Here is an 89,787-nt window from a genome sequence, read left to right as displayed (position 1 = left end):
ACAGCTCCCCAAAGCATATCGGTGTTAGTCCCGTCCTTCATCGGCTCCTAGTGCCAAGGCATCCACCGTGCGCCCTTATTCACTTAACCTTTGACCTTACGGTCGGTTTTGAGTACTTCTTCTAGCGATAGAAGGTTGCTCAAGAAAATAAGCGTTGAACTTATTAAAAAACTCTTTTAACATTTCAACTCGGTGTGTGTTACTTGTTTTGATTTTTTCTTCGATATCCAGTTTTCAATGAACAAATTTTGTTTGAGAGTAAACCTCTCAAAACTGAACAAAGGCAAACGATGTGTAGTCTTCCGAAATATTCCTTAGAAAGGAGGTGATCCAGCCGCACCTTCCGATACGGCTACCTTGTTACGACTTCACCCCAATCATCTATCCCACCTTAGGCGGCTGGCTCCAAAAAGGTTACCTCACCGACTTCGGGTGTTACAAACTCTCGTGGTGTGACGGGCGGTGTGTACAAGGCCCGGGAACGTATTCACCGCGGCGTGCTGATCCGCGATTACTAGCGATTCCGGCTTCATGTAGGCGAGTTGCAGCCTACAATCCGAACTGAGAGAAGCTTTAAGAGATTAGCTTAGCCTCGCGACTTCGCAACTCGTTGTACTTCCCATTGTAGCACGTGTGTAGCCCAGGTCATAAGGGGCATGATGATTTGACGTCATCCCCACCTTCCTCCGGTTTGTCACCGGCAGTCTCGCTAGAGTGCCCAACTAAATGATGGCAACTAACAATAAGGGTTGCGCTCGTTGCGGGACTTAACCCAACATCTCACGACACGAGCTGACGACAACCATGCACCACCTGTCACTTTGCCCCCGAAGGGGAAGCTCTATCTCTAGAGTGGTCAAAGGATGTCAAGACCTGGTAAGGTTCTTCGCGTTGCTTCGAATTAAACCACATGCTCCACCGCTTGTGCGGGCCCCCGTCAATTCCTTTGAGTTTCAACCTTGCGGTCGTACTCCCCAGGCGGAGTGCTTAATGCGTTTGCTGCAGCACTGAAGGGCGGAAACCCTCCAACACTTAGCACTCATCGTTTACGGCGTGGACTACCAGGGTATCTAATCCTGTTCGCTCCCCACGCTTTCGAGCCTCAGCGTCAGTTACAGACCAGAGAGCCGCCTTCGCCACTGGTGTTCCTCCATATATCTACGCATTTCACCGCTACACATGGAATTCCACTCTCCTCTTCTGCACTCAAGTCTCCCAGTTTCCAATGACCCTCCCCGGTTGAGCCGGGGGCTTTCACATCAGACTTAAGAAACCGCCTGCGCTCGCTTTACGCCCAATAAATCCGGACAACGCTTGCCACCTACGTATTACCGCGGCTGCTGGCACGTAGTTAGCCGTGGCTTTCTGGTTAGATACCGTCAAGGGATGAACATTTTACTCTCATCCTTGTTCTTCTCTAACAACAGAGTTTTACGATCCGAAAACCTTCTTCACTCACGCGGCGTTGCTCGGTCAGACTTTCGTCCATTGCCGAAGATTCCCTACTGCTGCCTCCCGTAGGAGTCTGGGCCGTGTCTCAGTCCCAGTGTGGCCGATCACCCTCTCAGGTCGGCTATGCATCGTTGCCTTGGTGAGCCGTTACCTCACCAACTAGCTAATGCACCGCGGGTCCATCCATCAGTGACGCAAAAGCGCCTTTCAACTTTCTTCCATGCGGAAAATAGTGTTATACGGTATTAGCACCTGTTTCCAAGTGTTATCCCCTTCTGATGGGCAGGTTACCCACGTGTTACTCACCCGTTCGCCACTCTTTTTCTTTCGGTGGAGCAAGCTCCGGTGAAAGAAAAAGCGTTCGACTTGCATGTATTAGGCACGCCGCCAGCGTTCGTCCTGAGCCAGGATCAAACTCTCATAATGATTTGTTTGAATGACCATACGGTCATTAAGCTCATAAAAATTAACTTTGCTAGCTATTGCTTGCATGTATTTGTTTCAATAAATTGAAACGTCCTACACATTGGTTCGTTTGCTTGCTTTGTTCAGTTTTCAAAGGTCTACCGTGCTGTGTTAGCAACTTTTATATCATATCAGAGTGACATTTAATTGTCAACTCTTTTTTAAAAGTTTTTTTCGCTCGTTGTTTTTCAACTTCGTAGCGGCTGCCTCAGCGACTTAATTAGAATAACAAATTACTTGTTATTTGTCAACAACTTTTTTCAATTAATTTTGTTGATGTATCAACATTGATTAACTGTTTTATTATTGCGACTTCGTTATAATATCATCTGTTGCATTTTTGGTCAAGTCTTTTTTTGAAGTTTTTTCAACTGTTGTTTTGACCCGCTGGCTCAATTGCCAACGTTGACTAATTTACCATTCTTCTTGACTCAGGTCAAGGAAATATTTCATTTTATTTACAAAAAGTTTTCAATAAAAAAAGACCGTCGTAACGGTCTTCAGTTTTTTCGCTAATATTCAGGTGCTAAAAGAACGGAACGCCTTCAATCTCGTAGTCTTCAATGATCTTACGAAAGATATTGGGCTCTTCCCACGCATACCCTTCTGGCAGCTGTTGCGTTTGTCCTGCTTCTTGTGTTTCAAAAACAAATAAAGGAATGTTTTGCGTATCAATATTGCCATTTGTGAGTTCAACGAGTTCGATCGCTGTCACATCAAGGTGGATACGGTCTTTAAACAATTGTAAGATCGTAGCCAAGCCGGTTTTATCTTCAGAAAAATCCGTTGACGCTAATTCCGCAGTGCCTTCGTGTATTTGCATCAAAAATCGTTTCGAACCATTTGCTAAGTGCATCATAACTGTACCCGCTACTTTTTTGGATCCCAAAATACCCACCTCAGTTATTCATCTGTTTGTAAACTAATTTTAGCACATTTTCAGAAAATATGCACGATTATCTGCTGCTGTTTTCTTTTTCTAACATTTCTTTGGCCTCTTTCACCCACACTGGTAAAGCTTCTCCAATCGTACGAAAACCGATCCGCTTATTCTTATTTGTAAAGTAGCGTTTACGCTTAAAGGGTGGCTGAACAAAACTCGTTTCCAATGTACGGCGGGATAAACTGATCTTTTGGCTGTATTCGTCAATATCAATGATTTGTACACGGATCTTTTGCCCGATCTGTAAGACTTCATGGATATTTTTGGTAAACCCAGATTGGATCTCTGAAACATGGATCAATCCTTGTGTTTCCTTATCTAACGAAACAAATGCACCATAGGGTTGAATCCCAGTGACTGTTCCTTCTATAATGTTCCCGATTTGATAATTCATAGTCTTTCCTCTCTTTTCCACTTTCATTATACTTGAACTAGTGGTAGATTTGAAGCATCAGAAACAACGTTGCACAATATAGGAGGGAAACGCATGATCAATTTTGACAAAGTTCATCCACGCTTAAATACCAATAGCGTCAAATGGGATACCATTGCAAAAACCTATAAGGAAGAAAACTTGTTGCCGCTTTGGGTAGCCGACATGGATTTTCTGGCACCAGAACCTGTGAAAAAAGCGTTAGAAAAAGCAGTTGCCCAAGGGATCTATGGGTACTCCACTATCCCTGATTCGCTGCTTGAATCCATCATCGATTGGCAGCAAAGACGTCATGGTTATACCATCAATAAGGAAGCGATCCTTTTTAACAGCGGTGTGGTCCCTAGTATTGCACTGGCGATCCAAAGTTATACGCAAGAAGGAGATGCCGTATTGATCCACGATCCGGTCTACCATCCCTTTGCCCATGTTGTCAAAAACAATCAGCGGACCTTAATTCAAGAACCGTTACTAGAAAAAGAGGGCCACTTCGTCATCGATTTTGAGGCGATGGAACAAACCATCATCGAAAAGAAGGTAAAATTGTTTCTTCTATGTAATCCTCATAATCCTGGCGGTCGCGTGTGGTCAAAAGAAGAACTGCTGACGATCGGCCGTATTTGTCAAAAGCACCAGGTGATCGTTGTCAGTGATGAGATCCATCAAGACATCGTTTTTGCACCAAATCAATTTGTCTCTTTCCAAACAGTCGAGCCAAGCTTTGCCGATTTTTCGATCATCTTGACCTCAGCAACCAAGACCTTTAATTTAGCTGGGATCAAAAATTCGATGGTATTCATCAAAGACAAAACCTTGCGCAGCCAATTTGCAAAAACACAAGAACGCAACGTTCAAGGGGAAATTAATACGTTTGGGGTGGTCGCTACTGAAGCAGCGTATCGTGAATCTGAAGCATGGTTAGAAGAACTTTTGTCCTATTTAGAAGCAAATCGCACCTTTGTCTGCGACTTTTTGACTGAACAACTCCCAGCAGTGACCTCTCAAAAACCCGAAGGTACTTACTTGATCTGGCTGGATTTTTCTGCCTATGGCCTAACGGACAATCAGCTGCAGCGCAAACTGATCAAAGAAGCCAATGTCGTATTGAATCAAGGAAGTATCTTTGGTCCTCGCGGCAGTCACCATATGCGGCTGAACTTTGCCTGTCCTAAAGAGCTATTAGAAAAAGCACTCAATCAAATCGCCGCCGCGTTTAAAGACCAACCGATCGGTTAACTCTTTCTTATGAAAAAAAGAACCCTAAAGCTGCCATTTCAACGACCTCCTTGAGGATGACCGTTGAAACTGCTTTTGGGTTCTTTTGTTTTATTCGCTGATTTCGATCGTTTCGATCACTACATCATGCACTGGACGATCTTGTGGTCCTCGTTGCACGCCAGCGATTTCATCAACGACTGACATTCCTTCGATCACATGACCGAAGACTGTGTGACGGAAATCTAACCAAGGAGTACCACCTGCTTGATACGCTTCGATGATTTCAGCTGGATAACCAGCACCTTCTAATTGACCTAACATGTTGCTAGGAACATTTTGATTGTTTACGATGAAAAACTGGCTGCCGTTAGTATTCGGACCAGCGTTTGCCATGGATAAAGCGCCACGAAGATTGAACAATTCTTTTGAAAATTCATCTTCAAAGCTGCCACCATAGATGCTTTCGCCGCCCATCCCTGTACCAGTTGGATCGCCGCCTTGAATCATAAAATCAGGAATGACACGGTGGAAGATGATCCCATCGTAATACCCTTTTTTCGCTAATTCAACGAAGTTTTTCACTGTTTTTGGTGCCAATTCTGGGAACAATTGTACAACTACATCCCCACGATTGGTTTTGATGACTGCTTTATGGCCAGTTTGTTTTTCTAATGCTAACTGTGGAAATTCAGACACATTAACTCCTCCTTCTCTCTCATAAATCCATGATAGCAGAAAATTGAAAAAATGCTAGTTTGGATAATTTTTGCTATAATGAAGCTATTCGTACAATACGAACACGCTTCACCCCAACGTGGTTAGAAAAGAGGAATAACATGGATATTTTTGATATAACGATTATCGGCGCGGGACCTAGCGGGATGTTTTCTGCTTTCTATGCCGGTATGCGTAACGCCAAAACCAAGATCATCGACAGCTTGCCGCAATTAGGCGGTCAGCTTGCTACTTTATACCCAGAAAAATACATCTACGATATCCCAGGTTATCCGAAAATCAAAGCGGGCGATCTTGTCCAAAACCTGGAAAAACAGTTGACGACCTTCAATCACCAATATTGTTTAGAAGAAACCGTCTTGTCGGTCGAAAAACAAGAAGACTATATCGAAGTCACCACCGACAAAGGAATCCATTACTCGAAAGCCGTGATTTTGGCTTTAGGAAACGGCTCCTTTCAGCCGCGCAAACTGACTTTGCCAGAAAGCGAGCGGTTTGAAGGATACGGCTTAGACTATTTTGTCACCGATTTGATGAAGTATGCTGGACGCAAAGTAGCGATTGCCGGTGGCGGCGATTCTGCCATCGATTGGGCATTGATGCTAGAGCCGATCGCTAGTGAAGTCTACTTGATCCATCGCCGTCCTGAATTTCGTGCCCATGAACATAGCGTCAGCAAATTACAGGCTTCTGCCGTCAACATTTTGACTCCTTATGTGATCCAAGAGATCCAAGGAGAGCAACGTTTGACTGGTGTCTCGTTGCAGCAAGTCAAAGGTGATGAAACAGTCAGCCTTTCATTGGATGCTTTGATCGTCAATTACGGTTTTTCTTCCACATTGAACATCAAGGATTGGGGCATGAAAAGCAGCCGCCAAGGAGTCTTCGTCTCTTCAGATATGAGTACGTCTGTTCCTGGGATCTATGGCTGTGGGGATGTCGTTTTATACGATGGAAAAGTCGACCTGATCGCTACTGGTTTCGGGGAAGCCCCAACTGCGGTGAACAATGCGCTCCACTACATTGATCCCAAAACGCGGACACAACCTGCCCATAGTACAAGTCTTTTTAAGGAGTAGCTGAGATGAAACAAGCTGGTCAACGTCAACTTGCCACCTATACTCTCCCTTTACAGGGAGAGACCCTCACTGAGCAAATGGTTCAGTATCTGGAAGCCTTCGATCATGCCGAAACGGCGGTCCACAATCTAGCCGTTGCCCAAGAAGCCAAACGATTGGCAGAACGGTTTCAAGTCAATGCGGAGAAAGCTTACTTGGCAGCACTGCTGCACGATGTCAGCGTCGTCATCCCTAATGACCAGCGAATCGCCTTGCAGATAGCAGTAGGCGAACCGATCTTAGATGCGGAGCGGCAAGCACCTTTTTTGCTGCATCAGCAGCAATCCGCTTCGTTGGCAAAAACGGTTTTTCAGGTGTCTGATCCAGACATTCTGTCCGCCATCAGCTGTCATACCACCTTAAAGGCCCATTATCGTCGTCTCGATCTAGTTGTTTTTTTAGCCGACAAAATCAAATGGGATCGCAAAGATCAAGCGCCTTTCTTAACCGGCTTATTAGACCGCCTCGATGATTCCTTGGAAGCCGCCGCTGGGTATTATATGGACTGGCTTTTTGCTGGTGACTTGGTGGTCCCCCATCCTTGGGCAGTGGCAGCCAAAGCAGAACTAGCCAACACCTGTGCTTCAGTGGATGTCAGAAGGGATTAACACCCAAATGGCATGGCCTGCAACTGGAATAGGCCACTACTTATGATCGCAATCCATCAGTCGCATGTTGACTTTTGAATAAACTATTTTTACATGGAGGGGAACTATATGGTATTAGAAAGCAAAACACTTGAAGACAAAGCAAGAGAATTGTTAGCCGACCGCGGTGTCTCGCTGCAAGACATTGGCGAATTGGTGATGTTCTTGCAAAAAGACTACATTGAAGGCATCACCTTGGAGATGTGTATCGAAAGCGTCAACGCTGTCTTAAGCAAGCGGGAAGTCCACAATACGATTTTAACGGGTGTCCAATTGGATATTTTGGCAGAAGAAAATCAACTGCTGCATCCACTGCAAGAAATCGTTAAAGAAGACGAAGGGCTTTATGGGATCGATGAGATCCTCGCTCTATCCATCGTCAACGTGTACGGCTCGATCGGCTTTACTAACTACGGATACATTGATAAAGTCAAACCGGGTATTTTGAAAGAACTGAACAAGCATGACGGTCCCCGCGTTCACACCTTTTTAGATGATATCGTAGGTGCCATCGCAGCTTCTGCCGCAAGTCGCTTAGCCCATCAACACCCAAGTAAATCTCATTACATTACACAATAAAAAAAAGACCGACGATTCGCCTCCCTCAAAGTGTAGTGACCCCAAAAAGTTAGACTTTTATGGAGTGGAGAAATCCACTCCTTTTTTGTACGATAAAATTAACTGTTAGACAGCTGTTTTTACAGCTTCTCGAAACTGAACCGGACTTCGCCAATTTAATTTCTTTTTGATGCGTTTATGGTTGTAATAATAGATATATTGGTCAATTTTTGTTCTCAATTCATCTAAACTCCGATAGACTTCTCCATGAAAAATCTCTTGCTTTAATAAACCAAAGAAGTTTTCCATAGGTGAGTTATCTAAACAATTCCCTTTACGAGACATACTCTGGAAGATTTTATGCTGCTTCAATTTATTCTTATAAGCATTCATTTGATAGGCCCATCCTTGATCTGAATGGAAGGTTCTACGAAATGGACAATCATTTGTCATCTGGATTGCTTCTTCTAATCCTTCCATTATGGCTAGTGCGTTTGGTTTTTCAGAAATCCGATAAGATAGAATTTCACTATTGTAGAAATCCATGAAAGGATCTAAATACAGCTTTTTCTGACGAACGACACCTGTGGTGTCTACTTCATAATACTTAAACTCTGTGGTATCAGTTGTAATTTTTTGGTGACAGATATTTGTATAAAACCGACGATGAATACGATTTTTGGCGACAGTGCCAACCTTCCCACGATAAGAATTGTACCGTCGAGATTTTCGAGTGTAAGACTTTACTTCGATACCTAGTTTTTTTATCAGACGTTGAATCTTCTTTTTATTGACATGAATCCCTTGATTCTCTAATTCTTTTTTAGTCGCAGACAGCCATAGTCTTTATGCTCCTTGCGAATTTCAATCATTTTTTCTTCAATTTCTTGGTCTGGGTTTGGTCTGTCAAACCGTTTCTGCCAATACATATAGGTTGCTTTAGGAAATTTCAATGTTTCAAGAAGCTCAACTAGTTTGAATGATCCTCGGAGGCTGGCGATGATTCGTGCGATTGATTCTTGCGTCTTTGCTGGGCTTCCTGTTTTCGCAGCTTCCTCAACTCTTTTAAAAAGGCATTCTCAATTTGAAGGGATCGGACTTGCTTTTCTAATGCCTTGATACGATCGCGTTCTTCAGTTGTTGTATTTTCTTTTTTGTTCTCTTTTTTTCTAGCCAAAGTAAGTGATCGCCCTTTCTCTTTTGAGATCCCCTCAATACCTGCTTCTCTGAAATTACGCATCCAATTGGCAATAAGCGCAGGGTTGTTCATTTCTAAAGTGCTGGCAACTTCTCGATAGGACATCTCACTTGTTTGATATAACTCTATCGCATTTAACTTAAATTGAACAGAATATTTCTGATTTTGATGCTTTCTCAATAGACCTTCCTCTCCGTATTCACGATAGGCATTCACCCAATCACTTACTTGAGACTTGCTTGAAATACCGTATTTATTGGCAAGATGCCGATATCCACCCACACCACTAAGATATTCTTTAACGATTTTTAGTTTTAATTCAAAAGGATATTTTGCCATACAAATAGCGACCCCCAAAAGTTAGATTTTTGGTCTAACTTTTGGGGGTCGCTTCAAAGGAAGGGGATCGTTGGCCTTTTTTTCATTATGCTGTTTTTTTCAAGCCTCGTTTGCCCCACCAATAGAAGGCAAAAAAGAAGACTTCAATCAAGACGAAAAAGAGAATAAAGCAATGCATGAAAAACGTTTCTGGCAGCACGTTGATGATCGGATCGGTGGCTGGATTAAAGAGCCAATCGTCGTTACTGAAGAAAATCTCATGGAACGTAACGAAAAAGCGGTCAAAGCCGACAGCCATCAAAAACCCGAAAATCAGCGGTAAAATCATTCCCCATTGAAAGGGACGAATCAAGCGCCATTGCTGTTGTTTTTGCCGTAACCGATTGACGAACCAGATACTGGGCAGCAAAGTGACGATCATCACGGCATAATTTAATAGAAACAACTGTTTCACATCGTAAAAATGCCCAGCGCCAGCTTCAGACATTGGAAAATCTGGCAAGGCGAGCGTACTTGCAAAGGGATTGTTTAGAAAATCTAACAATAAGCCATAGTTCTTCAACAACTCTTCTCTTGATAGCGAGGTATAATCCAGCAGATTCAAGTGATCGACATCAAACCAATATAACGGTCGAAAATTGATCGTTAGGGTGATCGCCAGACTGACCAAAAACAAAAACAAGCAGACAAATCCTAAGCGTTCAAGCCACACTTGTTTTTTCATTGTTCAAAATCCCACTCATCTAAAGAATCAACCACATAGGTTGGTGCTACTGGTAATGTCGGAACTGCCGCTTTCGGGGTAAAGCCAGATAATACGAGCAAAGAATCGATCCCGTTTTGGATCCCCGAGCGAATATCGGTTTCGTAATTGTCCCCCACCATCAAGACCTCTTCTTTTGATAAGCCGATGTGTGCCACCGCTTTTTCCATAATGATGGCTTCTGGTTTGCCAATAAAGATCGGTTGCGTTTGGGTGGCAGTCTCCACCATTGCGATCAGTGAACCTGCACCAGGTAATAAACCTCTTTCCGTCGGGATATTTTTGTCTGGATTGGTCCCGATAAAGGTTGCTCCTTTTTGGATCGCTAACGTTGCTAAAACAAATTTTTCATACGTCACGTGGTTGTCTAAGCCAACCACGACATAATCCGGGTTGGTTTCCTCCCACTCAAACCCAGCAGCTAAGATCAAATCGATCAACCCCGCTTCGCCAATCACAAATACTTTGCGGCCTTTGCCATGATCTTTCATAAAATCGATTGTCGCCAAGCTTGCGGTATAGATCGTTTCTGGTGCCACATGGATCGAAAATTCATCCGCTAATCGCTGCGCCACGACTTCGGGACTGCGGGTCGTATTATTGGTCACAAATAAATAGGGCAGTCCTTTTTCTTGTAAGGACTCTACGAAGCGTTTCCCAGCAGGGATCGGCGCTTTTCCTAAATAAATCGTGCCGTCTAAATCAATCAAATAGCCTTTATATTTCATCTTATTCTTCCCTTTGTCGAATCGTAAACTCTTTTTTGCCTTTTTTCACCGTGGTTGTTTCGGTTTTTTTGACGTTCTTTTCTTTTGGTTTACGATTTTTGATCGTTGGTTTGCTTTTTTTCTGCGGTACTGTGTCACGCTTTTCTTCTATATGGGCGTTTTGTTGTGTGTTTTGATTTTGATTGTTTTGGGTTGGCTTTTTCTTGCGTCGGCGAGAGGTACTTTTTTCTTTTTTGCCGCCAACTCGTTGGATCACGAAATAGGCACAACCGAAGTTACAATACTCATACAAATAGTCTTCCAGCATGTCGATACGCTGATCGGGTAATGCTTTGCGGTTATCTTTTTCAAAAAAGCCTTTCAAACGCAGCTGCTCATAACCCCAATCGCCTACAATATAATCATAACGTGCCAACACTTCACTGTAACGCTCGCCAAGTTTTTCTGGATTGAAGCCTTCACGATAATCCATGACCAATTTGTATTGTCGATTGCCAATCATTAATTCTTCATCATTTAACAAAGTCACCAACTCGCCTTTTTGCGGTTGTTTCGCTGGTTCTTCAATAATTTCTTCTAGTACAGATGTCATCTCATCTGTGATCGTTTGTTTTTCGGTCATTTTTTCACCACCTGCTGTTTATTATACCTTGTTTTATTCCCCAATGATAGTCGCGGTTTTCTCGCAAAATCCAGCTGGAGGAGTGACGAACTACTGGATGGAGTATTTCTGGCTCAGGTAATCACCGACCACTGTGCGAATAAAGTCTGGAAAAAGAAACTCAACGGTTCCAGCAATCTCGATCGTCGGGAAAAACGGAATAAACAAGTAGTGATCCACAAGGGTCAACGTGTAGCTTTGAGCAGGATCGACGGGCTCTTGTTTCCACAATACTTGGTGGTTTTTTTCATCAAAGCGGATGCCTTCATAAACCAGTTCGCCAAAAATCTTCCCTCGAAAACCCATTCCCATAATTGGGAAATTGCGCAAAAAGTTGCGATTTTTTTCCATCTCTAAGATCAATCGAATGACATCCGCGCCTTGCAGCGTCACCCGAATCAAATGCATCGGATGGGGTAAAATCGTGTGCAGTTGATCTTGATCGACCCGTCCTTGCGGCAAATCATCTAAAAATAGCCCCGTATTTAAGATGGCGGCATCCGTCTGTCCTTTGGCACATAATGCCAAAAGCGCCTCCCGAACCAAGGAATGTTCACTTTGCCAATCCCTCGTAAACGCTGCTGGAATTTCTGCCACCTGATTTGCCCGCAACAAGCGATGGCCGATCGACAGATATTCGGCGATCTCTTCCTCATCTTGCGGAAAAGCCACCAACGAATCCGTCGGAATCACACGGGCGCGATGCTTGATCGGGCGGTGGTGATCATCTAAGACCACTTCGACTTCGCCAATGTTAAAACCAAACTTGCCAGCTGCCCCAATTTGAACCCCGTTGATGACTTCGCCCTTTTCAAACAAATGGTGCGTGTGGGAACCTAATATAACATTTAGTTCTGGAAAGTCCCTCGCAATCTGGCGGTCAGCATTGATGCCTAGATGGCTCATCAAGACCAGCAGATCGACCTCGGGGCGCAAATGCTGCACCAATGAAGGTAAAATCTCCAAGGGTTCGCGAATGTCCCAGCCGTTTGGGGCATATGTCAGCGGAAACGGTGCTGTAAAAGCGATCAGACCGATTTTGGCGCCTTGATTGCTTTCCATGATTTTGTATTCTTGTGCCCATTTGGGTGGACGTAAATCCTGTTTATCAAATAAATTGCCTAAAATGACAGGAAATGCTGCTTGGTCATATAAATGCTGCAAGACCTCTTTGGGATTGCCGACCCCTTCATTGTTCCCAATCGTCACCGCATCGTAATGTCCTTGATTCATCAAATCGACATTCGCCTTGCCGTCAGTTGCTTCTGTCAAAGGATGCCAACGATCGACAAAGTCGCCTAAGTCGACTGCGATCACTGTCTCTTCGGTCGTATCCGCTTCTCGTTTTCTTTGATCCAAATAACGCCGCATCTTCGGCCAATGTTCTAGGTGGGAATGCAGATCGTTCGTATGGATAATCGTAATTTTTTCCATTGTGCGCCTCTTTTCAAATACGTCGCCTGAAATCACTATCCATTTCTCTTGGCATCAAGGGTTGCCAGTAGAAAGACGACGGAAGTCTCTACAAAATAAGCATAGCATAAAATCTCTGGGAAACCATTGGAATGCTTGGAAAAGAATGGAATAAATAGGCAGTCATTTGTCAAAAAGTACCGCCATGTTTTGCTCAATTGTTGGAATGATTTTTTTCCAAGCAAATACGATCCAAAATATATAGCACCAACATACGATCATACAATTATTGAGTAATTCTCGTTTATCGTATATACTGTATATACGATATAAGGAGGAGATGTAAAGTGAGTATTCAAGAACGAAAAATTAGAAAGAGCGGAAATTCAGTTGTTTTAACATTATCGAAAGAATTATTAGAAAAAATAGGAATTCAAGAAAATGATTACGTATTTGTTGATGAAGACAAATTAGCTGCTGCAATCACGAAAAAGTCATTACCTTCTGAGCAGGAACTTGAAATCAATCGTTTAATCGATCAATCTTTTTCTCAATATGAAGAGATGTATAAGGAGCTCGCAAATCATTGACAATCTACTTATCAGAAAAACAAATCATAAAAATGAATGTCGTGCTTATCAAAAGTCAAACACCAAATGAAGAGATCGGCTTGCGTGATCCATCTGGATTAGCCATGGCTGTAAAACAACCGCAACAAATCGTTTTTTCAAAAGAATTATATCCCTCAATGGAGGAAAAAGCTGCAATCCTTCTAATCAACTTAATCAAAAAACATCCCTTTCATAATGCCAATAAACGAATGGCTTTCATGGCAACGGATGTTTTTTTCAAGCTTAACCACTATGAAACTTTTTTCGAACAAAATCAAACGATTGCATTTCTGGTGCACATTGCGAAATATGACGAAAATAAATTTGATACTTTAAAACGATCAACCTCTGACTACCTTCGAAAATACACAAGAAAGTCGTAAAAAAGTAACTAGCTAATCAGCAATTCTTCACCTACAATCAAACAATCGTGATTCACTTTTTACTAGATTGGCTAAAAATTGATCATGAAAATTTATCAAAGAGAAGACTCAACTAAAGACTTTCAGACAATAAAAAAACCTAAGACAGTCTGTCTCAGGTTTGAATGATGATCGATTCAATTAGTACTACTGCTTTCTTCAATAGCAGGCAGTTTTTCAATCAGACACATGGAGAATCCTGCTTAGTGCTGCTTCCTTCCGGATCTGACACGCTTCACAAGACCTCCATTGTCCTAGCCTTTCGGCAAAACTTAGTATAACGTATTTCGTTAAAGATTGCCAGCCTTTTTTTGTTTTTTCTTTTCTCGTAATGCTCTGAAAAAATCTGTTAGCAGCTGGCCGCATGCTTCTTCTAAAATGCCGCCTTCCACATAGGACCAATGGTTGAAGCGCTCATCTTCCAATAAATTCATCAATGTACCAGCAGTGCCGCCTTTGGGATCGTAGGCACCAAAATACACTTCTTCCACCCGTGCCAATAACATCGCCCCACTACACATCGGGCATGGTTCCAAGGTCACAAACAGCTGCGCTTGTTCTAAGCGCCAACTTCCGACAGTGCGACAGGCTTCTTCGATCGCAAACATCTCCGCATGCGCTGCGGCTTGCTGCTGCGTTTCTCGTAGATTGTGCCCACGACCAATGATTTTACCATCCAAGACGACGACAGCACCGATCGGTACTTCTGCCAACCCTTCTGCTTTTCGAGCTTCTTTGATTGCTTCTTCCATAAAGAACGCTTTTTCCTCGGCAGTCAAGGTACTTGTTTTTTCCACGACTTCACTTTCACTCCTCTACCTCGCACCATTTCGTGCATTTCCTTGTTAGTATAACGAAAAACGCTTAGAAAGACGAGAAAAACTCGCAAAGACCGATGTCCCTGCGAGTTTCAAATGGAATGATTGGCTTAAAAGACGGAATCAACAAAGCTCGTCAACTTGTCTTTGACATGTTCTGTCGAATCTTTGATATTGTCTCCGTAAACAGAGATTTTGTTGCGGCCCTCATTGACTTTTTTCATCACACCTAACAACGAATCCAATTCATTGTCAGATAAGCCGTCTACGACATCCAGCAATTTTTCATTGCCGTTGAATTTGTCATCGACAAATTTCTTTACTTTGTGTCGGTTGCAAGCGAAGCGTACTTTATTGAATACTTTGTCTGATACAACGACGGCAGTAGTGATCCCAGCGATCGCTGCAATGCTTAATCCAATCGTTACTTTTGATGATGTTTTCATATCGATCAGCTCCCTTATTTTGCTACTTCCATCATAGCACGAGGACTGAAATAAAAACACTATTTCGTTTAAATCGCTTTGAATCTTAATCCTTTAGGAAAGAAGTTTTTCACGGTTCCTTGGACTTGTTTTCCAAAACCGACTGGGATCTCATCGACTGTCAAAATCACCCACCCAGCATTTCCTGGCACGCTCAAGGTTTCACCCGCCACATAATACTGCCATTGCGGCAAAGTGATCGGCACTGTCGGTGCCCCTTCTTCTGCATGGATCGCCAATGCCAACGCATAACTTGGCTCGATCCGATTCTTCTTAACGACGCCGACGTGCAAACCTGGGCGCATAAACTTGATCCCTTTTAAAGAAGGCATTTCTTCAGGAACGAGCCAGAGGTTTTCTCCTAGCAGCTGTGGCGTCGCATTCAGTGCCTGTAAAAAAGGAAATTCCTTGCGAAAGGCTTGCCACAACTTTTGAGTCGCTGCATCTAATGGGCTCTTGGCTGTCGCTCCTTTGCCTTTTTTCTTCTTTTTCACTGGCGCTGCTTCTGCTTGGGAGGTCAATTTCGCAGCGAAATGACCTTCTCCTTGGTTTAAATGCGGCCATAAGCGGATGGTTTTCTCAATCCCAGGTGCAGCTCCCCACTCCCTGCGCCCATGAGATACATTGTCCAAGTCGATCGCTTCGATCGTGAAGGGATACTCCTCCATTAACCAAGCCATCATCGCTTCGTTTTCTTCTGGGGCAAAGGTACAGGTGGAATAGATCAGCTGGCCCCCCGGTTTTAGCATCGTAACGGCTTGTGCCAAAATGTCTTTTTGCCGGATCGCACACTGATCAGGTGTTTCTGCTTGCCATTCTTCTAAGGCGACGGGATCTTTACGAAACATCCCTTCACCAGAACATGGGGCGTCCACTACGATCTTGTCAAAAAACTGAGGAAAATGGCGGCTCAATTCTTGTGGAGCCTGATTGGTGACGACTACATTCGGAAAGCCCCAACGCTCCACATTTTCTGATAGGATTTTGGCACGCTTCGGGAAAATCTCATTTGCTACAAGCAGCCCTTTTCCTTGTAATTGGCTTGCCAGCTGCGTTGTTTTGCCCCCTGGTGCCGCACATAAATCTAAGACCCGCTCCCCTGGTTGAGCGGCTGCGATCGTTGCTACGATCATCGCACTAGGTTCTTGGCTGTAGACATAGCCAGCTTGATGGAGCAGCGAACGGCCTTTGACTTCGCCAATATAAGCAGCTTCTGCATAGGGGGCAGGTACAGCGGCTGGTCCATATTTTGCCAGCATCGCTTGTGCGTGCGGCTTAGCAACATTCAAGCGAAAGCCTTTGACTGGCTGATTATCGGTCAAAGCGGTAAAAAAAGCTGGTGCTTCTTCTCCTAGCAACCGTTGGTATTTTTCAATAAATGGTGTTGGTAATTGCATACTTACCCCTCCTCGGCTTTTTTATTCTAGCGACTGAGAAGCAATTATGCAAGAATTCCTTGATCAAATGGCAAAAAAACTGCAGCAAAGTGAAGTGGGCGACTAATCGCTTCGACTTCTCTTTGCTGCAGACCTTTTTTATTTAAAAATCGCTTTTTTGACACTGCTTTCGATGAATGGCTGAGAGACACGGTTGTCCCAGAATTTGATCAGTGGGCCCACTAAAAAGGCACTGATGAAGGTTCCGATTCCAATAGGCCCGCCTGTGAAGAGCCCAATCAAGGCAAAGGCAACGTCTTGAATCACCCGCACCACTCGATAGTTGGCTTTCGTCTGATCGACGATGGTTGGGGCGATCGCGTCATAGGGGGCGCTGCCCAAATTCGCTGACATATAAAACGACGCACCGAAGGTAAAGAAGATGATCCCGATCAACAAGAACAAGCCTTGCTGCCACCAGTTATTTGGACCGACGGATAACCAATCAAAAACGTTGGTATAAAAGTCGATGAAGAATCCTGTCAGCACCATATTGATGACCGTCCCGATACCGATATGGCGACGGCCAAAGATAAAAATCAATACTAGGACAGCGATATTGATCATCAATTGATAGACCCCAAGGGATAACCCTAGCAGCTCGCCGACACCGATATTGGCTGCCGTGTATGGATCTAGTCCCACTCCGCCGACCCGCAGCAATGCCGCCCCGAATCCTAAAATGGCGACACCAATCAACGCATAAAGCGAGCGTAATCCTGTTTCTTTTTTCATTAAAATTTCCCCTTTTTTCTCATCTGTTCTTTCAAGTATAACGAGAAAAAAGGAAAATGGGAATTTCAACGCTTCACAGGGCTCTTTGTAGGGATACGATCTGGCTTCGTCCATCTCCTTTGCTTCTATTTTGCTTCCATTGAAAAGCCCGCAACAACCATTGCGATTGCGTATCTTGATTTTCGGTTCCTACAGATATGCGTGCCTCGTCCATTACTCGGGCTTCACTGGAACCATCACTTCAAATATCTGCAATTCTTTTTGGGCGGTAAAGACTTCATCTTGCCATAACAATTCCCAAACATCGCCATCGATCTTTAACTGATTCTCTTTTAGAAAGGCTTGGATGCGATGGGTAAAAGCAGCAATTTGCTCCTCTCCCTCACTGACAAACCCAGACACATACGTGCCAGTAGGACGCGTGATGATCAGCTTTTCAGGATAGAGATGCAGCCGATCTTGGGGAATCAAGATCAGTGCCCGATAAGGCGATGCGTGAAAGGTCTGATCCTCTAATGTCGTTCCAGCACTTAAAAAGCCGATGGGGTAGCCACTGAAGGCATCTTTATAATCCACTAGCGGATAAAAACGGGCGTACACTTGATAAGCAGATTCTGGATCATCGCCAGCGATCTCTTCGGAAACGATAAACGCCTCTGCTTCGTGGTGCGCTATCGTAAAGGTCTCAAAATCGGCTTTCTGTACTTTTTCATAGCGCTGGATGTAGCGATCGAAGGTTCGTTCCAATTCTTGCAGCGCAGCGATTTTGGCACGAACTTCTCCTCGCCGTTCCACAAGTTCCTTTTGCGTGTATTCAGGGTTGCGGTTTTTCAAAAATTGTCGAATGTCTTGCAAGGGCATGTCTAAAGAACGCAAGAGCAAAATCACGTCTAACTCAAGGCATTGTTCAAAGCCGTAGTAGCGATAGCCGTTTTCTCCAATCGAATGCGGTTTGAATAAATCGATCTGATCGTAATAAATCAATGTGCGCCGACTCACGCCAGCATAAGCGGACATCTCACTGATGGTCAATTGTTTTTTCAAAAAAATTTCACTCCTTGCTTGACTGTAACGTAACGTTACAGTTTATTCTACCATAGAACGACATTTTTGGAGGGAAATCATGAAACAATTACAGTTATTTTATAAAGAAGAACGACGCTTCTTTTTCAGTTTATTTCTTTTGATGCTGGTCCAATCCTTCGGCACACTCTTGTTGCCGTATTTTTTGGCAAAAATCATTGATGAAGGGATCTTGAAAGTCGACACGACAGCCATTTGGCACAATGGCTGGTGGATGTTTGCCATTGCCATCGGCACCGTGATCGTCTCTGTAGGCGGTAGTTATTTATCTGCCCACCTTTCAGGAAAATTCGGGCATTTTTTGCGGATGCGCCTTTTCAAAAAAACACAAGAACTCTCTGTATCCGCTGTTGATGGCTATGGTACGCCCACTTTGCTGGCACGTACCACCAGCGACATCAACAACATCCAACAAATTTTGATGATGGCGCTGCAAATGATTTTGCCAGCCCCAATGATCGTCGCTGCTTCAATTTTTCTAACCGGCACCGTCTCTTTACGGATGATTTGGGTCCCAATCGTCGCGATCCTATGTTTTTCAATGATCGCTTATGGAGTGATTCGCAAAGCGATCCCATTATCACAAATCACGCAAAAACTAGTCGATAAAATGATGCGGATCTTACGAGAAACCTTTACTGGCGCTCGGGTGATTCGAGCATTCGACAAAGCTGCTTACGAAAAAGAACGGACAGATCAAACACTGACGGAATATGCGAAAACCATGATCCAAGTCAATCGCCTCTTTGCTGTCTTGAATCCGACCGTCAATTTAGTAATGGGACTCTCGATTTCGACTATCCTTGTCTACGGCGGCTATCAAAGTCTGCAGGGCCACCTTGCTATTGGTAGTATTACTGCCATCATCGAATACACGATCCTGAGTCTCTGGTTTTTGACTATGGCAGCGATGGTGATCGTGATGGTGCCTAAAGGCTTGACTTCCTTGCAACGGATCACAGAAGTTTTGGAAGAACCAATTGATTTGATCGACGGTGACCAAACCTTAAACAAGACTGCCGTGTCAGAAACGATCGCAGCTTTCAATCACGTGCAGTTTACGTATGAAGGCGCCGAAGAACCTGTCTTAGAAGATATCAGCTTTGAGATCCACCGAGGCAAAACGACAGCGATCGTTGGCGGAACTGGCTCTGGCAAAAGCACCATCGCCAAAGCGCTGTTGCGTTTCAAAGATGTGACTGCTGGTTCGATCACGCTTTTTGGCCGCAACATCAAAGAGATCTCTCAAGCCGAATTACGGGACCAAATTAGTTATGTCCCGCAAAAAGCGCTCTTGCTTAGCGGCACGATTCAAGAAACCTTGCGTTTCGGCAATCGTCCAGCAACCCGTGAGGCGATGGCAAAAGCCGCTGAAGTTGCTCAAGCCAAGTCATTTATTGAAGGCTTGCCTGAAGGTTATGAAAGTCCGGTTGCTCAAAAAGGCAGCAATTTCTCTGGCGGTCAAAAGCAACGACTGAGTATTGCCCGAGCGCTGACAAAGCCAGCAGAAATCTACTTCTTTGACGACAGTTTTTCTGCTTTGGATTATCAAACAGACGCCAATTTGCGGCGTGCATTGAAAGAATACACGAAAGATGCCGCCGTCATTATCGTGGCTCAGCGGGTATCGACCGTCAAAAATGCCGATCAAATCATTGTCTTGGATAACGGCAAAATGGTCGGTAAAGGAACCCACGAAGAATTATTACGCAATTGCCAAACTTATCAAGAGTTTGCCTCATCTCAAGGAATGGGAGGAATGAAGGATGAGTAAACAACCAATGGATACCCCAAAAAACATGAAACATACAAGCCGACGTTTGCTGCGTTTGCTGATGGAACAAAAAGCCCGCTTTCTACTGATTATCGCTTCCGCCTTGTTCTTTTCCTTACTAATGTCCATCGCCCCTTTGATCTTGGGGCGTGGACTGGATAATCTGATTGCCTTGTTTCAACAAGAAGGCTGGCAGATCAATGATTTTTGGCAAAGTATTTTAGGTCCAGTCGTCCTTTTAGCGGGAACGTGGCTTTTGATCAGTCTCTTTTCCTTGCTGCAAGAGTATACGATGGCCAGTGTCAGTGAAACCCTGACCTTGACTTTACGCAAACAAATCAGTGACAAATTCAATCGCCTGCCTATCAGTTTTTACGACAAACATCATACTGGCGATATTTTAAGCCGAGTGATTCTCGATTTAGATAAAGTATCCGAGGTCTTACAAGTCGGTTTGATGCAGCTGATCACCGCAACCATCAGCATTACCTTCGGCTTGATCGCCATGCTTTATCTCAGCCCATTACTGACGATCGGCGTGGTCCTGATTTTGCTTTTGAGTGCTTTTGTGACTACCGTTCTCGCACGAAAAAACTTGAGCTACTTTACCAAAAACCAAGAAACATTAGGTGCAGTCAGCAGTCGTGCGGAAGAGTTTTATACCGCAAATCCGCTGATCAAATCCTACAACCAACAAGTTGCCGTTGAAGCGGAAATGGCGGAATTGAGTGAAGCCCAATTTAAAGCCTTTCGAAAAGCACAGTTCGTCAGTGCAGCTATCGATCCTTTCGTGCGCTTTATCAATCAAATCGGCTTTATCTTAAGCGCCATCGTTGGTGGTCTGATGGTGTTGCAAGGGCAATTATCCATTGGTCTCGTACAAGCCTATCTGCAATACATCAACCAAGTGTCTGAACCGATCACGCAAGCCTCTTATATTATGAACACCTTGCAAAGTGCCTTAGCATCTCTCGAACGAATTTTTGAGATCCTTGATTATCCTGAAGAAGAAACTGCGACCCAACAACTGCCAGTTCCACAAACTATCAAAGGAAAAATCGATTTTCAACACGTCTCCTTTGGCTACAGAAAGGAAAAACTCTTGATGGAAAACGTCGAATTTTCCGTCAAACCAAAACAAACGGTCGCGATCGTTGGACCAACAGGTGCTGGAAAAACCACCATGATCAATCTTTTGATGCGCTTTTATCCATTGAATGGTGGGAAGATCTTGCTGGACGATCAAGACATGATGTCCTTTTCGGCACCAGCAGTACGAAAAAAATTCGGTATGGTGCTGCAAGATACGTGGCTATTCCAAGGAACCATCGCTGAAAATATCGCTTATGGCAATCCCGATGCCACTCGAGAAGACATCTTGGCTGCCGCCAAAGCCGCCCAATGCGACCACTTCGTGCGGACCCTGCCCAACGGTTACGATACCGTCATTGGTTCCGAAAGCGAACTGTCACAAGGACAACAACAATTGTTGACGATCGCTCGGGCGATTTTAGCAGACCCAACGATTCTGATCCTCGATGAAGCCACCTCCAGTGTCGACACGCGGACGGAACAAATGATCCAAACGGCGATGGATCGTTTGACCCAAGGACGGACCAGCTTTATCATCGCCCATCGTCTTTCTACCATCAAAAACGCTGACTTGATTCTAGTGATGAAAGACGGCTCCGTCGTCGAAAAAGGCTCCCATATAGAATTATTGGCACAAGATTCCCTTTACGCCCAACTATATAACAGCCAGTTTGCAACAGCTTGATGAAAAAAATGACCAAACGACTCATAAAAAACGTTTGGTCATTTTATTTTTAGTATATCCCCACCTTTCCCTACTATTCTTCTTTAAAACAGTATTTAACTCTTTCCTAACTTCCATTAACTTACAAAAAATATTTATTTTCTGAAAGTCGATTATTGTTGTTACTAATTAATCGGTAAACTAAAAACCAGCTAGACGCATGTCTAGCTGGACTTAAAAAAGATAGTCAAGAGAATATGCTATTTCTTTTTAAAAACTGTCGCCAGTACGCCACTTACAATGATCGTTCCTAAAACCACTAACCAGGCAGCACGTTTTTCATTCGTTTGCGGAAGCACACCCCCATTATTTTGACTAGAAGTGGTGGTAGTCACTGAACCACCGACCTGATCACTGGATTGACTCGTTTGGCTCGTTGATGAATGATCATTATTTGATTCGGTAGTACTTGGTTCTGTTGTGCTTGGTTCCGTTGTGCTTGGTTCTGTTGTGCTTGGTTCCGTTGTACTTGGCTCCGTTGTGCTTGGTTCTGTTGTGCTTGGTTCCGTTGTGCTTGGTTCCGTTGTGCTTGGTTCCGTCGTACTTGGTTCTGTTGTGCTTGGTTCCGTTGTGCTTGGTTCTGTTGTACTTGGTTCCGTTGTACTTGGTTCCGTTGTGCTTGGCTCCGTTGTACTTGGCTCCGTCGTGCTCGGCTCCGTCGTGCTCGGTTCCGTTGTACTTGGTTCGGTCGTACTTGGTTCCGTTGTACTTGGTTCTGTTGTGCTTGGTTCTGTTGTGCTTGGCTCTGTTGTGCTTGGTTCCGTTGTGCTTGGTTCTGTTGTGCTTGGTTCTGTTGTGCTTGGTTCTGTTGTGCTTGGTTCCGTTGTGCTTGGTTCGGTCTCTTTCTTGGTATTAGTTAGAATAATCGTTTCACCATCGTTAGTAACCGTACTTTCAAAGTCTTCAGGAACATTGATTTCCGTCACTGTATAACTGAAGTCTTCTCCCTGATTATTGTATTTGGGTAACACGAGTTGTTGACCATTAACAGGAACCTCACTGAGGGTGACTTGGAAATCGTCTTCCTTGCTCAAGGTCAGTGGATCGGAAATTTGCCAACCTTGTTCCGAGGTGGTGGTCATTCGTTGCACTTGGTATTCGATCTGCTCTGGAATCTCGGCGGCAGAAACATTGACCCACTTCTTAAGGACATTTATCGAAACCACTGGCGCTTTAATCGATGGAATTGGAAAATCTACTGCTTCTCCGTCTACTTCCGGCACTAATGTGGTACGACCGTTACATAGAACCCAGGTTTCTCCTTGGAATGAAGAGTCTTCAGTATCAAGGCGGATTTGATAGGTCAATGTAACTCGCTCGTTCTCACCCAAAGCAAGATTGCTGACAGTGATGGTTTGATCGGCTTCTGCTACTTGCACATTTGCCACTAGGTCAGGTGCTTCGACCCAAGTTCCTTGTTCATCTTTTCGCCACCCAACCAGTTGATAGTTATCGGAATCGAAACTACCTGCACCTTGTAGCAAGATTCCTGCACCCATTGGGTCAGTGATCGTACCACTGGAGATTGTCTTATCGATTTTATTTGCGATTTCCGTCAACGCTGAACCTAAGCCAACCAGATTTTCATCTATCGTTAAATAATTCCCTGATGATGTAGCTAAGTTTCGACCAATGTATTCCCCGCGAGAAGACGGAGCAGTAGCTACCGAATACATTGGAAAGCCCGCTTCCTTGATCGCGACGATCGTGCCTAAAGTCGCGTCTGTCACTACCGAAGTACTGACAGGGATTGCAAGAGGATCCGAAGAAGATGAACTTGTCGTATGATACGCAGAATTATCAGTTTGAAAATCTTTGACATAGCTTTGGGTGTGATAACCGTTATAGTCTGTGATCTCCCCCGTGTTAGGATAGGTAGTCGCTCCCTCTACAGGAAGATAGCTACGATTGGCACTATTATCACCAATATGGATAAAAAGTTTTTCAGCTTCTGGACGACTTTCCTCCAGCAAGAGCCGCTCACCTTCTAATAACCCTTTTTGCATAAATGTTCCGGAATGGGACTCTGCGGTTTGACGTAGAAACTGTTCTAAGTAATTGATATCTGTTGAAAAACCATTCGTGGAGTAAACATAGCGATTATAGGCCACGATCCCGATTCGAATAGAGCCATTTGCTAATGAGTCTGCCAATTCCGTGCCAAATTGTTGCAAGCCTAACAACGCATTATTCAATTTTTCTCCAGTCATAGAAGAAGAAAAATCGACTACTAAAACTAAATCAACCGCATTGTTCGTTTGGTTTCCTTTAACATCAAGGGTGACGTCAAACAATCCTTGATTTCCTGCAACTTCTTGCACACTTTTCTTTAAATACGCCTGATCATCATAATTGACATAATTCTCACTATCAAACTCGACTCCAGGTGCATTTCCATAATCATAATTGTAGGTATCTCCAGCAGCCGTACCGTGGGTAAGGTAGTGCCCCGCTTGGTTCTCCTGATAGTCAAAATCATAGGTCGCCGCTTTCGCGCTGACACTGATCATACTCAATATAAAAGTACATAGGATCAGTAATAAGCGACTGTTTTGTTGGAACCAACCTTTTTTTTCTTCCATTTCTATCACTCCTCTTATTTCCAATCATTTCTTCCTGTTTGCTAGCGCAAAAGCTTATTCTTTTACCAGACCACAGTATAGAGCATCCCAGCCCTGAAAAGAGACAAAAAAATGTCAATTTCCTATGCAAAAAAATATCCTTTTTTATGCTATGATGAAGATGAATCATCAATAGTGTAAGGAGATAGGAGGTCCTTTGATGGAACGATTCTACACTTTTTTTGGGAGTAGTCTGAAAAAAGACCTCGATTTATTGCGTTTCTTGTATTTACAAAAACGTTTTGTCCCAATTGAAGAAATCAGTGCCACCCTTGCTCTTGATCGACGCTCAATCCAAAAAAGTTTCATAGCGTTAACAAAACAGCTTGAGCAAAATGCCGAGGAAAAACACCCCATCTTACTGGCCAAACACGGAGCTGGATATAAATTTAACGGAAACAAAACAGACTATAAACATCTGCTACGACAACTACTAGCAAAGAATCCTTTTTTTCAATTATTAGAAACATTGCTCCTGCATAATGAGATTAATGTGGTTCAATTTGCTAACGATTATTTTTTCTCGGAGTCTACTGTGCGCAAAAGAGTCTATGAACTGGAGAACCTCTTGGCACCTTTAGGCTTTACATTAAAAAAATCCAAAGGAAATGTACAGCTGGATGGTGATGAAGCGCGCATTCGCTATTTTATGGTCGCCTTCTTTTGGCGTACTTTTTCAGGTGTTGATTGGCCTTTCAATCATCTCTCTCAAAGCAAATGTGAGGAAATCGCTCGAGCTTTCTATCGCAACAATCACATACCTTTTAACACGATTGAATTGAAACAGACGACCTATATACTAGCCGTAATCTGTTTGCGTTTCCGCCAAGGTCAAACGATTGCCGAAGAAAAGTTACAGCTCCAACCACCATTAAAGGGCTTAGACTTAACCTTATTTCAACAATCAACGAATCCAGAAACACCGATTTTTACCCAACTGTCACAGGAGTTAATGACTCACTTTTTTCTGAATGAAAAAGAATGTCAGTTTTGCTTTTTGTGGCTGATGTCCAATCTAGAGCGAACGTTTCCAGAGGAGCAACTGAATTGTTATTTTCCTTCGAAAAAAACGAGTGACCAGCAATTTACTACGATTCAAAAAGCACTGGCTTCAATGACTTCGCCAGCTGAAAAGATGGTCATTTCCCAACCACGTAAACAAGTCATTTTGAATACGATCCTGAATGGGATATTATCCGTCGAACTGTTTGGCGAAACTGTTCATACGCTAGCGGGCTATAACACAGCTCAGTTCCTTACCGAACATTTTCCGAATTTGCAACTGCATTCCGAACAATTGCTAGCTTATCTAAAAGTCTATCACGAGGATTTGGAAAAACGCAAAGGACTGGCTTTGTATGTAGCAACAGCCTGGACGCTGATTTTACCTCCAGCTCGCTTTCAGCAAGTCATTCGAATCAAGTTAGAAACGGACCTGCCTTTCGCACTTTCTTTAGCAATTAAGGAGTTGATCCAAACGCCTTTTCAAGGTTTCTATAACCTCGATCTGCGGGATCACTTTGAAGACGATGATTATGATCTTTGTATCAGTACATCACCATTGACCGCAACATCGGCAGAAATACCGGTAATATTGATCAATGCACAGATCACCTTGCCAGACCTATTAGCGATCCACCAAGCCATCGAGGGCGTATTGCGAAAATAGCCCAGGATTGGATACTTCCTAAAATCAGCCCAAAAACGGCTAAGTAGCTTCCTCAAAAGCTACTTAGCCGTTAGTTGTTTCTCGCAATTTATTTCGTGAATACAAAAATGAAGTTCTTGACGAACAGAAAGATGATTATTCTTCACTCATATAAATCAAACCGACTTTGGGTTTTTGAGTGACTTTCAGTCCTGTGATTTCACGATAGAAAAAGCGATGCTCTTTCCGAATCTTGGCAATGATCTCTTCTTCAGTTAGGCCTAGATCAGTGACTAAGTCATCTTTCCCATGATTGCAAAGCTCTAATAAAATTTGAAGTTGCGCATCGATCGCTAATAGTTTGGCCCACTGAACAAAAAGATTCTCGTACTTTTTATTAAATACAGCTAGAAACGTTTCCGAAAGTTCTTGGAAATATACATATATTTTAGGAAAGTGTTGAAACACCTCTCTTTGATTGAGTTCTTTTTGGAAATATGCCAAATAGTCTGTTGCATTGTATATTTTTCTCGCCTGCATACCTTCTTCTCCTTTGTTCTTGCTTTCATAGAAAACATTTTTACTAAGTTTCCTCTATTTTCAACCATTGCATTCCATTTTACGTATTTACCTTTAGAGCGAACATTTTATGACTAACTTCTAAAGCAAAAAACTTGGTTAACATGCACTGGCTCTTAGTTTCGATAAAAATCCTGCCTTTTTTACTAGCGATTGGCTCAAGAAACGATTTATATGATTACTATAGCGTCAAATGTCCGTGAAAAAAAATAATAAATTTCACCAGCCGGTGAAATTTTTCACTAGAATGATGTTCCTTCATCTTTTATTCAGTCAGAGAAAGAGACGAAATTTCATATGTAAAGCAACAAAAAAAAGCCCTTTTTCACCTACCACCTATTTTTAGAGGAGAGGTTTTCATGAAAAAATTTCAATTAAAGTTTTTCAGAAATCGATCATTGATTCGAAAAATACAGTTACTGAGTGAATTTGAAAAAAACGATACTTATAGCTTAAAAAGCTTAGCAACGATCACCCAAAGCAGCAAGCGAACCCTAATCACTGATATTCAAACGCTCCGCGAGTTCTTCAAAGATTCTCTTGCGATTCACTCAACAAAATTTGGTTATTCCATTGAAGAAATTGATCCCGACGGTTATTTAAAGCAAAAACAGCTTCTTGTCAAAGACGAACCCATTTTTCAACTGCTAGAAAGCTTTTTTTTCAACGAAAAGTATTCTTTACTTGATTGGAGTCTCGCATTAAACTTATCCGAGCAAGCACTGTTGAATTACTTTAAAAAAATCAATACTTACTTAGCACCTTTTCACTTGCAAATCGCCACAAATCCCGTCGTATTGATTGGTTCGGAAATCAACGTTCGCCAGTTCTTTTTTGTTTTTTATTATGAATCAGCGATTAACGTAAACACACTGTTCCCCTCGATTGACGTGCAAAATACTGTGATAGAAATAACTCGATGCTGGCAGGATAAAACCCAACTGGCTTCCGCCTTTTCCTATTTCTCTTATATTCTCTATATCGCTATTGAACGCAACAAAAATGGCTTACAGGTCCATCTTTCTACAGAGCTGAAAAACTTTTACGACCAAAGCAAGCCATTTTTTCAATTAGAATCTTTACATGCCATTATTGAACGTTTCTTTGATTGTACGTTTCCTGAAGAAGAAGTCATCTTTTTATTTATCTGTCTGATTTGTCGGCAAAAAATCAACCAACCTGCCCTACTAACAAGTGAGCTTGTTTGCGAACAATGGCCGGAAATCAAACAACTAGCCCATGACTTTTATAAAGAAAATCGTGGCTCATCATTTGATGAAAGTAAGGACTTAGTATGGTTAGAGAGCTTTTTCATCCGACTGAAATTAAGAGAGCTACTCTCTCCAACAATGAATGTCGCCATCGATGATTTAACGCAATTCGTCAAGGAAAAATTCACTGATGAATACCAAAAAAACCAATTTTTTTTAAGCCATCACGAACTTGTCAAACGATTCTACGATCCGACTTACCTAGATGATATTTGCGTCAGTCTGACGCTGCATATGGAAGCGATCAAAGAAGAAAATTGGGGGCGGCAACGAACGATCGCGATCATTTTCGAAGGAAATGAGTATGCTTGTGAATATGCGGAAAGTATCATCCGAAAATACTTGGAACCTTTTCATACGCTTTATTATCCTGACGCCGGCGAATTATCGCCAGAATATCTCCAAGAAAAGAGCATCGATCTACTGGTCACCAACTATTCCGAATACACCACAGAGTTTTTGCTTGAAGTGGAATGCGTGTTGTTGAAGTCATTTCCTGACGCTACCGATTGGAATCGACTACTTAAGCAAATCAATCCACGAATCTTGCGTTTGGTTGTATTAGACAATGTGTAAGTTTATGAATGATCATAGGCTCTTCCTGTAAATATTCAGGTTTCTATAATTTTGCAAAGAGACTTCTCGTGTCATATGACTAAGCTTTGTGTTGTTTAGTGAAGTTGCTTGGCACTCTTCGGAAAGAAAAGGACAAACCAATCAAAGACTCTCTGTAGCTTCAAAATCACTGCCCTTTCAGATTAATTGCTCCCTTCATATGAGAATGTGCTTACTACAAAAAAAATAATCAGAATCTGGCACATCTTCTAAAAAAATTCATTTTTCCTTGGTATAATAATTAGAGATCTGCGTATCATTAGATTTACGTTGCCCGTTAGTGAAGTTTCAGGCAACGTTTCTTTTTGGGGGAAAGCTATATGGAAGATAAGCAAATTTTTGAGAAGCGGTGGCTATTAGCTACCAGTGAACAACGGGAGAAATACCATGCCTTAATTGCCTCTTACCCTTCAATAGAGTGGACTTTTAAAGAAAAAAGCTACCTTTTGTGGCTTTGCCAACTAGATAATGACACATTCAAATCCTTTGAAGCGATTTTTGCTAAACTGGCAAATGAACAGTAAGAGTTTTCGTAGATCAAGCTACTTCATCGCAGTAGCGTCCATCTTTTTTTATTAAGAGGAGTGAAGGAAATTCCTTCCTTGCTTATTAAGAGAAAAAGCCACAACCATTTTTCTCAACGGTTGTGGCTTTTTAGCTTAATAGGTATTCTGCTTTCATGAGCATTTCTGCTAACAATAGCTTCACTGATTGCATTCAAAGTATACACTTGACTTAGCTTGGGGTTGCACTTAATGCTTGCCCCAACTGAGGATCGATTTTTTCAATCACTCTTAGCCAATCTTGATGATCCGGGATTGTTTTAAGTAAGAGATAGTCCGTGGATAAGATGAACTCTGATAGGTATTCACTATAATTCGTTACTACGAGATCGATAGCATTTTCCTTCAAATAGGCAGTCGTCAATTCATTGATTTTTGGGAAAAACACGTAATGATCATTGCCAACATAGCGCAAAAAGCGTGCGCGGATAGCGTGACAGGTGTAAAGGTCGCCTTCTAATGTCAATGCGATTCGGTTGACCTTTTGATAATAGAGTTCCTTGAGCGCCTCACTATACAAGGTAAGCGCTGCACAGATATCAGACAGGTACTCCTTACTGACCCCAAGAATTGCTTGATTCTGCTTCAAAAATACAAGATTTTTTTGATAGGCGACGGAGCTATGCTTTAGGGGCTCATTTTTTACTTCCGTCAGCAAGCGATTCAAAATGGGCGCTAGTTGATCATTGATTTTCTTAGATAACAAAAAGGCGTGAATCATCGTCTCGATTAGTTGGAGATCATTAAATGGGATGCCCCATTCTTGAACAAAGTGTTGACTTAGCGCCTGTAGTTCAGGATAAAGTGCAAACGATGCAATGAACTGCTGTTCTTTTACGGGCTCAGTCAATGTACGCTTCATCACCGTGACTAGATAAAGCCACACCAATTCTTCTTGTGGTAGTCTTACCTGGTAAAGGGCTTCGATTTTAGGTGCTAAGTCTTTCATTACGGTAAATGCCGTGTGGTCTTTGACTATCTCAGCCAAATGAGTAGGAAGTTGGATGGTCTTTCCAGACTGATAACGCTTGATTGTAATATACAAACTATAATAAAAATCACTAGGAGCAACACCCGTGTTCACCACATCAGTTGGCACATCTGAAAACGTCTCACTGACTACCGCAATCAGCTCTTTAGGTGGAAGCAGAGTATGAGGAGTAACATCTGATTCATAATAAAAATCTTTGAAAAATTTACGAATATTCGCTTCTGCTCCACTCAAATTAACTGGTTGTAGCACCAACTCTAAACCATACTTTCTCAACGTGAGTGAAGCACTATTCAAATAACGCCGCATCGTGCTTTCTGATACATACAAGCGCTGTGCCCACTCTTCAACAGAACAAAGTTCACCATGAAAGATTGCTTCTAAAATTTGATACATACCTTCTTTTGCAACTAGCGCTCTTTTTTTGGTCAAGTATACTTTCGGGTTCGTTTCCATAAAATGATAACCATTAGCCACATGCACAAACTTGGCTGCATCCTGCAAATAGGCTTTCAATTCCTTGATATCAGAGCTGATCGTCCGTTGAGTTACATCAAGTTTGTTCGCAAAGCTTGCGATTGAACAAGTACGTTCACGCTCAAACGCATTTAAAATTTGAAGCCAGCGAACGGTCGTTTTGTTCAGTATAAAACTTAACTGCAATTCTCTCATGTTCCCCTCCTTGTAAGCGATAGTTTGTCTAACGATTTTCTTTCAAAATGTCTTAACTCTAAAAATGATTGGCTAACACATGCCTCGAAAAAGGTGTTGCCCCAGTGTGTAACTTTCAGAATCTGTTGCATCGAAAGGAGTCAAACGGAGCTCTTATAGGTTTATCTACCTTATTCAGACAATTTCCTGAATCACTGTGTTTCCTAACATCTCAAGCGTTGTTTCCATAGCGACCGAGAACTACCTCGTTCAACGCCGCAGGTTTCCTCTCTATAGTACATTATTTGCTTACAGAAAAAAACTACCCTATTTCTTTTATTCATAATACGTTGGTTTTAGGTTGTATACTTAAGTGAACAAACGAGGTATTCTCTAGGTAGACTTATTTTTAAATGGAGGAAATTGTATGTCAAATATGGTTTATGGATACGCTCGCGTATCTACAAGACAGCAGGATCTTTCTCGTCAACTAGACTTGCTTGAACGATATGAATGCCACAAAATTTATACTGAAAAAATTAGCGGCATTCGCACAAATCGACCGGAATTAAACAAACTAAAAAAGCGAGTGAAAGAAAATGACAAAATTATTATTGAAAGCTTTTCACGGCTTGGTCGGAGCACCAAAGACTTGATTGATCTCGTCTATTTTTTCGAAAGAAAAGGAGTAAAAGTGATTAGTATCAAAGAAAATTTTGATACACAGACCCCTCAAGGAAAACTGATGATGACGGTTTTCCAAGCCTTCAGCCAATTTGAACGAGACATTATTGTGGAGCGAACCAAAGAAGGGCTAGATTCTGCTAGAGCCAGAGGAAATATTGGTGGGCGTCCACGAATCGACCCTAAACTGATTCAGTACGCCCTGAATCTTTATCAGAAGGAAGGTCGAACTGTCGTTGATATTTGTGCCCAAACTGGAATAAAACGATCAACTTTCTATCGCTATCTTCGTTTAGAAAACGACAACCTCCTTTCATGAATAGGTACTCTGGTTTTGCTAATGACCCTAGATTCCCCGTAACAAAAAGCACAAGACGGATCTTGCTGATTAGTTTGATCCTTCAAAGATAACATCTTAAGTTAGCTTTGAGGGACACTTACAGTTCTTCGTCCGGTGCTTTTTTTCGTCTAGCAGATTGTTTCCTTTATTCTTCTTCATTGCTTTTTCTTTTGCTCTCTTTTCTAGAGGAACTTCCGATGATTTGTCCTCTCCCGAACCTAAGCTAAGATGCACCGAAACAGGCCCCGTTCTTTTCGAAAGGCATTTATTCGTTAATTGAAGGGTGTTTTACGTATAAGTAGCGCTTGTTAAATCTGGTTCTATTAAGTTTCAAAGGATAAAGCTTCTTGATTGACGTAGAGTATTATATAATCTACTTAAAACCAACGTAATTTACATTCAGCACTGATTGCTTCCATAAGATTTTAAAAGAGGTGGTGATATCAATGTTAGAAAATTTATCAATCAATTTGCATCGAGACAAGTCATTTTCCCGTCAAGTAAAAATTTTACAGATGCTAAATGCAGCACCAACCGGTTATCATCCACAAGAATTGGCAACCTTGCTGGGTCTATCTATGCCGACAATCACGAAAGAACTCAATGTTTTAAGCGATAGCTTGCCAGAAGAACTGATTAAAATCAACTTTTCTGAAAGTAACATCGTTTCAATCAAGTATGCACCAAATGCCTCAATCAATTTAGCGATTCAGCTTTTAAGTATGGAAACACTCGAGTTTAAAATCATGTCGAGTATCATTGATAACAAAAAATACTCCATTCATCGAGCAACGATCGAATTTGGCTATTCTCGTAGTCACTTGTTGCGAACCATCAGCTACATGAACAAGTCTTTACAAACCTATTCTGTGACGATCGCTACGAATCAACTTGACTTTATTGGTACTGAAGCCGATATTCGTTTTTGTCTGTTTGTCTTTTTCTCCGCTTATGGTGACAGCACGATTTTAGATAAAGATAGCCCGGCGGATGCACGTCTTCTGGTCCAAAAAGCCAAGGAAGCCAACAAGAAAGAGTTACATTACAGTCATTATCGACTGGCCCTGTGGTTAAGTATCGCCAAACGCAGATGGCGCTATTCTTACTTTTTGAACTTGCCGCCTTCTTTAGAGCGGAACCTATTGGAAAAAGAACGCTTTAGCATTTTCTCGCACGTATTGATCGAGTATTATTTAAAAAAATACCGGATCATTCACTTACCAAAACAAGAACTACTTTGGCTCTTCCTCACTACACTCCACTGTCTGTCTTATAGTACATTGGATGTTACTGAAGAAGATGCAGCCAAATATATTTTTCACCATACAGAGAAACCGGAAATCATTGCGGAAATTGGTCTGTTTTTAAAAAAAGGCCAACAACCTATTTCCTCTGCAGTCTCTCAGAAAATCATCTCTTATTTAGTGAACCTCCGCTTGTTATCGATGATTTCTACCAATTATGAATTTGCTGATCCACAAATCAAAACCTTTGTTGAATCGACCTTTAAGACAGAGTACCTCGCTTGGAATAAGTGGTTGAAACAATTCAATGACCAAAGCTCCTTCTTCTCCTTTACTCACTTGGGGCATATCGCAGTTACATTGACCTTATTAAGCGAACTGGCACCTAGTACTCCGCAAAAAAAGCAACGTAAAGTGGCCTTTGCTTTTCAAGGTGGCGCTGGATTAGATGCTTTCTTAGCCGCATCAGCGGAGCTATTCAAAAATGATCAGACTGAAGTCAGTTACTTTTTCGAAGTGACTCCTGATACCCATGAATTGATCCATCAGGAAATTGATTTGATTGTCAGCAATTTTGACTTACACTTGAAAAGTAATCCCCACTTTCAGCAATTGCGAATTTCGAATGTACCAAGTCTATCTGACTGGATGATCGTTCATAAAACGATTGAACAATTGGTTCAGCCAAAGATCATCCCCGATTATTTTCCGTAAGGAAACTGACGGCTCTTTACTAAAGCCAGCCGCCAGTTTCCTTCTTTCATTTGGAAGTTCAAGAAGCAAGTGCTGCTGCCCCCTCTTCGCTTGCGTTTTGCCTACAGGAAAAGCAAAAACCCGGTTCCTCACATTCCTTTTTATCAGTAACTTAACGATGTGTTGCTCCTGGTATCTCATCACTAGAAGCCATCTAAGTAGTCGCTGGTTCCATCGCCTGCCTTTTTTAATGGAAACAACCTCTCACTTATTTCTAGGATTCGTTATAGTAACGGTCACCAAAAATAAAAAGACTTACCCCTGAATACTACACATATTTGAAAGAACTTTTATATCTATTTTTTTGATTTACGATAAAAAAAAGAAATTATTTCACTTTCCTTTTTTTGTATAATTTGAGAAAAGAAAGGGGAACAAATGTGGATTTTATCAAAGAGCTGCAATCCTTTAAAACGATCGTCGAAGAAGGGACTTTTACGAAGGCTGCTGCCAAACTAAACTATGCCCAATCAACGGTTACCAATCATATCAAAAAGTTAGAAACAGAGTTAGAAGTGGCGTTATTTTTAGAAGGGAAAAGCAATGTACTAACATTGGAAGGCGAATTGTTGAAGCAGGAAGTCCCTGGACTGATCGCCCAATGGGAGCAGGTAAAAGAACAGTTGCACAACGCTTCAAGTACGATCGACTCATCTATACGGATGGGGATCGTTCAGCCCTATGACATTTCCATTTTGCCAGAACTGCTCCATATGTTTGCTCAGCAATACCCAAAAGTGAAATTCGAGATTCTTGTGGGAACCACAATGGAATTAGCCAAGGCAGTAAAAGAAAATCTTATTGATGTCGCACTATGCTCACTTCCTCACGAGGGAAATTTTGTTTACGAAGAATTGTTCCAAGAAGAGCTTTGCTGCATCACATCGATCCACAACCCGTTAACGATCAATAAACTAACTGATTTCGAAGGCTGCCACTTCTATCGTTTTAACGATGACAGCCTAGCACATAAAAAAGTTGAAAGCTATCTTGCCAGTTGCGTGCCATCGATCCATTGGGAATATGTCAACAATATTAGTACGATTCCTTACTTGATCGAACAAACTGGTTATTGCAGTTTAGTGCCTCGCTCTATCGTTGATCAGACCCGCGCTGAAATAAAAATCTTAGCGAATCCTTTAGCAAATACTAGTATGTCGATCGGATTGCTTTCAAAAAAATCCCTAATGCATTCTCCCAGTATTACAAAAGAATTTGTCTTTGAATTAAAAAAACGTCTGCTCTAGTTATCCAAAGGAGATTATGTATCATTGACTTTTTATGCACGTTTGCTTTTTCTAGAAACAAGTGTAGTTATTTTGAAAGGATCATCACTGTAGAAAAGAAACAAGCTGTACAATGTCTAATGGAATCAAAGACGTTTTACAGCAAGGTTTTGGATATTTCTGACTCTCATAAAATGATGAAATCATAGCTTTTCCTCAATTTTAATCTTTGTTATCATTTTACTTTTTTTATACAAATTGATACGATTATTCATACCATTGATAAGAATCTGAAAAGAAAGGCTACTCTTAAATTTCAGAATTTTTCACCGATTGTAAAATACAGAAACTCTCTTTTGTCCTTTCCAAAGTATACTCTACTTCGGAAAGACACAATGAACAAAAACGCTGGACGTGTAAACCGCTCGACTGTATTTTTCAGTAGCAGGTAGCTATTGAAAAACGAGCCTATTTTTGCAATTGTCTGAAAAGATAGACGCTGAGAAAAGGAGGAGAAAACCATGTTTATCGTTGAAGCGATCTTCAGCTTTCTAAGAGACACATTAGGTGTGATCCTAGCCATTCTCTTAGGGACACTTTGTTTGTCGATGGTGGTCAATCTGATCGTGATCGTTGTAAAAAACACCTATACAAAATTCAAAAAAAATTATTGATCAATTGCTATCTTCCTTAGATAGCTTTTTTGCTCTTCTAGGTTTCTTTTTTTCCTTTGTAATATCTTTTTTCAAACTCAATCCAAGACTTGCTGAATTCATGGTTGGAAAAGGCGCTTTTTAATCCTGAGCGTTGTTTAAAGCGGAAAACTTCTTCGCGATCCATCCCTAATTCCTTGGCAATTCGTTCATCCGTCCAGTCATTAGCGACCAATTGCTGCACGATATTCCCCATCTTCTCGATGCCATGGGTACCGCGGGCCCGATTGTGACGAATCGTTGAAGCGATGCGATTCTCAAAAGGCTTATCGATCACCGTGACCGGAACGCTTGGCAACGCCAAGCGCTCTTTTGCTACGATATACCGATGAAACCCATCAATCAAAATATACTGGTCTTGCTCTTTATCGTGGTAACAAACCAATGGTTGCGTAAAGCCATCTTCTCGAATCGACAGTTCCAACAAATCCATTTCTGGAGCAGCCACGGTGTTGGGATTATACGTATTCGCGTGAATCTTGCTGACTGGGATCAGTTTCGCCGCTAACACTGGAAAATCGATATCGCTCATGAGGGACTACACTCCTTTTTAGAAATGAATAATTTTTTGTTTGTCGATAGACCGCAAACCCTTTTGACTCCAAAAGGGTAATTTCACTAGGCTGGTTAGTAGAAGCGAGAATCTCTGCTTCTGGGTAGTTGCGGGTGATATCCACCAACATTTTCCGTAAAAGAAACTTTTTAAATTGAGCAGATGGATCTTTTTCATAAAATTCCCCTAGCTCCACTTTGTTGGTGCCTTTTTCATAATAAGAAAAAGCGGTCACTCGTTTTTCATCATCAAGAATCACGTACCAGTAACAGTTCTCATCATTGACTAAGTACGGAAATTGTTGCTGATACACTCGCTCTGCAAAGAAAGCTCCCATCAATTGATAGAATTGGCTTTTCTTATACGGTGGGAAAAATAAAACCAATCGTTCGTTCACAAAACCCTTCCTCTCTACGGACCCATTCGTCCATCGTTAGGTGATTTTTTTCGTTAGATACTCGTATTTGGCATTCAATTTTTTCAACTGATACTTGGGTAAATGCTCGATCCCCAGCGCCGCCCCAAAATCCACCGCCAACTCATACAATTCAGACTCATCTTTTTTCGTCAAACTGTATTGTCGCGTGCTCAAGGAAAAATCATTTTTTTCTAACGCACGAGCGATCCCTTTCCAGTCATGCCAGAGTACTTCGTTTTTTAGCCACTCCTTACGTTTGGTCACATCGGGAATGTCTTCCACTTCGATTCCGTGCTTTTCTCGATAATGATCAATCAAAATCGTGATTTTGCGGTAATAATGATCCTGTAATTTCTTTGAATAAAGTCCAATTGATTCCAGTAAAAAGACCGCATACTCTTGCCAAGTCATATGACTGGGTTTTCTCGTATTGTAATGCGCCAGCAATCCTGTCTGGGCATACAAGCGACCAAAATTGGCTCCTGACACACGATTTACGACGCGCTCCCACGTTTCCGGTTCCATCAAAGCATATTGGTACAAGCCTTTTCGTTGCTGCATGCCGTAAGGCTGACAGATCCGCATTTGATGGATCGGAACGCCATGATCATACAACTTTTCATAAAAGCCATTGATCGGCCAGTCAAAACGAGTATAAGCTCCCCAGACATCTTCGGTTTTCCAATCATAGATGGGGTAAAAATTGACAACCATTGAATCTGCTACTTGCCGTTTGATCCAGCATTGCTTCCGAAAGTTATACTTTGGCGATGTGATTGATCGATACCGATACAGACTTTCTTGTGTCCGAATACCTACACCGCAAGCAACGGGCTCAAAGCCATGGTGACTTGCGTACCAATGAGCAAAGTTTCGCAAGAACTTATCAGGATTCATATTTGCACTCTGATAAATCTCCATCAATGATTCATCTAAATCACCAAGTGAAATCGCATCTTTTGGCATTGGCTGTACCCACTTCTCCCGTTCTTGTTCATCCCACATCAGCCATTGTGGCTGAAATACGCTGGTATTGTTGTCCTCGTAAAAGGGTAAGCAAAAATGGTAAGTTTGATTGATACTTGGTAACGCTTTGATTTTTTCCATGAATACTCGTGTAGCATCATAATTTGCCTCTATATCTAAAATCAGCAGATCGAAGGTTTTCTTTTTTTGTCGGGCGACTTGATCGGCCAACTGGATCATAGCACCACTGTCTTTTCCGCCACTGAACGAAAAGTACACATGGGGAAACGTATCAAAAATATATTCCAGACGATTCATCGCCGCTTCCAGCACATTTTCCTTACAATATTTCTTCATAAAAGCTCATGTCCTCATTTTATTTGTCCTATTTTTGAATAAGTATTACATTCTAGTATAAAGTTTCACTTGGCTTCTTACAAGGACTTAAGGGAGATTTTGCATGCGATACATGCAACTAATTGGTAACTATCATTGCAGCATGCTCCTCATTCCTCCCGACTATTCCCAGTAATCAAGAAAAAAAAGTGGGGGAAAACAGCAAGCCCCCCTTCTGAAACAAGTTCAATTGCTTTTCTTGATTCATTCGGTCAAAAGAGTTTGGAGGACTTTATCAATACGCTTCATTTGTTTTTCATTGAAGTTTGAAAGCCATACTTGATCCGTAAGCAAGCGTTTCTTTTCATGCTGAAGGTCTTTGTGTCGACTGGCTTCCTTGATATTTTCAATCATCTTCAAGAAATTGCTAATTTTTTCTTCTTTAGGCAGTAGTACATATTCTTGCTTGATTGCTTCAAACTTGTCTTCATGATCGATCACCAGAAGTTGCGTGATCAAATCGTGGGCGATCCACCGATGATAGGAGTTTTTATGGGTATGCAACGCCCAGATCCGTTCCCACTCATCATAAATCAACTCAGGGTTTTTAACGGCTACTTCTTTAATGATCAAATAACTATTAAAATACTCATTGATATGATTTTGACCATCAACGATATTCTCCACTAGCCTCTCTCTTATCTTTCGATCATCGATCGCCATTTGCACAAACGGTTGGGGATCAAAGGATGTTGTCTGGAAATGACCTGCGATTTCTAGGTAGTCCATGCTTTCACCTTCTTTAAAAATTATCAGATTATTTTTCATGTTTGAACCTATATATGTATTTTAACAGAATTCAAGTATGAAAAAAGTGGCTTTTGGATTCCCTCTTCTTACATCAATCATCAATTCTGCTCATACAGATAGACTAACGTCTTTTCGAATATCATTCTTTTTGGAAAAACAGTTAGGAAGAACCATCTTGATTCTTTATCCACTAACACATCTATTGATTTCTTTCATTCGTCTATTGGGCTCTCGCAAGCTTCCTTTTGTATCCTCTTCCGAAAGTGGTCCTCCACAAGAGAACGTGTTGACAACTGCTTTTTCGATAAGCACCCTATTTCAATGACATAAAAAAGGAAGTCCCGTCTTCGGAACTTCCTGCATTTCTTTTCTCTTTAAAGACTATTTCACGCATAGTTGCGAGATGCTGGATCACGCGTCCTTTCTCCGAATACCTCGGCTGGTAGGCATTTTGATCCATTGTTCTGGCGGACGCTTTCTGATTTTTTTTGGTGCAAACATCAGTTGAACAGTTCTTTTGACAAAGTTATTTCGGTATACGTTTTCCATAACTTGCACGCCCTTTTCAATTGATTTAGGAAGTGGTGACGCCGATCCTTCTTCCTATCTTTATTATAAGCCCCAAACCGTCACAAAACAAACAATTCAACTGCTGCTCTCGCCCTGTCGTTTAGCTAAAATCTGTGAACACTCCCTTAAGTAAGAGGCATATTTTCTTGAATAATGTTCAACAATTCACCGCATATTTATTGAAAAAAACAATGGAAAATTGCAGAAAAAGCTTGAATCTGCTCGAAACAAACGCCAAAGGACTGTATTTTTGAATGAAAAATCGTTTCACTTTACTTTTTCTTAAATTTTAATTATTATTCTTTTGAAATAAGATTAATGAAGGAGATAAAAACATGGAAAAATACCAAGTGTTCCCTGGTCAAAACTATCAGGCAAATGTTATTGGCTTTACCGGTTTACAAGAAGTTAGTGTGATTCATGTTTACGAAAATACTGCAACTGTTCTAATCAAAGAAACAGCTGAAACTGGTGTTGCCAAGCTATGTAATTTTCTTGTTGGTACAACACAATTAGTTAGTTGATGCTCTTTTATTAACCAAAACATGGGGAGCCATTTGCCCTCCAACATGTTATAGGAAAACGATCTAAAATTCGCCTTTTGAATGATTGGCTTTTTCCTATTCATCAATTACATTAGTATTTTTATTTATCTACTCAATATCTCTCTACTTTATATATAAATAGTGTTAGAATGAACAAAAGGAAACGTATCAGGCTTCCCCCAAGAGAATCTTCCCCAAGTACTCTTGTCTGATACGTTTCCTATTTTTGTGGCGAAAAAGCCACAGACCAATGGTAGCCCTTTACTCTGTGAAAAGCAAGCATTCAAAATTGATTTTTTCTTTATTTTTTTATTTTATCTCTACAAATTCCCTTTAAAAAGCAGGCAAGAACACACCTCTCGGCAAAAAGGTGTGTTCTTTTTATAACGATGATTATTCACGAATGATAAGTTCGTAAGGCAGAATGATCTGCTCTTGTTTTCTTTCTTGAAATAAGCGAAAGGCTTCTTTGCCGCACTGATCCAGATGAAACTCAACGGAAGGAAAGTGCAGCATTTGACTGATGAGGAGGTTTTCTTGTCCAATCACGATGGGTGCTGTCCCGTGAGGGTATTGATTTAAGATCATCGCTGCGATCTCGTCCCCATTTGTGATCACCCCATCGATTCCTCGTTCCTTAAAAAAGGCGGCTGCGGGAATCCCATCTTGTGCTTTGATGCAATCCCAATAAATATCTGCTTCAGAAAAATTAGGAAACAGCTCCTTGGCTTTTGCGATGGTGTTGACTGAATTGCAGCTGAGGCGTTTGCTGCGCCCTAAGGTCAACCCCAAGCGCTTTACGCCTTGTTCCTTCAAATAATTGATACTGGCTGTCACAGAGCCGACCAAGTCGATCGCAACAAAAGGAACGGCAGTACCGGTCGAATTTTCACAAAAAACAATCGGTCCTTTTTCCATGTAGGGATAAAACGTCTCGATATGATTTGCCCGAGTGATGACGATCAAGCCATCAAATCCCTTTGCAGCGAATTCTTCTAGATACTCTAATTCCAATTTTCGATCAAAATTGGTCGGCAATAACGTCACTTTGTATTTTTTGGCAAAGGCTTCTTCCATAATGCCATTTAAGATCCCATCAAAGAAGGCGTGATTGACAAACGGTACGATGACTCCAATATTATAGGTTTTCCCCGAGCTAAGTTTTTGGGCGATTTTATTCGGTTTGTAATCCAGCTCTTCCATCACCGCCAAAATCGCTGCTCGCTTTTGCTCATCAACATAAGGATGGCCATTGATCACACGAGAAACTGTCGTGATCGAAAAACCAGTAATTTTTGCTATATCGCGAATCGTTGCCATTTCTTTCATTCCTATCTGATTGTTTTGCTAGTGACCTAAGTCTACCATAGAAAATTAGTTGTACCACTTTCGACAAATTTTCTGAAAAGGTCCCTTGGTTGATTGTAAGGTATGAAACGAGTTTCATAGCAAGAGACAAACTCCTTTTAAATAAAAATTTATTTAAAAACAAAAACTGACTGCCTAGCACGCTATAAGAGCTGCTTAAGCAATCAGTTTTTCCTACCATTTACTGAATCATTTCTTTTGACAAGCTTTTACGTTTCTTCGTATATCTTCGCATCAGCAGCTCGATGCCCTTATCCGCAAAGCGTTGCATGTAGGCGGAAAAATTCAACAAGGCAATCAAGAGAATGAGGTTGAGATAGCTAGTATTGCCTAGGTTAAAGAGGTCGCGACCGACGATCAAAGCAGCAAAGTACAAGATCTGAGTGCTGAAAAAAATCATCGTTCGATAGCTGTTGATCGCTGGATAGACTTTTTTCTGGATCAAGCGATAGTTCCAAGCAGTAAAAATAATGCTCATGATCGATAGAGCTTTACTGCTGCTGTTGAACCAATAGCCAAAGTTGATGATCAGCAAAGTTCCTACCGTAATCGACAAGGCTGTTGGAAAAGCATTTTTGAAAATCGTCGTCATAAAGTCCCCTTTGATCCGATTGAAGTCTGGTTCAAAGTTTAAAAAGAAGGTCGGAATGCCGACAAAGCAGGCATTGATGATCGTTAATTGGATCGGCTCAAAAGGATAGGTCGTTCCTGATAACAACGTCCCCATGGTGATCATGATGGAGAATAAGACTTGCACTAGCACCAATGAACCTGAGCGGGTAATGTTATTGATCACTCGGCGGCCTTCGTCCATGACTGATGGCAAAGCATCAAATTGATTTTCCAAAAGAACCAAATTTGATACTTGACGCGCAGCATCGACGCCAGAAGCCATCGCGATGGAACAATCGGCTTCTTTTAGCGCCAAAACATCGTTGACGCCATCGCCAGTCATCGCGACAGTATGCCCTTGTTCTTTCAAGAAGAGTACCATTTCTTTCTTTTGCTGAGGCGTCACTCGACCAAAAATCTGATAGTTGCTGACAACTTCTTTTAATTCGGCTGCAGTTAATTTTGACACATCGATAAAATCAGCCGCCCCCGGTAGATTGACTTTTTTCGCGATTTGACTGACTGTCACTGGATCATCGCCAGAGATGATCTTGCATTGGATTGCCTGTGAACGAAAATACTCCAAGGTTTCTTTGGCATCTTCACGAATCGTGTCTGACAGTAAATAAAAGCCCAGCGGTTCAATATCCGTCGGCAGTCCTGCCTCCTCATAGCCTTGCGTACTGTGAGCCAAAACGATCACTCGGTAGCCTTCTTCTGCCAGCTGCCTTTCCTGTTTTAAGACAGCTTCATGGTTGGTTCCTAGTAAAATCGACGCAGCTCCGATGAAATAAGTGCCTTGTCCTTCAAACGTGACGCAACTGAATTTACGATCAGATGAAAAGGGGACGACTTGCTGCATCCGGTACGTTGTTTTTTCTGGGAAAAAGGTCCGCAGCGCCATTGCTGTTGGGTTCTGATCGGGTAGCTGCGCCATTAAGTTGCCGGTGATTTCTGCCAGCGGTGTTTCCGATTGAAAGGAAATCGTCTTTTCCACCGTCATCTTGCCTTCGGTGATCGTACCGGTTTTATCTAAGCAAAGCACATCGACCCGTGCTAAGGCATCAATGCAGTTCAATTCCTGCACCATCACTTTTTTGCGCGCCAGATAGACAGCACTGATGGTCAATGTGACACTCGTCAATAAAAACAAACCTTCGGGAAACATCCCCACAGCTGCCGCCACCGTCCGTAAAATGGCTGTGTTGAAAGCCGCATGAGAGAAATAGAACTGCTTGACGAATAAGAGGGTACATAACGGCACCAAAATCAAGCTGATCCAACGAATGATTTTATTCAAACTGCCTTGGATCAAGTATTTTTGTCGTTTGATGGTTTTGGCTTCTTTGTTGATTTTTGCGATATAGTTGTCAGCGCCTACGTGGATCACTTGGCATAACGCTTCGCCAGCAGTGATAAAACTGCCAGAAAACAACTCGTCTGCTGGCTGCTTGTAGATCGTATCCATTTCACCAGTCAGCAAGGATTCATTGACTTCTAAAGATCCTTGAATGACTTTGGCATCCGTCGGCACTTGATCCCCGCTTTTCAATCGTAACACATCATCCATTACGAGTTTGTAGATCGGCAAGTTCTCCAGCTTGCCATCCCGATAAACATCGGCTTTGGCAACTTTTAGCAATGCCAGCTTATCCAGCGTTCGTTTGGAACGAACTTCTTGAAAGAGATTGATGATCACATTGCTGAAGACAACAAAGACAAATAAGCCGTTTTGATAAGAACCCGTCAAACAGACGAGAAAGAATAAGACACAGTTGATTAAATTGAAAAAGGTAAAGATATTGGTAAAAAGGATTTTCGGGTACGTATTCGTCGTATCCTTTTTTGTCTTATTGACTTGACCGCGCTGCACCCGCACCTTGACTTCTCCTGACGTCAAGCCAATGGTTTGGTTGTTTTCGATGATCCTCACCCTTTCTATTCTTAGTCATTTACTTTTATTTTGCTGAATATTCAGCAAACTTGCATCAGACTTGGGAATGGTTTTGTGTTTTTTCTATAAAACCAATTGGCGTCGATTGCGTAAGATACGTCATCGACTCCCCGCTTTTTTTCTGTAAAAAAACAAGTACTGTTTAAAATATAGCATACCCTTTTACGAATTGGCGTTTCATTTTTGTCACCTTCGCGTCACTTTAGCACTTAAAATAACAGTTTATTTTATTAACTCCACTAACTAGACATTAAGCGGTCACAGGCTTCTCCAGTTATTTCTTACGATGACACAAAACAAAAAAACAGCTGATCTTCACAGATCAACTGTTTAACAATTCTTTAAGTCAGCTTTTTCTAGCAGCTATTAGCAGCATCATTGGTCGGCGCATTTCGTCTTTCATTCCCGGTACTTCCAGTAATTCTTCTGGTGGTTGTGGCTCGATCACCTTTTCTAAAATAAAGCCGTTTTGCAATAAGGTCATTAAATAGGTTGTCAGGGTACGATGGTATTTGGTCACCGTTTCACCTAAAAATCGCGCTTGCCGCTTGCCCTCATAATAGTAATGATCGACTGGAAAATGCTGGATTTCCCCCTGCCTATCATACTGCCAATCTTGCGATCCTTCCGCCGTATAAACCGGATGCTCCACCGAAAATACCAGCACACCACCAGATTTCAGCCAGACCGATATACTTTTGATCAATGTTTCGAACGTTGCCACATAGTGAAACGCCAATGAACTTAAAACAACGTCTATTGAGGCTGGAGGAAGTGTCACTTCTTCCATTGCGACACATTGATACGTTATTTTCGGATCAGGGTGCCTTTTCTTGGCCTCCTCAAGCATCCGTTGAGAAATGTCAGTTCCTAGTACTGCTGCCGCTCCATGGTCTACAGCATATTGGCAATGCCATCCATACCCGCAGCCTAAATCAAGTACCTGCTTTTTTTCGAAGTCAGGCAACATTTTTTCTAGCGTCTGCCATTCCCCAGCTCCTTGCAGGCCTTTTTGCGAACGAGTCATTTCACTGTATTTAGTAAAAAACGTTTGGTCATCATATTTGTTTTCTTTCATCATTTATTCCTCCCATGTAAATCGTTTTTTGCTGGTCTTGATCTACATGGGCTTAGGCAATTTTTTGGGAAATAATGCCACCACACATCTGCTTTTTCCTCCTTGCTCTGATTAACGCCATCATAGCACGATTTTCAGTCTCTCACAATTGATAGCAAGCCACTGGCGCTTCTTTGCCATTGTTTCTCAATGAACCGTTTTTTATGTACAGCAAAAAATCACACTATGAAAAGGGTGTGATTTTCCTGTTCGATTCATTCATTTCTCTGTTGATCAATGCAGTGCTTCCTTTTTCCATTTTCGGATTTTCGTTCTGAAATTGGTAAAGGGTGCTACTGTATTGATATGGATCCATTTATAGACTGGCCACTGTGCTTTGGTGGTTGCCCAATCCCGCTGCCTTGCTTCAAACAATTCCTGATCGGATAAGCCTTCGATCCACTGGCAAAGGGCCGTCACTTTTTGGTCTAAGAGCTCTTGCTGCTGTGCTAAGGTCAAACTGCCGTATGTCTGATAAAAAGATTGATACAATCCGCCAAGGTTGTTCCATTTGTACCCTTCAGCAGGTGTGTGAACGCTCATCCCTTGCTGTTCCTGTGCTTCCCATGACAATAACAAACTGACCCAGCCGATTTGGTAAGACAAGTTTTCTGAAGGGGTCTTGTCGACACTTGCTATCCGTTGATTTCGCAGGGCTTCAGGAATTTCATCAAATTCTTGGCGAAATTTTTGGTAACGTTCTGTAATCTCTTGGATCAGCGCTGCTTTGCTTTCATATTGTCTCATTGTTTGTCCTCCTATTCAGGAAAATAGCTGCTCTTTGTCGCTTTCAGCAATGGCGATAAAAATCGTTACTTCGCCGTCTGGCGCATATTGTTCAAAATCAAAGGAATACTTGCGCTGCAGCTGCTGGTTTTCTTCCTCAGACCAGATTTGACGCCAAGTAGTCAAAATGCCCTGCGCATCGCGCCGATCGATCGGATACTTTTTCCAAGTATAGTTTTCTGTATCAAAGTCTGCTTGCTCCGTTTCTTCGAAACAAAGCGAAACGGCATAGTCTCCTTGATAGTTTGACTCATACTCGTGGTAAACGCAAGCGATGACCGTTCCTTTTTCTGCGGCTTTCTTGACCGCCTCGCTGTTTTTCTCCCATAAGCCAGTGATTTTTGCTTGAATCGCTGGATCAGTAAAATTATTGGTTCTTTCCGTTGCCATTATCAAAAATTTCATTGGAGTTCCTCCCTCTTTGTCTTTATGATACGATAGAAACCTAGACACCTTGTGTCAGTGTTTTATCATCTTTTTATAAAAGGAGTAAACCAAGTGAGCACGACACGCCTATTCGGCCTTATCTACCACCTGTTGAATCATGAAAAAGCAACCACTTCTGAATTAGCCAAACAATTTGAAGTCTCGACTCGCACCATCACCAGAGATATCAATACCCTAAGCAGTATTGGCGTGCCCATCTATACCGAAACGGGTCGAAATGGCGGCGTTTATTTGTTAAGCAGTTTTGTGTTGGATAAAGTGTTATTATCAGAGGAAGAACGGAAAAACCTGCTTTTGGCGTTGAAAGGGATTCGCCAGCTGACGCCACAGATCAGTGGGCAATCGCTGGCAAAACTGCAATCCTTGTTTAAGCAGCCCGATGCTGATTGGCTAGAAGTGGATTTTTCCACTTGGCATCGGCGAGAAAACGGCAACGACACGTTTGATTTATTAAAAAAGAGTATTTTAACAAACCACGTGATCACCTTTGACTATATCAGTAAACAGGGACTGCAAAAACGCATCTGCCAGCCTTATAAACTGCTTTTTCGCTCGCAAGCTTGGTATCTGCAAGCCTTCGACCAGCAAAAGAATGCCTTTCGGACATTTAAAATCAGCCGCATGAGTCAAGTCCACGTCACTGATCAGCATTTTTTCCCAGTCACTGCGCCTGATTCTGCCATTGAGTTGACTGTTGGCACCTATCCTGCGCGTCTATTCTTTCAAGCCGACGTTCTTTATCGGGTATATGATGAGTTCGATCATCAGGATATTACTTTGACGGAGGAAGGCACTGCTGTGGTTACCGTTGATTTGCCCGAGGAAAGCTGGGTAGTGCCCTATTTGTTCTCTTTTGGAAAAAGCCTACGCATTTTAAGTCCCCCTCGACTAAAGAATCGTTACCAAGAAGAAGTTGCTGCGATTTATGCCAATTTGTCCAAGAACGAGGGTGTAAACTGATTTTTCATAAAAAGGATCCCTATTGAAAGGAGTGTTTGATTTGAAAAAAGTGATCGTACAGTATGGCGGGGTTTCGCTAAACCGCCTTTGCCAGCAGTTGGAAGAAAATCAGATTCACTTAAACGCGTATGCCAACCAGCTCTTGCGCCATCCCCAGCTCTCCTTCAGTGCCGATAAACAGCGTGCTGCTTGTGTGATTGTTCCCCTTAAAGAACTGGGACTCCCCCAAGGCGGCTCTTTGACGGAGATTTTTGCAGCTGCGCCTTCTTATGGATTGACTTGTTGTACCTTGGAAATGGCCTTACACTTTCGTCTTAGCTATCGCCCTAGCCAAAGAAAGCTTTGCTTCTTTACTTCCTCAAGGGACTGCCACCGAAAACAATCACTTGTTTTCTTTATTTACAGCTGATTTTAGTGAACCGATCGGGGTGATTTGGGTCAACACAGCTGCCCAGAAAGCCTTCATCTATGACTTTATCATCGAGGAAGACCAGCGAGGAAAAGGCTATGGCACCAAAGCGTTACAGGCTTTAGAAAAGTGGGCGATCCAGCAAGGCATCACTGAAATCGGCTTGCACGTTTTTGCCCATAATCAGTCTGCGTATCAGCTATACAAAAAAATGGGCTATTTGGAAACAGATATTACGATGGTTCGACGGTTTGCTGAATGAGTGGTGTTGAATATGCCCGATCATTAGTACGAAAGAATTGATCGATCAGTTCCGACCCAAACAAAAAGAAACGACGAAAAATCGTCGTTTCTTTTTGCTTCTATTTACATAAAAACCACTCTTTCAATGAGTGCATGGTTTTTTCAGTAGTATCGCCATTGTTGAACCTTTTTCGATATAAAGACTGCCTTTGACATCGCCAAATACCTCACAGATATCAAAGCCTGCAGCCTGAACTTCCCTCAGCAATGCATCTTTTGTAAAATAGGTCGTCCATAAATAATAATTGGTGAGCTCAGTATCTGCTAAAATCGTTGTTTGCTCCAGCAAGACGTGATCAGGATATTTCCATCGTTGATTCAGCACAAGATGAGGATCGCCCCGCCAAAACCCTGCTGATTCATGACTTTCCCAGGTCTGTTCTTCATCAAGCGTTAAAAACTGGGCAATCGTAAATACATCGAACAAAAATTTGCCACCCGGTTTTAGATGCGCCAGCACATTATTTAGCAGCAGTTTTCGTTCCTCTGGATTTAAGGCTCCATAATCGCAATAAATCAAGGTAATAAAGTCAAACTGCTGAGGCAATGCCATCTCCAAATAATTATCAAATAGATAGGTAATGTTTAATTGCTGCTTACTCGCGGAATCTCTCGCATAGGCGATGGACCTTCTGGAGTAATCAACGCCTGTCACTTGATAGCCCAGCGCTACAAATTTTTCCGCATATATCCCTGGTCCGCAGCCGATATCAAGAAGTTGCGTCTGTTTTTCTGGTGGAACAATGCGACTGATCCAGCGAACGGATTCGTCGATAAAGTCAGCCTTTCTACTCGCTCCCTCAAAATCAGGATCCAAATGAGCCTTTAACATTTGCTTGGAAATATACGCATCGTCCCAAAACGCTTCTGCCATTTTTTTATAGAGCGGTGGCCGCTCGATTGCCTTTCTCAATTCTTGGTACATCTTCTTTTCCCCTTTCAAAATAATTGAAAAACAAAAAAGACCGCAGATTTTACTCTGCGGTCAATCTTCAAGCGATGAAGATCAAAAAGCGAAGAGTAAAATAAAATCAATGATAGGCACTTCAAATAAAACTGCATGCAGTCAATTTTTTGCCTATGAAATTGATTTTATTTACTCTTTTCCAGTCCTACCCCTGTTAACGAAGGAATAACAGCAGATAGGCCGGAGACATCACCTTTTTCTCTTGTTTTTCTGCCTTTAGTTTAGAAGGCGCCAGTCGATTTGTCAATGGGAATTGACTGTAGACACTCGATTAAATGATGGTCTTGCCGAAATTCACACCTTACGGGGGAGAAATTTTGCAAGAACGCTGAATGTTTATTTCCCTTCACCTGCTGATTTTTTCAACAGGAAGCTGGATCTCAGTCAGCCATTCCTCTTCACTTTCTTTATTCCAAATACCATCAATATAGCTTTCACGAAAAGGCCCTGTGATTCGATAGCCGTTATTTTCAGCAAACTGGATTACTGCAGCATAGGCTTTCGGAAACTCAGTATAGGCTCCTTTATGGACCGTGCAAACTGCCTCTGGTACTTCTTCTATCTGCTTGAAGGTCAAATTTCCTTGATTATCTTTCATTTCTGTGACCGCTTCGCAAACTTCCACATCAATGTTTTCTTCTTTGTACTCGTTGTCATGATAGATAGTAAAACAATATTCGGGCAATGCGCAGATGCAACCAGCTGTTTCCATCTGAAGCCCCATTTCTGGGATCATAGAAAACAACCGATCGAAGCTTGGCACGACCATTCTCATTGAAGCGACGATAACCGCTGGCAAACGTTTAACGATCATTTGGTAATTGGCTTCTTCCTGTTGCAAATACCCTTCGATCTGCGTGAGCATCGCCATCCGTTCCGTGATCTCTCTCATCAGTTGCTGTCTCTTGCGATGCAGTATTCTCCTTTCGCTTTCTCCTGCTTGCACTTGTTTGATTTCATCGATGTTATACCCCATTCTGCGTAAAGCTAATAACCGATGCAATGGTGCCAACTGACTAGAGATATAATAGCGATACCCATTATCTGGATCGATAAAATGGGGCTTAAGCAGCCCCACCTCATCATAATAACGCAGTGTTTTTATCGTCACTTGATTCATTTTAGAAAACATGCCGATTCGATACAGCTTATCTGGTGTTTTTTCACATTCTTGTGTCATAACTCTTTCCTCCGTTTCCTGTTATTCCCAACGGAAAAGCTTAACTGCCAAACCAAATCCTATGATCGTCACCACTGTCAATAGAAAAAGAATGAATCGAGGGTCACCGATTGGTTGATCGAGACTCACACTCTTTAACAATTTAACGCCTTGTGTCAATGGCAGAACATTAGCGACTTTTTGCACACCTTCTGGAAAGAGCTCAAAGGGAATCACTGCCCCAGAAAGAAACAACATGGGAAAATAAACCACTGTGCATACGAGATTGGCAATCTTGATATTTTTACACAAACTAGCAATCAATAGTCCTAGGCTATACATGGCAATCATAACGAAAAAATAGCTAGCTATCAATACTATCCAGCTGCCTTTCATTTGATAGTCGAGAAATACCACCGACACGAATGCGATACCTATCGCTGAGAGTAGTGCAGTCGCTGCAGCTACTACCACTTGAGCCGCAATCAGATGAACTGGAGAAGCTGGGGTAACAAAAAAGTGTTTCAAAATCTTTTTGTCTCGATAATCACAGATAGTTAACGGAATCCCCATAAAGGCTGTTGCGCAAATCCCCACCACCAGCAACGAAGCAAAACTGCCCTCTTGAAATGTATATGAAGTAGCACCAATCACTTTCTCTCCACCGATCATATTGGTCAAAAACAGGACGACCAGCGGCATGCCAATACCAAAGACGATCCCATCGATTCCTCGCAACGCTAACTTTCCTTCAATTTTTGCTAGTTTCATTACTTTGCTCATTCTATCTCCTCCCCTACAAACCAAAGATATGCCTCTTCAAGTTTTTGCTGACCGCTTCGTTTTAACAGCTCCTTTGTGCTGCCTTCAACTACCTTGCGCCCATGAGCAATGATACATAGCCGATCACAAAGAATCTCCGCCTCCTCCATATAGTGGGTCGTCAATAGAATCGTCATTTGTGCTTCTTTTAGTTTGAGGAGCGTTTGCCAGACACTTCTTCGTGCTTTTGTATCCAGTCCCGTTGTCAATTCATCCAAAAAAATCACCTCGGGATTCGGGATCAACGCGAGTACAATGGAAAGCTTTTGTTTTTCCCCACCAGAAAGTTTGTCGATGAATTGCGATTCGAATGGTTCCAGCTGAAACAAACGCAAAAGCTCTTGATAGTCTTGAGGCTGTCGATACAAGAGCGTCATCTCTTTGCACAATTCTCCGACGCGAATATTGTTCTGATAACTTGAAGATTGAAGCTGAACCCCCACTTTTTCAAATACCTCACGCCGCTTTTTTTGAGGATCTGATCCGAGAATTTTGACAGAACCTTCCTCTGGTGTTTTGATACCTAAAATTGTTTCAATCGTTGTTGTTTTTCCTGCTCCATTAGGCAATGAAACTTAAAGAAGAACACCAAAAAATATAATGAGAACACGCCCATAAAAAAGACCTTTGGATTTTTTACATTCCAAAGGTCTTTATGATATTATTTATATGAAAAATTTTGAAAGGTTTGCAATAATTGATATCACATTATTCCCTACACTCGTGTATTTAGATAGCGTCTCAATTATTTTATTTTTGTCTTTCTCAGTTGCTTTTTCTTGTGAAAGTTGGTAGATGAAGCTCTCAATGTAAGCTTTATCATGGGAATCAACATTTACTTCATTTAAAAAATTCTCTAACTGGTTAATTATGGCATTTATATGAACTTCATTTTGATTTACAGTGTTGATTTGGTTGCCCGCTCCATTATGGGTAAAATTATTTACTATGGATTCTCTTTTCTCGGCTACTTTATAATAAATTCGAAATTCTTTCTTGTAGAATGCTGTTCTTGTACCTGATCCCCACATCTTATCTGTTACTGTACTATACACAGCAACATCAGTTACAATTAATTTATCTGTGAAATATTCACCGACTGGGAACATTTCATATAGGGTATTCAACTTATTTTTCTGCCAAGCAAAAAAATAAGTGCCATAATAGAGTTTTCCTGTCTTTGTGTCTTCCCGTTGCCTTATTTTTTTACGCAATCTGTCAGTAGAATAACTCTTCTTAAAATCCCTCTTTTGAAGTAGTTTTATAATCTGATTATGAATTAATATAACTACCACCAAAAATATTAAAAGCCCACCTAAAAAGTACCATTGATTTTTGATAAAAAATTCCATTAAATACACCTCATTTAAAATAATTCTGACCTATAAGATGGAAATGTAAAAAATACTTCAAACTTTTTATACTATGCATTCTCCGCTCTAGTAAATTCATTTAGAAACAATACGATTGCATTTTCAAAAAAATGATGTTGAGATAAAGAAATAGAGGGTAACCTCCCCACACTCAAAGTCATAAATCGTATCAGATGGTTCTGTATACTATGCTCACTTTATTTGGTTATATTAATTTGAAAATAACTTCTCTACAATATTCTTCCAATTACTGTTTATTTTATTATAATCGCTATTCCAATTATCTTGAATAAATTTATATGCAACATAAGGCTTATCTCTAGAAGGCGCCGAATAACCTAGTATATCCTCAATGCAATTATTAAGCCCAATCAATTTAGTATCATCAGCTAAGGCTCTTTTTATCGGTTCATTCATGACTACCGCCCCAGAAGTTTCTAAATCTAAGTCATGAATAACATAAGGGTTGATCCCCATAGCTTTTAAATATTTAACTAGCGAAATAATACTAGCTTTTCCCCGAGCTCTAATAATCTGCCAATTGCACATCACATTCTTTTTCATTTCTTCTGGCAATAATGATATGGTTTCTCGTAATACTATTTCTTCAGTATCTCCCTCGACAATCAAAACATTTCTAGCAAAAAATATCCTAGCTAGATAATCATCCATTTTAAGAATAAGCTTAACATAGTCTTTCTCCTCAGACTGTAAACTTCTAAATGCGTCTTGAATATTAAATGGTCTATTAAATACAATATCACAAGATACCGAATTTCCTGTTTCTGTTTCTACTATTGTTTGATCTGTATAGAGATAATTCAATAACTGTCCCGTCTTCTTTCCTAGATCGATCATATATGGGGAATGAGTAGAACAGACAATTTGATTATTTGCTGTATTAGCTAATTCATATATCGTATCTCTCATTTGATTGGCTGCATTAGGATGCAGATAAATTTCAGGTTCTTCAAAACATATGATTAGAGGTCTTTCATAAGAGTTTTTCTTCATATCTCTTAATGCTTTATATCTAAGCAGTGCAAAAACTGTTGATCTGATTACACCCGTACCCTGCATTTCAACCGGTGTGGGTATATTGCTCGTCATTGAAACCGAGAAATTTGGTTTTATTGCACTGTCCGCATCTGAAAGTTTTGCACTAGCATTTAGACCGACCCCAGAAAATACACCAGAAAGCGTTTTATTCAAATCTACCATCATCTTTCCAAACTCAGTTTCTGAATTTTCTGGGTCGAGTTCTTCTGCTAATTTATCTAATAGTATTTGAGCTTGTTTATAGTTTTCAGATTCGTTTCTAACATCAGCAAATAATTCCACAAGTATATTTTGAAATGCTCCTTTAGTTTCGCAAAGATCTTCAGCCCCATCGTGCGCAGGAATATAAATTACTTTAGGTAATTTTGAAATGACATTGCCAGCTATACCTCCAGGATTATCATCCCAAACTTCTTCATCAGAATAGTCATAAAAATCAAATTCATTTTCAAAATAATCCATAAAATCTTGTAGCTTTTTAGTAGTCATCGGTTTTGTTTTATCTTCTTTCTCAAACTGAGTACCAACTAATAAATCTTCTTGGAATCCATGATTAATAAAATCAGCAATGGTCTTTACACCTTCCAAAGCTTCTTTTTTCGCCTTCTGTCTTGATTTCATTTCAATTTTTCTTGAAGTACCCGGTCTAAACGTTTTCCTGTAAAATATTGAATTACCAGATGTCTCTTGTCCTTCGGAATCAATACTGCTGTATGGAAATATGCGACCTCTAAACCCTCTCCATGTTGAGGCCTCATCTGGTAAATCTCTAAACTCAGCTGTTAAAGTCACTTCATTACAAGAATCAATTCCATATTCATGAGCGAACTGAAAAAAAGAGTCTTCTGAAAGCTTATTCTTATCGTTCAACAACAGCTCTACCGCTTTTAATATTGTACTTTTTCCAGTATTATTTTCGCCGATAAGAAAACTGGCGTTAGAAAAATATATTTCTGAATCCTTATGTCTTCCATAGCCTTGTATATTTAGTTTGTATAATTTCATCTCGACAACTCCTTAGATTTCATCAAATTTGGCCTTCATAGTCGGATTATTTTTGACTAATTTCTTCACCGTTAAATCATCCGCTTTGTTATTAGCAAGTCGTAAGTTATTCTCAGAAGATACAAGCGCATCCTTAGGTTTTTGCAGATGCGTAATGGTTTTATCAATCTCCTCAATTGCCGTTTTGAACTTTCGACTAGCTAAATTATAATTTCGAGCAAAACCTTCTTTAAATGTATTTAGATCTTCTTCAAAATTAGTAATATCAATATTTTGATCCCGCATTAAAGCAACTTCTTGCTTATATTTCAGAGAATTGAGCGCTGCATTCCTAAGAAGCGTAATAATTGGAATAAAGAATTGAGGACGAATCACATACATTTTTTCATATTCATACGAAACATCAACAATTCCATTGTTATAGAGTTCATTATCCGCTTCAAGCATAGTAACGAGAATTGCATATTCACACTTTTTCTCATTCCTATCTTTATCTAATTCTTTAAAAAAGTGTTCGTTTTTCTTTTTGGTTGCAGTCTCGTCGCCTTCGTTTTTCATGTCGAACATTATAGAGATAATCTCTGTACCATTCTCATCGAGCTCTCGGTAGATATAATCACCTTTACTGTCAGCCTTAACATCATTATCCTTACCAAATTCTGCATTTTGAAAAGCAGTCATCCTAAGGCGATTGAATTCTATTTCACAATGTTGCTCAAGATTTTCTCCGACCATTTTGGTTGATTGTTTAGCTTTAAAATCTTTATAGAAAGCAATCGTCTCGTCCTTTTGTTTTATCTCACTATCAAACTTCTCTTTAATAGAATTCTTTTCCAATTCAGCTTCTTTTTCTTGAAGTAGTAGCTTCGATTTCAATTCAGCGATTTCTTTTTCTTTCTCTGAGTCAGCTTCTGTAATTTTTAGTTTATTGTCTGTTCGGAGCGCATTCATTTTTGCAGTAAGCTCTAATAGTTCTTTTTCTTTATCCGCTAACGCTTGTTTGACTTCAAATTCTTTTTCTTTTTCAATCGACTTTACTTTTGTTTCAAGTTCCGTAATTTTCTTTTCCTGCTCAGCAAGTTTTTCTTTCATATTGGCTTCAACGGAAGACACCGCAATCTTCTTGTCTTGTTCACCCGAATCAAGCTTAGCTTGAAGCTCAGCAAGCTCCTTTTCCTTTTGTAAAATCTGTTTATCAAAAGAGTTTTTAGTTTTTTCTTCTATTAATTCTAGTTCACTTTTATGCTGATTTTTAATTTTTCCCAGTTTTCATGAACTTTTCATTAAACTCTTTAGTACGAACTTGGCTTAAGATATCAGCATAGTTAGATTCATCAACGGTAAAGACTTTGTGGCAGTGTGGACATTTAATCTCGTTCATATTTTTAGCTCCTTTTTTTATTTCTCTAAACGTTCTAATATTCATATTTTACCACTCTATTATTTCGATTGAAATTAATTTCACAAAAATTCAGATAATTTATTTCTTTGCACTGTTACCCCATTCATGACATATAGTTCCTGCCTCTTAGATGGTTATTACTATAATCACTATTCTAAAAATTTGTATATTTCTATTAATTATTTGTTAACAAATACACAAGCGATAATTTCAATCCTAGAACTTGCAAACTTTACTGCAGTCAAATGGTACCATACTTCCATCAATGAAACTTCCAAATGCCAAGGATTTATCATTATTTTTTCACGGCGCATGGTCCATCTGCTGTGATTCATTCCATAGAATCGTCAAAATAACCCGCTGTTCTCTCTTCAAGTCTGATCCGCTCTTTTCCGACCTTCTCCAGCCCTTTTTCTCATTCCCAATCAAGTGCCTTCCATCAAGAAAAATAGTCAAAAGTCAATATCATTCTATTCACCAAAAACCACTTTTGTTATAGTAACAAAAAGGAGAATGCAGATGAGAAATGAACGAAAAATCATTCAAGATAGCACCCTTGGTGTAGAAGCTTTATTATTTAACGGCATCCAGCAGGAGTTTCCTAACCATTGGCACGAATATTATGTGATTGGCTTGATGGAAGCTGGGACGCGTCAATTCACCTGTCAAAACACCTGCTATATCGTTGAAGCAGGCGACTTGATTTTGATTCCGCCAAAGGCTGCCCACCGCTGCCAGCAACTCACGGAGGAAAAGCTGGTTTACCGCAATATCCACTTAACCCCGGAGAACATGGCGGTACAAGTACAAAAAATTTTTAACACTCAATTGACGCCCCACTTTCCTGAACCGGTCATTCGCCAAGTGAAAGAAAAAGAGGAATTTCATGCAGTGCACCAGCTGTTGCTGTCGGATCACGGTGATGAGTTTGAAAAGCAAGAACGCTTTACTTGTCTGCTTCACGACCTGCTTGTTCAGTATGCGGATTTCACCCACGAACAGACGGACCCGGTGTCAAATAAAGCCGCAGCGGCAAAAGCCTATATCGATCAACATTATGCCGAAAAATTGTCCTTGAGTGAATTAAGTGACGTTCTTGGAATGAATCAGTACGTCTTGATTCGGCAATTTACCAAAGCGTATGGGCTGTCGCCGTTTCAATATTTAAGTACGGTGCGCATCAGTGCTGCCAAGAAAAGACTAGAAGCACAAGAAGCAATTGCAGAAGTCGCTTTTCTGACAGGTTTTAGTGACCAAAGTCATTTTACCCGTATCTTTAAAAGCTTGATTGGGGTCACCCCGAAAGCTTACCAAACAATTTATCAAGAAGATGGAGTGAGAACGTATGAATAACCAAGAAAAATGTGTCATGATTATCGATGAACAATTACCGATTGGCTTAGTTGCAAATACTGCAGCAATTTTAGGCGCAACCTTAGGCAAATTGTTTCCCGAAGGAATCGGAGAAGATATTTACGATTCGACGGGCAGAAAACACCTTGGCATTGTCAACTTCCCCATTCCTATCTTAAAAACGAACAAGGAACAGTTGCAGACCATTCGTGAATCGATCAGTCAACAAGCAGATCCAGAAGTAACCATCATTGATTTTTCCGACGTTGCTCAGACCACCAATTCTTATGAGCAATACCGCCAGACGCTTGAGACGATTCCCACAGAAACACTGGCTTATTTTGGTCTTTGTTTAAAAGGCAAGAAAAAGAGTATCAATAAAGTCGCTGGCAGCTTACCGTTGTATCGGTAAAGCGCTAATAAGAAAACGGTCGTTTAAAACAAGTTTTCTTTTTGTCGACCGAACAGTCTTCTTGCTATATACGTTTTTTATAAACAGTCCTACAAAAAAACAAACACTTTTGAGGTGTTTGTTTTTTTGTAAGAGATTTTCTAGCATACATTTTCTTGCTCTTTGATTTTGCCAAGATCAATTGAAAAATAAACTACTCTCCTTGATAAATATTCAGCCCCACTTCAGTATCTTCTACACAACTGTTCGCTGGTGCTTTAACAATCAGAAAAAGAAAGTAAAAGTCTCCCACACAAGAAGCGGCATGTGCGGCAGCAATCAAGATAAAAAGAGATGCCGTCAACCAGCCAAATAAATAAAATAGAAAGAGACCCACAGAAATGCCAAGGAATGGCGCCAATAAAATGATGGCAAATTTCCCTTTTGAATAAAAGGAGTGGGGACTCGTGGCATATGCTACCCCATTTTTGAACCCAAACTTTACCTTCCCTTTAGGGTCAAAAAGCTTGAAGAAGGCACCATGGATCAATTCATGAATAATGATGAGAATAAAATACGCAACCATTAAGATCAAAAGATCGAAAATAAACGAAGTTTCAGCATTTGACCCATGACCACCTAAGACAAAGAGTGTAAAGAACACATAGAAAAAAATAAAACTAGGGATCGCCGCGAGATTCAATCTCTTTATTGTTTTTTGATCATCCATCAAATTAATTTGTTTGAGTAATTTCATCGCTGTTCTCCTTTTCTTTTTGTCATTCTTCTTAGTACATGATTTCTATGAATTCCCTTTACCCAACCAACAAGAGCAGCAAACACAAAACCAGTGCCGTTAAAACGAAGAGGAAATTGATCATCTCTGGCGCACTTTCAATCCTTCTCTTTAATGGCGGGGGACGAAAACTTGGATTCATGCTTTTCGTTTGGTAGTCCACGTTGCTTGATAAAAAGCTGTCGGAAGGGATCATAAACACTAAAAGAACGCCATAAATAATGGAGGCAGGAATCAGGAGTGAGCATTTGGCTAGGTAGCCAATCAGTAGACTCACGATCAAAGGAATAGCTACGTACAAAACACTTTGGTACAGTATTCGTCGAATTGGTTTCATAGGGAAGTCTCCTTAGTCAGTAATCGTTACACACAGTTACAAAATAATTTTATTTACTTATCAAATAAATATACCATTGCTTTTAAAGACTGTAAACACGCCAGAAAGCCAAGTCGATGCTGCCAAGCGCGACTGCCCAATGCTTGGTGCAAAAAAAGAAGTGGTTTCTTCCCACTTCTTAAAAAGCACTCTACTTGTTTTTTCCCTTCAATTAACCTCTCAAGATAATCGGTAAACCGTTATACTTACCAGATTGCTTCCTCTCTTCCTTTTGAAAAAGCTACGACGCTGGACAAAGAAGCCTGCGAACCTTGTCTCTTTATTAAAATTTCTTCTGAAAAGCATTCGTCTAAAAAAATCATACGACCTTGTCTTTCCTTTTGGTTTTTTACAACACCTGATCTACTTGAGAAAAGACTGCGAAACCTTCTTTAGAAAAGCAAACGTCTCAAGAAAAAATAATCGTGCGGTTTCTGCCCTTCCTTTTGGCTTCGTACAATGCTTGATCTGCTTGGTAAAAGGTTTCTGAAATGTCTAACGCAGAGGCTGCTTCTGAAATCCCTGCCGAAAAGTAAAGGGTCAGTTGGGCGGTTTCTAATTTCAACTGTTCATTGCTTAAAAACAAATGGAATTCTTCAATAATTTTTTTCACAGCATCAGAAGTATTCTCTTTAAATAGGACTAAAAATTCTTCGCCGCCATATCGATAGACTTCGACTAAATGGGAAGGACTTTTCTGGTAGAGAAACGTCATCAGCTTTTCCGAAAAGAAGGATAGGGCTTGATTGCCGATTTGATGTCCATGGTGATCATTGATGCGCTTAAAATGATCTAAATCCATCATCACCACGACGAGCTGGTCCTTCTCAGGTAACGCCAGCTTTGAAATATCCTCGTTCAGACTGCGGAAATTTTTCACCTTGGTCAACTCATCATAATTGCGTTCAATGATTTTTGTGTTAATTTTTTCCAGGAAATTTTTTTGATTCTGCAAATAATACTTCCATAAAGAAACGATCCCCACAGATCCAATGCCTAAAGACACTACATCCCAAACGCTAATTTCGCGGCGATAAAAAAGCAAGGCGTTGAGCATCGGCGAGACAACCGTAACGAAAATCGAAAATAGGTAAAACGCCGTGTGATTTGGTTGTCCATAAAATCTTTTCTTTAATAAGCCCGTAACGATTAAAATGATGTAATTTAATCCGATAATAAAGAGCATGGCTTCCCATTCAAATTTATTGATCAATGCAAAAAAGGTCAGCAAAATGACAGGTACTAACCCAATCAGATAGATTTTTTCTTTGAGAATGCCAAAATAATAAATAAAGATTGGAATCGTATATTCATACGCAACATAACCGATACTGTTCAAAGAAAATGATATAATAAAGTAGACTTGCGAAATAAACAAAACAATACCAATAAGAATTTTAAACGACAGGCGTAAATTCAATTCTTTGAAGTTCTTGATAAACAAATCATACGAAATGAGCAAGCTCACGACTAACACAGAATAGATCGCAGCATAAATCAGATGGACAAACACACTACTCCTTCTTTCTTTCATAGATTTTTCTTTAAAATCGTTCGCCTATGATTTTGAAAGGCTCGATTCTTTAACGATGCAGCGCACGAAATAAGCTTTTTTCCTGCACTTCATGAAACCAAAAATAAAGCGACCCCAGAAAGGAGCAGAAACCAATGTCTGAGAAAATAGAACAAGAACTCTTATCGATATTTCCCCAATTATATTTTGATGCCCAGCCTATCTTTCAAATGAAAGCAGATAGTCAGAAAGTGATTGGCTACGAATTATTATTGAGAAGTACCGAAAGAAATAGGTTTCCCCTTTCCTTCTTCCAGCAAGTGATCAAATACAAAAAATTACATACTCGTTTACTGCAGTGGTATCGAAATGAAATTTTCAGCTTGCTTCATCCGAACGAAGAAACAAAAATCAGTCTCAATATCCACCCGCAACAACTCAGCTACCCAGAAACCTTTTTGATGTTAGCTGATTTAGCTCCCTACCATGATCGTATTTTGATTGAGATCACCGAAGACGATACTGAACCTTCAATCGCCTGTGATCCCAAGTCCTTTCTTATAAACAAGATCAACCAAATAAAAAAGATGCGCTTTTCTGTCGCATTGGATGATGTAGGGACAGGCATTCATTCACTGACAAATATTGCACCGATGCTGGATAAAATCGATGTGATCAAATTTTCGCCTATCTCGTTGCGAGTGCTTTCCCAAAAGGAAATTTTCTTTTTGATCGACTTCTGGCGAAATATCGCCAGCAATCGTAAAATCCAATTTATTGTCGAAGGGGTCGAAACCTCGGATATCCATGAGTACCTGCTTGAAGAAGAGATTTTTCTTCAACAAGGGTTTTATTTGGACAAACCTGCCCCAGCTGATCAATTAAAGCGAAAAAAATAGTCCTCGCATCGTTTATTTTTCTCATTATACGCGATCAAAAATAAACGATTATTAAAAAAATGAACAGATGCCCTTCAAATATAACACAAATAATTTTATTTGCAGAATTTTTGCTGATTCGGCATCGTTTTAACGGTAATTTCACATGAGAGAAAGTAGAAATCAAAGAAAAGACCTTTTTTTGATAGGTGAATAGACAAAAAGCATTCAAGAAGTCAATTCCTGAATGCTTTTTGTCTATTCACTCTTTTTTCGATACACCCCTTCTATTTCAATCGCTCACCTTCCCTAATTGCAAAAGTATTAAAAATAGTCATCACTTCTTACCTACTCGTCTTGCTAGAAGTGATTCCTACCATTCCCCTCTTTGATTCATCTCACATTGAAAACCAGAGAATGTTTCGCTTTTGTTCCTAGATTGTAACCACACAGTTCTTTTAGATAAAAGCGGTAATCATTTTCAACGATTCGAATGATCTCATTGTCGGAAAAATCGTCGAATCGCATCATTTCTGTGACTAAGACCAGTTTGGCGTCGATGCCCAGAATATCTGGGGTGATCGCCCAAAATGTTTCTGGTGAAATGGCTGCTACCAATTCATCAAGGAGGGCCAATTGCTTTTCAACATACGCTGCTAAAGCGCCATTGGCGCGGTGTGACTCCGCAAATTTCTTTTGAAATCCATCAAGGTATTCTGTTTTTGAAGTAAATACCGTCATGCTTTTTTACTCCTTTCTTTGAGGGGAACAAGCCCCGTTATTTTCTTCCTAAAGCTCAGCTTTTTTTTCTAGTTATTCATTCACTATTTTTTCTAGCTGCTGAAAAAAGCACCCAGGTACAGGTGTCAATGCAGAATATCCAGCAATCCTCTAACCAGCTGCTTGTAATGCTCTTTTTGATCTTTTGCTCCATTTTCTGCCTTGATTGACAGACTTTGCTCAATGGCTGCTTGAGGAATCAGCAGATGGGTGTTTAAGCTTGAGATAAAGGAGACACATTCTTCCAATAATTGATACTCTTTTTGCAGGTTGCTGGGTAATTTATATTTACGTAAAGGAAATAAATAGCGAGCATTGGCTTTTATTTCTTCTATACGATCGTTTTCTAGTAAGTAACGCATGGTATCGAGTTGCTTTCCTTGGTGATACGGGCAACTATCTGCACTCAGCAGATGGGTATAGTACCCGATGTATTCACTATTTATGATGGTTCTTTCAAACGCTTCTTTCTTGATTTTCATCTTCAGTATCCTTCTTTCAAAACTATCACTGACCTCACTTATGCAGCGTTTGTGGTATCACTAAGTACTGTTTCTTCTTTTGGTCCATTTTTTGTTAAATCTTTCATCAAAAAAAGAGAAACTGCAAGTTTTCCCCACAGTTTCTCCTTTACGCTTCTAGCGATGCCTATAGTTAAGGAGCGACGCTTTCACCGTGTTTCTTTTTTCTTGTTACTGTGACGACAAACAGTACTAGGAGTGCATACCCAAGAATGATCAAACTGCTTGTGTTTGATGAACCTGTTTGTGGTAATTTTCCTTGTCCGATTTGAGAACCATCTGCTACGATCGTTTTCTTATTGTCATCGTCTGCTTCTTCCTCTTGCGTCACCGTTTCACCGATTCGACCAGTCACAGAGACTTGCCCTGTCGTCGCCTCTGCGGCGCTGGTTTCCGATAGGTCCCAGACAGTCAGAGTCAGTAACACAGCGACGAAAAGAACGATTCGTTTTCGTTTTTTCATACGATAGATCCCTTCTTTACTGGGATTTCAATTCTTAGTCTTCCTCTACATCCGGCGCAAAGCTCAAGACCAATTTGAAACTTGGATTTGATTCTTCTGATGCATCGGTCGGTGTTGCTTCACCAGTGAACGCAAATGTTCCTACATTCGTACCTTGGTTGCCTTCAAGGGTAAATAATTCTGTTTCTGCTACGGTTGGTGTGCCGTTTTCAAACAACTCGATACCATTTACGTTTAACAAGTCTACTTCATCCATATTCAATGGTGTATCGACACCCGCAACAGAAGCGATTACACCAACTGCTGAGTTATTTGTCACAGTGTAGCTAGGTGAAACGATCTCTTTGTGGCTTGACTCTTCTGTTGTATAGAACAAAGCAGTCGTTGGAATCGTCACATTGATCCATTGGTTCAAATCGTCGGGATTTGGTCCAGGGGTTGTGTTATCGAATGATCCGATGATCCCGTTTACTTGGACATCTCCTGACGTATCGCCTTCACGTCCGTCAATGGTTTGTGTCGCAAAAGCGGTGGTGCCGCTTGCGATTACTCCTGCGATTGTTGCTGTACTTAGAATGGCTGCTACAAATTTTTTCATTTTTATTTCCTCACTTTTCCTTTTTTTTAATTCTTAACGATAATCGTTAATTCAGCTTCAGTGACCCCTTGTTTTTCTTTGCTTTCAGGGTCGTAAATATTGATGGTGGCTTTGGCGGGATATTCCCCTTTTGCCAACGGTGTCGCCAAGGCGACATTTTCAACAAATTGGTTTGGATAGATCGCACCGGAAGAATAGATGACTTCCCCGCTCGACAGTAAAGAGATATCCACGGCGATTGGGTACACATTGGTGCCTGGATTGACGATCTCGATAGATCCTGTGCTTTGACCATCTTCAAAAATGGCTTCTGGATTGATTTGCAGCGTGAAATAATTCGCATCCGCAATCTCCTGCGCTCGTTCAGAAACCCGCTGATCGGTGGCATCGCCAGATTCTGGCAACAGGTCGGCACTGATCAAAGGGACTGCTGTTTTTGATTGGTAAAAGTAGTACCCGATCCCACCGATAAGTACTAGCAATAGCAACAACCACAAGATCCATTTCCGTCGATCCTTCGTTTCGGTTTGATTCGTTTGCTCCAATGGATTCACCTCCTTCACGTTTGGTACGATCTTTTTTCTTTAATCTCGTGGGACAAAGCGTAAGACGATGCGATACTTCGGTACGAGCAAGTCTTCATAGTACCCACCTTGGTCGGCTTCTGTATCAACGATCCATTGGGGATAGTCTCCATAGAAGTCCCCCGTTAAGGAAATCGGCACGCGGCTTCTTTCTTCTAGGCGAACCAAGTGTTGTTCCTCCATCGCTTCATAGAGTTGGATCTGTGTTTCTTCCGTTTTTAGATTCAATCGCAACAGCGGGGTTGAGATGTCGTCATAGGTCAGGGTTGGGTCTTCTTCTTCGCTTTCACTTTCGGCATAGTCGAGAGGATCTTCTCCCGCTTCTAATAAGACAATACTGGCACTATCATCGATCGCCAGTTGATTGACGTAGGTATCCACGGCAAGTGGCGATTGATTGCGGATCTCATACGTTTGGCTTTCAAAATTACGATTCGATTCCGCTGTGTTGTACAAGGATTCGAAGACCATTTTGGTCGGGATCATCACTCGCATATGCTCCAGTTTCGATGTCACATCGATACCGACTGTCAGCTGGTAGGCTTTATTCCCCACCTCAAGAACAGCGAAGTAACTACCGTCTTCGTCCACTTCTCGTGTAAGATCCGTTTCTATGATGCGAAAGTCATCCGTCATATCCGCTTCCGTCAAGACGTTTGCGGCTTGCGCACGACTTTCTTGAAGGATCAAGGTATCTAATTCTTCTTGCGTGCTTAATTCATTAATTTTATAGCGATCTAAGGTGATATTGTATGCTTCAAAGTTCACACCTTTAATCACGGTTTGACGAGCGGTCACATCGACATAGGTCTCAATCGACGGTTTTGATAAGAAAATCGACACTTCTGTCTCGGTTTCCAATCGTTCATTTTCTCTTAGTGGAATACGGAAATAGCGATACAGCTGATTTTCATCACGATAGTCGCCCCATTCGATTCGTTCAGAGTTTTTGTCTAATTCGACGAGTTCTCCGTCAGTATTGGTATAGGAGATCACTGTGATATCGGTATCCTCGTACATAGAGCCAGTGATTTCAGTCGACTGATCACTCAATGCATCGATTCGGGCAACCAGACCTTCTGGTTCTGAAAAACGAATTTTATTGTAATTATTTTTCGCAATCACTTGATAAATATCTGTTTGTGTTTCAAGACTTTCTAAGGAACCATCGAATTGTTCGCCACTCAGCAATCTGGAACGTGCTTCGCCATTTCCTGTGCCTCCATAGGGGAAGGTATTCCCACCATTTCGATTGATTCGCATCGTTCCTGAAATATTGATAAATTCTTCCGTTGGTGCCTCTAAAGAAGCATTTTCCCAAACTGCTAGTTTTTGACTCGCCACATTGATTCGCAAACCATTCGCAACCGTATTTTGTGCGGAGCGGATCAAACGCTGCAATTGCGCATTGGCTTGACCAGTTCTTGTCGTAGGGTGACTAATTTCAAACAAATTCACATTGTTTATATTCAATCGTGCATTGGCTAGTCTGAAATAAAGAACTTCAGATTTATTTCTTATGGTTTCTAATACAACCGTAGCGTCTTCTTCTGCCGAAAATGAATTACGCACATTGACTAGTGGTCGATTGATAAATTCTGCTGATGTCCCCATGCCTGTTCGATTATCAGTAAGGGAAAATTCCGCTCGTTTACCAACGGTAATGTTTGCGAACGAATTCGAGTGACTAGATGACCAGTTTCCGCCTCCTTGCGTATTTAGCCCTCTCGCAACCCCTTTAAAGGTCGCGTCATCATTGAGAATGAAATTAGAGGAAGTCGTGACTCGAAAGATTCCTCCAGATTGATCCACGTCAAGGGTAGCTCCTTTGCCAATCCGAACAAATGAATTACTAGCCGTCAACCATATAAAGCGGGAATCTGAAGTCGTTCGATCTCTTCTTGACGTCATGGTGGCATTGTCTTGCAATTCCACTCTTTGCGACACTTGGATTCTGGAGTAGTTTTGACTTGTTGCTGAATTTTGAATCGCCGTCGTTGTTGGCTCTGTCAAATGAACTTCAGCATGTTGTCCAAGCGTAACGGAACGAACAGTGGTGTTTCCTGTCATTCCCCTCGCTGCGTTGATTCTCGTATAGGAATTTTCGCCAAATAGCAGATCCGTCGTTCCGACGCCTTGTAAAAATCGTCCCCCCGTATCAACTTCGACTTTACTTGCTTCTTCCATCGTAAATTTCGAGTTCGCCAAGGTTAAACGAAAGACCGCTCGTGCTGCTTGTCGCGTAGTATGATTGACCGTTACTTTCGCTTCACGTCCGAGTTTGATTTCTTCTCTAAAGCGGAAAAAATCAACATTTGCATTGCTTCGTCCAGAAACGGTGATCTCAGAGTGATCGCCCACATGCAACCTGCGAATGGTTGAAGAAGCAGCAGATGAGGTACCGCCGGTAAAGCCTTGTGCGGTTTGTAGGCTGATCGTATTTGCTTCACCAATATAGATATCTGTTGTGCTGCGACCAGTGACCAATGGTCCTACTTGATTGAGGGTGATAGTTGCATTTGCTTCTGATAGAAATTGGGATGCCGCCGACGTTGAACCCAATGCAATGAAAGGATTGGCGGCCGATGACGTGCGAGAATAGTTGATCGTCGCTTTTTCTCCTAGAAAGAAGCGTCGTTGCACGGAAAACGCATTGGCTGCTGCACTCGTTGAATGTTCAGCAATCGTGATTTCAGCCCCTTCAAGCAGCTCAAATTGATCGACCATCGTTCCAGCGGTGAAGCCATGACCTAACACACCAGTAAGTTTCGCGTATTTCCCTAAAGTTACCTGAGCCAAGCTTGCGTTGACGAACGCCCCACGCTGATTCACAGCTATTTCTGAATAGTCACCAATGGTGATTTTTCCGTTGCTCGATGCTAAACCGATGACGACATTCGATGTACTTGCTGAAGAGGTCGTTCGCGTTCTCGGTACGTCAATTGTTGTATGACTGCCGACTTGAACCGAAGACGTTGCGAAAAAGGTGCGATACGCTTGACCAACAGTGGCATTACTAGGTTCACTGATGGCAATTTCCACCTGATCACCAATCGAAATACTGTCAACGGCTATGTTGCCATTAAACCCGTTGCTATGCTGATTGTTCATTTTCACGTGGTCTTGGATCACGATCGTGGAACTCGCCACACCTGTAAACATCGGTCCATGCTGCGAGACCTTGGTTTGTGTGTGCTCCCCCAAATCGATGGCAGAATTCGCACTTCGAAGTTGAATAAATGCCCCGGTCGTTGTGCCCGTCCGCGTTCCCTCGATGATGGTAGGTTGGTCTGCGGTACTATTTTCAACGATGAAGCTGCGTCCGACATTGATGGCAGGCGTCCCGCTGACCGTCCCGTATTCAGATAGCTTTAACTGACTACCTGCTTGTAACCGTATCTCTCCTAACGTACTGGTAGAGTTCCCGGAAAGTCCTTGTCCTGTACCAACATCCAGAGTTGCCCCTGTGGCTAACGTCAATCGGCTATCTTGATTGGCATTTGGCAAGGAGACCATTGCACCAGATTGGCGAATCGTCGTCACACTTCCTTGACCAAAATCAAGGCTTGCTGCGGTACCCGTCATGTGAAAGACGGTGCCAGTATTGCTGTTGGTACTGCGAGTGACAGACATTTCAGCTTGGCTAGCGACTGCTACTTGGTTCATTTCAAAAATCGGTGTGGCATTTGAGGAGCGATGATTGATCGTCAATTGCCCTTCAACCAAAAGCCTTTCTGCCGTGAACAAGGTTGGAATAGAAGACGTCGCTGTCGTCACCACATTGGTTCCTTTGAAATGAAGTTGTGCTTGGTTGTTATTCACCACGCGTCCTGCGGTAGTGGTCAGCTCCAGTTGGGTATCTTCAAAAGTAATCGTTGATGCCCCAGTTGTTTGAGCCAGCCCTTGCGCTGACTGGATGCCTTGTTGCTGCACCCCTTGCCAAGTCAGTTGAACAGGTGCTGCAAATTGCATCAGGTTCTCGGCTGCCGTCTGTGAAACGATCACAGGCATCTCTTGACTACGAAAAGTAACGTTCGTCCGTTGGATCCCACTGATTGGCTCAGTTAATGCCAAGTTGCTGGCAAAAGTAAGTTCTAGCGATTGCTCATTGGCGATTTCTTCGTAACGATACTCCGTGCCCTCTTCATCGGTGAAGGGTTCCCCAAGTAAAATTGCCCGCAATTGCGCCTCACTTGCTACAGTCAGTGGGATGGTTGCAGCATCTGCATCGAACCCTTCGACTTGCTCGTTTTCAGATTCAAGCTCCTCTTCATCTTCTGAGCTGTCTGGCGTTTCTGCTTCGGGCAGTGCTTCATTTTCTTCTACTTCTTCTTGGCTAGCGATCGTTGAATCATCGGTGGCTTCCGATGAGGTTGTTTGTTCCTCGCTGCTTTGTTCGGTTGACTCTTGCGTTTCCGATTGATCAGCAGAACTATTGGTTTCCTCCCCAGAAGATTGTTGCGTCCCTTCAGAAAGTGACTCTGTTTCTGCATAAGCAACTTGCTGGAACGCCATCGTCGTGTTGACGCCCGTGCTGCTCAGTAGTAATACGGCAGAAAACAATGTAAGTAATTTCATCATATCCTCCTTTCTTCAAGTCTTTGTTGCGTTAAGAAAGCTGAAAACTAGGGAATAGCTTCTTGCTTTTCCACGCAAAGCTGTCTCAATATTCTTCGTTTTTGAGGGAACGACAAAAAAAGACATTTTGATGAATCAAATGTCTGGAGAAAGTTGTTAGATTAAGTTTTCATAAAATAATAACTACATACGAGTTCTGTATTCTCAAAAACGAAGGTTATTGGGACAAATTATTTGTAAGTATGACACGCGTGTTCCTTACTAAACTAAGAATAGCGTGCTCGTTTCTCAAAGGAAAATCATTATTTTCATAAACACCTGAAATAGATGAATAAATAACATACCTATTTAAACGCGTGAACAGCACAGCAATTGGTTTAAAAGAGCGGTTTTTGATAGGGATTTATTTTCCTTTCGAGGTGTTCCCAATCGCGATCATCCGGGAGAGATTTTAACAATAAGTAATCTGTTTTGACTTTATAATCAACGAGGTAGCGATTGTAATTGGTCACGATCAAATCGATATGGGCAGCATGAAGCGTATGTTTTGTTAAATATTGCAGTTGAACAAACGTCAATTTATGCTTGCTGCCAAATCGCTGGATCGCTCTTGTTTGGATATGCTGGCACACAAAATGATCCCCTTCTAAGAGGAAATAAATAGTTTTTGCTGGTGCATAATAATCGAAAATCAGCTCGCTATAAATCGTTAAACTGACACAGATGTCTTCTAAGTAGGCAGTAGACATGGAGAGTTTTTTGCTCTGCTCCTTAAGAAATTGTAAGTTCTTTTGGTAACTCTCACTGTTGGAACGCATGATCACCTCTTTGATATCATCCATTTCCTTGTTCAAAACCGGCGCAATCGCATGGTTAATTTTTCTCGATAAAAAGAAAGAACGTAAAAAAGTCGCAACCGTTTTGGCTTGTGCTTGGGGCACCTCATGGTTTTGAAGAAACAAGTCCGTCACAGTTGTGATGGCTTCGCCTTGATGAAATTGTTGGTAAAATTTTTCCTCTCGTTCTTCTTGATCCAAGGTTCGCTTGCACAAGGTGACTAAGTAGATCCAAGCGAATTCTTCTTTGGGCAGCTGAACCTGATAGATTTTTTCAATGCCTTCCTTCAGTGCGTAGAGCTTGGAAAAACTGTTCCCTTTATACGCCTGTCTAACCAGTTCTTTCGGCATAGTGATACGATAGCCGAGGCTCGCACGCTTGATGGCAATATAAAATGTGTAGTAAAACGCTGCGGGAGTCGCCCCAGATCCGATTTCATAATAGCCGAACTTGTCCTCCAATTGACCTAAGATCAAGTCATGCAAGGCTTGATCTGGAACCAACGTATAGATCGTTTCCACACCTTCGTAATAAAAATCTTTGAAAAACTTACGCAAGTTGGCTTCACTTCCTTCAATCGTTAAGGGATTAGATGCCCACTGCAAGCCATAGCTTTTTAAAATAGGGTTTCGCTGATTGAGTAGACGCCGAAACGTACTCTCTGAAAAATGATAATGATGTGCCAGCTCATCCACCTTAGATAGTTTGCCATGGAAAATATTCCCGATAATTTCAAATAAGCATTCATTTTTTAACAAGCTTTGCTTTCTTTTTTGATAGTCTGCTGGCTTTTTCTCTTCGAAAACAAACCCGCTATTGCCCGAAACGAGGGCAATACTGTCCCCAAAATATTCTTTCATGTATTTGATATCATTGGCAATCGTTCGTTGCGTCACCTGATTGCGCTCTGCTAAGTCGCCAATCGTGAACACACGGTCTCGCTCAATCGTACTCAGCAGCCGAAACAAGCGCGCGGTCGTACGGTTGCTGATGAAGGCCAATTGCAACTCTCTCATTCATCCCACTCCTTTTTTCAAGAAATTCTTTTCTATACTATTACATAAATAGCACACTATTTGGTAATTATATACTCAAATTTATATATTTTTAATCAAAAAACCTACTAAAAATGAAAAAAATAACGAGGAGAAATTCACTTTTTAGACTTATCATATTCTTTTTTGCTGGAGGAAAAAGAAAAAAAACCGCAAGCAGCGCTCGATGAAAGAGCTGCTTGCGGCTTTTTTTGGTTTTCTCATTAAAATAAATACTGGGCAGTAATCGAGGACTGGCACTCGATCAGTTTTTCTGGAATCCCTTCGTACAACACTTCGCCACCGCGAATCCCGCCATCAATGCCGACATCGATCAGCCAATCCGCTGCTTTCATGACCTCAAGGTTGTGTTCGATCACGATCACCGTGTTGCCTTTTTCCACTAGTCGTTCGATGATCGCCAAAATGCTCTTGATGTCTGCCATGTGCAATCCGGTTGTTGGTTCATCCATAATGTAGATATTGCCTTTTTTGCTTAATTCTTTTGCTAACTTCAGTCGTTGGCATTCACCACCAGACAAGGTATTCAATGGCTGTCCAAGGGTCATGTATCCTAGTCCCACAGCCAAAATCTGTTTTAGTTTTCTTTGAATCGCTTTTTCCTCAAAGAATTCCACCGCTTCTGTAATGCTCATGGCAAGGACTTCATCGATCGACTTGCCTTTCAAGCGATACTGGTAGACTTCTTCTTTAAACCGTTTGCCGCCGCATGCCTGACACAAAACCTCGACGGAATCCATAAAGGACAGCTCCATCTTGATGGTCCCGTGGCCTTTGCACGTTTCACAGGCGCCTTCGGAATTGTAGGAAAAAAGACCTGCTGAGACCTTGTTTTCTTGGGAAAATAACTTCCGAATGTCATTCATGATCCCAGAATAGGTCGCTGGATTGGAGCGGATATTTCCCGCCACCGCTGATTGATCGATCGTAATGGCTTCGGGATATTCTTTAGCAAAAACCCCATTCACTAAACTACTCTTTCCAGAACCAGCGACACCGGTCACCACTGTAAATACTCCTAATGGCACCCGCAGTGCTGTATTTTTCAAGTTATGCAGCGTCGATTTTTTCGTTTCGATAACCTGATGACTCTGGCGAGGTGCTTCTTTAAAGTCCACCATCTGTCCAAATGCTTTGCCAGTCAGTGTATCTGAGCGCAGCAATCCTTCAAAGGTTCCTTCGTAGGTAATATAGCCGCCATTTTTCCCCGCTTTAGGACCAACATCGATAATATGGTCAGCTGCTTTAATGACATCTGGATCATGCTCCACTACGATGACGGTGTTTCCTTTGTCCCGTAGTTTGACTAACAATTCATTCAATCGATGGACATCCCTTGGATGCAGCCCAATACTCGGTTCATCAAAAATGTAGATCACATCGTTCAAGCTAGAAGACAAGTGTTTGACCATTTTTACCCGCTGACTTTCCCCACCAGAAAGGGTCGTCGTTTCACGGTCTAAGGAAACATAATCCAACCCGATATTGATTAGATCAGTGATTCTCGCTTGGATGTTTTGAAGCAGCGGTTGGACACTCTCCTCCGAGATTTCTTGAAGAACCGTCAATAGTTCATCCACTTGCATCGCCAAAAAGTCCGCAATCGAATAGCCCGCGATTTTGCACGCGAGTACTTGTGGATTGAAGCGTTTTCCCTGACAGTCAGGACACTTCTGCTCATTCATGAAAGAAGCGATTTTCTTCTGGGTAGCAGCGGAGCTTTCATTGCCACCTTTGATATTGGAGCGATTAAAACGAGCGACTAAGCCTTCATAGGTGGAACTCATCCCTTCCATATACAAGGAATCGATTTTTTCTCCTTGGGCATACAAAAAGCGGTTCATTTCTTCTTCGCTATATTCTTTCAATGGCTTGTCATTGTCAAAAAAGCCCGTATTGGTGAAAGACTTCAGCAGCCAGGAGCCGACTTTGTAGCCAGGAAGCAGGATCGCCCCTTCGTTTAAGGACTTTTCAAGATCCAGTGCCTTTTCTAAATCTAAGCCGACGATGCGCCCAATCCCTTCGCAAGTGGGACACATCCCATGAGGATCATTGAAAGAGAAATTCCATGCAGGACCTAAATACGGTTGACCAAGACGAGAAAAAAACAAGCGGATCAAGGGATTGATATCCGTGATCGTCCCTAATGTGGAGCGGGAATTGCCGCCTAAACGGCTTTGATCAACTACTACCGCCATCGAAAGATTGTCGATGGCATCCGCATCGGGCTGGCTATATTTTGGCAAAAAGTTGCGGACAAATTTCGAAAAGTTCTCATTCAGCTGTCGCCCAGCTTCTTGTGCGATCGTGTCAAAGACGATCGATGACTTGCCTGAACCAGAGACACCCGTGAAAATCGTGATTTTTCTTTTGGGAATCTTCAAGTCAAAGCCCTTCAAATTGTTCTGCCTGGCGTTGTGGATCGTAATGTATTCCTGCATGCTATACCCTCCCAGATTCTGTTGAATTTTTTCAGTGAGCGACCATTATAGCACAAACATTCTCGCTGTTTCTCGGAATTTTGAAAAAAAACTATGTTTATTTTATGTTTTGTTCTAAATGTTGGAATAGCAATGGTGGGGGCTTATGCGATTTTTCGATAACTGTTGCATAGAAAGGAATTTAGCGTGCGAACGAAGTTAGAATACAGAGCGAAGAACGAGTATTTTGAATGACCTTAAATTGCTAAAAGGTAAAAAAACAGTCTATTTCCCCTTGCTTGCAAAGTGAAATGGACTGTTTTCATGAAATAACCTTTAACCGTTTGAAGCCGACTGTTATAGATCAGCTCAATGCAGTTGACGGAAACGTTTTGATCAATGTCACCGTTTCTTCTGCCCCATAATCCCCTTCGGCATATAAATCAAGATACTCTTCCAACAAATAGTCAGCAAGGTCTTGGGAAGATTGCGTAAAACCAGCCTTTTCGTAAGATTTGACTGCAGCAATATTTTTTCTCGATGGTCGCATCATCAATTTTTGAATGCCGAATGTTTCATGTAAATGATCACCGAGGGTGACGATCGCATCGGTGCCAAATCCTTTGCCGCAATGAATTTCCCGATTCAACCAGATATCCAGTTCTGCTATGCCGTCTTTTAGATGAAATGAGGAGTAGCTAATAAAGCCAATCGGTTCACCTTCATGTAGAATCAAAAAGCCTCTGCCATCTTGCGGTTGGGCACCAGTAAAGTAATACTCTTGATAGTCCTCAAAAAACTCTGCTTCAGTGGCGATCGGTGCATTAGGATAAGAAGGTGGTCCGGAATGATACTTTGTGGTTTCAGAGTGAAAACACCATTGATAGACCGCTTCTTTATCTTTGATTTCCGCAGGGGTTAAAGTGACTTTGTTGCCTATTACCATGTAGCATACTCCTTTGCTTAGTTAGTATATGATAGCTGCTGTGCCTATTTTAATCAAAGGTACTTTAGAAAACAACTGCTCGCCAATTCGTTTATTAAATATAGATTTCGTTTAGGAAAACAAAAAACCAATTGCTTTCTTTCATTTTTCAAAGACTTACTATGTAGGTTACATACATAAACAAAACCGAAACAGCAGACTTCCTCTCTGTTTCGGTCTTACTTCATTAGTCTACGAAAAATTCTTCTAACACTTCTTGCATTTCATAGGCATGTGCCGATTTGTTTGAACATACCGCGATCAACAACTGCTGATCTGGGTAGTAGACGGAATGGTAGTTGACACCTGGATCATAGCCCATCTGGATGTACTTCACCACTTTTTGTTCTACCACTTTCATCAAACCGCCATAGCCATAAAAAAATTCATCTTCCTCATAGACTTGTGGTGTCAAAAATATCTCGGTCATTGTTTTACTCAGTAATTGCCCGCTGATCAATGCATGCCAGAATTTTTCTAAGTCTTCAACTGATACATAAGCACCGCCATCCGGTCCGCCCTTGGCTGGGATGGAAAATATATTGGTCTTAAGTCCTGATTCCGTTTCAATATATCCTAATGCCGTATTGCGAGGCAGCATGTCTTGTGCAAAATAACCAGCATCTGTCATTTCTGCTTTTTCAAAAATATTCTTTTCAATATAGTCGGTAAAGTTTAAGCCGCTAACTGCTTCTACCACCATTCCTAAGAGGATGTACCCTGCATTGTTGTACTTGACCTTGCTTCCCACTGGATCAGCCATTGCTTTTTTTTGAAAAAGCGGCAAAAAATCACGGGGGGTTCGCACTCGATAGGTCGGCAAATCTTGCCAAAGTGCTTCAAAATCATCGGATACTTCTTCATCAAAATAGTCAGGGATACCAGAGGTATGTGTAAGCAAATGATGAACAGTCACAGCTGGATCAAAGTTTGGCAATACATCTGGAACACACTCCTGCAGTGTCGTGTCAAAGCTCAGTTTGCCTGCTTCAACTAATTGGCAAATGGCTAGTGCCGTAAAAAGCTTGCAACCTGAGGCAATGCCAAAACGGGTATGGGCACGATTTGGTAATTTGTCTGCATCGTTTGCATAGCCAAAAGTGCGATCCACCAAAACTTTGTCAGCTTTGACCACACGAATGTTGCCATAAAAAGCGTACTCTTTTTGCTTTTGTGCTAATCTCTTATCAATTAATTGGGTATTCATTTTCTCTTCCTCCGAATGTTTCGTACAAGGACAACTTGTCGTCAACATTAGCCTACCCTTTTCATATTTGGAAACGCAACATCCTTATCTCCTCCTATCTGTTATCAGGGTATCATAGAATAAAGCGCTTCACAATGGTGGTATCTTTGTACTTTTGTGCAAAGACACCCAACCATTCTATCCATCTATCATTTCATGAGCAATGGCAACCTATCTTATCATTTGGTCCAATGCCTCAGCAACGAACCCTACATCTGTTCCAATAATCAACTGTAAATGCTGTTCATCAATAACGACAAGTCCTGCAATTGGTGGTTGTTTGAGTGCCTTTTGATCAACGATACTTACCTTTTTTACGGCAATTCGTAAGCGCGTGGCACAGTGATCGATACTTTGAATGTTTATGGTATCTCCTAATGCGACAAGAATTTTTCGGGCTAGCGCATGGTGATTATCTTGGCCTTCTTTTGCCTTCATTTTGGAAAAAGGAACGTCATCTTTCTCTCTGCCAGGTGTCATTAGATTGAATTTTTTGATAGCAAAATAGAAAGTAAAGTAATAAACAACTGCCATCGCCGCTCCTAAACCAAGCAACATATAAGGCTTATTGGCAATAGGAACCCTCAAACTCAAAAGAAAATCAATAAAACCTGCACTGAAATTGAAACCAGCCGTCCATTGGAAAGTTGCCGCAATCATCAATGATAAACCAGTCAATCCAGCATGGATGAGGTATAGCGGCCAAGCAACGAACATGAAAGAAAACTCTAAGGGTTCAGTCACCCCAGTAAAGAAAGAAGCAAAGGCTGCCGCAACCATTAATGAGCCAATTTGTTTTTTCTTCTCGGGTCTTGCACATTGATAAATTGCGTAAGCACCGGCAGGTAGACCAAACATCATCACTGGAAAGAACCCCGCCTGATACATCCCAGTCACACCTTTGACTCCTTCACTCGCCCAGAACTTGCCAATATCATCAATCCCTGCAATATTGAACCAAAAAACATTGTTTAAGGCGTGATGCAAGCCAGTCGGGATCAACAGCCGATTAAAGAACCCATATAAACCAGCACCGATGGCTCCCAAGCTGGAGATCCAACCACCAAATGACACGAGCCCACTGTATACCGTTGGCCAAAGGAAAATTAAAACCGCCGACGCGATGGCCATAACAGCTGTTGTCAAAATCGGAACTAGTCGCTTGCCACTAAAAAATGAAAATGCCATTGGTAACTTGACTTGCCCAAATCGGTTATAGGTCTCAGCAGCAACGATCCCTGCCAAAATACCGATAAAAACATTTTTGTTATTGATGGCAGAAAAAGCAATATTGACCGCTTCAGCATCTATACCCTGAAACATAGCTACAGCGCTCGGTGTTAGCAACGTGATCGGTGTTAAAAAAGCGACTAGTCCAGAAACAGCGGCAGCTCCATCCTTATCTTTAGCCATACCATATGCCAGTCCGACAGCAAACAAAATACCTAAATTATCTAAAATCGTACTACCAGTCATCAGCAAAAAGGCAGCAAGTAAATTGTTACCTCCCCAACCACTAGGATCGATCCAATAACCGATCCCCATAAAAAGTGCTGCAATTGGTAATGTAGCCACTGGCAGCATCAATGAACGCCCGATTCGTTGCATATATCCTTTCATCTCTCTTGATTCCTCCAACTCTGTCATTTGTGTGTTGTGTTTTTGAATCGAATACCTTTCTCATCGCTGCAAGTTTGGGTATTGCCAGATGCCTTCGATCCGCAGCAAATCACGGTACAAAACAAGGCGCTCTTGTTCCGTTGAGGTTTTGATCAGCTCTTCATTATCTGGTTCACCAATGATGTCTATCTCGTATTTAGGCTTTCCTTGTGGATGCAGCTGACCATTGATAATACGATCCGCAGTTTCAAACAAAACTTTTCCGCGGCGGACATGACTCGCAGAACTAATCACTGTGATTTTATTACTGAAATCAAGCTCATTTGCTAAATCAATTGAAAATAAGGCATTTTCAATCGTATCTGTTGCCAATGCTTCTTGAATAATTCGCTTCTCGTCAATGCCATTTTCAATCAACCATTGGTGCATCAGTTTTGCTTCCGTATTCTCTTTCTTCGGAACGCCTCCTGTCACAATGATTTTCGCTGTAGGATTTTTCTCCAAAAGTTTCAATGCATGCTCTAAGCGATTGATCAACGTTTCCTGCATTTGTCCTTCATCATCTAAGGCATAACCGAGTAAAATAAATAAGTGATTTTCTTCGTATTCTTTGATCGCAGTCGGCACTTCTTGCTTGCGCACCGCTTCTATGCGTTCAAATCCATCTTTGAATTTTTCTGTTTGGGCTTTATTTAAGGTTTCCATTTTCTTATACACTGTCTCATCAAAGGAGCCTTCTAATAAACCTGCATATACATAATACTGAACAAGTGCTTGATAGTTTTCTGGTTCTTGCTCAACTACACTTTTAAAAATCGCCACTGCTTCATCAAGTTTATTATTGATCACTTTTGTGCTGGCTAATGAGCGTCGATAATCGGTGGTGACTGGATCTAGACGTATCACTTGCTTCAGCAGTTCCTCACGTACTTCTTGATCCCCTTTAAGGGTCAATCCAGCAAAAACCTCACGTTCATTTTCCTTGAGGTCTCCCCCGTGCCAATAATAATACATTGCCTTATCTAACAAATAATCGATTCGTTCTTGTGTTGGGTTATTGTTTTCTAAAGTGCTAAACCCATCTTCCGTTTGTTCTTCTGCAGTTGCTGATGCTATACTTTGTTCTGTTTGTTCACTTGTATTGACTGTTGTATCGGAGGTTTTCGTTTGGTTCATCTCCGTGCATCCGCCCAATACGAGCATTGCGATGAGCAATAAAGGATAATGGTGCATTTTTTTCATAAAAAGACCTTCTTTTCTATTTAATATTTCACTTCTTGAAGGTAAGCGGATTCAAAGGGATGAACCCGCTTGCCATGGTAAAGAAAGCAACCTTCTTTTTTGAAGAATAGAAACCTAGGCAAGTTACGTGCTTCTAGTGGATAAAGCTGACCCTAGTTCGTCTGCTGTCACTGTTCCTTATAGACTGAGGGACAACACAAAGTAAGATTTCATCATTGCTATCCCCTCTTCTATACCGTGGACATCACTGTCTGTCTCACCTCGTCAGGTGTAATCGTCTTCTTTCTAATCGTCACTAGAAAGGCGTAGGTTCTTTCTTATCGGCGCCAATAAGAAACGAAACACACGCAAAAAAAGTCATCAGACAGGAAATGTCCAATGACTTGACACAGCAAAATAAACCTCCAGCATCCCGCGTTTTTTTCCGATAAAATCGCTGGAATCACTAGAAAAACCGCGAGATTTTCGGTACAATAAACACGTTGAGCCTTTAGGGATCAACTATGGCAACTTGATTGGTCATCCTGTTTAGAGAAGTGACTGATCAGGGCCTCGTAAGTCTGCGCCAACAGAATTACGGGGTGCCTATTTTTTTTGGTTTCTATTCGCTTACATTCTATAGAATGTCTTTTGGAAAAGCAAGCGAACATCGCAACAAAATTGTAAATAATGGTCAAAAATATAAAAACTGTTGAGATTTTTTTCGATTCATATAGAATTATCTGTTACTTTGCGTATTTATAAAAAAAGGAGGACCGAATCATCCATGATTCAATCCTCCTTTTTGCGTTAGACAAATACAAACAAAATTCCAGAACAGATCGTGCCTACCAATAGCCCACGAATACTGCCTTCTCCTTCATTGGGTAACTCAAATTTGATGATATTCACCAGCAAAGCGCCGGTGATCAAGGCTTCAATGATGACCACCAAATAGTAGGGCAATGAAACAAAGAGGGAGAACGCAGCTCCCGCGAAAATACTGAAGGAAAGCACAAAGCGGCCATATTTGTTATAGAGAGCACCATGATGATGATAGAGCAACCAATCGTTCATGAGAAAGTGCAAACTAAAGGCAATAAAGTAGGTCAAAATGTAAAAACGCTCTGATAGCGTATTGGCAATCACGATATAGCCGATCATAATATTGTAGATCACATGAAAAGCGATATCCGACCAAAAAAAGGCGTTTTTGGCACTGGTGATGTCTTTCTTTTCTAACACCATAAACGTCCGCTCATCGATTTTGTAGATCACGTAACTGAAGACTAAGCCAAACAAAACGATGCCATAGACCCCATGACTATAAAAAATCCCCGAATCCCAGCCAAATTCATCGATCAACACCGTTTGAAAATAAGCCAAATGGGGCAATAGATGAACGATCGCATAGGAGATCCCTACCCCAGCGGCAAAGGAACTCATGTATTGCACGTTTAGTTTTCTGGATGAGATAACATTTGAAGATAGATGGATGAAGATAAACCCTAAAGTGATCATGCAATTCACAAGATTGTTTGTTAGATACGTCATAGTTTTCTCCTTCTTACATTCCGTTTGCGGCATCGTTTAATCGCAATTTTCAATAACAAAGTCTTTTTAATTAGTTATTTTTGATTATTTTCATGAAATATTCTTGTTTACTATACAGTAAGTGAGCTTGGGGGGCAATAGGTTTTTTAGGTTTTTGGGGAGAAATATTTTTGATAGAAAATGACCTTCATTATTGCCGATTTTTTCCCGATGATCTTGTCTTCATTTTCGGATAGGATAATCTTGTTTTTGCTCTTGCAGACAGTAGGTCTAACTTCATTTTTTATAAAAAATTGGGCTTATTTGAAGTTAACTTCAAATTTCCGAAAAATTGTAACCAATTTGAAGTTATCTTCAACTTTCTCAATTATGACAGATTTTTGACGTTCGTAACCAATCACTGATGAATTCAGAAAGCCGTTGTTGCTCCTATTCCATCAAAAAAAGAAGCAAGAACTAGCAGCGTCCTTGCTTCTTTTTTGTTACAATTCATTATACTTCTTTTTCGAATCTTTACTTTCTTTCACCGGATACTTCATGTTGTTTTTTTCCAGCTTTTCTTTGATGATCTCATCAATATCAAGACCCAAATTGTCTGCCAACATATAGGAATAAATCAGAACATCGGCAATTTCTTCTTTTAGATGTTCGAAATCTTGAGTGGCTTCTTCAGGTGTTTTCCATTGAAAAATCTCCAACAATTCGGCGGCTTCGATGGAGATAGAAATAGCTAGATCTTTTTCATTATGGAATTGTCGCCAATTGCGATCATCTCGGAATTTATTGATCCGTTCCATTGAAGAGGGTTGGTTTTGCATGGTTGGACTGGCTCCTTTCGTTTTGTAGGGTTAAGAGTTTTTGGCGCAGATTAGGATTGATTGCATAGATGTAAAGCCCTTTGATTGCTCGTTTCATTAATACATTCAATGAATTAAGGATGATCGATTCTTTGGCTTTCTTCGTCAATTCTTGGTTCATATCGTCACGTCCCGTAAACGCCCCTTTGTCCTCATATTTATCGATATCGATGACAAGCTGGTCGGTCTCTAGATCGTAATCAACGGAAGGGCCAATGACGACTCCTACATTGTTTAAATCAAACCCTTGGACGGTGTAGATTGAACCGACTTCACTGATTGTATCTGGTCGCTCCGCCCATGTTCGCTTCGTATCGGTCGTATTCCATGGCAGGTTGATCCCACCAGGATCTACAAGATATGAAGCTCCGTCTTTCTTATGAACATAATCGAATGTTGAGATGATCCGTGACAGACCTTCCTTTTTATCGAGAGAAAAGATTTTATTCTTCAACGCATCATGGGTTTCCATAATCTGAAGCTCAAAAGATGCTGTCGATTCTGGAATCGGTGTTACACGTTTTTCTACGATATCATTGATCCATTGAATAATTTGTGGACTACTTTTCATTCTTAATTGATCTTTTAGCTCAAAGCGAGAAGCATTGTACCTTTTCTGAAACTGATCCAATTTGTCCTGATCCCAATAACTTTTGATTTTCAATACTTGCTTCGGATCAAAGATACAAATCGTGATTTTTGCTCGCTTGATAATCTCTTCTAGTTGGTTTTCATAGTGAAAACTGTTATAGCTGTCTTTCTTCGTTAAAAGCAAATGGGCCTCATCCACAATAACGATGTCTGGGTGCAACTTCTGATTATCTGTTTTATTAATAAAGGAAGTTGGCTTTAACATATGATTCTTTTTTAAATTTGGCAAACTTTCTGCCATTGTATGATAGGTTTTTAACATTTCAGAATGGTTGACCAACAAATAGTTATCGGTGCCTTTTAATACAGGCTCTGACTTTGTATAGTCTTGAAGGGTGTTATAGAGAGATGCCAATAGGACGCTCTTTCCCGTTCCAGCTTCTCCTTCGATCATCAAGACTTTTTGTGTTTCATCCTGCTGAATCGCTTGTTTACAGTACTCAATGATTTCAAGTTTTATATCTAACTGTTCTGGCGTCAGTTCTTTAAAAGGGGATAATTTATATATATCCTTGTTGCGAATCGTATCGATTGAATGCTTCGCCAACTGACGCCTTTGCAATTCTTCCCATAACTCTTGGAAGACCACTTCATCATAATACTCTTTTTCATAATACTGATGCATCTGTACCTGTCTTGTTTGACTGACATTTTGCAACTGAAACTGCTCATCCCCAATGAAGTGATTGATCAAATTGGTTTCGATATTGTAGGTCGCTGATTGATTGAATTTTTCATGACCAATCAGCAAGACTTCTTTAATTTCTCTGCGCTTAGAGTTATTCAAGTGCTGCTTCAATCGTTTGTTCACTTGAACCGTTTGACCAATGTACGCAACAGGTCTTTTCTTTTCATTTCGGTTGTAGAGTATGTAAACGACTGGGTACTGATCGATATAGGCCGTCGTTATGCTAGATAGCTCACCTTTCTTGAAATGATGATCTTGTATGATTAGTTGGTTGGTCATATTTTAGAGTCTCCGTTTAGTGTCTATTCCATTAAGTTTATTTATTTTAGTATATCATTGCATATTTTGCTCTTAAAGCATTAAAGACAAAATTGGTAATTTTTTGTTTTAGCAAAATAACCATTATCTAAAAAAATCGCTGTTGATTAATCTACTAATTTCGTCCAACGTGCATACTTTGCTAATGATTTAATAGACTAACTTATTATCCTGAAACTCTTTTCAAACGAATCCTCTCTAAGACGTTCTAAAATAAATAGCTGAAAATCCCCTTTGATAATTCATCAAATATCCTCTGTTTAGGATATTTATAAATTGTTTATTAAATTAAAAGAATTTATTTTTCAATATTAAAATAAATAAACGTTTTATAATTTTAATTTAACCAAATCATTCAATATGAGATAATCATTTACGAAAGGATGATTTGATGAACTATACAGTTACCAACCTAAGACATCTGCGGATCGCTCAAATTTCTTTGTTAACATACTATATTTATTTAGCCTTCCATGACAATATTTTCAAAGCTATTCCATTACTTTTTATCAGTGGTATTTTAGATTCCGTATATCCGCCAGACTACGCAAACCAGTCATTTTGGTTCCCCTATAAAAAGAAAACGATATTTTTAAAAAACAACAATTTATTTTTGGAAGGAGCATTAGAAATCTTAATCATAATTGTTCTTGGTATTTTCCTATCTCTTGTTTTTTAAAGTAAAGGAACAACTTGTGATTGCTGGTTCCCTTTTACCCAACGACTGAATCATTTTTCTATTGCTCACTACTATTTTATCCATCTGTCTATTAAAATGGATTTACCAAATGAATAACGAATCCTTGACTGTTGAGATGACGCTAGTATTTAATCGAAAGGAAAGGTGATTTTTTATGAAAAGAATTTGTTTTGTCTTAGTTTTGAGCAATGGATTATCTTACACACCATTAACTCCAGGTGTTCTTTATCAAAGAGACACAAGCCTCAAAGACTATTTTTCACCGTTTTACGACGTTTCAATCAATTATCTGAGAGATAAAGATACTGTTGATTACTTGATCCTTCCTGAGCCATTTGCTCCTTTTGATAATGAAAATAACCTCCCTATCATAAAAGTTCCTTCAAAATTTTTTCTGACTAAAGACTTTGAAAAAATTAAGGATTACATTGATGACTACTTTAAAGAAAACGCGGAGAAATAATACTGATTCAAGAATATTAAATTGATACTAATGAAATTCATCCTAAAAAAAGCCGTAGTATTTGAACCATTCCCTGTCCACTTGATGGCGATGGCTAATCAAATACTGCGGCTTTGTCTTTTCTCTTAGTTATATTAACTTTTTTTCCACAAAAATATTTATACTAATCGGGACTCAATAGAAGATCATTAATCCAAGTTAGATAGAGAAAAGTATCTACCCAATTTCAAAATGAGTATTTTTTCATACCTTCCATCATTATGCACGATATCTAACATTTAACTATATAAGTTGAAGCATTCCGTGGATTATCTATTAAAAATAAGAGAGGAAATCGACCCTTTACCAGTAAATTTCGCTTATATGAAAATTTTAGATTATGAATAAATTTATAAAAAATACAATAAAATCAGGTTCATATATAAACAAAATATAACGGCAGACTTCCTGATATGAAGCGTATCTTCATCAAGCAATTAAATAAAAACAACCGCCATACAGCTTATTTTCCTACTGTCAGTTGGTTACACTTTCGACTTGTAAAAGTTTTAGATGTAATCAATATTTTTGTGTCCTCTTCATCGTTAAAACAACCAGATAATTTAATATTATCAGCACAAAATATTATTTTTATATTTTTATTTATGTGTTACTATTTTTTTGTTGTATAACTAACAAAAAAAAAAAAGAAAGAAAGAAGGTTCAATATGTCGTTTCTGAAAAAATCAAAGATCGCTTGTTTTATCGCTTCACTTTTCATAGTAATTTCGCCCTTTTTTGGAACATTACAAATTGTAGCTGCAAACGAGATCAATACTTCTGTGGAAACAGAAGCAATCGAACAAGAACTTATTAATCAATACGCAGAGGATTTAGAATTTATATATGAACACGCTGCTGTGACGGACCGTGAAGGAAATATTGTTCAGATCAACTTGACTGTTATGAGAGAAAAATATGGTAATAATGAATTCTATGATATGTTAGAAAGAGATTTTGGTCAGCAACAACCTCAATTGAGAAAAGCAAACTTTGTCGATTGTATGAAAAAAGAATTTGAAAAAATTGTAGGTTTAGATATTGCAAAACAAATTTTCACGCCTCAGGTAAAAAATTTAATAGCTAGTAAAGCATGGAAGAAAGCGTCTGAAGTAATCATTAAGACCTTAGGAAAAAAATTAGGAACAGCTGCTTTGAAAAAAATATTAGGAAAATTAATCCCTGGTGGAATTCCAGCTCAAATTATTTTCAGTGCTGGAAAATGTGGGATAAAAGCGGTAATATAGATTTATGAAAAAAATAATTGGTTTTATACTTATATGTGTTGTTATAGCGGCAATTCTTCCAATCGGATATTTTTTAATCTCAACTATATTCTTGAGAACACCACTAAACGAAGCGTTCAGGGACTTCTTGCTTACCTTCGGACTAATGTTCATAGTGACTGTAGTAGGAATGTTTTTCAAAAAAGACTGAGTCTTTAGAATTGCTATCCAAAAAATTCAAAGCCTTAACATTTTGATTTTCTAGGTATTCCTTGATAGATGAAAAAGGCGAAATATAAATATTTCGATCATGCACAGCAAAAAAGTAGCCCTTTTTCACCATAGGCTTATAAATTGTGCAAACTAAAATCTGAGATAGAATGAACTTTATTCTATCTCAGATTTTTTTGTTATTCTCCCTCATTCAATGATTGATGAAAAGATTAATTCTAACTATATTACTTATTTCACTATTTTATTATCACATCTTTGTTTTCTATAATCTAGATCACTTCATATTTATATTTGAGGTGATTAACTTGTAGTTATTTACCTCTATCGATGGAAAATATAATTTAGCCAGCAATGCTATGACAACAGTAAAAACTATTTTGTACCTATTCTGCTACCATTTATCAGACAAATTCATAAATTACTCATTTGATTAGACAAAATCAAGTTAATCATCATATTTACATACTTATCTAATGATTAAACAGTTTATTTGAACTTAAATTAAGAATTATTGACATTGATGTCACCTCACGCACACTCATGCATGTTATAATTGTCACTATAAAAATTATAGTAGGAGCGTGATTAGCTATGGGTAAAATTGAAAAAAAGGAAGTCGTGGGAAATATTGTCGCATTCACTACTGTTCTTCCCGACCTGATGGATTTTCGCAATTCAAAACTTGCAACTTTTAGCTACTTCATTGATGGAAAATATTATATCTCAGAAAATAGTATTCCTGTTCCAATGAGATATGGTATGGGCAATACAATGACCATCAAATATAACGTAGAAAAACCTACTGAGATTTTTCCAAGACATTATTTTGTCATTTAATTGCAGCGACGTATTCTGCTCCTTTTTTGGATAACCAATTCAAAATTTTCCGATTCCTAAGAAAAAACTGAAAGAAGCGAGTAACTTCTTTGTGATACTATCAGTAAAAAGGAGAATTTTTATATGCTTATCCCAGCTATAAGTTTTCAAGGAAATTGTGAAAATGCAATAAAATTTTATCAAGAGGCGTTAGATGCTCAAGTTAAGTCCATCGTTTATGCGAGTGAAGCTCCGGTAGATTCAGGTTTAGATCCTGAGATGCCTGATGATTTCGTTATGGACTCAGAAATCATCATCGACGGACAGAGAATCATGATGACAGACGGCAGACTAAATAGACCAGCAAATGATTTTTTCTCCTTTTGTCTTGTAAAAGAATCTGCAGATGAAGTTACTACTATTTTTAATAGCCTCTCGATAGAAGGAAAAGTGATTGATCCCCTTGCACCAGTATTCTGGTCCTCGCTCTATGGTATGGTTGAAGATCAATACGGTATCACATGGATGATCATGACCTCGCATTAGTAAACTGCCTTTTACTTACTACTCGTTTAGCTATTTTTTGTTGCAACAAATTGGGTGAATAGCTGATCGAACCCTTCTGTACATTATTCAAAATATCGATAACTGGTTTAAAATTCTTTTGGTATAATCTTCTTGTTAGGCCCGATATGTAAAAAAACATGTCATTTGTTGATCGTATACTTAAAGAGCAGGGTAATTAACTCAACATCTTTGTATATAGGTGATAGCATTCAGTAAAAACTATTGTCTGAAAAGCAAAACAGGCATAAGGTAAAATATGGAGGATTCCCCAACATGAAGAATTTATTTATTTTAGAATTGACCTATCAAAAAGATTTAAGCCAAGTAGAAAAATTTCTTCCCCCACATAATCAATATCTACAAAAAAACTATGATTCAGGTCATTTTATCTGCTCTGGACGTAAAAATCCTAGAACAGGAGGAATCATATTAGCACGTTTGTCCTCCAAAGATGAGGCACAATCTATTATCAAAGAAGATCCATTTTTAATTCATGGTATTGCTACTTACTCTATTATCGAATTTGTTCCTACTAAATTCAGAAGTGATTTTACATTTAATAGTTTGTAATGAGGGTGACTGATCCATATTGGTCGCTTTTTATTTCAATCAATTCCACTATTTCTTCTATTAACAAAATGATTAACCCAATTCATTCATCTGAATTACCAGCAAGTGATGAGGAATGTTTTTCCGTTTATACACATAAATTAGACAACCGTATTTTGACTCGTTTGCGTTTTAAATTAATCACGAAGCTTTTTTGTAAGAAAATTGATAGTAAAATAACGAATAAACAAGTTGAATGAAATGACCGTATATGCTGAAGAATTAGTATAAGTGTCGAAGTCGTAGTAACCAAAAAATATTGTAATCTTCCTGTGAGCTGCGAAAGATAGTCATGGTGCGGTTTTTCTATGCAGATTTCCCCTATGCTCACACTTTTTTACCAATAAAAAACGGCTCTATAATTTATGGGACTGATGAATCAGAATTGATTCTTCAGCCCCATTTTCATTTTAGGTATTAAAAAACATATCGTTCTCTAGTATGATTAAATCACCACAAAATAAACAACTGAGAGGACGATATGCTATATGAATGATTCTATCAAAAAAATGCTGAGAATAATAGAGAAAGATTTGATGATTACAGAGGTCTCTTACGAGACCCTTCAGAAGAAAAAGACGTTGGTCGTCGATGCTGTTCTCTCGCCTACTCCTCGTGCTTGTAGAAGTTGTGGTTCTACTGTGGTAGATGGAAACGGGAAAGCAATTATAGTGAAAAATGGGAAGAAGGAAACGATTGTCCGTTTTGAACAATACAATCATATGCCTTTGGTTATGCGCCTAAAAAAGCAGCGCTATACCTGTAAAAACTGTCGCACCCATTGGACTGCTCAAAGTTATTTTGTCCAACCCAGACATTCAATCGCAAATCATGTTAGATATAAAATTGCTTCTTTACTGACTGAAAAAGTATCTTTATCTTTTATTGCGAAAAGCTGTCAGGTATCTTTGACCACCGTTATTCGTACATTGAAAGAGTTTAAAAGCTATTTACCAAAGCAATCTAAGAAGATTCTCCCAAGAGTATTGATGGTTGATGAATTTCGTTCGCATGCTTCCATAGAAGATAAAATGAGCTTTATTTGTGCAGATGGCGAAACAGGAAAATTAATAGATGTTTTGCCTACGCGTAAATTACCCCGATTAACAAGTTATTTCTTAGGTTGTACCAATCCGGAAGAAGTAGAATTCTTGGTGACAGACATGAACGCCGCCTACTTCCAGCTCACCAAACGTGTTCTGCCAAATGCGAAAGTAGTGATTGATCGGTTTCATATTGTCAAACACATGAATCAAGCGTTCAATGAGTTGCGTATCCGTGAAATGAATGGACTTCGTAAAGCCGGACAGAAAAGCCAGGCAGAAAAACTGAAAAAGAACTGGCGCTTTTTGCTAAAAAATCGTGCAAACATCAACCATTATGAATACAAAACATGGAAAAGTTTCCGAGCACCAAAATACCCATTTCTTACTGAAGCAATGATGATTGATCGATTGCTTGAGTTTTCTCCGCCCCTAAAGGAGGCGTATCCCTTTTTTCATGAATTAGTTGAAGCCTTTCGAGACAAAGACCCTGACTTATTTTTCTCCTTATTGGCAGAACTTCCCGAAACGTTAGATGACAGCTTTCGGGAAAAGCTTCAAAACCTTCTTACCCATGAAGAAGGCATCACCAACGCAATGATCTATCCTTATTCCAATGGAAAAATAGAAGCGAAGAATACCCACATAAAGACAATGAAACGAGTATCCTACGGATTTAAATCATTCGAGAACATGAGAATTAGAATCTTTTTGATCAATCAATTAATCAATGTAAGATAACAAAAAATCTGAGCCAGAATGTGGTTCATTCTGACCCAGATTTGATTTTGCACAACTCATCAGTCCTTATTGACAAAGAGCCTAAAAAACGACAAAAAGGAGCACTCCTAAGAGTACTCCTTTTTGTCATATTATTTTGTGGAAAACAGTAACATACTAATCAAGTCAATGAAGCTTTGAATGTAATGGTGTATCCCTATTACCCCACAGACCCTTCCATCTCATAACTAATCAACCGGTTCAATTCGACTGCGTATTCCATCGGTAATTCTTTGGTGAATGGTTCGACGAATCCCATGACGATCATTTCGGTTGCTTCGCTTTCGGAGAGACCGCGGCTCATTAGGTAGTACAGTTGTTCTTCTGAGATTTTGGAGACTTTGGCTTCGTGTTCTAGGGACACCTGGCTGTTGTGGATCTCATTGAATGGGATGGTATCGGATTTCGATAGGTCATCCATGATGATAGTGTCACACTCGATATGGGAGATAGAGCCTGCGCTCTTCTTGCCGAAGGTGACTTGTCCACGATAGTTTACTGCACCGCCGTCTTTAGAAATTGATTTTGAGACGATGGAGCTGGAGGTATTTGGTGCGTTATGGATCATTTTTGCACCAGTATCTTGGATTTGGTTGGCACCTGCAAAGGCAATGGAAAGCATCGTGCCTCGTGCGCCTTTGCCATCAAGATACACACTTGGGTATTTCATGGTTGTTTTGGCACCTAGGTTGCCATCGATCCATTCAACGGTAGCACCTTCTAAGGCTTTGGCCCGTTTGGTTACTAGGTTATAGACGTTGTCTGACCAGTTTTGAATGGTGGTGTAGCGGCAGTAAGCGTCTTTTAGGGTGAAAATTTCAACGATGGCTGCGTGCAAACTATTGCTTGAATAGGTTGGGGCGGTACAGCCTTCAACATAATGGACGCTGGCGCCTTCGTCAACGATGATCAATGTTCGTTCGAACTGACCGGTATTTTCGGCATTGATCCGGAAATAGGTTTGTAATGGCACATCGACACGAACGCCTTTTGGTACATAGATAAAGGTACCACCTGACCAAACGGCTGAGTTTAAAGCAGCAAGCTTGTTATCGGTTGGTGGGACTAATTTTGAAAAGTATTGTTTGAACAGCTCAGGGTATTCCTTCAAGGCTGAATCGGTATCGGTAAAGACGATGCCAAGTTTTTCAAACTCTTCTTTCATGTTGTGGTAAACGACTTCTGATTCGTATTGGGCAGAAGCGCCGGCCAGGTATGCCCGCTCGGCTTCTGGAATACCAATGCGCTCAAAGGTCTCTTTGATTTTTTCTGGTACGTCATCCCAATCACGGGCAGGACGATCACTTGGTTTTTGGTAATATTTGATGGCATCAAA

At 40.7% G+C, this 89,787-nt stretch carries 75 protein-coding genes, 2 rRNA genes, 1 other RNA gene and 4 pseudogenes (2 of these 82 only partly in view); 28 read left to right on the top strand and 54 right to left on the bottom strand.

Annotated elements, in window-relative coordinates:
- The 4 genes from CO692_RS10850 to CO692_RS10835 form a co-directional block, all read right to left on the bottom strand.
- Positions 1-89 (bottom strand): 23S ribosomal RNA (locus tag CO692_RS10850); it reaches 2,826 nt to the left of the window's first position.
- A 229-nt stretch (positions 90-318) separates the two neighbouring features.
- Positions 319-1,878 (bottom strand): 16S ribosomal RNA (locus tag CO692_RS10845).
- The 16S and 23S rRNA genes sit together here, the layout of an rRNA operon.
- 565 nt (positions 1,879-2,443) lie before the next feature.
- The gene (locus CO692_RS10840) at positions 2,444-2,806 is read right to left on the bottom strand and encodes a hypothetical protein (RefSeq protein WP_005227664.1); all 363 of its coding nucleotides are present in this window, start codon (positions 2,804-2,806) and stop codon (positions 2,444-2,446) included.
- A 67-nt stretch (positions 2,807-2,873) separates the two neighbouring features.
- Positions 2,874-3,254 carry a CvfD/Ygs/GSP13 family RNA-binding post-transcriptional regulator gene (locus tag CO692_RS10835; protein ID WP_005227662.1) on the bottom strand — a complete coding sequence of 127 codons (381 nt, stop codon included), beginning with the start codon at positions 3,252-3,254 and terminating at the stop codon, positions 2,874-2,876.
- Between the two features lie 93 nt (positions 3,255-3,347).
- Between CO692_RS10835 and CO692_RS10830 the strand changes: the two genes are divergently transcribed.
- Positions 3,348-4,529: a MalY/PatB family protein gene (locus CO692_RS10830; RefSeq protein WP_096742254.1), complete on the top strand. Its 1,182-nt coding sequence runs from the start codon at positions 3,348-3,350 to the stop codon at positions 4,527-4,529.
- 90 nt (positions 4,530-4,619) lie between these two features.
- Here CO692_RS10830 and CO692_RS10825 read toward each other — a convergent pair whose 3' ends face one another.
- Complete coding sequence (locus tag CO692_RS10825) at positions 4,620-5,207, bottom strand: peptidylprolyl isomerase (protein ID WP_005227659.1); 588 nt, start codon at positions 5,205-5,207, stop codon at positions 4,620-4,622.
- 140 nt (positions 5,208-5,347) lie between these two features.
- Between CO692_RS10825 and CO692_RS10820 the strand changes: the two genes are divergently transcribed.
- The 3 genes from CO692_RS10820 to CO692_RS10810 all read left to right on the top strand — a co-directional run bounded on the left by CO692_RS10820 (position 5,348) and on the right by CO692_RS10810 (position 7,590).
- The gene (locus tag CO692_RS10820; RefSeq protein ID WP_010748839.1) at positions 5,348-6,325 is read left to right on the top strand and encodes an NAD(P)/FAD-dependent oxidoreductase; all 978 of its coding nucleotides are present in this window, start codon (positions 5,348-5,350) and stop codon (positions 6,323-6,325) included.
- A 5-nt stretch (positions 6,326-6,330) separates the two neighbouring features.
- Positions 6,331-6,972 carry a bis(5'-nucleosyl)-tetraphosphatase (symmetrical) YqeK gene (yqeK, locus tag CO692_RS10815; RefSeq protein ID WP_096742253.1) on the top strand — a complete coding sequence of 214 codons (642 nt, stop codon included), beginning with the start codon at positions 6,331-6,333 and terminating at the stop codon, positions 6,970-6,972.
- 108 nt (positions 6,973-7,080) lie between these two features.
- Entirely contained in the window at positions 7,081-7,590 is a 510-nt protein-coding gene (locus tag CO692_RS10810) for a phosphatidylglycerophosphatase A (RefSeq protein ID WP_005227653.1), read from the top strand.
- A gap of 105 nt (positions 7,591-7,695) precedes the next feature.
- On the opposite strand, the pseudogene CO692_RS17685 reads toward CO692_RS10810, so the two are convergent.
- The 5 genes and pseudogenes from CO692_RS17685 to CO692_RS10780 all read right to left on the bottom strand — a co-directional run bounded on the left by CO692_RS17685 (position 7,696) and on the right by CO692_RS10780 (position 12,692).
- A pseudogene (locus CO692_RS17685) lies at positions 7,696-9,106 on the bottom strand (IS3 family transposase).
- Positions 9,107-9,191: 85 nt separating this feature from the next.
- Positions 9,192-9,830: a TIGR01906 family membrane protein gene (locus tag CO692_RS10795; RefSeq protein WP_015509030.1), complete on the bottom strand. Its 639-nt coding sequence runs from the start codon at positions 9,828-9,830 to the stop codon at positions 9,192-9,194.
- Positions 9,827-10,597: a TIGR01457 family HAD-type hydrolase gene (locus tag CO692_RS10790; RefSeq protein WP_010748835.1), complete on the bottom strand. Its 771-nt coding sequence runs from the start codon at positions 10,595-10,597 to the stop codon at positions 9,827-9,829. Before CO692_RS10790 ends, CO692_RS10795 begins: the two co-directional genes overlap by 4 nt.
- 1 nt (position 10,598) lies before the next feature.
- Entirely contained in the window at positions 10,599-11,219 is a 621-nt protein-coding gene (locus CO692_RS10785) for a YutD family protein (protein WP_015509029.1), read from the bottom strand.
- A 90-nt stretch (positions 11,220-11,309) separates the two neighbouring features.
- Positions 11,310-12,692 carry a bifunctional metallophosphatase/5'-nucleotidase gene (locus CO692_RS10780; RefSeq protein ID WP_096742250.1) on the bottom strand — a complete coding sequence of 461 codons (1,383 nt, stop codon included), beginning with the start codon at positions 12,690-12,692 and terminating at the stop codon, positions 11,310-11,312.
- Between the two features lie 326 nt (positions 12,693-13,018).
- Between CO692_RS10780 and CO692_RS10770 the strand changes: the two genes are divergently transcribed.
- Positions 13,019-13,261, top strand: coding sequence for an addiction module antitoxin (locus CO692_RS10770; RefSeq protein ID WP_005227642.1), 243 nt, complete (start codon positions 13,019-13,021; stop codon positions 13,259-13,261).
- Complete coding sequence (locus tag CO692_RS10765) at positions 13,258-13,665, top strand: type II toxin-antitoxin system death-on-curing family toxin (protein WP_096742248.1); 408 nt, start codon at positions 13,258-13,260, stop codon at positions 13,663-13,665. Before CO692_RS10770 ends, CO692_RS10765 begins: the two co-directional genes overlap by 4 nt.
- A gap of 214 nt (positions 13,666-13,879) precedes the next feature.
- Here the strand turns inward: CO692_RS10765 and ffs are convergent.
- The 6 genes from ffs to CO692_RS10735 form a co-directional block, all read right to left on the bottom strand.
- Positions 13,880-13,964: signal recognition particle sRNA small type (gene ffs / locus CO692_RS10760), an RNA gene on the bottom strand.
- Positions 13,965-13,994: 30 nt separating this feature from the next.
- On the bottom strand, positions 13,995-14,501 hold the full coding sequence (gene tadA, locus CO692_RS10755) for a tRNA adenosine(34) deaminase TadA (protein ID WP_015509027.1): 507 nt from the start codon (positions 14,499-14,501) through the stop codon (positions 13,995-13,997).
- A gap of 131 nt (positions 14,502-14,632) precedes the next feature.
- Positions 14,633-14,968, bottom strand: a complete 336-nt coding sequence (locus CO692_RS10750) for a hypothetical protein (protein WP_005227636.1) — start codon at positions 14,966-14,968, stop codon at positions 14,633-14,635.
- A 68-nt stretch (positions 14,969-15,036) separates the two neighbouring features.
- Complete coding sequence (locus CO692_RS10745) at positions 15,037-16,404, bottom strand: RsmB/NOP family class I SAM-dependent RNA methyltransferase (protein ID WP_096742247.1); 1,368 nt, start codon at positions 16,402-16,404, stop codon at positions 15,037-15,039.
- 138 nt (positions 16,405-16,542) lie between these two features.
- Positions 16,543-17,292: a YczE/YyaS/YitT family protein gene (locus CO692_RS10740; RefSeq protein ID WP_015509025.1), complete on the bottom strand. Its 750-nt coding sequence runs from the start codon at positions 17,290-17,292 to the stop codon at positions 16,543-16,545.
- 99 nt (positions 17,293-17,391) lie between these two features.
- Entirely contained in the window at positions 17,392-18,195 is an 804-nt protein-coding gene (locus tag CO692_RS10735) for a MerR family transcriptional regulator (protein WP_096742867.1), read from the bottom strand.
- A 106-nt stretch (positions 18,196-18,301) separates the two neighbouring features.
- On the opposite strand from CO692_RS10735, the gene CO692_RS10730 reads away from it, so the two are divergent.
- Together CO692_RS10730 and CO692_RS10725 are read left to right on the top strand one after the other, a co-directional pair.
- Positions 18,302-20,035: an ABC transporter ATP-binding protein gene (locus tag CO692_RS10730; protein WP_096742246.1), complete on the top strand. Its 1,734-nt coding sequence runs from the start codon at positions 18,302-18,304 to the stop codon at positions 20,033-20,035.
- Positions 20,028-21,812, top strand: coding sequence for an ABC transporter ATP-binding protein (locus CO692_RS10725; RefSeq protein WP_096742245.1), 1,785 nt, complete (start codon positions 20,028-20,030; stop codon positions 21,810-21,812). The genes CO692_RS10730 and CO692_RS10725 overlap by 8 nt, the downstream gene beginning before the upstream one ends.
- Before the next feature lie 239 nt (positions 21,813-22,051).
- On the opposite strand, the gene CO692_RS10720 is transcribed toward CO692_RS10725, so the two are convergent.
- Positions 22,052-24,433 carry a VWA domain-containing protein gene (locus tag CO692_RS10720; protein ID WP_096742244.1) on the bottom strand — a complete coding sequence of 794 codons (2,382 nt, stop codon included), beginning with the start codon at positions 24,431-24,433 and terminating at the stop codon, positions 22,052-22,054.
- A 199-nt stretch (positions 24,434-24,632) separates the two neighbouring features.
- On the opposite strand from CO692_RS10720, the gene CO692_RS10715 reads away from it, so the two are divergent.
- On the top strand, positions 24,633-26,141 hold the full coding sequence (locus CO692_RS10715) for a helix-turn-helix domain-containing protein (protein ID WP_096742243.1): 1,509 nt from the start codon (positions 24,633-24,635) through the stop codon (positions 26,139-26,141).
- Between the two features lie 135 nt (positions 26,142-26,276).
- Here the strand turns inward: CO692_RS10715 and CO692_RS10710 are convergent, their stop codons facing one another.
- Positions 26,277-26,660: a DUF7006 family protein gene (locus tag CO692_RS10710; protein WP_096742242.1), complete on the bottom strand. Its 384-nt coding sequence runs from the start codon at positions 26,658-26,660 to the stop codon at positions 26,277-26,279.
- 398 nt (positions 26,661-27,058) lie between these two features.
- Between CO692_RS10710 and CO692_RS10705 the strand changes: the two genes are divergently transcribed.
- Positions 27,059-28,546 (top strand): helix-turn-helix domain-containing protein, encoded by a 1,488-nt coding sequence (locus CO692_RS10705; protein ID WP_096742241.1) that lies wholly within the window; start codon positions 27,059-27,061, stop codon positions 28,544-28,546.
- Positions 28,547-28,905: 359 nt separating this feature from the next.
- Positions 28,906-29,109, top strand: a complete 204-nt coding sequence (locus CO692_RS10700) for a hypothetical protein (protein ID WP_077453641.1) — start codon at positions 28,906-28,908, stop codon at positions 29,107-29,109.
- A 211-nt stretch (positions 29,110-29,320) separates the two neighbouring features.
- Here CO692_RS10700 and CO692_RS10695 read toward each other — a convergent pair whose 3' ends face one another.
- A complete protein-coding gene (locus tag CO692_RS10695; protein WP_096742240.1) occupies positions 29,321-30,811 on the bottom strand; it encodes a helix-turn-helix domain-containing protein in 1,491 nt (496 codons plus the stop codon).
- A 406-nt stretch (positions 30,812-31,217) separates the two neighbouring features.
- Here CO692_RS10695 and CO692_RS10690 point away from each other — a divergent pair, with 406 nt between their 5' ends.
- The 4 genes from CO692_RS10690 to CO692_RS17680 all read left to right on the top strand — a co-directional run bounded on the left by CO692_RS10690 (position 31,218) and on the right by CO692_RS17680 (position 35,711).
- Positions 31,218-31,793: a recombinase family protein gene (locus CO692_RS10690; protein WP_096742239.1), complete on the top strand. Its 576-nt coding sequence runs from the start codon at positions 31,218-31,220 to the stop codon at positions 31,791-31,793.
- A 467-nt stretch (positions 31,794-32,260) separates the two neighbouring features.
- On the top strand, positions 32,261-33,772 hold the full coding sequence (locus tag CO692_RS10685; RefSeq protein WP_096742238.1) for a helix-turn-helix domain-containing protein: 1,512 nt from the start codon (positions 32,261-32,263) through the stop codon (positions 33,770-33,772).
- A 419-nt stretch (positions 33,773-34,191) separates the two neighbouring features.
- Entirely contained in the window at positions 34,192-35,058 is an 867-nt protein-coding gene (locus CO692_RS10680) for a LysR family transcriptional regulator (protein ID WP_096742237.1), read from the top strand.
- 500 nt (positions 35,059-35,558) lie between these two features.
- On the top strand, positions 35,559-35,711 hold the full coding sequence (locus tag CO692_RS17680; RefSeq protein ID WP_175632043.1) for a hypothetical protein: 153 nt from the start codon (positions 35,559-35,561) through the stop codon (positions 35,709-35,711).
- A gap of 37 nt (positions 35,712-35,748) precedes the next feature.
- On the opposite strand, the gene CO692_RS10675 is transcribed toward CO692_RS17680, so the two are convergent.
- The 4 genes from CO692_RS10675 to CO692_RS10660 all read right to left on the bottom strand — a co-directional run bounded on the left by CO692_RS10675 (position 35,749) and on the right by CO692_RS10660 (position 38,812).
- Positions 35,749-36,282, bottom strand: a complete 534-nt coding sequence (locus CO692_RS10675; RefSeq protein WP_086293997.1) for an IbrB-like domain-containing protein — start codon at positions 36,280-36,282, stop codon at positions 35,749-35,751.
- Positions 36,209-36,700 (bottom strand): hypothetical protein, encoded by a 492-nt coding sequence (locus CO692_RS10670; protein WP_096742236.1) that lies wholly within the window; start codon positions 36,698-36,700, stop codon positions 36,209-36,211. The genes CO692_RS10675 and CO692_RS10670 overlap by 74 nt, the downstream gene beginning before the upstream one ends.
- A gap of 36 nt (positions 36,701-36,736) precedes the next feature.
- Positions 36,737-38,044 (bottom strand): DUF3440 domain-containing protein, encoded by a 1,308-nt coding sequence (locus CO692_RS10665; RefSeq protein ID WP_096742235.1) that lies wholly within the window; start codon positions 38,042-38,044, stop codon positions 36,737-36,739.
- Positions 38,045-38,287: 243 nt separating this feature from the next.
- Complete coding sequence (locus tag CO692_RS10660; protein ID WP_096742234.1) at positions 38,288-38,812, bottom strand: hypothetical protein; 525 nt, start codon at positions 38,810-38,812, stop codon at positions 38,288-38,290.
- 926 nt (positions 38,813-39,738) lie between these two features.
- On the opposite strand from CO692_RS10660, the gene CO692_RS10650 reads away from it, so the two are divergent.
- Positions 39,739-39,927 carry a hypothetical protein gene (locus CO692_RS10650; RefSeq protein WP_081119023.1) on the top strand — a complete coding sequence of 63 codons (189 nt, stop codon included), beginning with the start codon at positions 39,739-39,741 and terminating at the stop codon, positions 39,925-39,927.
- Between the two features lie 414 nt (positions 39,928-40,341).
- Here the strand turns inward: CO692_RS10650 and CO692_RS10645 are convergent, their stop codons facing one another.
- The 5 genes from CO692_RS10645 to CO692_RS10625 form a co-directional block, all read right to left on the bottom strand.
- A complete protein-coding gene (locus tag CO692_RS10645) occupies positions 40,342-41,268 on the bottom strand; it encodes a LacI family DNA-binding transcriptional regulator (RefSeq protein ID WP_185946527.1) in 927 nt (308 codons plus the stop codon).
- 229 nt (positions 41,269-41,497) lie between these two features.
- Complete coding sequence (locus CO692_RS10640) at positions 41,498-43,861, bottom strand: HAD-IC family P-type ATPase (RefSeq protein WP_096742232.1); 2,364 nt, start codon at positions 43,859-43,861, stop codon at positions 41,498-41,500.
- A gap of 367 nt (positions 43,862-44,228) precedes the next feature.
- Complete coding sequence (locus CO692_RS10635) at positions 44,229-44,960, bottom strand: class I SAM-dependent methyltransferase (protein ID WP_185946528.1); 732 nt, start codon at positions 44,958-44,960, stop codon at positions 44,229-44,231.
- 273 nt (positions 44,961-45,233) lie between these two features.
- The gene (locus CO692_RS10630) at positions 45,234-45,746 is read right to left on the bottom strand and encodes a ClbS/DfsB family four-helix bundle protein (RefSeq protein WP_015508975.1); all 513 of its coding nucleotides are present in this window, start codon (positions 45,744-45,746) and stop codon (positions 45,234-45,236) included.
- Between the two features lie 15 nt (positions 45,747-45,761).
- Positions 45,762-46,190, bottom strand: coding sequence for an effector binding domain-containing protein (locus CO692_RS10625; RefSeq protein WP_096742230.1), 429 nt, complete (start codon positions 46,188-46,190; stop codon positions 45,762-45,764).
- A gap of 93 nt (positions 46,191-46,283) precedes the next feature.
- Here CO692_RS10625 and CO692_RS10620 point away from each other — a divergent pair, with 93 nt between their 5' ends.
- The 3 genes and pseudogenes from CO692_RS10620 (at position 46,284) to CO692_RS10610 (ending at position 47,863) form a co-directional block, all read left to right on the top strand.
- Positions 46,284-47,192, top strand: coding sequence for a helix-turn-helix transcriptional regulator (locus tag CO692_RS10620; RefSeq protein WP_096742229.1), 909 nt, complete (start codon positions 46,284-46,286; stop codon positions 47,190-47,192).
- Between the two features lie 40 nt (positions 47,193-47,232).
- Positions 47,233-47,514, top strand: a pseudogene (locus CO692_RS10615) (helicase); the annotation flags it as partial.
- A complete protein-coding gene (locus tag CO692_RS10610) occupies positions 47,513-47,863 on the top strand; it encodes a GNAT family N-acetyltransferase (RefSeq protein WP_226818331.1) in 351 nt (116 codons plus the stop codon). The pseudogene CO692_RS10615 and the gene CO692_RS10610, both read left to right, overlap by 2 nt.
- A gap of 123 nt (positions 47,864-47,986) precedes the next feature.
- Here CO692_RS10610 and CO692_RS10605 read toward each other — a convergent pair whose 3' ends face one another.
- The 7 genes and pseudogenes from CO692_RS10605 to CO692_RS10575 all read right to left on the bottom strand — a co-directional run bounded on the left by CO692_RS10605 (position 47,987) and on the right by CO692_RS10575 (position 55,670).
- Positions 47,987-48,829, bottom strand: coding sequence for a class I SAM-dependent methyltransferase (locus CO692_RS10605; protein ID WP_096742228.1), 843 nt, complete (start codon positions 48,827-48,829; stop codon positions 47,987-47,989).
- Positions 48,830-49,217: 388 nt separating this feature from the next.
- Entirely contained in the window at positions 49,218-50,051 is an 834-nt protein-coding gene (locus CO692_RS10600) for a MerR family transcriptional regulator (RefSeq protein WP_016609707.1), read from the bottom strand.
- Between the two features lie 21 nt (positions 50,052-50,072).
- Positions 50,073-50,813: an ABC transporter permease gene (locus CO692_RS10595; RefSeq protein WP_096742227.1), complete on the bottom strand. Its 741-nt coding sequence runs from the start codon at positions 50,811-50,813 to the stop codon at positions 50,073-50,075.
- Positions 50,810-51,421: an ABC transporter ATP-binding protein gene (locus CO692_RS10590; protein ID WP_226818110.1), complete on the bottom strand. Its 612-nt coding sequence runs from the start codon at positions 51,419-51,421 to the stop codon at positions 50,810-50,812. The genes CO692_RS10595 and CO692_RS10590 overlap by 4 nt, the downstream gene beginning before the upstream one ends.
- 96 nt (positions 51,422-51,517) lie before the next feature.
- Complete coding sequence (locus tag CO692_RS10585; RefSeq protein ID WP_096742226.1) at positions 51,518-52,204, bottom strand: hypothetical protein; 687 nt, start codon at positions 52,202-52,204, stop codon at positions 51,518-51,520.
- 231 nt (positions 52,205-52,435) lie between these two features.
- Positions 52,436-54,289 (bottom strand): AAA family ATPase, encoded by a 1,854-nt coding sequence (locus CO692_RS10580; protein ID WP_096742225.1) that lies wholly within the window; start codon positions 54,287-54,289, stop codon positions 52,436-52,438.
- Positions 54,290-54,301: 12 nt separating this feature from the next.
- A pseudogene (locus CO692_RS10575) lies at positions 54,302-55,670 on the bottom strand (DUF2130 domain-containing protein).
- A 540-nt stretch (positions 55,671-56,210) separates the two neighbouring features.
- Between CO692_RS10575 and CO692_RS10570 the strand changes: the two are divergent.
- Both CO692_RS10570 and CO692_RS10565 read left to right on the top strand, forming a co-directional pair.
- On the top strand, positions 56,211-57,044 hold the full coding sequence (locus CO692_RS10570; protein WP_096742224.1) for an AraC family transcriptional regulator: 834 nt from the start codon (positions 56,211-56,213) through the stop codon (positions 57,042-57,044).
- Positions 57,037-57,456, top strand: a complete 420-nt coding sequence (locus tag CO692_RS10565; protein ID WP_005232083.1) for a DUF2000 domain-containing protein — start codon at positions 57,037-57,039, stop codon at positions 57,454-57,456. The genes CO692_RS10570 and CO692_RS10565 overlap by 8 nt, the downstream gene beginning before the upstream one ends.
- A gap of 193 nt (positions 57,457-57,649) precedes the next feature.
- On the opposite strand, the gene CO692_RS10560 is transcribed toward CO692_RS10565, so the two are convergent.
- The 3 genes from CO692_RS10560 to CO692_RS10550 all read right to left on the bottom strand — a co-directional run bounded on the left by CO692_RS10560 (position 57,650) and on the right by CO692_RS10550 (position 60,141).
- A complete protein-coding gene (locus CO692_RS10560; protein ID WP_096742223.1) occupies positions 57,650-58,192 on the bottom strand; it encodes a DUF3267 domain-containing protein in 543 nt (180 codons plus the stop codon).
- 58 nt (positions 58,193-58,250) lie between these two features.
- A complete protein-coding gene (locus CO692_RS10555; protein WP_096742222.1) occupies positions 58,251-58,568 on the bottom strand; it encodes a hypothetical protein in 318 nt (105 codons plus the stop codon).
- Between the two features lie 448 nt (positions 58,569-59,016).
- The gene (locus CO692_RS10550) at positions 59,017-60,141 is read right to left on the bottom strand and encodes a GGDEF domain-containing protein (RefSeq protein ID WP_226818108.1); all 1,125 of its coding nucleotides are present in this window, start codon (positions 60,139-60,141) and stop codon (positions 59,017-59,019) included.
- Between the two features lie 134 nt (positions 60,142-60,275).
- Between CO692_RS10550 and CO692_RS10545 the strand changes: the two genes are divergently transcribed.
- Positions 60,276-61,019 (top strand): EAL domain-containing protein, encoded by a 744-nt coding sequence (locus CO692_RS10545; protein ID WP_096742220.1) that lies wholly within the window; start codon positions 60,276-60,278, stop codon positions 61,017-61,019.
- 372 nt (positions 61,020-61,391) lie between these two features.
- Here CO692_RS10545 and CO692_RS10540 read toward each other — a convergent pair whose 3' ends face one another.
- The 15 genes and pseudogenes from CO692_RS10540 to CO692_RS10470 all read right to left on the bottom strand — a co-directional run bounded on the left by CO692_RS10540 (position 61,392) and on the right by CO692_RS10470 (position 81,935).
- Positions 61,392-61,739 carry a DUF7006 family protein gene (locus CO692_RS10540; RefSeq protein WP_016609683.1) on the bottom strand — a complete coding sequence of 116 codons (348 nt, stop codon included), beginning with the start codon at positions 61,737-61,739 and terminating at the stop codon, positions 61,392-61,394.
- Positions 61,740-61,864: 125 nt separating this feature from the next.
- Complete coding sequence (locus CO692_RS10535) at positions 61,865-62,260, bottom strand: hypothetical protein (protein ID WP_096742219.1); 396 nt, start codon at positions 62,258-62,260, stop codon at positions 61,865-61,867.
- Between the two features lie 172 nt (positions 62,261-62,432).
- A complete protein-coding gene (locus CO692_RS10530; RefSeq protein ID WP_096742218.1) occupies positions 62,433-62,762 on the bottom strand; it encodes an LPXTG cell wall anchor domain-containing protein in 330 nt (109 codons plus the stop codon).
- A gap of 34 nt (positions 62,763-62,796) precedes the next feature.
- Positions 62,797-63,360 (bottom strand): hypothetical protein, encoded by a 564-nt coding sequence (locus CO692_RS10525; protein ID WP_015508954.1) that lies wholly within the window; start codon positions 63,358-63,360, stop codon positions 62,797-62,799.
- Positions 63,361-63,386: 26 nt separating this feature from the next.
- Positions 63,387-63,905: a hypothetical protein gene (locus CO692_RS10520; protein WP_015508953.1), complete on the bottom strand. Its 519-nt coding sequence runs from the start codon at positions 63,903-63,905 to the stop codon at positions 63,387-63,389.
- A 39-nt stretch (positions 63,906-63,944) separates the two neighbouring features.
- The gene (locus CO692_RS10515; RefSeq protein ID WP_096742217.1) at positions 63,945-68,525 is read right to left on the bottom strand and encodes a hypothetical protein; all 4,581 of its coding nucleotides are present in this window, start codon (positions 68,523-68,525) and stop codon (positions 63,945-63,947) included.
- 374 nt (positions 68,526-68,899) lie between these two features.
- Positions 68,900-70,375 carry a helix-turn-helix domain-containing protein gene (locus tag CO692_RS10510; RefSeq protein WP_096742216.1) on the bottom strand — a complete coding sequence of 492 codons (1,476 nt, stop codon included), beginning with the start codon at positions 70,373-70,375 and terminating at the stop codon, positions 68,900-68,902.
- A 242-nt stretch (positions 70,376-70,617) separates the two neighbouring features.
- Entirely contained in the window at positions 70,618-72,855 is a 2,238-nt protein-coding gene (locus CO692_RS10505) for an ATP-binding cassette domain-containing protein (protein WP_096742215.1), read from the bottom strand.
- A 343-nt stretch (positions 72,856-73,198) separates the two neighbouring features.
- Positions 73,199-73,780: a GNAT family N-acetyltransferase gene (locus CO692_RS10500; RefSeq protein WP_096742214.1), complete on the bottom strand. Its 582-nt coding sequence runs from the start codon at positions 73,778-73,780 to the stop codon at positions 73,199-73,201.
- Between the two features lie 226 nt (positions 73,781-74,006).
- Positions 74,007-75,026 (bottom strand): serine hydrolase domain-containing protein, encoded by a 1,020-nt coding sequence (locus CO692_RS10495; protein WP_096742213.1) that lies wholly within the window; start codon positions 75,024-75,026, stop codon positions 74,007-74,009.
- 219 nt (positions 75,027-75,245) lie between these two features.
- Positions 75,246-76,685, bottom strand: a pseudogene (gene nagE, locus CO692_RS10490) (N-acetylglucosamine-specific PTS transporter subunit IIBC); the annotation flags it as partial.
- A gap of 60 nt (positions 76,686-76,745) precedes the next feature.
- Positions 76,746-77,927 carry a YdcF family protein gene (locus tag CO692_RS10485; RefSeq protein ID WP_096742211.1) on the bottom strand — a complete coding sequence of 394 codons (1,182 nt, stop codon included), beginning with the start codon at positions 77,925-77,927 and terminating at the stop codon, positions 76,746-76,748.
- A 789-nt stretch (positions 77,928-78,716) separates the two neighbouring features.
- The gene (locus tag CO692_RS10480; RefSeq protein ID WP_096742210.1) at positions 78,717-79,460 is read right to left on the bottom strand and encodes a hypothetical protein; all 744 of its coding nucleotides are present in this window, start codon (positions 79,458-79,460) and stop codon (positions 78,717-78,719) included.
- Positions 79,461-79,942: 482 nt separating this feature from the next.
- Positions 79,943-80,278 (bottom strand): nucleotide pyrophosphohydrolase, encoded by a 336-nt coding sequence (locus CO692_RS10475; protein WP_061053736.1) that lies wholly within the window; start codon positions 80,276-80,278, stop codon positions 79,943-79,945.
- Positions 80,241-81,935, bottom strand: a complete 1,695-nt coding sequence (locus CO692_RS10470) for a DUF2075 domain-containing protein (protein ID WP_096742209.1) — start codon at positions 81,933-81,935, stop codon at positions 80,241-80,243. The genes CO692_RS10475 and CO692_RS10470 overlap by 38 nt, the downstream gene beginning before the upstream one ends.
- Before the next feature lie 893 nt (positions 81,936-82,828).
- Here CO692_RS10470 and CO692_RS10460 point away from each other — a divergent pair.
- The 6 genes from CO692_RS10460 to CO692_RS10435 all read left to right on the top strand — a co-directional run bounded on the left by CO692_RS10460 (position 82,829) and on the right by CO692_RS10435 (position 88,412).
- A complete protein-coding gene (locus CO692_RS10460; protein ID WP_096742207.1) occupies positions 82,829-83,137 on the top strand; it encodes a hypothetical protein in 309 nt (102 codons plus the stop codon).
- 707 nt (positions 83,138-83,844) lie between these two features.
- Positions 83,845-84,423 (top strand): hypothetical protein, encoded by a 579-nt coding sequence (locus CO692_RS10455; RefSeq protein ID WP_096742206.1) that lies wholly within the window; start codon positions 83,845-83,847, stop codon positions 84,421-84,423.
- Positions 84,424-85,227: 804 nt separating this feature from the next.
- Positions 85,228-85,473 carry a hypothetical protein gene (locus tag CO692_RS10450; protein ID WP_096742205.1) on the top strand — a complete coding sequence of 82 codons (246 nt, stop codon included), beginning with the start codon at positions 85,228-85,230 and terminating at the stop codon, positions 85,471-85,473.
- Between the two features lie 123 nt (positions 85,474-85,596).
- Positions 85,597-85,998, top strand: coding sequence for a VOC family protein (locus tag CO692_RS10445; RefSeq protein WP_096742204.1), 402 nt, complete (start codon positions 85,597-85,599; stop codon positions 85,996-85,998).
- A gap of 294 nt (positions 85,999-86,292) precedes the next feature.
- Positions 86,293-86,589, top strand: coding sequence for a YciI family protein (locus CO692_RS10440; protein WP_081117388.1), 297 nt, complete (start codon positions 86,293-86,295; stop codon positions 86,587-86,589).
- A 527-nt stretch (positions 86,590-87,116) separates the two neighbouring features.
- Positions 87,117-88,412 carry an ISL3-like element ISEfa11 family transposase gene (locus CO692_RS10435; RefSeq protein WP_096741998.1) on the top strand — a complete coding sequence of 432 codons (1,296 nt, stop codon included), beginning with the start codon at positions 87,117-87,119 and terminating at the stop codon, positions 88,410-88,412.
- A gap of 199 nt (positions 88,413-88,611) precedes the next feature.
- Here the strand turns inward: CO692_RS10435 and sufB are convergent, their stop codons facing one another.
- Positions 88,612-89,787: the 3' portion of a Fe-S cluster assembly protein SufB gene (gene sufB, locus CO692_RS10430; RefSeq protein WP_005232103.1), read on the bottom strand. The gene runs 216 nt beyond the window's last position; 1,176 of the gene's 1,392 nt are visible here — the last part of the coding sequence; the start codon falls outside the window, past its right edge; the stop codon is at positions 88,612-88,614.

The organism is Enterococcus sp. FDAARGOS_375 (assembly GCF_002393265.1).
In the GTDB taxonomy this organism is placed as follows: domain Bacteria; phylum Bacillota; class Bacilli; order Lactobacillales; family Enterococcaceae; genus Enterococcus_D; species Enterococcus_D innesii.
The sequence above is the reverse complement of the archived record's forward strand: the minus strand, read 5'-3'. Positions and strand labels throughout refer to the sequence as shown.

Excerpts from the sequence above, each read along its gene's own strand:
- CO692_RS10835 (WP_005227662.1), bottom strand. The coding sequence starts at position 3,254 with ATGAATTATCAAATCGGGAACATTATAGAAGGAACAGTCACTGGGATT.
- CO692_RS10830 (WP_096742254.1), top strand. The coding sequence starts at position 3,348 with ATGATCAATTTTGACAAAGTTCATCCACGCTTAAATACCAATAGCGTC.
- CO692_RS10820 (WP_010748839.1), top strand. The coding sequence starts at position 5,348 with ATGGATATTTTTGATATAACGATTATCGGCGCGGGACCTAGCGGGATG.
- yqeK (WP_096742253.1), top strand. The coding sequence starts at position 6,331 with ATGAAACAAGCTGGTCAACGTCAACTTGCCACCTATACTCTCCCTTTA.
- CO692_RS10810 (WP_005227653.1), top strand. The coding sequence starts at position 7,081 with ATGGTATTAGAAAGCAAAACACTTGAAGACAAAGCAAGAGAATTGTTA.
- CO692_RS10795 (WP_015509030.1), bottom strand. The coding sequence starts at position 9,830 with ATGAAAAAACAAGTGTGGCTTGAACGCTTAGGATTTGTCTGCTTGTTT.
- CO692_RS10790 (WP_010748835.1), bottom strand. The coding sequence starts at position 10,597 with ATGAAATATAAAGGCTATTTGATTGATTTAGACGGCACGATTTATTTA.
- CO692_RS10785 (WP_015509029.1), bottom strand. The coding sequence starts at position 11,219 with ATGACCGAAAAACAAACGATCACAGATGAGATGACATCTGTACTAGAA.
- CO692_RS10780 (WP_096742250.1), bottom strand. The coding sequence starts at position 12,692 with ATGGAAAAAATTACGATTATCCATACGAACGATCTGCATTCCCACCTA.
- CO692_RS10750 (WP_005227636.1), bottom strand. The coding sequence starts at position 14,968 with ATGAAAACATCATCAAAAGTAACGATTGGATTAAGCATTGCAGCGATC.
- CO692_RS10745 (WP_096742247.1), bottom strand. The coding sequence starts at position 16,404 with ATGCAATTACCAACACCATTTATTGAAAAATACCAACGGTTGCTAGGA.
- CO692_RS10740 (WP_015509025.1), bottom strand. The coding sequence starts at position 17,292 with ATGGACGAAGCCAGATCGTATCCCTACAAAGAGCCCTGTGAAGCGTTG.
- CO692_RS10735 (WP_096742867.1), bottom strand. The coding sequence starts at position 18,195 with ATGTCCGCTTATGCTGGCGTGAGTCGGCGCACATTGATTTATTACGAT.
- CO692_RS10730 (WP_096742246.1), top strand. The coding sequence starts at position 18,302 with ATGAAACAATTACAGTTATTTTATAAAGAAGAACGACGCTTCTTTTTC.
- CO692_RS10725 (WP_096742245.1), top strand. The coding sequence starts at position 20,028 with ATGAGTAAACAACCAATGGATACCCCAAAAAACATGAAACATACAAGC.
- CO692_RS10720 (WP_096742244.1), bottom strand. The coding sequence starts at position 24,433 with ATGGAAGAAAAAAAAGGTTGGTTCCAACAAAACAGTCGCTTATTACTG.
- CO692_RS10715 (WP_096742243.1), top strand. The coding sequence starts at position 24,633 with ATGGAACGATTCTACACTTTTTTTGGGAGTAGTCTGAAAAAAGACCTC.
- CO692_RS10710 (WP_096742242.1), bottom strand. The coding sequence starts at position 26,660 with ATGCAGGCGAGAAAAATATACAATGCAACAGACTATTTGGCATATTTC.
- CO692_RS10705 (WP_096742241.1), top strand. The coding sequence starts at position 27,059 with ATGAAAAAATTTCAATTAAAGTTTTTCAGAAATCGATCATTGATTCGA.
- CO692_RS10700 (WP_077453641.1), top strand. The coding sequence starts at position 28,906 with ATGGAAGATAAGCAAATTTTTGAGAAGCGGTGGCTATTAGCTACCAGT.
- CO692_RS10695 (WP_096742240.1), bottom strand. The coding sequence starts at position 30,811 with ATGAGAGAATTGCAGTTAAGTTTTATACTGAACAAAACGACCGTTCGC.
- CO692_RS10690 (WP_096742239.1), top strand. The coding sequence starts at position 31,218 with ATGTCAAATATGGTTTATGGATACGCTCGCGTATCTACAAGACAGCAG.
- CO692_RS10685 (WP_096742238.1), top strand. The coding sequence starts at position 32,261 with ATGTTAGAAAATTTATCAATCAATTTGCATCGAGACAAGTCATTTTCC.
- CO692_RS17680 (WP_175632043.1), top strand. The coding sequence starts at position 35,559 with ATGTTTATCGTTGAAGCGATCTTCAGCTTTCTAAGAGACACATTAGGT.
- CO692_RS10675 (WP_086293997.1), bottom strand. The coding sequence starts at position 36,282 with ATGAGCGATATCGATTTTCCAGTGTTAGCGGCGAAACTGATCCCAGTC.
- CO692_RS10665 (WP_096742235.1), bottom strand. The coding sequence starts at position 38,044 with ATGAAGAAATATTGTAAGGAAAATGTGCTGGAAGCGGCGATGAATCGT.
- CO692_RS10660 (WP_096742234.1), bottom strand. The coding sequence starts at position 38,812 with ATGGACTACCTAGAAATCGCAGGTCATTTCCAGACAACATCCTTTGAT.
- CO692_RS10650 (WP_081119023.1), top strand. The coding sequence starts at position 39,739 with ATGGAAAAATACCAAGTGTTCCCTGGTCAAAACTATCAGGCAAATGTT.
- CO692_RS10645 (WP_185946527.1), bottom strand. The coding sequence starts at position 41,268 with ATGGCAACGATTCGCGATATAGCAAAAATTACTGGTTTTTCGATCACG.
- CO692_RS10635 (WP_185946528.1), bottom strand. The coding sequence starts at position 44,960 with ATGAAAGAAAACAAATATGATGACCAAACGTTTTTTACTAAATACAGT.
- CO692_RS10630 (WP_015508975.1), bottom strand. The coding sequence starts at position 45,746 with ATGAGACAATATGAAAGCAAAGCAGCGCTGATCCAAGAGATTACAGAA.
- CO692_RS10625 (WP_096742230.1), bottom strand. The coding sequence starts at position 46,190 with ATGAAATTTTTGATAATGGCAACGGAAAGAACCAATAATTTTACTGAT.
- CO692_RS10605 (WP_096742228.1), bottom strand. The coding sequence starts at position 48,829 with ATGTACCAAGAATTGAGAAAGGCAATCGAGCGGCCACCGCTCTATAAA.
- CO692_RS10600 (WP_016609707.1), bottom strand. The coding sequence starts at position 50,051 with ATGACACAAGAATGTGAAAAAACACCAGATAAGCTGTATCGAATCGGC.
- CO692_RS10595 (WP_096742227.1), bottom strand. The coding sequence starts at position 50,813 with ATGAGCAAAGTAATGAAACTAGCAAAAATTGAAGGAAAGTTAGCGTTG.
- CO692_RS10585 (WP_096742226.1), bottom strand. The coding sequence starts at position 52,204 with ATGGAATTTTTTATCAAAAATCAATGGTACTTTTTAGGTGGGCTTTTA.
- CO692_RS10580 (WP_096742225.1), bottom strand. The coding sequence starts at position 54,289 with ATGAAATTATACAAACTAAATATACAAGGCTATGGAAGACATAAGGAT.
- CO692_RS10570 (WP_096742224.1), top strand. The coding sequence starts at position 56,211 with ATGAGAAATGAACGAAAAATCATTCAAGATAGCACCCTTGGTGTAGAA.
- CO692_RS10565 (WP_005232083.1), top strand. The coding sequence starts at position 57,037 with ATGAATAACCAAGAAAAATGTGTCATGATTATCGATGAACAATTACCG.
- CO692_RS10560 (WP_096742223.1), bottom strand. The coding sequence starts at position 58,192 with ATGAAATTACTCAAACAAATTAATTTGATGGATGATCAAAAAACAATA.
- CO692_RS10555 (WP_096742222.1), bottom strand. The coding sequence starts at position 58,568 with ATGAAACCAATTCGACGAATACTGTACCAAAGTGTTTTGTACGTAGCT.
- CO692_RS10550 (WP_226818108.1), bottom strand. The coding sequence starts at position 60,141 with ATGAAAGAAAGAAGGAGTAGTGTGTTTGTCCATCTGATTTATGCTGCG.
- CO692_RS10545 (WP_096742220.1), top strand. The coding sequence starts at position 60,276 with ATGTCTGAGAAAATAGAACAAGAACTCTTATCGATATTTCCCCAATTA.
- CO692_RS10540 (WP_016609683.1), bottom strand. The coding sequence starts at position 61,739 with ATGACGGTATTTACTTCAAAAACAGAATACCTTGATGGATTTCAAAAG.
- CO692_RS10535 (WP_096742219.1), bottom strand. The coding sequence starts at position 62,260 with ATGAAAATCAAGAAAGAAGCGTTTGAAAGAACCATCATAAATAGTGAA.
- CO692_RS10530 (WP_096742218.1), bottom strand. The coding sequence starts at position 62,762 with ATGAAAAAACGAAAACGAATCGTTCTTTTCGTCGCTGTGTTACTGACT.
- CO692_RS10525 (WP_015508954.1), bottom strand. The coding sequence starts at position 63,360 with ATGAAAAAATTTGTAGCAGCCATTCTAAGTACAGCAACAATCGCAGGA.
- CO692_RS10515 (WP_096742217.1), bottom strand. The coding sequence starts at position 68,525 with ATGATGAAATTACTTACATTGTTTTCTGCCGTATTACTACTGAGCAGC.
- CO692_RS10510 (WP_096742216.1), bottom strand. The coding sequence starts at position 70,375 with ATGAGAGAGTTGCAATTGGCCTTCATCAGCAACCGTACGACCGCGCGC.
- CO692_RS10505 (WP_096742215.1), bottom strand. The coding sequence starts at position 72,855 with ATGCAGGAATACATTACGATCCACAACGCCAGGCAGAACAATTTGAAG.
- CO692_RS10500 (WP_096742214.1), bottom strand. The coding sequence starts at position 73,780 with ATGGTAATAGGCAACAAAGTCACTTTAACCCCTGCGGAAATCAAAGAT.
- CO692_RS10495 (WP_096742213.1), bottom strand. The coding sequence starts at position 75,026 with ATGAATACCCAATTAATTGATAAGAGATTAGCACAAAAGCAAAAAGAG.
- CO692_RS10485 (WP_096742211.1), bottom strand. The coding sequence starts at position 77,927 with ATGAAAAAAATGCACCATTATCCTTTATTGCTCATCGCAATGCTCGTA.
- CO692_RS10480 (WP_096742210.1), bottom strand. The coding sequence starts at position 79,460 with ATGACGTATCTAACAAACAATCTTGTGAATTGCATGATCACTTTAGGG.
- CO692_RS10475 (WP_061053736.1), bottom strand. The coding sequence starts at position 80,278 with ATGCAAAACCAACCCTCTTCAATGGAACGGATCAATAAATTCCGAGAT.
- CO692_RS10470 (WP_096742209.1), bottom strand. The coding sequence starts at position 81,935 with ATGACCAACCAACTAATCATACAAGATCATCATTTCAAGAAAGGTGAG.
- CO692_RS10460 (WP_096742207.1), top strand. The coding sequence starts at position 82,829 with ATGAAAAGAATTTGTTTTGTCTTAGTTTTGAGCAATGGATTATCTTAC.
- CO692_RS10455 (WP_096742206.1), top strand. The coding sequence starts at position 83,845 with ATGTCGTTTCTGAAAAAATCAAAGATCGCTTGTTTTATCGCTTCACTT.
- CO692_RS10450 (WP_096742205.1), top strand. The coding sequence starts at position 85,228 with ATGGGTAAAATTGAAAAAAAGGAAGTCGTGGGAAATATTGTCGCATTC.
- CO692_RS10445 (WP_096742204.1), top strand. The coding sequence starts at position 85,597 with ATGCTTATCCCAGCTATAAGTTTTCAAGGAAATTGTGAAAATGCAATA.
- CO692_RS10440 (WP_081117388.1), top strand. The coding sequence starts at position 86,293 with ATGAAGAATTTATTTATTTTAGAATTGACCTATCAAAAAGATTTAAGC.
- CO692_RS10435 (WP_096741998.1), top strand. The coding sequence starts at position 87,117 with ATGAATGATTCTATCAAAAAAATGCTGAGAATAATAGAGAAAGATTTG.